This is a genomic window from Thalassobacillus pellis (assembly GCF_016908295.1).
Lineage (GTDB): Bacteria > Bacillota > Bacilli > Bacillales > Halobacillaceae > Thalassobacillus > Thalassobacillus pellis.
Map to the genome: position 1 here is coordinate 1 of NZ_JAFBDO010000007.1, position 115,343 is coordinate 115,343.

Annotated in this window: 115 protein-coding genes, 2 tRNA genes, 1 other RNA gene and 4 other annotated features (1 of these 122 running past the window's edge); of the genes, 98 read left to right on the forward strand and 20 right to left on the reverse strand. The window is 41.9% G+C overall.

The annotated features are described in order from the left end of the window. Positions 1 to 64: 64 nt before the first annotated feature. The 10 genes from JOC33_RS17210 (at position 65) to JOC33_RS17255 (ending at position 10,661) form a co-directional block, all read left to right on the forward strand. Positions 65 to 138, forward strand: a tRNA-Gly gene (locus tag JOC33_RS17210). 334 nt (positions 139 to 472) lie between these two features. Beyond that, positions 473 to 546, forward strand: a tRNA-Arg gene (locus JOC33_RS17215). Between the two features lie 288 nt (positions 547 to 834). Then, positions 835 to 1,815 (forward strand): tetratricopeptide repeat protein, encoded by a 981-nt coding sequence (locus JOC33_RS17220; RefSeq protein WP_205093790.1) that lies wholly within the window; start codon positions 835 to 837, stop codon positions 1,813 to 1,815. Positions 1,816 to 1,994: 179 nt separating this feature from the next. Then, on the forward strand, positions 1,995 to 3,281 hold the full coding sequence (gene tig, locus JOC33_RS17225; protein WP_205093791.1) for a trigger factor: 1,287 nt from the start codon (positions 1,995 to 1,997) through the stop codon (positions 3,279 to 3,281). Between the two features lie 330 nt (positions 3,282 to 3,611). Continuing rightward, positions 3,612 to 4,889 (forward strand): ATP-dependent protease ATP-binding subunit ClpX, encoded by a 1,278-nt coding sequence (gene clpX, locus JOC33_RS17230; protein WP_205093792.1) that lies wholly within the window; start codon positions 3,612 to 3,614, stop codon positions 4,887 to 4,889. A 242-nt stretch (positions 4,890 to 5,131) separates the two neighbouring features. Then, positions 5,132 to 7,465 (forward strand): endopeptidase La, encoded by a 2,334-nt coding sequence (lon, locus tag JOC33_RS17235; protein ID WP_205093793.1) that lies wholly within the window; start codon positions 5,132 to 5,134, stop codon positions 7,463 to 7,465. Beyond that, the gene (gene yihA, locus JOC33_RS17240) at positions 7,452 to 8,036 is read left to right on the forward strand and encodes a ribosome biogenesis GTP-binding protein YihA/YsxC (RefSeq protein ID WP_205093794.1); all 585 of its coding nucleotides are present in this window, start codon (positions 7,452 to 7,454) and stop codon (positions 8,034 to 8,036) included. Before lon ends, yihA begins: the two co-directional genes overlap by 14 nt. Before the next feature lie 321 nt (positions 8,037 to 8,357). Beyond that, positions 8,358 to 9,176: a transporter substrate-binding domain-containing protein gene (locus JOC33_RS17245; protein ID WP_205093938.1), complete on the forward strand. Its 819-nt coding sequence runs from the start codon at positions 8,358 to 8,360 to the stop codon at positions 9,174 to 9,176. Between the two features lie 74 nt (positions 9,177 to 9,250). Beyond that, the gene (locus JOC33_RS17250; RefSeq protein WP_205093939.1) at positions 9,251 to 9,901 is read left to right on the forward strand and encodes an amino acid ABC transporter permease; all 651 of its coding nucleotides are present in this window, start codon (positions 9,251 to 9,253) and stop codon (positions 9,899 to 9,901) included. A gap of 19 nt (positions 9,902 to 9,920) precedes the next feature. Further along, a complete protein-coding gene (locus JOC33_RS17255) occupies positions 9,921 to 10,661 on the forward strand; it encodes an amino acid ABC transporter ATP-binding protein (protein ID WP_275577011.1) in 741 nt (246 codons plus the stop codon). 541 nt (positions 10,662 to 11,202) lie between these two features. Here JOC33_RS17255 and JOC33_RS17260 read toward each other — a convergent pair. Beyond that, entirely contained in the window at positions 11,203 to 11,685 is a 483-nt protein-coding gene (locus JOC33_RS17260; protein WP_205093795.1) for a LiaI-LiaF-like domain-containing protein, read from the reverse strand. 237 nt (positions 11,686 to 11,922) lie between these two features. On the opposite strand from JOC33_RS17260, the gene hemA reads away from it, so the two are divergent. The 8 genes from hemA to JOC33_RS17300 all read left to right on the forward strand — a co-directional run bounded on the left by hemA (position 11,923) and on the right by JOC33_RS17300 (position 20,359). Beyond that, complete coding sequence (hemA, locus tag JOC33_RS17265) at positions 11,923 to 13,296, forward strand: glutamyl-tRNA reductase (protein ID WP_205093796.1); 1,374 nt, start codon at positions 11,923 to 11,925, stop codon at positions 13,294 to 13,296. Between the two features lie 17 nt (positions 13,297 to 13,313). Beyond that, positions 13,314 to 14,132, forward strand: a complete 819-nt coding sequence (locus JOC33_RS17270) for a cytochrome c biogenesis protein (protein ID WP_205093797.1) — start codon at positions 13,314 to 13,316, stop codon at positions 14,130 to 14,132. A 16-nt stretch (positions 14,133 to 14,148) separates the two neighbouring features. Beyond that, positions 14,149 to 15,078 carry a hydroxymethylbilane synthase gene (gene hemC, locus JOC33_RS17275; RefSeq protein WP_205093798.1) on the forward strand — a complete coding sequence of 310 codons (930 nt, stop codon included), beginning with the start codon at positions 14,149 to 14,151 and terminating at the stop codon, positions 15,076 to 15,078. Next, positions 15,078 to 15,869: a uroporphyrinogen-III synthase gene (locus tag JOC33_RS17280; protein WP_205093799.1), complete on the forward strand. Its 792-nt coding sequence runs from the start codon at positions 15,078 to 15,080 to the stop codon at positions 15,867 to 15,869. Before hemC ends, JOC33_RS17280 begins: the two co-directional genes overlap by 1 nt. After that, positions 15,862 to 16,839, forward strand: a complete 978-nt coding sequence (hemB, locus tag JOC33_RS17285) for a porphobilinogen synthase (RefSeq protein ID WP_205093800.1) — start codon at positions 15,862 to 15,864, stop codon at positions 16,837 to 16,839. The genes JOC33_RS17280 and hemB overlap by 8 nt, the downstream gene beginning before the upstream one ends. Before the next feature lie 24 nt (positions 16,840 to 16,863). Beyond that, entirely contained in the window at positions 16,864 to 18,156 is a 1,293-nt protein-coding gene (gene hemL, locus JOC33_RS17290; RefSeq protein ID WP_205093801.1) for a glutamate-1-semialdehyde 2,1-aminomutase, read from the forward strand. Between the two features lie 124 nt (positions 18,157 to 18,280). Continuing rightward, positions 18,281 to 19,273 carry a LysM peptidoglycan-binding domain-containing protein gene (locus tag JOC33_RS20700; protein WP_205093802.1) on the forward strand — a complete coding sequence of 331 codons (993 nt, stop codon included), beginning with the start codon at positions 18,281 to 18,283 and terminating at the stop codon, positions 19,271 to 19,273. Between the two features lie 57 nt (positions 19,274 to 19,330). Continuing rightward, positions 19,331 to 20,359, forward strand: a complete 1,029-nt coding sequence (locus JOC33_RS17300; protein ID WP_205093803.1) for a phosphotransferase — start codon at positions 19,331 to 19,333, stop codon at positions 20,357 to 20,359. On the opposite strand, the gene JOC33_RS17305 is transcribed toward JOC33_RS17300, so the two are convergent. Next, positions 20,331 to 20,519, reverse strand: coding sequence for a hypothetical protein (locus JOC33_RS17305; protein WP_205093804.1), 189 nt, complete (start codon positions 20,517 to 20,519; stop codon positions 20,331 to 20,333). The genes JOC33_RS17300 and JOC33_RS17305 overlap by 29 nt on opposite strands. Positions 20,520 to 20,653: 134 nt before the next feature. After that, positions 20,654 to 20,875 (forward strand) — a binding site (T-box leader). Positions 20,876 to 21,051: 176 nt separating this feature from the next. Here JOC33_RS17305 and JOC33_RS17310 point away from each other — a divergent pair. The 34 genes from JOC33_RS17310 to yajC all read left to right on the forward strand — a co-directional run bounded on the left by JOC33_RS17310 (position 21,052) and on the right by yajC (position 52,166). Continuing rightward, positions 21,052 to 23,694, forward strand: a complete 2,643-nt coding sequence (locus JOC33_RS17310; RefSeq protein ID WP_205093805.1) for a valine--tRNA ligase — start codon at positions 21,052 to 21,054, stop codon at positions 23,692 to 23,694. A 99-nt stretch (positions 23,695 to 23,793) separates the two neighbouring features. Then, complete coding sequence (locus JOC33_RS17315; protein WP_205093806.1) at positions 23,794 to 25,086, forward strand: bifunctional folylpolyglutamate synthase/dihydrofolate synthase; 1,293 nt, start codon at positions 23,794 to 23,796, stop codon at positions 25,084 to 25,086. A 103-nt stretch (positions 25,087 to 25,189) separates the two neighbouring features. Then, a complete protein-coding gene (locus tag JOC33_RS17320; RefSeq protein WP_205093807.1) occupies positions 25,190 to 26,914 on the forward strand; it encodes a sensor domain-containing diguanylate cyclase in 1,725 nt (574 codons plus the stop codon). 83 nt (positions 26,915 to 26,997) lie between these two features. After that, entirely contained in the window at positions 26,998 to 27,753 is a 756-nt protein-coding gene (locus JOC33_RS17325) for a prepilin peptidase (protein ID WP_205093808.1), read from the forward strand. Between the two features lie 137 nt (positions 27,754 to 27,890). Then, complete coding sequence (locus JOC33_RS17330) at positions 27,891 to 28,781, forward strand: SPOR domain-containing protein (RefSeq protein WP_205093809.1); 891 nt, start codon at positions 27,891 to 27,893, stop codon at positions 28,779 to 28,781. Between the two features lie 185 nt (positions 28,782 to 28,966). Beyond that, complete coding sequence (locus JOC33_RS17335; protein ID WP_205093810.1) at positions 28,967 to 29,533, forward strand: Maf family protein; 567 nt, start codon at positions 28,967 to 28,969, stop codon at positions 29,531 to 29,533. 66 nt (positions 29,534 to 29,599) lie between these two features. Beyond that, positions 29,600 to 30,271: a RadC family protein gene (gene radC, locus JOC33_RS17340; protein WP_205093941.1), complete on the forward strand. Its 672-nt coding sequence runs from the start codon at positions 29,600 to 29,602 to the stop codon at positions 30,269 to 30,271. Between the two features lie 193 nt (positions 30,272 to 30,464). Further along, the gene (locus JOC33_RS17345) at positions 30,465 to 31,502 is read left to right on the forward strand and encodes a rod shape-determining protein (RefSeq protein WP_239534284.1); all 1,038 of its coding nucleotides are present in this window, start codon (positions 30,465 to 30,467) and stop codon (positions 31,500 to 31,502) included. A 15-nt stretch (positions 31,503 to 31,517) separates the two neighbouring features. After that, entirely contained in the window at positions 31,518 to 32,399 is an 882-nt protein-coding gene (gene mreC, locus JOC33_RS17350; protein ID WP_205093811.1) for a rod shape-determining protein MreC, read from the forward strand. Beyond that, the gene (gene mreD / locus JOC33_RS17355) at positions 32,396 to 32,926 is read left to right on the forward strand and encodes a rod shape-determining protein MreD (RefSeq protein WP_205093812.1); all 531 of its coding nucleotides are present in this window, start codon (positions 32,396 to 32,398) and stop codon (positions 32,924 to 32,926) included. Before mreC ends, mreD begins: the two co-directional genes overlap by 4 nt. A 47-nt stretch (positions 32,927 to 32,973) precedes the next feature. Beyond that, on the forward strand, positions 32,974 to 33,660 hold the full coding sequence (gene minC / locus JOC33_RS17360; RefSeq protein ID WP_205093813.1) for a septum site-determining protein MinC: 687 nt from the start codon (positions 32,974 to 32,976) through the stop codon (positions 33,658 to 33,660). Then, positions 33,653 to 34,450, forward strand: coding sequence for a septum site-determining protein MinD (gene minD / locus JOC33_RS17365; RefSeq protein ID WP_205093814.1), 798 nt, complete (start codon positions 33,653 to 33,655; stop codon positions 34,448 to 34,450). The genes minC and minD overlap by 8 nt, the downstream gene beginning before the upstream one ends. 110 nt (positions 34,451 to 34,560) lie before the next feature. Next, positions 34,561 to 35,331, forward strand: coding sequence for a M23 family metallopeptidase (locus tag JOC33_RS17370; protein WP_205093815.1), 771 nt, complete (start codon positions 34,561 to 34,563; stop codon positions 35,329 to 35,331). Further along, positions 35,318 to 36,178: a site-2 protease family protein gene (locus JOC33_RS17375; protein ID WP_205093816.1), complete on the forward strand. Its 861-nt coding sequence runs from the start codon at positions 35,318 to 35,320 to the stop codon at positions 36,176 to 36,178. The genes JOC33_RS17370 and JOC33_RS17375 overlap by 14 nt, the downstream gene beginning before the upstream one ends. A 10-nt stretch (positions 36,179 to 36,188) precedes the next feature. Beyond that, entirely contained in the window at positions 36,189 to 37,616 is a 1,428-nt protein-coding gene (locus JOC33_RS17380; protein ID WP_205093817.1) for a ribonuclease E/G, read from the forward strand. 36 nt (positions 37,617 to 37,652) lie between these two features. Continuing rightward, positions 37,653 to 37,725, forward strand: a sequence feature (ribosomal protein L21 leader region). A gap of 14 nt (positions 37,726 to 37,739) precedes the next feature. Next, positions 37,740 to 38,051: a 50S ribosomal protein L21 gene (gene rplU / locus JOC33_RS17385; RefSeq protein WP_205093818.1), complete on the forward strand. Its 312-nt coding sequence runs from the start codon at positions 37,740 to 37,742 to the stop codon at positions 38,049 to 38,051. Between the two features lie 12 nt (positions 38,052 to 38,063). Next, positions 38,064 to 38,393 carry a ribosomal-processing cysteine protease Prp gene (locus tag JOC33_RS17390; RefSeq protein WP_205093819.1) on the forward strand — a complete coding sequence of 110 codons (330 nt, stop codon included), beginning with the start codon at positions 38,064 to 38,066 and terminating at the stop codon, positions 38,391 to 38,393. A 15-nt stretch (positions 38,394 to 38,408) separates the two neighbouring features. Further along, the gene (rpmA, locus tag JOC33_RS17395; RefSeq protein ID WP_205093820.1) at positions 38,409 to 38,699 is read left to right on the forward strand and encodes a 50S ribosomal protein L27; all 291 of its coding nucleotides are present in this window, start codon (positions 38,409 to 38,411) and stop codon (positions 38,697 to 38,699) included. Between the two features lie 150 nt (positions 38,700 to 38,849). Continuing rightward, entirely contained in the window at positions 38,850 to 39,392 is a 543-nt protein-coding gene (locus JOC33_RS17400; RefSeq protein WP_205093821.1) for a Spo0B domain-containing protein, read from the forward strand. Between the two features lie 5 nt (positions 39,393 to 39,397). After that, positions 39,398 to 40,678, forward strand: coding sequence for a GTPase ObgE (gene obgE / locus JOC33_RS17405; RefSeq protein ID WP_205093822.1), 1,281 nt, complete (start codon positions 39,398 to 39,400; stop codon positions 40,676 to 40,678). Between the two features lie 35 nt (positions 40,679 to 40,713). After that, positions 40,714 to 41,163, forward strand: coding sequence for an ACT domain-containing protein (locus tag JOC33_RS17410; RefSeq protein WP_205093823.1), 450 nt, complete (start codon positions 40,714 to 40,716; stop codon positions 41,161 to 41,163). Between the two features lie 18 nt (positions 41,164 to 41,181). Then, complete coding sequence (gene pheA, locus JOC33_RS17415) at positions 41,182 to 42,072, forward strand: prephenate dehydratase (RefSeq protein WP_205093824.1); 891 nt, start codon at positions 41,182 to 41,184, stop codon at positions 42,070 to 42,072. Between the two features lie 285 nt (positions 42,073 to 42,357). Continuing rightward, positions 42,358 to 43,626 carry a SafA/ExsA family spore coat assembly protein gene (gene safA, locus JOC33_RS20615; protein WP_205093825.1) on the forward strand — a complete coding sequence of 423 codons (1,269 nt, stop codon included), beginning with the start codon at positions 42,358 to 42,360 and terminating at the stop codon, positions 43,624 to 43,626. Next, positions 43,613 to 44,575 (forward strand): phosphotransferase, encoded by a 963-nt coding sequence (locus JOC33_RS17425; protein WP_205093826.1) that lies wholly within the window; start codon positions 43,613 to 43,615, stop codon positions 44,573 to 44,575. Before safA ends, JOC33_RS17425 begins: the two co-directional genes overlap by 14 nt. Positions 44,576 to 44,610: 35 nt before the next feature. Further along, the gene (nadE, locus tag JOC33_RS17430) at positions 44,611 to 45,354 is read left to right on the forward strand and encodes an NAD(+) synthase (RefSeq protein ID WP_205093827.1); all 744 of its coding nucleotides are present in this window, start codon (positions 44,611 to 44,613) and stop codon (positions 45,352 to 45,354) included. Between the two features lie 64 nt (positions 45,355 to 45,418). Beyond that, entirely contained in the window at positions 45,419 to 45,985 is a 567-nt protein-coding gene (locus JOC33_RS17435) for a YhcN/YlaJ family sporulation lipoprotein (protein ID WP_205093828.1), read from the forward strand. Positions 45,986 to 46,070: 85 nt separating this feature from the next. Then, positions 46,071 to 46,832, forward strand: a complete 762-nt coding sequence (locus JOC33_RS17440; protein WP_205093829.1) for a YebC/PmpR family DNA-binding transcriptional regulator — start codon at positions 46,071 to 46,073, stop codon at positions 46,830 to 46,832. A 66-nt stretch (positions 46,833 to 46,898) separates the two neighbouring features. After that, on the forward strand, positions 46,899 to 47,450 hold the full coding sequence (locus JOC33_RS17445) for a BofC C-terminal domain-containing protein (RefSeq protein WP_205093830.1): 552 nt from the start codon (positions 46,899 to 46,901) through the stop codon (positions 47,448 to 47,450). Between the two features lie 395 nt (positions 47,451 to 47,845). Then, complete coding sequence (gene ruvA, locus JOC33_RS17450) at positions 47,846 to 48,466, forward strand: Holliday junction branch migration protein RuvA (protein ID WP_205093831.1); 621 nt, start codon at positions 47,846 to 47,848, stop codon at positions 48,464 to 48,466. 33 nt (positions 48,467 to 48,499) lie between these two features. Beyond that, positions 48,500 to 49,489, forward strand: coding sequence for a Holliday junction branch migration DNA helicase RuvB (gene ruvB / locus JOC33_RS17455; protein ID WP_205093943.1), 990 nt, complete (start codon positions 48,500 to 48,502; stop codon positions 49,487 to 49,489). Continuing rightward, the gene (locus JOC33_RS17460) at positions 49,486 to 49,686 is read left to right on the forward strand and encodes a DUF2905 domain-containing protein (protein WP_205093832.1); all 201 of its coding nucleotides are present in this window, start codon (positions 49,486 to 49,488) and stop codon (positions 49,684 to 49,686) included. Before ruvB ends, JOC33_RS17460 begins: the two co-directional genes overlap by 4 nt. 19 nt (positions 49,687 to 49,705) lie before the next feature. Further along, entirely contained in the window at positions 49,706 to 50,731 is a 1,026-nt protein-coding gene (queA, locus tag JOC33_RS17465) for a tRNA preQ1(34) S-adenosylmethionine ribosyltransferase-isomerase QueA (protein WP_205093833.1), read from the forward strand. 19 nt (positions 50,732 to 50,750) lie between these two features. Beyond that, entirely contained in the window at positions 50,751 to 51,887 is a 1,137-nt protein-coding gene (gene tgt / locus JOC33_RS17470; protein WP_205093834.1) for a tRNA guanosine(34) transglycosylase Tgt, read from the forward strand. A 15-nt stretch (positions 51,888 to 51,902) separates the two neighbouring features. Next, a complete protein-coding gene (yajC, locus tag JOC33_RS17475; protein WP_205093835.1) occupies positions 51,903 to 52,166 on the forward strand; it encodes a preprotein translocase subunit YajC in 264 nt (87 codons plus the stop codon). A 28-nt stretch (positions 52,167 to 52,194) separates the two neighbouring features. Here the strand turns inward: yajC and JOC33_RS17480 are convergent, their stop codons facing one another. Beyond that, the gene (locus JOC33_RS17480; RefSeq protein WP_205093836.1) at positions 52,195 to 52,587 is read right to left on the reverse strand and encodes a TIGR04086 family membrane protein; all 393 of its coding nucleotides are present in this window, start codon (positions 52,585 to 52,587) and stop codon (positions 52,195 to 52,197) included. A gap of 121 nt (positions 52,588 to 52,708) precedes the next feature. Between JOC33_RS17480 and JOC33_RS17485 the strand changes: the two genes are divergently transcribed. Both JOC33_RS17485 and JOC33_RS17490 read left to right on the forward strand, forming a co-directional pair. Next, positions 52,709 to 54,001, forward strand: coding sequence for an ArsB/NhaD family transporter (locus JOC33_RS17485; protein ID WP_205093837.1), 1,293 nt, complete (start codon positions 52,709 to 52,711; stop codon positions 53,999 to 54,001). A gap of 94 nt (positions 54,002 to 54,095) precedes the next feature. After that, positions 54,096 to 54,764, forward strand: a complete 669-nt coding sequence (locus JOC33_RS17490; RefSeq protein ID WP_338054553.1) for a DUF421 domain-containing protein — start codon at positions 54,096 to 54,098, stop codon at positions 54,762 to 54,764. Between the two features lie 60 nt (positions 54,765 to 54,824). Here JOC33_RS17490 and spoVB read toward each other — a convergent pair whose 3' ends face one another. Next, a complete protein-coding gene (spoVB, locus tag JOC33_RS17495) occupies positions 54,825 to 56,378 on the reverse strand; it encodes a stage V sporulation protein B (protein ID WP_205093838.1) in 1,554 nt (517 codons plus the stop codon). Between the two features lie 121 nt (positions 56,379 to 56,499). On the opposite strand from spoVB, the gene JOC33_RS17500 reads away from it, so the two are divergent. The 7 genes from JOC33_RS17500 (at position 56,500) to dtd (ending at position 65,826) form a co-directional block, all read left to right on the forward strand. After that, on the forward strand, positions 56,500 to 56,808 hold the full coding sequence (locus JOC33_RS17500) for a post-transcriptional regulator (RefSeq protein WP_205093839.1): 309 nt from the start codon (positions 56,500 to 56,502) through the stop codon (positions 56,806 to 56,808). Positions 56,809 to 57,023: 215 nt separating this feature from the next. Beyond that, positions 57,024 to 59,300, forward strand: a complete 2,277-nt coding sequence (gene secDF, locus JOC33_RS17505) for a protein translocase subunit SecDF (RefSeq protein ID WP_205093840.1) — start codon at positions 57,024 to 57,026, stop codon at positions 59,298 to 59,300. Positions 59,301 to 59,750: 450 nt separating this feature from the next. Continuing rightward, on the forward strand, positions 59,751 to 60,080 hold the full coding sequence (locus JOC33_RS17510) for a LapA family protein (RefSeq protein WP_205093841.1): 330 nt from the start codon (positions 59,751 to 59,753) through the stop codon (positions 60,078 to 60,080). A gap of 68 nt (positions 60,081 to 60,148) precedes the next feature. Next, positions 60,149 to 62,491: a single-stranded-DNA-specific exonuclease RecJ gene (gene recJ, locus JOC33_RS17515; protein ID WP_205093842.1), complete on the forward strand. Its 2,343-nt coding sequence runs from the start codon at positions 60,149 to 60,151 to the stop codon at positions 62,489 to 62,491. Beyond that, positions 62,481 to 62,993 (forward strand): adenine phosphoribosyltransferase, encoded by a 513-nt coding sequence (locus tag JOC33_RS17520; protein ID WP_205093843.1) that lies wholly within the window; start codon positions 62,481 to 62,483, stop codon positions 62,991 to 62,993. Before recJ ends, JOC33_RS17520 begins: the two co-directional genes overlap by 11 nt. Before the next feature lie 171 nt (positions 62,994 to 63,164). Further along, complete coding sequence (locus JOC33_RS17525) at positions 63,165 to 65,366, forward strand: RelA/SpoT family protein (RefSeq protein ID WP_205093844.1); 2,202 nt, start codon at positions 63,165 to 63,167, stop codon at positions 65,364 to 65,366. Positions 65,367 to 65,379: 13 nt separating this feature from the next. Continuing rightward, a complete protein-coding gene (gene dtd / locus JOC33_RS17530; protein WP_205093845.1) occupies positions 65,380 to 65,826 on the forward strand; it encodes a D-aminoacyl-tRNA deacylase in 447 nt (148 codons plus the stop codon). Positions 65,827 to 66,069: 243 nt separating this feature from the next. Here dtd and JOC33_RS17535 read toward each other — a convergent pair whose 3' ends face one another. Further along, positions 66,070 to 67,533 carry an N-acetylmuramoyl-L-alanine amidase family protein gene (locus JOC33_RS17535; protein ID WP_205093846.1) on the reverse strand — a complete coding sequence of 488 codons (1,464 nt, stop codon included), beginning with the start codon at positions 67,531 to 67,533 and terminating at the stop codon, positions 66,070 to 66,072. Positions 67,534 to 67,708: 175 nt separating this feature from the next. After that, positions 67,709 to 67,934, forward strand: a binding site (T-box leader). A 70-nt stretch (positions 67,935 to 68,004) separates the two neighbouring features. Between JOC33_RS17535 and hisS the strand changes: the two genes are divergently transcribed. The 3 genes from hisS (at position 68,005) to ssrS (ending at position 71,346) form a co-directional block, all read left to right on the forward strand. After that, entirely contained in the window at positions 68,005 to 69,282 is a 1,278-nt protein-coding gene (gene hisS / locus JOC33_RS17540) for a histidine--tRNA ligase (protein WP_205093847.1), read from the forward strand. Between the two features lies 1 nt (position 69,283). Further along, positions 69,284 to 71,071, forward strand: coding sequence for an aspartate--tRNA ligase (gene aspS / locus JOC33_RS17545; RefSeq protein WP_205093848.1), 1,788 nt, complete (start codon positions 69,284 to 69,286; stop codon positions 71,069 to 71,071). A 92-nt stretch (positions 71,072 to 71,163) separates the two neighbouring features. Then, a non-coding RNA gene (gene ssrS, locus JOC33_RS17550) (6S RNA) lies at positions 71,164 to 71,346 on the forward strand. A gap of 195 nt (positions 71,347 to 71,541) precedes the next feature. Here ssrS and JOC33_RS17555 read toward each other — a convergent pair. Continuing rightward, on the reverse strand, positions 71,542 to 72,219 hold the full coding sequence (locus JOC33_RS17555) for an RsfA family transcriptional regulator (protein WP_205093849.1): 678 nt from the start codon (positions 72,217 to 72,219) through the stop codon (positions 71,542 to 71,544). 108 nt (positions 72,220 to 72,327) lie between these two features. Next, the gene (locus JOC33_RS17560; protein ID WP_205093850.1) at positions 72,328 to 73,605 is read right to left on the reverse strand and encodes a replication-associated recombination protein A; all 1,278 of its coding nucleotides are present in this window, start codon (positions 73,603 to 73,605) and stop codon (positions 72,328 to 72,330) included. Positions 73,606 to 73,847: 242 nt separating this feature from the next. Between JOC33_RS17560 and cymR the strand changes: the two genes are divergently transcribed. From cymR to JOC33_RS17640, 16 genes are all read left to right on the forward strand, one after another. Then, on the forward strand, positions 73,848 to 74,267 hold the full coding sequence (gene cymR / locus JOC33_RS17565; protein ID WP_205093851.1) for a cysteine metabolism transcriptional regulator CymR: 420 nt from the start codon (positions 73,848 to 73,850) through the stop codon (positions 74,265 to 74,267). Between the two features lie 21 nt (positions 74,268 to 74,288). Then, a complete protein-coding gene (locus JOC33_RS17570; protein WP_205093852.1) occupies positions 74,289 to 75,431 on the forward strand; it encodes a cysteine desulfurase family protein in 1,143 nt (380 codons plus the stop codon). 24 nt (positions 75,432 to 75,455) lie between these two features. Next, positions 75,456 to 76,568 (forward strand): tRNA 2-thiouridine(34) synthase MnmA, encoded by a 1,113-nt coding sequence (mnmA, locus tag JOC33_RS17575; RefSeq protein WP_205093853.1) that lies wholly within the window; start codon positions 75,456 to 75,458, stop codon positions 76,566 to 76,568. A gap of 95 nt (positions 76,569 to 76,663) precedes the next feature. Further along, the gene (locus JOC33_RS17580) at positions 76,664 to 77,338 is read left to right on the forward strand and encodes a tetratricopeptide repeat protein (RefSeq protein ID WP_205093854.1); all 675 of its coding nucleotides are present in this window, start codon (positions 76,664 to 76,666) and stop codon (positions 77,336 to 77,338) included. Positions 77,339 to 77,359: 21 nt separating this feature from the next. Then, entirely contained in the window at positions 77,360 to 79,681 is a 2,322-nt protein-coding gene (recD2, locus tag JOC33_RS17585; protein WP_205093855.1) for an SF1B family DNA helicase RecD2, read from the forward strand. Between the two features lie 176 nt (positions 79,682 to 79,857). Then, positions 79,858 to 80,034: a hypothetical protein gene (locus tag JOC33_RS17590; protein ID WP_205093856.1), complete on the forward strand. Its 177-nt coding sequence runs from the start codon at positions 79,858 to 79,860 to the stop codon at positions 80,032 to 80,034. Positions 80,035 to 80,036: 2 nt separating this feature from the next. Beyond that, complete coding sequence (locus JOC33_RS17595) at positions 80,037 to 81,098, forward strand: AI-2E family transporter (RefSeq protein ID WP_205093857.1); 1,062 nt, start codon at positions 80,037 to 80,039, stop codon at positions 81,096 to 81,098. Positions 81,099 to 81,150: 52 nt separating this feature from the next. Next, positions 81,151 to 81,360, forward strand: a binding site (T-box leader). 135 nt (positions 81,361 to 81,495) lie between these two features. Then, complete coding sequence (alaS, locus tag JOC33_RS17600) at positions 81,496 to 84,123, forward strand: alanine--tRNA ligase (RefSeq protein ID WP_205093858.1); 2,628 nt, start codon at positions 81,496 to 81,498, stop codon at positions 84,121 to 84,123. Between the two features lie 73 nt (positions 84,124 to 84,196). Beyond that, positions 84,197 to 84,463 carry an IreB family regulatory phosphoprotein gene (locus tag JOC33_RS17605; RefSeq protein ID WP_205093859.1) on the forward strand — a complete coding sequence of 89 codons (267 nt, stop codon included), beginning with the start codon at positions 84,197 to 84,199 and terminating at the stop codon, positions 84,461 to 84,463. Between the two features lies 1 nt (position 84,464). Then, positions 84,465 to 84,881 (forward strand): Holliday junction resolvase RuvX, encoded by a 417-nt coding sequence (ruvX, locus tag JOC33_RS17610; RefSeq protein ID WP_205093860.1) that lies wholly within the window; start codon positions 84,465 to 84,467, stop codon positions 84,879 to 84,881. A 14-nt stretch (positions 84,882 to 84,895) separates the two neighbouring features. Continuing rightward, entirely contained in the window at positions 84,896 to 85,177 is a 282-nt protein-coding gene (locus tag JOC33_RS17615) for a DUF1292 domain-containing protein (RefSeq protein ID WP_205093861.1), read from the forward strand. A gap of 297 nt (positions 85,178 to 85,474) precedes the next feature. After that, a complete protein-coding gene (mltG, locus tag JOC33_RS17620; protein ID WP_205093862.1) occupies positions 85,475 to 86,614 on the forward strand; it encodes an endolytic transglycosylase MltG in 1,140 nt (379 codons plus the stop codon). Positions 86,615 to 86,789: 175 nt separating this feature from the next. Beyond that, on the forward strand, positions 86,790 to 87,422 hold the full coding sequence (locus JOC33_RS17625; protein ID WP_205093863.1) for an O-methyltransferase: 633 nt from the start codon (positions 86,790 to 86,792) through the stop codon (positions 87,420 to 87,422). 45 nt (positions 87,423 to 87,467) lie between these two features. Beyond that, positions 87,468 to 88,103, forward strand: a complete 636-nt coding sequence (gene udk, locus JOC33_RS17630) for a uridine kinase (protein ID WP_205093864.1) — start codon at positions 87,468 to 87,470, stop codon at positions 88,101 to 88,103. A gap of 172 nt (positions 88,104 to 88,275) precedes the next feature. Next, a complete protein-coding gene (gene greA / locus JOC33_RS17635; RefSeq protein WP_205093865.1) occupies positions 88,276 to 88,752 on the forward strand; it encodes a transcription elongation factor GreA in 477 nt (158 codons plus the stop codon). Between the two features lie 577 nt (positions 88,753 to 89,329). Next, complete coding sequence (locus tag JOC33_RS17640; protein ID WP_205093866.1) at positions 89,330 to 91,066, forward strand: peptidoglycan D,D-transpeptidase FtsI family protein; 1,737 nt, start codon at positions 89,330 to 89,332, stop codon at positions 91,064 to 91,066. A 21-nt stretch (positions 91,067 to 91,087) separates the two neighbouring features. Here the strand turns inward: JOC33_RS17640 and JOC33_RS20620 are convergent, their stop codons facing one another. Next, positions 91,088 to 91,345 (reverse strand): KTSC domain-containing protein, encoded by a 258-nt coding sequence (locus tag JOC33_RS20620; protein ID WP_205093867.1) that lies wholly within the window; start codon positions 91,343 to 91,345, stop codon positions 91,088 to 91,090. Between the two features lie 173 nt (positions 91,346 to 91,518). Between JOC33_RS20620 and JOC33_RS17650 the strand changes: the two genes are divergently transcribed. From JOC33_RS17650 to JOC33_RS17660, 3 genes are all read left to right on the forward strand, one after another. Next, complete coding sequence (locus tag JOC33_RS17650) at positions 91,519 to 92,226, forward strand: YrrS family protein (protein WP_205093868.1); 708 nt, start codon at positions 91,519 to 91,521, stop codon at positions 92,224 to 92,226. A gap of 36 nt (positions 92,227 to 92,262) precedes the next feature. Beyond that, a complete protein-coding gene (gene mtnN / locus JOC33_RS17655; protein ID WP_205093869.1) occupies positions 92,263 to 92,967 on the forward strand; it encodes a 5'-methylthioadenosine/S-adenosylhomocysteine nucleosidase in 705 nt (234 codons plus the stop codon). 76 nt (positions 92,968 to 93,043) lie between these two features. After that, on the forward strand, positions 93,044 to 93,271 hold the full coding sequence (locus JOC33_RS17660) for a YrhC family protein (RefSeq protein ID WP_205093870.1): 228 nt from the start codon (positions 93,044 to 93,046) through the stop codon (positions 93,269 to 93,271). Between the two features lie 346 nt (positions 93,272 to 93,617). Here JOC33_RS17660 and JOC33_RS17665 read toward each other — a convergent pair whose 3' ends face one another. The 9 genes from JOC33_RS17665 to sda all read right to left on the reverse strand — a co-directional run bounded on the left by JOC33_RS17665 (position 93,618) and on the right by sda (position 100,358). Beyond that, a complete protein-coding gene (locus JOC33_RS17665) occupies positions 93,618 to 93,764 on the reverse strand; it encodes a hypothetical protein (protein WP_205093871.1) in 147 nt (48 codons plus the stop codon). Between the two features lie 48 nt (positions 93,765 to 93,812). Next, positions 93,813 to 94,544 carry an RNA polymerase sporulation sigma factor SigK gene (sigK, locus tag JOC33_RS17670; RefSeq protein ID WP_205093872.1) on the reverse strand — a complete coding sequence of 244 codons (732 nt, stop codon included), beginning with the start codon at positions 94,542 to 94,544 and terminating at the stop codon, positions 93,813 to 93,815. 143 nt (positions 94,545 to 94,687) lie between these two features. Further along, positions 94,688 to 95,068 (reverse strand): monovalent cation/H(+) antiporter subunit G, encoded by a 381-nt coding sequence (gene mnhG / locus JOC33_RS17675; RefSeq protein ID WP_239534285.1) that lies wholly within the window; start codon positions 95,066 to 95,068, stop codon positions 94,688 to 94,690. Then, a complete protein-coding gene (locus JOC33_RS17680; RefSeq protein WP_420825723.1) occupies positions 95,049 to 95,330 on the reverse strand; it encodes a Na(+)/H(+) antiporter subunit F1 in 282 nt (93 codons plus the stop codon). The genes mnhG and JOC33_RS17680 overlap by 20 nt, the downstream gene beginning before the upstream one ends. 29 nt (positions 95,331 to 95,359) lie before the next feature. After that, positions 95,360 to 95,836, reverse strand: coding sequence for a Na+/H+ antiporter subunit E (locus tag JOC33_RS17685; protein WP_205093874.1), 477 nt, complete (start codon positions 95,834 to 95,836; stop codon positions 95,360 to 95,362). Between the two features lie 5 nt (positions 95,837 to 95,841). Beyond that, entirely contained in the window at positions 95,842 to 97,323 is a 1,482-nt protein-coding gene (locus JOC33_RS17690) for a Na+/H+ antiporter subunit D (protein ID WP_205093875.1), read from the reverse strand. Further along, positions 97,316 to 97,654 (reverse strand): Na(+)/H(+) antiporter subunit C, encoded by a 339-nt coding sequence (locus tag JOC33_RS17695; RefSeq protein ID WP_205093876.1) that lies wholly within the window; start codon positions 97,652 to 97,654, stop codon positions 97,316 to 97,318. Before JOC33_RS17695 ends, JOC33_RS17690 begins: the two co-directional genes overlap by 8 nt. Next, positions 97,654 to 99,990, reverse strand: coding sequence for a Na+/H+ antiporter subunit A (locus JOC33_RS17700; protein ID WP_205093877.1), 2,337 nt, complete (start codon positions 99,988 to 99,990; stop codon positions 97,654 to 97,656). Before JOC33_RS17700 ends, JOC33_RS17695 begins: the two co-directional genes overlap by 1 nt. A gap of 227 nt (positions 99,991 to 100,217) precedes the next feature. After that, entirely contained in the window at positions 100,218 to 100,358 is a 141-nt protein-coding gene (gene sda, locus JOC33_RS17705; RefSeq protein ID WP_205093878.1) for a sporulation histidine kinase inhibitor Sda, read from the reverse strand. Between the two features lie 434 nt (positions 100,359 to 100,792). Here sda and JOC33_RS17710 point away from each other — a divergent pair, with 434 nt between their 5' ends. Genes JOC33_RS17710 through JOC33_RS17745 form a run of 8 tightly spaced genes read left to right on the forward strand, consistent with a single transcriptional unit; the run spans position 100,793 to position 105,810 of the window. Beyond that, positions 100,793 to 101,308, forward strand: a complete 516-nt coding sequence (locus JOC33_RS17710; RefSeq protein WP_205093879.1) for a YqeG family HAD IIIA-type phosphatase — start codon at positions 100,793 to 100,795, stop codon at positions 101,306 to 101,308. 3 nt (positions 101,309 to 101,311) lie between these two features. Beyond that, positions 101,312 to 102,415, forward strand: coding sequence for a ribosome biogenesis GTPase YqeH (gene yqeH, locus JOC33_RS17715; RefSeq protein ID WP_205093880.1), 1,104 nt, complete (start codon positions 101,312 to 101,314; stop codon positions 102,413 to 102,415). An 18-nt stretch (positions 102,416 to 102,433) separates the two neighbouring features. Beyond that, positions 102,434 to 103,267 (forward strand): shikimate dehydrogenase, encoded by an 834-nt coding sequence (gene aroE / locus JOC33_RS17720; RefSeq protein WP_205093881.1) that lies wholly within the window; start codon positions 102,434 to 102,436, stop codon positions 103,265 to 103,267. Position 103,268: 1 nt separating this feature from the next. After that, complete coding sequence (yhbY, locus tag JOC33_RS17725) at positions 103,269 to 103,559, forward strand: ribosome assembly RNA-binding protein YhbY (RefSeq protein WP_205093882.1); 291 nt, start codon at positions 103,269 to 103,271, stop codon at positions 103,557 to 103,559. A gap of 16 nt (positions 103,560 to 103,575) precedes the next feature. Then, complete coding sequence (locus tag JOC33_RS17730; protein WP_205093883.1) at positions 103,576 to 104,139, forward strand: nicotinate-nucleotide adenylyltransferase; 564 nt, start codon at positions 103,576 to 103,578, stop codon at positions 104,137 to 104,139. After that, the gene (yqeK, locus tag JOC33_RS17735) at positions 104,135 to 104,725 is read left to right on the forward strand and encodes a bis(5'-nucleosyl)-tetraphosphatase (symmetrical) YqeK (protein ID WP_420825724.1); all 591 of its coding nucleotides are present in this window, start codon (positions 104,135 to 104,137) and stop codon (positions 104,723 to 104,725) included. The genes JOC33_RS17730 and yqeK overlap by 5 nt, the downstream gene beginning before the upstream one ends. Beyond that, positions 104,722 to 105,069: a ribosome silencing factor gene (gene rsfS, locus JOC33_RS17740; protein WP_205093885.1), complete on the forward strand. Its 348-nt coding sequence runs from the start codon at positions 104,722 to 104,724 to the stop codon at positions 105,067 to 105,069. Before yqeK ends, rsfS begins: the two co-directional genes overlap by 4 nt. Before the next feature lie 6 nt (positions 105,070 to 105,075). Continuing rightward, positions 105,076 to 105,810 carry a class I SAM-dependent DNA methyltransferase gene (locus tag JOC33_RS17745; protein WP_205093886.1) on the forward strand — a complete coding sequence of 245 codons (735 nt, stop codon included), beginning with the start codon at positions 105,076 to 105,078 and terminating at the stop codon, positions 105,808 to 105,810. A 154-nt stretch (positions 105,811 to 105,964) separates the two neighbouring features. On the opposite strand, the gene comER is transcribed toward JOC33_RS17745, so the two are convergent. Continuing rightward, positions 105,965 to 106,780, reverse strand: coding sequence for a late competence protein ComER (gene comER, locus JOC33_RS17750; RefSeq protein ID WP_205093887.1), 816 nt, complete (start codon positions 106,778 to 106,780; stop codon positions 105,965 to 105,967). 82 nt (positions 106,781 to 106,862) lie between these two features. Between comER and JOC33_RS17755 the strand changes: the two genes are divergently transcribed. From JOC33_RS17755 to JOC33_RS17765, 3 genes are all read left to right on the forward strand, one after another. Beyond that, a complete protein-coding gene (locus tag JOC33_RS17755) occupies positions 106,863 to 107,459 on the forward strand; it encodes a helix-hairpin-helix domain-containing protein (RefSeq protein ID WP_205093888.1) in 597 nt (198 codons plus the stop codon). A 76-nt stretch (positions 107,460 to 107,535) separates the two neighbouring features. Further along, positions 107,536 to 108,117: a ComE operon protein 2 gene (locus JOC33_RS17760; protein ID WP_205093889.1), complete on the forward strand. Its 582-nt coding sequence runs from the start codon at positions 107,536 to 107,538 to the stop codon at positions 108,115 to 108,117. A 37-nt stretch (positions 108,118 to 108,154) separates the two neighbouring features. Then, positions 108,155 to 110,410, forward strand: a complete 2,256-nt coding sequence (locus JOC33_RS17765) for a DNA internalization-related competence protein ComEC/Rec2 (RefSeq protein ID WP_205093890.1) — start codon at positions 108,155 to 108,157, stop codon at positions 110,408 to 110,410. 154 nt (positions 110,411 to 110,564) lie between these two features. Here JOC33_RS17765 and JOC33_RS17770 read toward each other — a convergent pair whose 3' ends face one another. Further along, entirely contained in the window at positions 110,565 to 110,699 is a 135-nt protein-coding gene (locus JOC33_RS17770; protein ID WP_205093891.1) for a YqzM family protein, read from the reverse strand. 373 nt (positions 110,700 to 111,072) lie between these two features. Between JOC33_RS17770 and holA the strand changes: the two genes are divergently transcribed. Next, on the forward strand, positions 111,073 to 112,110 hold the full coding sequence (gene holA / locus JOC33_RS17775; RefSeq protein ID WP_239534297.1) for a DNA polymerase III subunit delta: 1,038 nt from the start codon (positions 111,073 to 111,075) through the stop codon (positions 112,108 to 112,110). Positions 112,111 to 112,253: 143 nt separating this feature from the next. On the opposite strand, the gene rpsT is transcribed toward holA, so the two are convergent. Beyond that, positions 112,254 to 112,514, reverse strand: a complete 261-nt coding sequence (gene rpsT, locus JOC33_RS17780) for a 30S ribosomal protein S20 (RefSeq protein WP_205093893.1) — start codon at positions 112,512 to 112,514, stop codon at positions 112,254 to 112,256. A 161-nt stretch (positions 112,515 to 112,675) separates the two neighbouring features. Here rpsT and gpr point away from each other — a divergent pair, with 161 nt between their 5' ends. The 3 genes from gpr to JOC33_RS17795 form a co-directional block, all read left to right on the forward strand. Beyond that, on the forward strand, positions 112,676 to 113,770 hold the full coding sequence (gpr, locus tag JOC33_RS17785) for a GPR endopeptidase (RefSeq protein ID WP_205093894.1): 1,095 nt from the start codon (positions 112,676 to 112,678) through the stop codon (positions 113,768 to 113,770). Between the two features lie 93 nt (positions 113,771 to 113,863). Further along, positions 113,864 to 115,027, forward strand: coding sequence for a stage II sporulation protein P (gene spoIIP, locus JOC33_RS17790; protein WP_205093895.1), 1,164 nt, complete (start codon positions 113,864 to 113,866; stop codon positions 115,025 to 115,027). A gap of 16 nt (positions 115,028 to 115,043) precedes the next feature. Further along, on the forward strand, positions 115,044 to 115,343 hold the 5' portion of the coding sequence (locus tag JOC33_RS17795) for a DUF3679 domain-containing protein (RefSeq protein ID WP_205093896.1). Its footprint extends 51 nt past the window's final position; the window shows 300 of its 351 coding nt (coding positions 1-300); it begins with the start codon at positions 115,044 to 115,046; its stop codon lies beyond the right edge, outside the window.

The window sequence follows — 115,343 nt, forward strand, 5'->3', positions numbered from 1 at the left end:
AGCTGGCAGAGGAAGAGGCATGACTGATCGTGAACAGAAACAAAGGCTATAATAATTATAAGATGCGGGTGTAGTTTAGTGGTAAAACCTCAGCCTTCCAAGCTGATGATGTGGGTTCGATTCCCATCACCCGCTCCATTTATTCTTAAAGTTGAAATGTACATGTCCCAGTAGCTCAGCCGGATAGAGCTCGACCGAATGAGCTGCGAAGCAACACTTCAGCGTACCGATTCAAAAAGAAGCATCTATGAAATGACCCAAAGAATCGGGACGACAGCCGTAAGAACATAATAACTGTATTTAAGATTTTTCAACCATGTCCCAGTAGCTCAGCTGGATAGAGCACGACCGAATGAGCTGCGAAGCAATACTTCAGCGTACCGATTCAAAAAGAAGCATCTATGAAATGACCCAAAGAATCGGGACGACAGCCGTAAGAACATAATAACTGTATTTAAGATTTTTCAACCATGTCCCAGTAGCTCAGCTGGATAGAGCAACAGCCTTCTAAGCTGTGGGTCGCAGGTTCGAATCCTGCCTGGGACGCTATGCCATGAATAGAGCCAAGACCATTATCATTAAAGGTCTTGGCTCTTTTTTATACGTTAGGAAAGAATAAAGTTTTTGCAAAGAAGTCCATCGGGGTAGTGAAAATTTTAAGTTCCAGGTATAGGAAAACTAATGTATACAATGCGGGTTTTTCTAAGAGTTGTAGCGTCATACTAAATCAAAAGCAAATTTCGACTTTAAAAAGACAGGTTTGTTATACTTGAACTGGGGAAAGGATATAAAGATAATAGAAAATAATAAATAGCTGGTCAGGAAGGGTGTCCTATGAAGAAGAGACGAGGGAATGTAGTGATGTTCCCAAAATGGAAAACCAGGCTTGAAAATGAGGGTTTGAAAGCCATCAAAGAAAAGCGGTATGAGGAAGCATTGGAGAGTTTTGAGCCGTTATTCGAACATAATGTGGCGTCACACGATGTCGTTACTGGTAAGCTGATAAGTCTGATGGAATTGGGGAAGTATGAATCTGCAGAGGAATTATGCGAGTACCTGATGAAGCATGACCATGACAATTATTACCAATACTTACATATATATTTGACCATTTTATTCCAGACAAGTCGCTATGAGGAACTGGTGAGCCTGTTGGATGAGGTTTTTCAGGAAAGTGATATGCCTCAACAGATGCGAACTCAATTTTGGCAGTTATATGAAGTGAGCAGAAAACTTATTGAAGACCAAAGTGAACAACAAGGAAACCATTACGTTGATGAGTTTTTTGAAGGAATAGGAAATAATGATATACATAAACAATGGCGTTCCATCATTAAGCTGCGAAAACAAAATGCTAAACCTTACTTAGAGCAATTCATAGAGCTGCTGAACTCAGATCAAGTTCACCCTATTATTAAAACAGCAATTATCCAATGGTTCCAGGAGCATAATCTGGATCGTAACATAGAAGTCACTAAATTTGGCTTTAAGCATATCGTCAATCCATCTAAACTAAAGGATGTGCATTCTGAATATGTCATGCAGCAAATACAATTGAGGCTGGGGGATATGGAACAGGAGAATCCTACCATGTTTGAGATTGTCCAAAAGCTGCTTTATCGATATCTGTTTGTGCGTTATCCAATTTTACCGACGGATGAGGAAGTTCCAAATATTGTAGAAGCATTAAAGCAATTAGGACACGAATATTTACAGCTGCCTGTCACTTTCTCGGAAAAGCATGAACCGATCACCAAATATAAAGAGGAAATCCAAATATGTGAACAGCATTATTCCCTTATAATGGATGATTAACGGAGCAGATGTCAGTGCTGTGGTTAAATAAGTACATATGTTGAAAGGTCAGACATTTATGTTATAATGTAGTGGTTGCAAATTTAGATTCGTATGTAAATAGAATCAAAGAAACGTAGTAAACATCGCCGGCGATCGTGGTGGCGAAAGGAAATTATAGATGTTGGAGGGAATTTTTTATGTCAGCAAAATGGGAAAAAAAAGAAGGTAACCAAGGGGTCCTAACAGTAGAAGTCCCGGCCGAAGACTTTGATCGTGCGTTGGATCAAGCCTTTAAAAAAGTAGTCAAGCAAGTTCAAGTGCCAGGATTCCGTAAAGGGAAGGTACCACGTAAGCTTTTTGAACAACGCTTCGGTGTAGAATCTCTTTATCAGGATGCCTTGGATATCGTACTTCCTGAAGCTTATATGAACGCTGTTCAAGAGACTGGTATTGAGCCAGTCGATCGTCCAGAAGTTGACGTTCAACAAATTGAAAAAGGTAAAGAGGTCATTTTCACAGCAGATGTCACAATCAAGCCTGAAGTGGAACTAGGCGAATACAAAGGCTTGGAAGTCGAAGAGCTTGAAACAGAAGTGACTGATGAAGACGTTGAAAATGAATTAAAAACACTTCAAGAGAAACAGGCAGAGCTTGTCGTCAAAGAAGATGGAGAAGTCGAAGAAGGCGATACAGTTGTCATGGATTTTGAAGGATTTGTTGATGGCGAAGCCTTTGAAGGCGGCCAGGCAGACAACTATTCCCTGGAAATCGGTTCTGGCAGCTTTATTCCAGGATTTGAAGACCAGCTAAAAGGAAAGAAAGCAGGAGAGGAAGTTGACGTTGAAGTCACTTTCCCTGAAGAATATCATGCAGAAGAGCTGGCTGGAAAAGAAGCGACTTTCAAAGTTAAAATTCACGAAGTAAAAGGTAAAGAACTTCCTGAACTAGACGATGAATTCGCCAAAGATGTAGACGAAGAAGTAGAAACTTTAGATGAATTGAAAAAGAAAACTCGTGAGCGTCTGGAAGAGCAAAAGAAAACAGAAGCTGAAAATCACAAACGGGATACTCTTGTTCAAAAGGCCGCTGAAAATGCAACAGTGGAAATTCCGGATGCAATGGTTGATACTGAACTCGACCGTATGATCAATGAATTCGAACAACGTCTCCAAATGCAAGGCATGACAAAAGATATGTACTTCCAGTTCACTGGTTCTGACGAAGATGGGCTTCGTGAACAGATGAAAGAAGATGCAGCCAAACGTGTTAAAACAAACTTGACACTCGAAGCTATCGCAAATGAAGAAAATGTAGAAGCTTCTGACGAAGATGTCAAGGCTGAACTGGAAAACATGGCTTCCATGTACCAGACAGATGTTGATAATCTGACTCAAATGCTTGGCGGGAACACAGACATGGTCAAAGAAGACTTGAAAGTCCGTAAAGCAATTGATGTGCTTGTAGCAAACAGCAAATCTGAATAAGGTAACAAGAAGAAAACAAGGCGCGTAAGATCAGTGCCTTGTTTTCTCTTATCATGTATAAATCCCACCTGAGAAAGCTAGACTAATTTTACAATCATAGAATGAAGGTGGGAGTGGGTTACATATAGTATAGAAAATAACCTAATGTTTGACTTATCAATCACGAATCTACATAATTAAATTGACGTTACAAAATTGACATATTGCTATGTATTTTACTTTTTCATGGACTGTTAATTTGTTATGATAAGCTAAAGAACTGACAATAGGCAAATTTTTGTCAATCCTTGTGTGAGAGTTACTGCTTGACATAAATAAGGGGTGAAATAAATGTTTAAATTTAATGATGAAAAAGGACAATTGAAATGTTCTTTCTGTGGGAAAAGCCAGGAGCAAGTTAGAAAGCTTGTTGCCGGTCCCGGGGTATATATATGTGATGAGTGTATTGAACTATGTACTGAAATAGTGGAAGAAGAACTAGGGAATGAAGAGGAAGTTGAATTCAAGGAAGTTCCCAAGCCACAGGAAATACGTGAAATCCTTAATGATTACGTAATTGGACAGGATCAGGCGAAAAAGAATCTATCTGTCGCCGTTTATAACCACTATAAAAGGGTGAACGCTACACCTAAAAATGATGATGTAGAACTTTCCAAAAGTAATATCTGCATGATTGGGCCAACAGGGAGCGGTAAAACCTTGCTTGCTCAGACGTTGGCACGTATCTTGAATGTACCTTTTGCAATAGCAGATGCTACTTCACTTACGGAAGCCGGTTATGTTGGTGAAGATGTGGAAAATATCCTTCTTAAATTGATTCAGGCTGCCGATTATGATGTAGAGAAAGCTGAAAAAGGAATCATTTATATTGATGAAATTGATAAAGTAGCAAGAAAGTCGGAAAACCCTTCTATTACTCGTGACGTTTCTGGTGAAGGTGTGCAGCAAGCGCTATTGAAAATACTCGAGGGTACAACAGCCAGCGTACCGCCGCAAGGGGGAAGGAAGCATCCTCATCAGGAATTTATTCAGATTGATACCACCAATGTGCTTTTCATCGTAGGCGGTGCTTTTGATGGAATTGAACAGATAATCAAGCGTCGTCTCGGTAAGAAAGTCATCGGTTTCGGCTCTGAAGATACCAACGAAGATTTGGATAAAAGCCAGCTGCTTTCCCGTATTCTTCCAGAGGATTTGCTGCGTTATGGCTTGATTCCTGAATTCATCGGCCGTCTTCCAGTTATCGGAAGCTTGTTGCCATTAGATGAAGATGCGTTGGTTGAAATTTTAACCCAGCCTAAGAATGCATTAGTAAAACAGTACCAAAAATTATTGCAGATTGATAATGTGGAATTGGAATTCGAAGAGGAAGCACTTCGTGAAATTTCCAAAAAGGCTATCGAGCGTAAAACAGGAGCACGTGGTCTCCGTTCCATTATTGAAAACATCATGCTGGATGTCATGTATGAATTGCCTTCACGTAATGATATAGAAAAATGTATCATTACCAAAGAAACGGTGCTCAATGAAGATGGAAGGCCAAAATTGGTCCTGACAGATGGAACTGTCCAGGATGAAAACAAAGAATCTCCTAAGGAAAGCGCATAAACCTAGTTTATGTTGGAGAAGTAGTAAGCGAATGCTCTGAAGCATCAGGCCGCGCTGCAATCAGAATGTAGCGCGGCCTGATTTGCTTTATCCATCTTCAGTATTGCCGGATGAAATATTCTTACATAGGTAACAATAATTTAAGGACTAATCAAACTTAAGTCATATAATAATTTTACAACCTGGAAGCTTTTTCATATGATGAAAGTACGGATCTGCTATTCCCTATGGAGGTGCACATAATGACAGAGAAAACAAAAATGCAAATCCCCCTCCTGCCCCTAAGAGGGTTGCTTGTATATCCATCAATGGTATTACATTTAGATGTAGGCCGCGACAAATCAGTCAAGGCACTAGAGCAGGCGATGCTTGAAAATCATGAGATCTTTTTGGCGTCGCAAAAGGAAATGAACATCGATGATCCTTCTAAAGATGAAATTTACCATTATGGCACAATTGCGAAAGTGAAACAGATGGTGAAACTCCCCAATGGAACGAACCGGGTGCTCGTGGAAGGGTTGAAACGGGCAGAAATTCTCGACTTTATCGATAACGAAGAATACTTTGTTGTCCAAGTGGAAATCCACGAAGAGGAACATGGCAATAAAAATGAAGAGGAAGCGTTGATGCGTACCCTCTTACAGCACTTTGAGCAATATATTAAGATTTCAAAAAAAATCAGCAAAGAGACATTAGACACTGTTGCTGATATAGACCAGCCAGGTCATTTAGCAGATATGGTCGCCTCCCACCTTCCATTAAAATTGAAGGAAAAACAATCAGTACTGGAAACAACGGACGTAAAAAAACGTTTGCAAAAACTGATTGAACAGATAAGTAATGAAAAGGAAGTCCTGCAAATTGAGAAGAAAATTGGCCAGAGGGTCAAACGTTCTATGGAAAAGACACAAAAAGAATACTATTTGCGGGAACAAATGAAAGCTATACAAAGTGAACTGGGAGATAAAGACGGTAAATCTGGTGAGGTATCAGAACTCCGTCAAAAGATAGAAAATGCTGATATGCCTGAAAGGGTGGAACAAGTTGCTTTGAAAGAGCTTGGACGGTATGAAAAAGTGCCGCAAAGTTCGGCTGAAAGCTCTGTGATTCGAAATTATCTTGAATGGCTGATTTCTCTTCCATGGAAAGATGAAACAGAAGATAATCTGGATATTCATAATGCAGAAAAAATTCTGGATGAAGATCATTATGGGCTGGAAAAAGTAAAGGAACGTGTCCTTGAGTATCTTGCTGTTCAACAGTTGACCCAATCGATTAAGGGGCCGATACTTTGCCTTGTCGGACCTCCGGGTGTTGGTAAAACTTCCCTGGCAAAATCAATTGCAAGAGCTATCAACCGCAGGTTTGTACGAGTTTCGCTCGGTGGAATCCGTGACGATGCTGAAATCCGCGGCCATCGTCGTACTTATATCGGTGCGATGCCAGGTCGGATAATACAGGGAATGAAGCGTGCAGAAAAAATAAATCCCGTATTCCTTTTGGATGAAATTGACAAAATGGCCAGTGATTTTCGTGGAGATCCTTCTGCAGCTATGCTTGAAGTCTTGGACCCGGAACAAAATAGTACTTTCAGTGACCATTTTATTGAAGAAAGTTATGACCTTTCCAAAGTTATGTTTGTGGCTACAGCTAATAACATGGGTGCCATTCCTGGTCCGTTGCTTGACAGGATGGAAGTAATTTCAATTGCCGGCTACACCGAAGTCGAAAAGCTCCACATTGCAAAGGAGCACCTGCTACCGAAGCAGATTAAAGAAAATGGTTTAAATAAAAGCCAACTACAATTCCGTGAAGAAGCATTACTGAAACTAATCAGAACATATACGAGAGAAGCTGGTGTCCGGAACTTAGAGCGGGAATTAGCCTCCATCTGTCGTAAATCTGCAAAAATAATCGTGTCTGGCGAGAAAAAACGGGTAGTGATTACCGAAAAGCAGCTGGAAGACATGCTGGGGAGACCAAAATATCGGTTTGGCCGCGCAGAAGAAGAAGATCAGGTAGGTACGGCGACAGGCCTTGCTTATACTTCTGCAGGTGGAGATACTCTCTCTATAGAAGTGTCTATTTCACCTGGAAAAGGAAAACTGACTTTAACAGGTAAACTGGGTGATGTTATGAAAGAATCCGCCCAGGCCGCATTCAGCTATATCCGTTCGCGGGCTGCAGAGCTAAAAATAGACCCGGATTTCGTGGATAAAAACGATATCCATATTCATGTGCCTGAAGGAGCGACACCAAAAGACGGCCCATCTGCAGGTATCACGATGGCCACTGCCCTTGTTTCTGCGTTGACAGGCCGACCTGTAAGAAAAGAAGTAGGAATGACTGGGGAGATTACTCTTCGCGGCCGTGTACTTCCTATCGGTGGATTGAAGGAAAAGTCATTGAGTGCTCACCGCGCTGGGTTAAACAAGGTTATTATTCCGGCTGATAATGAGAAAGATCTTGAGGATATTCCAGCAAGTGTTCGAAATGATCTTGAGTATATTCCTGTTAAACATTTAGACGAAGTACTGAAACACGCACTAACGGAGGAAGCGTATGAAAGTCAATAATGCTGAATTAGTTATCAGTGCAGTAAGTAAAAAACAATATCCTTCAGAGCCCTTGCCGGAAATTGCCTTGGCAGGGAGATCAAACGTAGGAAAATCTTCCTTTATCAATAAAATGATTCAAAGAAAGAGCCTTGCCAGAACTTCATCCAAACCTGGTAAAACACAGACACTAAATTTTTATAAGATCAATGAAAATTTCTTTCTTGTTGATGTTCCTGGTTACGGATATGCCAAGGTTTCCAAGAAAGAGCGGCAAAAATGGGGAACTATGATGGAGGAATACTTCGCAGAGAGAGAGAACCTGAAAGCAGCGGCATTAATTGTCGATGTCCGTCATGACCCTACTGCAGATGATGCGATGATGTATGACTTTCTAAAGTATTACGAACTGCCTGTCCTCATCATCGCGACTAAGCTTGATAAAATTCCTAAAGGAAAACGCGATAAGCATATTAAGAATGTCAGAAACACCTTGGAGATAGAAGAAGGGGATATAATCATTCCTTTCTCGGCTGAAACAGGTGAAGGAAAAGATAAAGCTTGGAAGGCCCTGTCAGCTTTTCTGCAGTAATAACTCCCCCTTGACACTTTTTTACTGAGTGTCAAGGGGGCTTTTTGTAGGATATGGAAATGTTTTATTTATACTGTATTAGGGTATATTTATAAAGACTTCCTATGTAAAAGTCTACATATTTTACGGTAAATCAAGCAATCGAGCGTAATACTGAGAATATTATGGCTAGTTTTTCATGAATCCTATATGCACCTTTTCAGATAAATATGCAGGAGGAAAACAATTTTGTGAAAAATCAGATTGATTGCTATGATAAAGGGTGTCGCATTTAATCGAGAAAAGATAGGAAAAAAGGATGAAGGAGTGGATTTGGTTAAAATGAAAAAGCTATCGATATTCTTACTTAGCACCCTATTGATGCTGGTATTGGCAGCGTGCGGATCAGGGGAGTCAAAAAATGACGAAAATAATGATGCGAGCGGTGGAGATACAGCGAGTGGAAGTGAATATAACCTTGTAGAAAAAGGTAAGTTTACTTTTGCAGCTTCGGGGGAATTTCGCCCGTTCAGTTACACGACTGCTTCCGGTAAAATGGAGGGTTTTGATATCGAAGTCGGACAAGCTATTGCAAAAGAACTTGGTTTAAAACCTAATCAACAGAAATTTAAGTTCGCATCAATCGTAGAAGGTGTGAAAACTGGAAGATTTGATGCTGCAGTTGCCAGCCACACAATTACACCTGAACGTCAAGAAGCGGTAGATTTCTCCGTGCCATATTATTATTCAGGGGCTCAGATTTTTGTCCGTCCTGACAGTGATGTGAAATCATTGGATGATTTAAAAGGTAAAGAAATTGCTGTTTCTAAGGGTTCTACTTATGTTAAATACGCTGAAAAAGTTACGGACAACATTCAAGTGTACTCCAGTGATGTTGTAGCCCTTCAATCCCTCGATAAAGGCCGTCATGATGCAGTTATAACAGACTTCCTGACAGGGAAAGAAGCAATCGGGAAAGGTCTGAAAATTGAAGGCAAAAAAATGATTGACCGCAGTGAACAGGCAGTAGCGGTAGCAAAAGAAAATGATAAGCTGTTGAAAGCTATCAATGATGCTCTTAAAACACTCCATGAAAATGGTACACTGACAGAAATCAGTAAGAAATACTTTGGGGAAGACATAACGAAGAAACCCGAGTAAGAATTCTATAAAAGAGCACGCCCGGCGTGCTCTTTTTCACTTTGGAGGAGCTGAAGGAATTGTATTTGAACGTTATAAAAATTGGAGAGGCTTTGTTAGATAGCAGGGGGATCTTCTGGGAAGCCACACAACTTACTTTGGCCTTGACGGCTGTTTCAATTTTTATTGCAATCTTTATTGGTCTATTCTTTGCATTGTTAAAAATATCAAACATTAAACCACTGGAGTATGTTGCTAATATTTATATATTTATTGTTCGAGGTACACCATTAATCGTACAAATTTTCGTTTTTTATTATGGACTTACGGAAATTGCGATGATTTCAGGGTTTTGGTCAGCAACATTAGGGCTTGCTTTTCATAATGGGGCCTATATCGCAGAAATATTCAGAGGTTCCATTCAATCAATCGGAAAAGGACAATCGGAGGCTGGACGTTCGTTGGGAATGAACCGTAGTCAGACAATGACCCGAATCATCCTTCCGCAAGCGTTTCGTCGCGCCTTGCCCCCGCTTGGCAACCAGTTTATCATCGGTCTTAAGGATTCTTCCTTAGCCGCATTTATAGGTCTTGCGGAACTATTTGGCGTAGCTACGACGATGGGTGCAAACTCATTTGATTATATGACGTGGCTGCTTGTAAGTGCAGTATGGTATTTGGTACTTGTACTCCTGCTTACGTTGATAGTAGGTGCTATTGAGAAGAAAATGGCCGTAAGTGACTAATTAGAAGGGAAGAATTATCTTGTCAGAAAATAAAGAAATGATTCGTGTAGAAAAATTAAATAAATCATTCGGTGACTTGCACGTATTGAAGGATATTGATTTTACAGTTAATGAAAGTGAAGTGGTGGTGCTAATCGGAGCAAGTGGGTCCGGTAAAAGTACAATGCTCCGCTGCTTAAATTTCCTTGAACTGAAAAATGATGGAAAAATCTTAATTAAAGGGAAAGAAACGGATCCGAAAAAAGACGATTTAAACAAAGTCAGGCAGCGGGTAGGTATGGTTTTTCAGCATTTTAATCTATTTCCTCATAAAACGGTATTGGAAAATGTTATAGAAGCACCTATCCAGGTCAAGAAGTTAAAAAAAGCGCAAGCAATAGAAGAAGGAAAAAAACTGTTAGCCAAGGTCGGATTGGCTGATAAAGCTGATGAATATCCAGCTCGCCTGTCTGGCGGACAAAAGCAGCGGGTTGCAATCGCCCGCTCACTAGCTATGAAGCCTGAGATCATGCTGTTTGATGAACCTACTTCAGCATTGGACCCTGAACTTGTAGGTGAAGTGCTGGCAACTATGAAAGAGCTTGCCCAGGAAGGGATGACGATGGTTGTAGTCACCCATGAAATGGGTTTCGCCCGAGAGGTTGCCGATAAAGTCGTCTATATGCATGATGGGCGCATAGTGGAAGTTGGGGAGCCTAATGAACTTTTCGACAATCCAAAAGAAGTAAGGACCCAGGAGTTTTTGAGTTCGATCCTGTAAGGGACATTCCGGACCAACGAGAGCTCATCAGCCATTTTTGCCCGATACTTCTCAAATTTACTTTTTCACTTGGTATAAAACACATGCTAATGACAGCTGGGTTTTATGCTACTGAAAAAAATTTAAGATTTATGGAAGATAGAAGTAAAAAAGCGGACTGTATGGAAATTAAAATTCCATATAGTCCGCTTTTCGTTTATCGAGAAGTGCTTTAGGCCATCTCTTTCCTTCATAAGTTGACGATTTGTTTCATTTAAGCTGTAAAGATCACAATAGAGCCATAAATACGCATGGCTTTGATTTAGCCTCTGAAGAATACCAGAGGAGCGATCGGTGGTGACGCCTGCAGGAACAGTGCAAGCCGAAGATCCACTTAGACAAGTGACTTTCTTGACGATATTAGCTTAGGACGTGCCCGCGGCAAGCATCCAGAGACAAGCGAATTGTAAGAAGCAACAGCTCCCTGGAGATAAAAAAGCTGTAGAAAAACATTATGTTTCTCTATCAAGCTACAACCTGGGAAGGTAAAGTACTTGCTGTATTATTTTCTTTTCATAAGCATATAAATACCAATTACTATCAAAACTACCGGCCAAAACCTTTCTATTATGTTAAAAGCCTGGTTCAGCCAATAGAACCAGCTTGGAATTCCAGTGGTAACTATTGCAAAAATGGCAAGACCCACTAGCAGTAATCCAGGCAGGAGTCCCTTCTTGGTCTTGTTGTATTGCAGTAAAAGAGCAATGCCGACAATAAGTAAGTAGATACCCCAATGGTCAATCCAGAACGAATATGTCCGAATACCATGGAAATGCAGCCCCAATCCGAGTAATAAAGCTCCTGTGAAGATGCTTTGATAGTCATTAGATATATAACTATGTAGTAATAAAGACAAACCAATGATCATGAGAATGGTCGGCCAGGAATAGAAATCAGTAAACAGGGGAATATGAAACTGCTGTAATAAAAAATAAGCTCCGATTCCTATCAGGAAAAATCCTACAAAGGTATTTTGTTTTTTCATGTAACTCCTCCTAAACTGGGTAATAATGTCGATTTCTTGCGTAATAACAGCTATTATGATAAAGTACAGTCGTGAATAATGCGCTTTGAATGTGTACCAGCTTATATGTCAGGACAACTTTATCCTATCATAGAGTTTCAAAAACTGGTCACATTTTCAAAAGGTTAATTACTATTGACATGGTATAATGATTCATATAAAACTGCTCGTCAGGAAAGTCTTTTGGGGGTAGATTAAATGCATATTCTAGTTGTCGGCGTAAATTATAAAAAAGCCCCTGTAGAAATTAGGGAAAAACTCACATTCTCCGACCAGCATGTAACAGAAGCTATGGTTGAACTCAACCAGCAGAAGAGCGTGTTGGAAAATGTGATTGTTTCTACATGCAATCGTACGGAAATTTATGCTGTCGTAGACCAACTTCATACAGGCCGACATTACATCAAACAATTTTTGGCCAACTGGTTCGGGGTGGACAAAGCTTCTTTTTCACCATATTTAACAATTTATGAAGCTGATGGAGCGATTGAACACTTGCTTCGTGTAACCTGTGGTCTGGATTCTATGGTCCTTGGGGAGACACAGATTCTCGGCCAGGTAAAACAAGCATTCTTGCTCGCCCAGGAATCAAACACAACAGGAACGATATTTAACCAGCTGTTCAGACAAACAGTTACAATGGCTAAACGTGCTCATAAAGAAACGGAAATTGGGGAGAATGCAGTATCTGTCAGTTATGCTGCCGTGGAACTTGCCCGGAAGATATTTGGCGATCTTGTCAATAAACACGTAGTGATTTTAGGGGCGGGTAAAATGGGCGAGCTTGCCGCCAAAAACCTGCATGGTTCAGGGGTAAAAAAGGTGACAGTAATCAACCGGACTATGGCAAAAGCTCAGTTAGTAGCAGATGAGTTCAATGGGGAAGCAAGAACAATGGAAGACCTTCAGAGTACGTTAAAAGATGCTGACATCTTGATCAGCTCCACCGGTGCAAAAGGGTATGTCATCACCGAAAGTACGATGAAGGCTGTCCACAAATCGAGAAGGGGAAAGCCGTTATTCCTTGTTGATATTGCAGTTCCTCGTGACTTAGATCCCGCAATGGAAGACTTAGAAAGTGTGTTCCTTTATGATATTGATGATTTACAGGGAATAGTCGACGCTAATTTAGCTGCCAGAAAAGAAGCAGCTGAAGTAATTGAAATCATGATCGAAGAAGAAATCATAACCTTCAAAGAGTGGTTGCAAACGATTGGCGTAGTGCCAGTGATATCAGCACTTCGTAAAAAGTCACTGTCCATTCAGGCGGAAACAATGAAAAGTATTGAACGGAAGCTGCCGGATTTGACGGAGCGTGAAAAGAAAGTATTGAATAAGCATACGAAGAGTATCATCAATCAGATGCTGAAAAATCCGATACTGCAGGCAAAGGAATTGGCCGCTCAACCGGATGCAGACGAAGCTTTACGTCTGTTCACACAGATTTTTGGAATTGAAGAGCATGTGCAAGATGAACTCCGGGCAAACCAGGAAGATAACAAAAAAACTGTGTCCCTGGACCGAAATGGTGAAATATCCTTTCCTACCATAACGAGCGCTTCCACACACTAGTAAGGAAGGTATATCATATGCTCGCTGAAAAATGGGTTTATGAATTAGTTATCATCTTATATGCTTTAAGCGTAATTGGATACTTTATCGATTTCATCCAGCATAACCGGAAGGCCAACAAGCTTGCCTTCTGGTTACTTAGTATGGTTTGGACTTTGCAAACCTTTTTTTTATTGTCTCAGATATTTGTAAAAGAAAACTTTCCTGTAATGACGATTTACGATGGACTCTATTTCTACACATGGATTCTTGTGACCTTTTCCTTGATTATCAACCGGTTGTTCCGTGTGGATTTTCTTGTTTTCTTTACCAATCTTGTAGGGTTTTTCATAATGCTTCTTCACATTTCAACTCGTGCCCAAAAGGATTTGACGGAAAACGGTGTTCGACTGGTTGATGAAATGCTCATAGGGCATATCACGTTGGCGTTGATCTCCTATGGTTTTTTTACCCTTTCTTTCATTTTTTCTATTATGTATTTGCTGCAATATCGTCTGTTGAAACGGAAAGAATGGAACAAGAAGCTTTGGCGGCTGGGAGACTTGTCCAAACTTGATCAGTTTTCTTTTGTATCGGTCACTTTCGGAGTCCCTTTGCTCATGCTTGCCATAATCCTTGGAATTGTCTGGGCGTATAACTCAGGGGACGTATTTTATTGGTATGATTCTAAAACATTAGGTTCATTCATTGTACTGGTTGTCTATATTGTTTTTCTGTTTTTGAGAATTGTCAAAAAATATCAGGGAAGAGCAATCGCCATGTATAATGCAGCCGCATTTCTATTTTTATTGATCAACTTCTTTTTATTTGGATCTCTATCCAATTTTCATTTTTAGTTGAGGAGGCTACGTCGTGCGTAAAATTATCATTGGTTCGAGAAAAAGCAATCTAGCAATCACACAGACAGAATGGGTGATAGCCCAACTCCAAAAATTCTATCCGGAAGTGGAATTTGAAATTAAAAGGATTTCAACAAAAGGAGATCAGATTCTTAATGTTACTCTTTCCAAAGTGGGTGGGAAAGGACTGTTTGTTAAAGAAATCGAGCGGGCTATGTATGAGGAAGAAATCGACATGGCTGTCCATAGTATGAAAGACATGCCATCTGTCATTTCGGAAGGACTGATGATTGCTTCTGTACCGGTTCGCGAGGATCACCGTGATGCTTTTGTTTCTAACAATAAAGTACTCCTCAAAGATCTTCCTTCCGGCTCGGTGGTAGGGACAAGCAGTCTCCGTCGAGAATCCCAGATTCGTGCGGCACGTCCTGATCTGGAAGTGAAGTGGATAAGGGGGAACATTGACACCCGTCTTAAGAAAATGAAGGATGGAGAATTTGATGCAATCGTGCTGGCAGCAGCCGGGCTGAAACGAATGGGCTGGAGCGATGAAGTAGTGACGGAATATCTGGAACCAGAAATCTGTGTTTCGGCTGTCGGACAGGGAGCGCTGGCTATCCAATGTCGGGAATCAGATTCTGAATTACGAGAAATGCTAGCCAACATCAATGATGCATATACAGAAAAGACGGTAGCTGCAGAGCGGAGATTCCTTCATGATTTAGATGGCGGCTGTCAGGTACCTATCGGTGGACATGCCTATCTGGAAAATGATGAAGTAGTTTTGACAGCGCTGGTTGCTACTCCTGATGGTAAGACTATTTTAAAGGAAACTTTTCGTGGAAATGATCCCGATAAGGTAGGGCAGGAGGCTGCCGCTCATTTGAAAAAACAAGGAGCCCAGGAAATCGTAAACAATGCGAAAGAGGAGCTTGACCAATAATGGAAAACCTGCAAGGGAGAACCATTCTTGTCACTCGCTCGAAAAAGAGTAAGGGCGCATTTTCTGAGCAGATTAGAAAAGCAGGGGGGAATCCTGTTGAGGTTCCCTTGCTGCAATTTGCAATACGAGACACAATGGAAAATAACCAGATGATAAATGGACTTCACGATTATAACTGGGTTTTCTTCACCAGCATTAATGGCGTGGAGTTTTTTTTCGAACTTTGGAACAAACACAAAAAATCTTGGCCTGCCAATGTAAAACTTGCTGCAGTCGGAGAGAAGACAGGGAATGCCTTATTAGGCCAGGGTATCAACGTAGATTTTGTGCCTGATACTTTTTCGGCAAGTAATATGGCAGATCAGTTTTTAAAGCGCTACCCTGAACCCGGGCGGATCCTTTTAGTCAGGGGCAATCTTTCCCGCCCTACGCTTCCGGAAGTCTTTCGTCAACAGCGTGTCTTTTTCCAAACGATGACCGTGTATGATACGCTACCTGTAGAAGACCAGCAGGCATCGTTAATTCCATTTTTGGAGAGAGGTTTACTGGATGCCTACACATTCACCAGTCCCTCCACCATAAGTGCTTTTCATAATATTTGCTGTTCACATAAGGATTATCATCGTTTCCTTTTGAAGCCGTGTGTTTGTATTGGGCCGACAACAGCTTCCGAAGCAGAAAAGACGGGGTTTTCCAACGTACTTACACCACCATCCAACTACACCATAGAAGGTATGATCGAAGTGATGGAAAGGTATTTCAAACAGAAAGGACAAGATATAAATGGATAACACTGGCTTTAAGCGCCATCGCAGACTTCGCCGTACCGAATCATTACGAGCACTAGTACGGGAGACGAAGTTGACAAAAGAAGACCTCATCTACCCTATTTTTGTTGTGGAAGGCGAGGGAATCAGAAAAGAAGTTCCTTCGATGCCAGGTGTCCACCATATTTCGCTGGAATATTTGAACGATGAAATGAAGGAACTGGAAGCTCTGGGAATCCGCTCTGTCATCGTATTCGGTGTTCCGAAAGAAAAAGACGCACAAGGCAGCCAGGCTTATTGTGAGCATGGCATTGTCCAGCAGGCCATTCGTCAGATTAAAAAGAATGTTCCTTCCTTGGCAGTGGTGGCTGATACCTGCCTGTGTCAGTATACGGACCATGGTCATTGTGGGCTGGTTGAGAATGGGGAAGTACTGAATGATCCTTCCTTGGAGTTGCTCGTTAAAACGGCAGTCAGCCAGGCTGAGGCAGGTGCTGATATCATCGCACCTTCCAACATGATGGATGGGTTTGTGGCTGCAATCAGGAAAGGTCTGGATGAAGCTGGTTATAGCCAAATTCCTATCATGTCTTATGCAGTCAAATATGCGTCTGCTTTTTACGGGCCGTTTCGTGATGCTGCTCACAGTTCCCCGCAATTCGGAGATCGTAAAGCGTACCAAATGGATCCGGCAAACCGGCAGGAGGCAATCCGGGAAGCGGCTTCTGATATGGAAGAAGGGGCAGATTTTCTTATCGTCAAACCCGCCCTCTCTTACCTTGATATTATGAGGGAAGTGAAGGATCGATTTCATGCACCCCTGGTAGCCTACAACGTCAGTGGAGAATATTCCATGATCAAGGCGGCTGCCATGAACGGTTGGGTCAATGAACAGGAAATAGTAATGGAAAAATTAACTTCCATGAAACGTGCTGGAGCTGATTTGATAATTACTTATTTTGCAAAAGATGTTGCAGAATGGCTGAATGAGTAACTTTAGAAGAGGAAGGTGTGCATAATGAAAAAATTTGATCGCTCTATTGATGCTTATAAAGAAGCTGTTGATCTGATGCCTGGCGGTGTTAACTCTCCGGTGAGGGCTTTCAATTCAGTCAACATGGATCCTATTTTTATGGAAAGAGGGAAAGGTTCTAAAATCTATGATATCGATGGAAATGAATACATCGACTATGTCCTCAGCTGGGGACCATTGATTCTTGGTCATGCGGACGATCGCGTTGTAGAGAAGCTAAAAGCCGTTACGGAGCGTGGAACAAGCTTTGGTGCCCCGACTGAAATAGAGAACCAACTGGCAAAACTAGTGATCGATCGCGTACCATCCATCGAAATGCTGCGAATGGTAAACTCAGGTACCGAAGCTACAATGAGTGCGCTGCGTGTTGCCAGAGGATATACTGGGCGTAACAAAATTCTCAAATTCGAGGGTAATTACCATGGTCATGGGGATTCTTTGCTGATCAAAGCAGGGTCGGGAGTTGCCACTCTTGGACTTCCTGATTCTCCAGGTGTACCGACTGGTACAGCGGAAAACACGATTACAGTTCCATATAATGATATGGAAAGTGTCCGTTATGCTTTTGATCGGTTTGGCGATGATATTGCTGCTGTCATTGTGGAGCCGGTAGCTGGAAATATGGGAGTCGTACCACCGCAAGATAACTTCCTTGAGGAATTACGTCAGATTACTATAAAAAATGGAACAGTGTTAATATTTGATGAAGTAATGACTGGTTTCCGCGTAGGTTATAACTGTGCTCAAGGTCATTTTGGTGTAACTCCTGATATGACTTGCCTTGGTAAAGTTATTGGAGGAGGACTCCCGGTAGGTGCTTATGGCGGAAAAAGGGAGATTATGGAACGTGTAGCCCCAACTGGTGATATTTATCAGGCTGGTACACTTTCTGGAAATCCGCTTGCAATGACTGCTGGATTTGAAACCCTTCAGGCGATGGATGATCAGGCATACGCTGATATTAATGATAAGGTAGATCGCCTGATTGCCGGTTTTACAGAAGCTGCAGTGGAGCATAACGTACCACTCACAGTCAATAGGGCAGGTTCAATGGTTGGCTTTTTCTTTAATAAACAAGGCGTCTATAATTTTGAAACAGCTAGTGCATCTGATCTTGATCTATTTGCTTCTTATTATCAAGGGATGATAAATGAAGGTGTATTCCTTCCTCCTTCCCAGTTTGAAGGGGTATTCTTATCTACTGCCCATTCAATAGAAGACATCGAGAAAACTATTGAAGCTGTGAAAAAAGTATTCAGCCGAATTACCGCAAAGTAATGTGCTAATCCCCCTATTCTAATCTATTAGGATGGGGGATTTTCTTTTTCTTGTATAATTGACCTCTTCCATGCATAAAGTTGAACAGAGATGAATGTTGTGTCACAAGGGAGGAGGAAAATACGTGACTAGTGAAAATAATAATGTATTCACGTTTTATTTGGATGAAGCCCTGTGGTTTGAAAGGGGACAGGAAGTCAAAGAATTGATGGGGATCTCATTAGATCCGGAAATTGTTATTCACCCGCAAGAGGAAAATGTGTTAATACAAGGAACCATCGATCTTACAGGTGAATATTTTGTAAAGGATCCATCAGACAACTCTGAACCAGGAGCGGTTGCTCCATTCCCTTCAAGGAAGCTGATCGACAATGTTGAACGGTCTGAAGAAGGGGCAAGCCAATTTTTTCACCAATTTCCAGTAGAAGTATCTATCCCGAGAAACAGAGTGGATAATATCGATAACGTTGCGGTAAGCATTGATGTTTTTGATTATGAACTCCCGGCATCGAATCAACTGAAGCTACATGCGACGGTTGCTATCCATGGTATTGAGGAAGCGGCACGCGAATCAGTTTCTGAGAGTTTAGATGAGGAGCGGAATGAAGGCGAACAACAGGAGTGGAACGAGCCTTATAGTTTTGAGGTGAATCTCCCTTTTGAAGGAGAATCATCCAGCCAGGAAGATTCAGGCCAGGAAGAAGATGAAAAAGAAGAGTCGTCCAGTGGTGATCGTTGGAAATATAAAAAAGTTCAGTCCTTTTCAGAGTTTTTTAATACGAACCAGCCTCCTGTTGAAGTCGAGGAGGAAGGTGTGGAGGTAAATGAATCCCCATCCTCATCGACAGTCTTATATTTAGACGAAGACGATGGTCATACGGATGAATCGTCCTCACCGCAGCGACAGGAAGGCAACCAATTATTGTTCAGTATGTTTGAAGAAAGGGAAGAAACTTATACTAAAATGAAAATGTGCATCGTACAGGAAGATGATACTCTTGAGACGATTGCAGACAAATATCAGGTATCCAAAACTAACTTGACTAAGGTAAATAATGTCTTTGAGGATGATTTAAAACCCGGAAAGATACTTTATATCCCTACGCATTCATCATAAAACAAAGGCACTTGTCGTAGTACGACAAGTGCCCTCTGTGTTCATGGAGGGATTACAGTGAATCAGGAGAATATACTACTGGAGATGTATGGTTTAACACCGCGTCAGACGGAACGTATATCACGAAAGGTGACGCGTGTTTATACAGATCATGGTGATTTTGCCATGAAACAGTCGCGATTTACACGGTCAGATTTATTCAACTGGGATAAAATTACGCAATGGCTGGAGACTCAGGGAAGAAATCTTGCGCCGCCAGTGATTAAAACAAAAAAAAATCATCCTTATCATATACAGAGAGATTATGTGTATTATCTTACGCCCTGGGTCGAGCATACAAAGGACAAATACCCAAGTCATGACATAGAAAGCTTTTATCACAGTATCGGGATGCTTCATAAGCAGACAAAAAAACAGGTTCGTTCAGCTGGTTCTTTCGTCACTGCGCTTCGGGAAAGGAATGAAGCAAGCACGGACATCCATGGCCGCCTGCTCGATAAGCTGGAGTTCTTTGAAAAACAGCATTATATGTCACCATTAGGGCTTTCAGTCTGTTCCCAATACAGACAGGTCCATGATGCATTAGAACTGTTGAAGGATTTATCAGGAGAATTACCTGAAAAAGGTGATGAAATTCCGATTGTCGTTAACCATGGAAACCTGAAAAACAGTCACATCATCCAGTATCACGGACACAGTTATTTTTTGAATTGGGAACGGATGTATATAGGGCCGGCAACGGTGGACTTAAGCAGATTCTTTTTGAATGATTTTCGATATCATGACACACCAATTCAGGATTACATGAAAAAATTTTATATATACGAGCAATTATATGGAATGTCCAATCAGGAGCGTGTAATACTGGCTATTCAATTAGTAGACCCCCACCATTATTGGGATAAACTTGAAAAGGTTGTATCCAGCCGGTCACTTAGTGAGCTGGAAAAAGTGTGGGCGATGGAAAAAAGCTTCCGCCGTGTTATTTTTGGGCGAGTTGCAGCAGAAGCTCTCTATTCATCGTATCAGGCTCAACAATTACAAGAAGAGGGGGATGCTAAATCCACTCCAGATGAAACGCAATAAAGGCCCCTACAAAAATTCCAAGCAGGAAAACATCCAGGGTGGTAGGGAAGAAGAGGGTCCGAATCAACTGGAAAATCATCAACGGTATAGTAGCCTTTTCAAGGATATAGAGCCATTGACGACACCATGGCGGCAGACGGTAACGGTAAAGACGACTCATCTATATCACCTCTTTATGAATAATTTATGATAATACGGCTAAAATGATGAAAATGCGGAAATTATCTTCCATTTTTATGTTGCAGTTGATTTTTCGTCTATTTCTATATAGAATATGAATTATAATTAAACACGTGAAATGCCGTGATGGGGAAGAGTACATCATCCAAGCCTTCAGAGAGGAAAACCGAGTGCTGAAAGTTTTCCAGGTAATATGTATGTTGGAAGTCACCCCGGATGCAGCTTCTTTGAATGCAGTAGGAGAAGCCGGTTAGAAGCCGTTAAATCATTAAGCGCACAGACCATGTAAGTCTGTGAATCAAGGTGGTACCACGGAATGACCCTTTCGTCCTTTTATTGGATGAAAGGGTTTTTTATTTTTACACGGAGCAAGTATAAAATTTTACTAAGAAGCTTCTTGACTTAGTGAAAATTTAAAAGGTTCCTAGTATAAGAAAAACATACGCATACACGGAAGGACGAGTGAATGCTTAATTTTCTAACACTTTGTGAAATGATGAGGAGGATGAACGATGAATAATCAAGAGGTGTCTTTACCGCCTAAATATGATCCGAAAGCTGTGGAAGAAGATCGGTATAAGTATTGGGTGGATGGCAAGTTTTTTGAAGCGACAGGAGACAATGAAAAAGAACCTTATACTGTTGTTATTCCTCCCCCAAATGTTACAGGGAGGTTGCATCTTGGTCACGCCTGGGATACAACCCTTCAGGATATCATTACCCGGGTTAAACGAATGCAAGGCTATGATGTTTTATGGCTCCCAGGTATGGACCATGCAGGAATCGCAACACAAGCTAAGGTAGAAGCAAAATTAAAAGAACAGGGCACGACCAGATATGAATTAGGAAGGGAGAAATTCCTGGAACAGGCGTGGTCCTGGAAAGAGGAATATGCAGATTTCATCCGTACCCAATGGGAAAAAATCGGACTCGGCCTTGATTATTCGAGGGAACGTTTCACCTTGGATGAAGGGCTGTCTGATGCGGTTAGGGAAGTCTTCGTCAAGTTATATGAAAAAGACCTTATTTACCGTGGCGAGTACATCATAAACTGGGACCCAGCCACAAAAACTGCTCTTTCTGACATTGAAGTCATTTACAAAGATGTCAAAGGTCATTTCTATCACATGAGATACCCTTTGCAGGATGGTTCAGGCTATATTGAAATTGCAACGACAAGGCCGGAAACAATGCTTGGAGATACAGCGGTTGCTGTACACCCCGACGACGACCGTTACAAGAAACTGATTGGCAAAAAGGTCGTACTGCCCGTTATCGGCCGGGAAATCGAAATCGTGGCTGACGATTATGTAGATATGGAGTTCGGATCAGGAGCTGTAAAAATTACTCCTGCACACGACCCAAATGATTTTGAAATCGGCAATCGTCATAACCTGGAACGTGTACTTGTAATGAATGAAGATGGAACGATGAATGAAAATGCTGGTAAATATAAAGGAATGGACCGCTTTGAATGCCGTAAACAGCTAATCAAAGATTTGCAGGAACAAGGAGTCCTCTTTGATATTGAGGATCATGATCATTCTGTTGGCCATTCTGAGCGAAGCGGTGCAGTTGTGGAACCGTATTTGTCTACACAATGGTTCGTCAATATGAAACCATTGGCAGAACAAGCAATCAAACTGCAACAGAGCGATGATAAGGTAACATTCGTCCCTGACCGTTTTGAAAAAACGTACCTTCACTGGATGGAAAATATTCGGGACTGGTGTATTTCCCGCCAACTGTGGTGGGGGCATAGGATACCGGCCTGGTACCATAAAGAAACCGGTGAAATCCATGTCGGAAAAGAAGCACCTAAGGATATAGAAAACTGGGAACAGGACGAAGACGTGTTGGATACTTGGTTCTCTTCAGCATTATGGCCGTTTTCCACGATGGGATGGCCGAATGAACAAAATGAGGATTTTAAGCGTTATTTCTCAACCGATGTCCTTGTAACTGGATATGACATCATTTTCTTCTGGGTGAGCCGAATGATTTTCCAATCGATTGAATTCACAGACAGACGCCCATTTAAGGACGTACTGATCCACGGTTTAGTCAGAGATGCTGAAGGAAGGAAAATGAGTAAGTCCCTCGGTAATGGGGTTGATCCGATGGATGTGATTGATAAATACGGTGCTGACTCGTTACGGTATTTCTTATCAACTGGATCGGCACCTGGTCAGGATCTCAGGTTCCAGTGGGAGAAAGTAGAGGCAACTTGGAATTTCGCCAATAAAATCTGGAATGCTTCTCGTTTTGCCCTGATGAACATGGGTGATCTGCAATATAAAGATATTGACTTATCTAACGTCCAATCCGTTGCAGACCAATGGATACTGACTCGTCTGAATGAAACCATTGAACAAGTGACAAAAAATATCGACCGTTATGAGTTCGGTGAAGCAGGCAGACATTTATACAATTTCATCTGGGATGAATTCTGTGACTGGTATATAGAAATGGCGAAACTGCCTCTATATGGAGAAGACGAAGCTGAGATAAAAACAACAAGGTCGGTCCTTGCGTATACACTGGATAACATCATGCGCATGCTGCATCCGTTTATGCCATTTATTACAGAAGAAATCTGGCAGCATCTGCCGCATGAGGGGAAATCGATCACTACAGCATCATGGCCTCAAGTGGAACAGAAATACAATAATCAGCAAGCTGTTTCTGAAATGGAACGACTCGTGAATATTATACGTTCGGTACGTAATATTCGGGCAGAAGTGGATACCCCAATGTCAAAAGAAGTCCAGCTTATGATTAAAACAAAAGATGAACAGGTAACCAAGGAGTTGGAAAAGAACCGACATTATTTAGAAAAATTCTGTAATCCTAGCGAGCTCGAAATCGCAACAGAAATTCGTGCACCGGAAAAAGCGATGACGTCCGTCGTAACAGGAGCTGAATTGTACCTTCCATTAGCCGGTCTGATCAACATAGAGGACGAAATCGCTCGTCTTGAGAAGGAACGCGAGAAGCTCGATAAAGAAGTAGAACGCGTCCAAAAGAAACTATCGAATGAAGGCTTTGTTAATAAAGCACCTGATCATGTAGTAGAAGAAGAGCGGAAGAAAGAAGATGACTATCTTGAGAAGCGTGCGAAAGTAGAAGCGCGAATCAAGGAATTACAGGCGTAAGTGAAAGAAGCAAGAGGGTATTCCACAGAGGGGTGCTCTCTTCTTTTATGAAGATTCTATTACTGAAGAATTAGCGTTAATGAAAGGAGGAAACATCGTATGACTTACGAGGAAGCGATAGACTGGATACACAGTCGTGAAAAATTCAAAATAAAACCAGGTTTAAAGCGGATGGAATGGATGATGAAAAGGCTTGGTCACCCAGAAAAGGGTTTAAATGCCATCCATATTGCAGGAACAAACGGTAAAGGGTCTACGCTATCTTTTATCAGGAGTCTCTTGCAGCAGCAAGGGAATCAAGTAGGTACGTTCACCTCTCCATATATCATTACTTTTAATGAGCGGATCAGCATAGATGGAGTGCCGATAAGAGATGAGGAATGGGTCGATTTGGTCTCTGCAATTCGACCCTTGGCGGAAGAGCTGGGAGAAACTTCATTAGGTGAACCTACCGAGTTTGAAGTAATCACTGCCATGGCAATTTTATATTTTAACAAGGCTGAATTGGATTTCGTCATTTTTGAGGCAGGATTAGGGGGGAGGTATGATTCCACTAATATTATTTCACCGATCATGACAGTAATTACAAATATTGGGTTAGATCACATTAATATTCTTGGTGACACCTACGAACAAATTGCGGCTGAAAAGGCGGGCATTATAAAACAAGGTGTACCGCTCATAACAGCAGTTGATGATGATATCGCGTTTAAAGTGATAAAGGAAGAAGCTGATGATAAAGGAGCCCAAGTATTCAGGCTTGGAAAAGAATTTTCCGTTCTTCGTAAAGAGAGTACAAACGATGGCGAGCAATTTACATTTACGATGAAAGATTATATTTCTGAGCCTTTCCTTACAAGATTGAAAGGAAGACACCAGGTTTTAAATGCTTCTGTAGCTTTGGCAGCAGTTGAAATTCTTTCGATTGAGTATCACTTCGACAGGGCAATTTACCAGAAAGGTATTATGTCTACTGACTGGCCAGGGCGATTTGAACAGATTTCAACAAACCCAGCGGTTGTCCTTGATGGAGCACATAATGAAGAAGGGACTATTTCAATGATAGATACCCTGAAAGTGCATTTTCCCCATCATAAAAAATATCTTTTATATGCTGCTTTAAGTGACAAACCGATAACTGGAATGTTATCCAGGCTTGCAGGCAGTTTTGATAGGGTTATATTTACAGGTTTTGCATTTCCTAAATCAATGAAAGGGAGCGAGCTGCTTCAATTATACCCCGGTGAAAATGCCGACAGTACGGAAGATTGGAAATCATCTCTTGAAGATATTATGAGTAATTTGAATCAGGATGACGTTTTGGTTGTCACTGGCTCTCTATACTTTGTGTCGGAAGTGAGAAAATACTTGGAATATAGGAAAAATGTATGATAAAATACTAATAATCTGAATTTTCCATTAGCATAATGTCCTAGTTCAATAATAACCATTTGAATCAGAAATGCAGCATAATATGCAAGGGGATGCATCGAATATGACTAAAGAGAAGAAGCTGGCTGTTTGGATGACCTGGTTGCTTGTCTGGCCTTCCGTGATTTATCTTTTGTATGTGTTTTTTACACCAGGATTTCAGGGAATAGCTACAGATATCTTCTCTTTTGCATTGCTGATGTGTGTGGTGGCGTTTTTTCCATTAGTATTCGGTGATTACCCAATATTTTTCATCCACGGTGTCAGCTTAGCTGTATTTTTATACTTCGGTCTTTTTATTGAGCTGATTCTTACTCAGGTTGCGTTAGTCGTCTTTATCATCAAGTTAAGGATTCCCACGCAAGATTTCTATCGTCTGCCATTGAATATGCTCATGTTCATGGCAGCAAGCTGTGCATCTGCGTTCGTTTATGAACAGTTAGGAGGAAAGCATGGATCAGCTTCATTCGAGGCTTTTTCTGATATCATTCCAGTGTTGGGGTACATCCTGACATTGTTCCTTGTGAACCAGATATTGATTATTATTTTTGGGGTGGTTCTACATAATAGACCTGTCAAGATTTTGGACAGATCAATGCTATGGGAAGTTTCCACAACAATACTGGTTATGCCGGTAGGCTTTCTGCTTTACTTGCTTTACTCACAAATTGGAGTAGTGGCCGTTTACTTTGTCGGTATTCCTTTTGTTTTTATTACAGTAATGCTCATGCTTTACCATTCCAGCCAGCAAGTGAACGTTTATTTGCAGAAAATAAGTGATATCGGCCATGAACTCACGGGTCAGCTTAATGTAACCGAAGTTGTCGATCTATTTATTAATAGGTTAGTAAAGCTCCTTCCATTACGGTATTGCTATATCTACAATGTTATTGGTGATAAACTTGAGCTCCTCAGATTTCATGACGCAAGCCAGACACATACAAATCCTTTTATAAAATTGTCAAAAGGCGAAAGCATCAGCGGGACTGTCCTGGAAACTGGCAAAGGTATACAGTATAATAACCGAAGACAGTGGTCTCACCTTGTGGGCAGGTACCTGCCCGATGACGGGGAAAGCGTTATTTCTCTGCCAGTTTACAGAAGTTCTGAAATCGTTGCGGTAATCACCATCATCTCCAGTAAAAAGAGAGCATTTGTAAAATATCAATATATGATTTTAGGAATTTTGGCAAACTATCTTGCGGTTGCTATTGAAAATGCACGTAATTATGAAGAGACAAAAATAAAAAGCGAACGTTGTCCGCTGACCAGACTTTACAATTATCGTTATTTTGAGGAAGAATTGAAAAAGACCTTTGACAGCCATGTGACTAAAAAGGAATCCATCTCACTGATTCTTCTGGATTTGGATCATTTCAAACAGGTAAATGATACATATGGCCACGAGAGTGGAAATGAGGTACTTCGTTGCCTGGCTGAAAACCTCACTAGAATTGTCAGTGATCGTGGAACCGTGGCTCGGTATGGTGGCGAAGAATTTGTTATTATGTTACCTGGCTTATCAGCTGAGGAAGGTATCAGGATAGCTGAATTTATACGTAAAGAAATTGCTTCTAAGCCGGTAAAGTTAAGCAAGCATATTTTAAATGTAAACGAAGATGTTTCCATTTGGCTGACAGCCAGTATTGGAGTCGCAACCTACCCTGACCATTGTGAAAGTCATGAAGAGTTGATAAGGCATGCGGACAGGGCTATGTATACGGGTGCAAAACAGAAGGGCAGAAATAAGGTGGCAAGTTATATGCCGAATATAGTTGCAGCCGAGTAACTCACTCGGCTTTTTGTCTGAAAAATCATTAAAAATTTCAATAATAAGATAGTTATTACTAATTTGAAAAAGAAGGTAGATATATGGAATTCTTTTATGCGTGTTTTTTATTTCTATACGGAATTATCTGTGGATCATTTTTCAATGTAGTCGGAAGAAGGATGCCCGCAGGTGAATCATTTACCTATTCACGGTCGAAATGTCCCCACTGTTCCCATCACTTAAAATCCTCTGATCTCATCCCCCTCCTCTCCTATGTTATGCTGCTCGGCAAATGCCGATATTGCCATAAACCGATTTCTTTCCTTTACCCTTCTGTTGAACTTTTGACCGGGATAATGTTTGCTGTCAGTTTTCTGACCTTTGGATGGAGTTATGAATTTGCAGGTGCTCTTCTTTTAATTACCCTTAGCATGATCATCCTGGTATCAGACTTGCTTTATATGCTCATTCCGAATAAACTTCTTCTATTTTACTTACCTCTATTCATCCTTTATCGAATTGTCTATCCATTGGAACCATGGTTTGGGTCAGTCTTTGGTGCAGTGGGTGCCGCTATCCTGCTTGCTGTAATCATCATAGTCAGCAAAGGAGGGATGGGGGCAGGAGATATGAAATTAATGGGACTGTTGGGTATCATGTTCGGCTTTCAGCAAGCACTGCTTATCTTTATTTTGGCGTTATTCACTGGTGCAGTTATCAGCCTTACCCTCCTTTCTGTCCGCATGATATCGCGAAGTAAACCTGTCCCTTTTGGACCGTATATTGCAACAGGTGCTCTACTGACTTATTTTAAAGGAGAAGAATTGATGGCCTGGTATTCTTTTTTTTTCCATTGATGATTTAGTTTTATGTCAAACTGCTTCCACAATCAGACACAAATAGATAAATAAAATAATCCGCACACGACAGGAGTCGTCTACTTTCTTGAATAAACTGTGCTAGAGTTGTTTTCAAAGGGCACAGGGGTGATGCAGTGGACAAGCAGGATAAAATTTCAATTCGTATGAACGGTGAAGAAATTCTGATTCCTCGTGAGGAGCACGATGCGTTTAAAGAAGTTGAGACCTCAAAGGAAGAGCAAGCAGCTGCGGTAGATATTTATGAATATGAGTTTAAGGAACCGAAGAAAGTAATTGAGCCTGAAGTGTGGAAAAAACATCCGTATTTTAAAAAGAAGCGGAAAAAAAACCTCTCTCAGCCAGTAAAAAAAGTTTTGTTATCTGTTTTGGCTGCACTTTTGGCCGGCCTGGTACTAGGGTTTATTCTTTTACGGATGTTTGTGGGCATTACGGAAAATGATAAAGCAGAGGGGTACAATTATTTACAAGAGTCAGCGGCATCAGGCCAAACCGACAATTCGGCAGGGAGCGGAGCTGCAGAGCTGCCGGAGTTAAGTGCTTTTGTTATTCAGGCAGGTTATTTCACCAGCAAAGAAAAAGCAGTATCCTGGGGCGGTCAGTATGAAAATGCAGGCTACCCCACCTTCATTTGGGAAAGGGAAGGAGAATTTTATTTATTTGCCGGGCTTGCCAGTTCAGAGTCATCTGCTAATGAGAAAGCAGACCAATTAAAAGAAGATGGGTTACAGACTTATGTAAAACCGTGGGCCGTATCCGGAATGAAAGAAGTAGATATTAAGGGGGCAGAAGTGCTGGATAAGTTGCCTGGCCTTTTCACTTCCTCGATTACAGGGGAGACAGACCAAGCTGCCTGGGAACAGTTGCAGGCATCCCTGCCGGACGGAAAAGCTTTTACAATGCTGGAACAGTCAATTAACTCATATCTTGGTGCGGAAGGTACCGCAGAGAAAGAGGAAATGCTTTTCGCTATATGGAAAACGTATGAGAACATCCTTCAAAAATAGGCTAAAGTTGCCTATTTTTTTATTTTTTGTCTAAAATGGACAAAGAAATGTTTAATTTACTTAAGAAATAATAGAATTTTTATGGAAAGTGAGCTAGTCAGAAGGATAATAAACAGTTTTTATCATTTGCGATAATTATTCTAGACTAAATAGAACCTCACTTTTTTAGTAAGGATGGTTTAAAAATGAAAAAATTAATATTAGGGTCAGGGTCGCCGAGAAGAAAGGAGCTGCTGGAACTCGCCGGGTATACATTCGAGGTTAAAACTAGTGATATCGATGAATCCATGCATAGAAAAAGTGATCCGCAAAGTATTGTAGAACAGCTGGCGCGTATGAAAAGTGAAGCTTTTACCATTAGTGATAACGAAGTGTTATTAACCGCAGATACCATTGTAAGTGCAGGGGGTAACATTCTCGGAAAGCCTGAAAGTAAAGAGGAGGCATCTGAAATGCTTCACATGCTTAGCGGGGAAGTACATGATGTCCATTCAGGAGTTTCCATCCGTACAAATGAGCAAACATACGTATTCTCCCAGCAGACAACTGTGGAGTTTTGGAAGCTGACAGAAGACGATATCGAACAGTACATCCATACGAAGGATCCGTATGACAAAGCTGGCGCCTACGGTATACAATCAAAGGGAGCGATACTTGTAAAGGCGATTCAAGGTGATTATTATAATGTAGTCGGTCTCCCTCTTTCCCGTGTAGTCAGAGAGTTACGCACGTTTGAAATTTTACCATCCTGAAGAAGAAGAAAAAATGTGAGGAATGTATGAAGGAAGGAAGCGGAGATATTGCAAGATGTCCAAGTAATGATGCAGGACGTCCCTAAGGGAGACAGACCCCGGGAAAGGCTGCTCGAACTCGGCCCTTCCCATCTATCCAATCAGGAACTGCTTGCGATTTTATTGGGTAGTGGAACAAAGAATGAATCCGTCATGGTCTTAGCCCAGCGGTTGTTTATGCATTTCGAGGGTTTGGAACTCTTGAAAGACGCATCAGTGGAAGAACTTACTGCAATAAAAGGGATTGGCCCAGTTAAAGCAGTACTGCTTCAAGCTGCACTTGAACTAGGCAAACGTATCCATCATTTAAAACCTATTGACCGCTATATTATACGCAGTCCGGAAGATGGGGCAGACTTTGTCATGGAAGAAATGCGGATTCTGAAACAGGAACATTTTATCTGTCTGTTTCTTAATACGAAAAATCAAGTATTGCACAGGCAGACCATATTTATTGGCAGTCTCAATGCCTCGATCGTTCATCCTCGCGAGGTTTTCAAAGAAGCTGTTAAGCGCTCAGCCGCCTCTATTATCTGCGCACATAATCACCCCTCTGGAGATCCCACTCCTTCTCAGGAAGACATTCATGTCACCAGAAGGCTTGCGGAATGCGGAAAGATGATTGGCATAGAACTATTGGACCATATAGTGATAGGAGATCGCAAATTTGTATCACTAAAAGAAAAAGGATATCTATAAGACTATCCAATTTTGATTTTTTTTCGTATAATTGAATAGATACTGAAAAACAGCGCCTATTATAAGTCAGAACTTATAACAGGCGCTTCTTTCTCATGCTGCTGAGAGGATTGGCAGCAATATCCGACAGTTATTTTAACTTTGATATATAAATACTGAAATCCCACAAGATTCAGGAGAAAGGGAGATAATATTGGGTTTATTTGGTTTTTCTCAAGATTTAGGAATAGATTTAGGAACTGCGAATACATTAGTGTTCATTAAAAATAAAGGTGTTGTGGTAAGAGAACCTTCAGTGGTCGCACGCAGTGTCGCCACCGGAAATATTGAAGCAGTGGGGAATGCTGCCCGAAACATGATTGGCCGTACCCCAAGCAATATCTCTGTCGTAAGACCAATGAAAGACGGAGTAATAGCTGACTATGATACAACAGCTGAAATGATGAAGTATTATATACAAAAAGCGATGAAAACCCGTTCTACTTTTGCAAAAAAGCCAAACGTAATGGTTTGTGTACCGTCTGGAATCACAATGGTCGAAGAGCGAGCTGTTATCGATGCAACGAAACAGGCAGGCGCTAAGGAAGCATACCCAATTGCTGAACCATTTGCAGCCGCTATTGGTGCAGGACTTCCAGTCTGGGAGCCTACTGGTAGTATGGTTGTAGATATCGGTGGGGGTACGACAGAAGTTGCAATAATATCATTAGGGGGAATTGTCACATCTCAATCTATCAGATTGGCTGGTGATGAGATGGATGATGCGATCACCCAATATATACGGAAACAATATAATCTTATGATTGGTGAACGGACTGCAGAAGCTGTGAAAATGGAAATAGGTTCAGCGGGAAAATCCGATCTCGAGGAAGAGATGGAAATCCGCGGAAGAGACTTACTGACAGGATTACCGAAAACAATCACAATTACATCTTCCGAAATCGCAGGAGCATTGAAGGATACTGTCGAAGCGATCATGGATGCGGTCAAAAACACACTGGAAAAAACACCTCCAGAACTGGCAGCTGACATCATGGACCGAGGCATTGTATTGACAGGAGGCGGAGCACTGTTAAAAGAACTGGACCAAGTGATCAGCGATGAAACAAAGATGCCGGTGTTCGTAGCTGATGAGCCATTGGACTGTGTAGCGATAGGTACGGGTAAGTCGCTTGAATACATCCAGCATTTTCGATCCCAGCCTAACGTTGCATCACGTTCAGGTATGTAATAGGTTTGGTTTTTTATGTCCTCTTTTACTAGAAAAAAAAGACTTATCCTTGTATTAGTAAGTTTCATCCTACTGGTATCCCTTGTCGGCTTTTCGATAAGGGAGAGAAGTGAACTCACTCTTCCCGAGCAGTTCATTCATGACACAGTAGGATGGGTGCAGACGATTTTTAACCAACCCGTACAATTCGTTCAAGGCACAATTGACAACATACAGGATATCAAACAGACTTATGAACAGAACCAAGTGCTGAAGTCGCGGCTGTCGCAATACAAATCGATCATGCAGGAAAACCAGATGCTGAAGAATGAAAATGAAGAATTGCGTTCTAATCTTGATCTGCAGGAAAGCCTTAGAGATTATAATCCGATTGATGCAACGGTTATTGCCAGGAGTTCAGAACGATGGTTCAGCCAAATGATTGTCAACCGCGGCGAAACGCATGGTGTTAAATCAGGAATGGCCGTTATTACCGGGGAAGGAATGGTAGGGAAAGTACAGACCACTGATAAGTTCCATTCTACCGTCCGTTTATTGAGCGGGTTCAACCGGAATAATCGAATATCTGCATGGGTATGGAAAAAAGAAGGAGACCCTATCCATGGACTTATCCAAGGTTATGATGAGGAAACCGATAAGTTGTTGTTAAAAGAGATAGAATATGATGCAAAAATCAAGGAAGGACAAGCGGTTATCTCTTCCGGAAAAGGTGGCGTTTTCCCGGCTGGCTTACGCATTGGGGAAATAACGAAAGTGGAAATAGACCAATACGGACTTACCCAGACAGCTTATGTGGAGCCCGCAGCAAACCTTTATGATATCAATCATGTCATGATTGTAGACAGAAGTATGCCAACATACAATATGGAGGAGCAAATGGAGGAGGAAAAGGAATGATACAACGTTTCTATCTTCCCTTGATTTCCTTCCTTTTGTTAGTCTTTCAGGGGATGGCGATGAGTCTGCTTCCATCCAGTCTTGTCTATTCTGAACTCCTCATAACTCCGCACTGGGTGCTGATTATACTCATGTTGATGGCAGTTTTTTTCGACACTGATGATACCTACTATTCTATTTTATATGCGGTAATTTTCGGCCTTCTGATCGACATGGTATACACTAGTATGTTAGGAGTATATATGTTTACCTATGGCATCGTCATATACATCGTCCATGGCTTTAAGAAAATGCTCCACGGAAATTTTCTGGTTGCCATGCTGCTCAGCATAATGGGTTTATGCATCACAGAAGTTTTTCTTTATACTATATATTTCTTCTCTAAAGTGACACAAATGCCATGGGAGTCTTTCTTATTAGACCGATTGATACCTACCGTCATAGCTAATCTGCTCTTTTTCTTTCTGGTATATCCATTGCTTAAAAGCAGAATGGAAAAGTGGTCCGAAACTATTCAGCGCAATTGACAGTCAACAGGATTGACAAAGGTCCATATACAATGGGGTGATGCAAAATGATAGCCAGTAAGCAAAAAATAGCCATTAAAGGAACGAGGCATGGTCTCACGCTTCAATTAGATGATCAATGCTCCTATAAGGAAATACTTGGAGAATTGGATGAAAAACTGTCTTCCAATAACCAGGCGGAAGACGATCAGTTGATTAATGTTACCATTCAATTAGGAAATCGTTATCTTACGCAGGAACAGAAAGATGCGCTTAAAAAAGTCATCCGAGAAAAACAGCATCTTGTAGTAGATTCAATCGAATCGAATCTTATCACGAAGGAAGAGGCAAAAGAATGGAAGAAGCATGCGGAAGTAAAACCATTTGTGAAAGTAGTCCGTTCTGGCCAGGTTATCAACATTGAAGGTGATTTATTATTAATTGGAGATGTAAATCCCGGAGGCAAAGTAATGGCTACAGGGAACATCTTCATTATGGGGAGTCTAAGGGGGATCGCCCATGCCGGGGTGGATGGTGATGAGAAGGCAGTGATATCAGCATCCTTTATGAAGCCAAGCCAATTACGCATTTCTGATTCGATCAGCCAGGCCCCGGATTATGAAACTGATGGTGTCTATATGGAATGTGCATACCTGGATGAAAAAGTAAGTAAGATATTGATGGAACGTCTCCAGGACGTTATTAAAAAGCGTCCAGATTTAAGCAGTTTTGAAAGGAGAATGCTGAATGGGTGAGGCGATAGTCGTAACCTCCGGGAAAGGGGGAGTCGGTAAAACGACTACCACAGCCAATATAGGAACAGCCTTGGCATTGTTAGGCAATAAAGTTTGTTTGATTGATACAGATATCGGTCTCCGTAACCTTGATGTCGTAATGGGGCTTGAAAATCGGATAATTTTTGACTTGGTAGACGTTGTCCAAAATCGGATAAAGCTTAAACAAGGACTCATACCTGACAAGCGCTTTGACTGTCTACAACTCCTCCCAGCAGCTCAAACAAGTGATAAATCAGAATTGTCCCCAAAAAGAATGAAAGAAATCGTTGAAGAATTGAAGCAGGATTTCGATTACATAATCATAGACTGCCCGGCAGGCATTGAACAAGGCTTTAAAAATGCTGTAGCTGGAGCGGATAAAGCGGTAGTTGTTACTAATCCTGAAAAATCCAGCATTCGTGATGCCGATCGGATAATCGGATTGCTGGAGCAGGAAGACATGGAACCGCCCAAATTAATCGTAAACCGTATGAAAAATCATATGGTTAAAACTGGGGACATGGTCGATGTTGATGATATCGTCAATCTCCTGTCTATTGACTTACTTGGTGTTGTGGCTGATGACGAAGAAGTTATCAAAGCTTCTAACATAGGTGAGCCTGTTGCACTTCAGCCCAATTCGAAAGCTTCCCTCGCGTACCGTAATATTGCCAGGAGGATTCTGGGTGAATCTGTTCCGCTACTATCATTAGAAGAAGAGCAAGGCCTGCTTGCTAAAATGAAAAGATTCTTCGGGATAAGAACCTGATCAAGCCCCCCATACCATCCATTAAGTGATGCGGGGGCTTTTTTAATTATTCATACTCTTGTCCTTACGCTCATACACTTGTACAAACCTTATGTAAGGGTGAAGCTGATATGGGTAAAGATATCGAGAAAATCCGGAAAAGTATTTCTGCAAGAAAAAGGGACAAGTCTTATCAACAAACTGGAAGAAAAAGTAAGTCTATGGACAATCTTTATCATGTCCAGGAAGAAGAAAAGCATGGTTACCTTCCATTTCCTCAGCATACGCCTGGTATGTCTGGACAAAGAAGTGAAAGTAAATGGAGCTACTTTTTATTGCGTGTTCTCATTTCTGCTTGTCTTTTTTTCGCCGTAGCAAGTTTAATTAAAATGGAAGCCTCCTGGGTAAAGTCGCCTAAAGAATGGGTGGTTCACAACTTACAGGAAGATTTTCCGTTTGCAGCAGTTACTGACTGGTATCAGGGAAAATTCGGCAGCCCCCTTGAATTGGTTGAGTCGAAGGAAGACAAGGAAGCAAGTCCTGCAGCACTCCCTGTAAACGGCGTGGTGAGTGAAACTTTTCAAAGTCACGGAAAAGGAATAGTCATGACTTCCGATGAACCTGCAGAAGTAGTCGCTATGGATGAAGGTACTGTCATCTTTGCGGGCAAGGATGAACAGACAGAGCAGACAATAATCCTGCAGCATTCCGATGGCAGTAAAAGCATCTATGGATATTTATCTTCTATTGACGTCCATTTATATGAACACGTCAACCCTAAAGATGTAATTGGGAAAATAAATCCGGAGCAAGGCGAAACAAGTGACTTCTTTTTTGCCGTAGAAAAGGACAATAAATTCATAGACCCGGTCGAGGCGATTAAAGTCGATGAAAAACCTTGATTTTTTCACCCAGTTACATCTTCATCCCATTTTGATTTTGTTCATTTTTACTTCCTTGATCACAGGGGCTTTTGTGGAGCTCCTGATTTTGTTTGGGATGGTGACCATCCATGAATGGGGACATTATCGGATGGCCAGGAAGTTTGAATGGAGAATTCAAGGTGTCACTTTGTGGCTGTTCGGCGGCACAATTAAATGTGAAGAACATGGCAGCAGGCCATTACGTGAGCAGCTGGCAGTTACACTTGCCGGACCCTTTCAGCATGTTTGGGTACTGCTGCTCCTTATTCCGATAGAGCAGATGCTTGCTGGTACGCAGCCGCTTATAGATATAGCGATCTATTACAACTGGCTGCTCTTGGGATTCAACCTGATACCCATTTGGCCGTTAGATGGAGGTAAACTTCTTTTTTATGGGTGCTGCCGATTTTTGCCATACCGCACTGCACATCATGCTGTCATCTTGTTTTCCATCTGTTTCCTCGTTATGCTGATCATCCTGCTGACCTATTTTTCCCTCTTTACACTTCACGGCTGCCTGTTGGGAGCTTTTCTACTGTTGGAAAATCGGATAGAATGGAAAAGACGTTACTATTCTTTCATAAGATACTTGATGCATCGACATCGGGCTGGTTTATCCACTGGCAAAATCATTCGCCGAGTAGTTGAACCTCATATGACCATATGGGATTTGCTGACAACATTCAGAAGTGACCGGCAACATGCATTTTTTATCAAAGGTTTAGGCGAGAAAGCAATAGTAAGTGATGCTGATTGCTTATATTATTATTTTAATAAAGGAAACCCGCATATACCTGTAAAGGAATTGGTTACTATCAAGAAATAGAGAGGTTAATATGAAACGTTTATATATATCAGTACAATCAACTGAAAGAGCAGCATTGTTGGAGGAAAACAACCAATCGACAGAAGTATATTTTGACCGTTTGGGCAAGAAAGCGCGCGTCGGAGATATTTATTATGGAAAAGTTGAAAAAGTGGATAAGGGACTTCAAGCAGCTTTTATAGATTTCGGGGATGAAAAGAATGGTTTCCTTCGAAAGCAGGAAATCAGCCATGGCCAGGCTGGAATTGAGTCACTTATCACGGAAGGAGAAAAGCGTCTCTTTCAAATAAAGAAAGAGAATTTTGGAAACAAAGGTGCTGTTTTGACCACGGAAATCAGTATCGCAGGATCGTACCTTGTTTATTTGCCCTACAAGAAACAAGTTTCTGTCTCAAAAAAGCTGCCTTTGTCTCTTCAGGAAGAATGGAAAGTGGAGTTGGAGGAATTCCTCGAGAAAAACGAAGGTGTCATCGTCCGGACCGCAGCAGCTGAGCAACCGTTTGATGTACTATTAAATGAACTGAACGCACTAAGGAAACAATGGTTCCAGGCAGTTGAGGAGAGCGAAAATAAAAAACCGCATAGTGTATATCGTAACAAGCTGGTCCCTGATGAGGTAATGAGGAAAAATCTTATTAATGAACTCGATCAGGTGATTGTTGATGACGTTTCCTTAGCTAATTCGCTGAGGGAACGTTTTCCTGCTTCTAAAAAAAAGATTAGATGGGAAAGGGATTGGGATGCAACAAACAGGATTGCAGCCCTTCAGGAAAGACTCATCCAGCCAGTGGTCCCCGCAAGCCGAGGAACAGAACTTCATATCAGTGAAACAGAAGCTATGGTTGTAATCGACATCAACAGTAAGGGCTATTCTGGAAAAATGAATAAGCAGCAAACTGCACTTCAGGTAAACCTTGCAGTTGTGCCTGAGGTTGTTAGGCAAATACGACTTCGGAATTTATCAGGAATTATAATGATTGATTTCATAACGATGCACTCCAGCCAAATGGAAAACAAGGTGTTTCAGGCCTTAAAACATGAATTGGCGAAAGAACGAATACAAACTCAGATTTATGGATTTACGAAGCTTGGTATACTCGAAATGACTAGAAAGCGGGAACGCCCGTCCTGGCAAAGTTTTCTCCAGGCCGATCATCCTGCATCCTTTACTTTGGAAACTAAAGTAATGAGACTGGAGAGGGAATTATTGAAATACAAGCACACTAATCATGAGGCTGTTCTGGTCGGAGTTTCCAACGAATTTGCTGCAGCTGTTAAGCGTTTGATTTCCGACAGAATTTCTAGTAAAATTTCACAAGTGCTGTTTTTCCATAACCATTCTCTATGTGATGATTATTTCATTGAACTTGCTGGTTCTCGGGAAATGGTAGAGGAATTTGTAGCAAGTCGCGGCTATCATATTGACAATACGTTTTGATTCATGGTAACATCGTTATGTTATTCAAGTAGCACCCGACTGCTACAACCGCTCAGAACAGGTTTTGAAACCGTTGAAGGTACCTGGGATGGCGAGTCTTAGTTCTATGAGGAGGTGCAGTTCATGTACGCAATTATTGAAACTGGTGGTAAACAATTTAAGGTGGAAGAAGGCCAGTCTATCTACGTTGAGAAAATCAATGGCGAGAATGGCGATTCTGTCACTTTTGACAAAGTACTTTTCGTTGGCGGAGGAGATGACGTAAAAGTTGGTGCTCCATTCGTAGATGGTGCTTCTGTTACAGCCAAAGTTGATAAACAAGGCCGTCAAAAGAAGATCACTGTCTTCAAATACAAGCCAAAGAAAAATTACAAGCGTAAACAAGGTCACCGTCAACCGTACACAAAGCTTACCATTGATAAAATCAATGCTTAAGGTACGTGCCTAATGATTAATGTGACCATTCACCGCAACAGTACCGGCATGATAGGATTTGAAATTTCCGGACATGCTGAGAGCGGACCGTATGGACAAGATCTTGTCTGTGCTGCTGTCTCAGCTGTTTCATTCGGAGCCGTTAATGCCGTCATGCACATATGCGGATTTGAGCCGGCAATAGAACAAGGCGGCGATGGCGGATATCTTCATGTCACGCTTCCGGATGATTTGGAAGAGAATATCGAAGAAAAAGCCAGGCTGCTTCTTGAAGGAATGCTGGTATCGTTACAGACGATTGAAAAAGACTACAATCAATATATAAACATAACCGAACAATGAAGGAGGTGCAGCCTTATGCTACGTCTAGATTTACAGTTCTTCGCCCAAAAGAAGGGTGTCGGTAGTACAAAAAACGGCCGTGACTCAGAGTCCAAACGACTTGGAGCCAAGCGTGCCGATGGTCAATTCGTTTCTGGCGGATCCATCCTTTACCGTCAACGCGGTACAAAAATCTACCCTGGTACAAACGTAGGCCGTGGTGGAGACGACACACTTTTCGCAAAAGTGGATGGTGTCGTTAAATTCGAACGTTACGGACGCAACCGCAAAAAAGTTAGCGTATACCCAGTTGCTCAAGAAGCATAAGCAGCTGTAACAATGTGAATAGACTGCGAAAAAGCCGCGCTGTGCATTGCATAAGCGTGGCTTTTTTTCATCAGGGAATAGCTTTAGTTCAGTTAAGATTTGATTTTTGCTATAATTTTCATAATACCTGACGAGGGAGCGTGGAAGAATATGCAGGCAGATGAAGTAATCAGGATGCTGCGACATGCCCGGCACGATTGGATGAATCAATTGCAGTTGATTCAAGGATATGCTTCCATGGGAAAAGAAGGTAAAATGAAAGATAAAATCAATGAAGTGATAGCCAGTGCCGAAGATGAACGCAGGCTGATGAACATTAAAGCTCCTTACCTGACATTGTGGCTTATATCTTTCAACTGGGATCATCCTTACTATCGTTTATCCTACAAAGTGAATGTCGACGATGTAGACTTGTCCCATCGTGATATAACCATGTATGCTTACTGCGAAGAGCTAATAAGGATATTCGAAAGGTTCAGTGACCCTAATGTCCTTTATAAAGGTGAGTTGAATTTGGAAATGGGCACAGATCAATACATTAGACTATTAGTCACGTTAACCGGAGATTTTAAAGATCAGAAAAAACTGCATCAGGAACTCCAGGGTAAAAGGTTCATTTATGAAGCGACAATGAAAGATTTGCAGGATACACAGCAATTCAAAGTTACTATGAATGTAGATATGAAGAGGTGATGGGCATGTTTGTCGATCAGGTTAATGTATATGTGAAAGGCGGGGATGGCGGAAATGGATTAGTCGCCTTCCGTCGTGAAAAATATGTCCCAAAAGGCGGACCTGCTGGAGGGGACGGTGGTAACGGGGGAGACGTGGTTTTTGAAGTTGATGAGGGGTTGAACACCTTGATGGACTTCCGTTACCAGCGTCACTTCAAAGCAAAACGAGGAGAGAACGGCATGAGTAAGGGGCAGCACGGGAAAAACTCTGAACCTCTTGTCATTCCTGTACCACCGGGCACAACGGTGAAAGATGCAGATACAGGAGAAGTGATTGCTGATCTGGTAGAACATAAACAGCAGGCAATCATTGCAAAAGGCGGACGTGGAGGAAGGGGTAACATCCGGTTTGCTACAGCCCGGAACCCCGCACCAGAACTTGCGGAGAATGGAGAACCTGCCCAGGAAAGAAATATTCAGGTTGAACTCAAATTGATTGCGGACGTGGGATTGGTAGGTTTTCCTAGTGTCGGTAAGTCAACATTATTATCTGTGGTTTCCGCAGCTAAACCGAAGATCGCTGATTATCACTTTACCACGTTAGCCCCAAATCTGGGTGTTGTGGAAACTGGAGATCAACGAAGTTTTGTCATGGCAGATCTCCCTGGCTTGATCGAAGGTGCTCATGAAGGAGTAGGGCTTGGCCACCAATTTTTACGTCATGTTGAGCGGACGAGAGTGATTGTACATGTCCTTGACATGTCTGCTGGTGAAGGGCGCGATCCCTATGAGGATTATTTGACGATAAATCAGGAACTGTTCGAATATGATGAAAGACTAAAGGAGCGGCCGCAAATCATCGCTGCGAATAAAATGGATATGCCGGAATCAGAAGAGAATTTGTCTGCGTTTAAAGATAAGCTTGAGGATGACTTTCCTGTCTATCCAATTTCTACACTGACGAAGGAAGGTCTTAAGGATCTCTTGTTTGCTGTAGCAGACGCCCTTGATCGAATTCCTAAAGACAGTACACCAATAGAAGAAAAGACGGAACGTGTGCTATACAAATATGAAAAAGAAGACATTGCATTCAAAATCACCCGTGATCCGGATGGTGCCTATGTCCTCTATGGAGATCAGATTGAGAAACTGTTCAAAATGACCGATTTCAACCGTGATGAATCGATTCGCCGTTTTGCACGACAGATGCGAGGCATGGGAGTTGATGAAGCATTGAGGAAGCGCGGGGCTAAAGACGGGGATACGGTTAGACTGCTGGATTATGAATTCGAATTCGTCGAGTAAGATATAGAAAGCCTGGTTGTAAAGGGGACGTGTACATGGGGAATAAGGAAGAGCATTTTTACCTTGTCAGAAGTGACGTGTTGCCAGAAGCGATGAAAAAGACGATTGAAGCTAAAGCTCTATTGGAAGAAGGCAGTGTCAGCTCCATTTTTGAAGCTGTCCAGCGAGTCGACTTGTCCAGGAGTGCTTTTTATAAATATCGCGATGCTGTATATCCTTTCCAGGAAATGGTGAAAGAGCATATGATAACGTTGTTTTTTCATTTAGAAGATAGAAAAGGGTCGTTATCTAATTTGTTAGGCACAGTTTCAAAAGCCGGCTGTAATGTCCTGACAATCCACCAGACTATCCCTTTACAAGGAAAGGCAAATGTGACATTATCATTGAATACAGCAGGCAGTTCAATAACGATTGATGAGTTAATCAGTAAACTGCAAAAAGTGGATTTTATCAACCGAGTAGAACTGCTAAGTACAGGTGCGTAAGCCGCAAGGAGGATAACTATGACTGGACAGCAGAAGATCGGCTATTTAGGCCCGAAAGGTACATTTACTAAGATGGCGGTGGATGCCTTGTTTGATGGAGGGGAATTCACAAGTTATGAAAACATTCCTGCATGCCTTGACGCAGTCGAAGAAGGGGAAATCGATATAGGAGTAGTACCACTGGAGAATGCCATTGAGGGTTCAGTGCATTTGACGATTGATTACATGATACATCATGTGAACGTTTCCATTGTGGCGGAAATGTCTGTTCCAATCAAACAGCATTTGCTCGTCAAGAAAGATTTTGATGAGAAGCAGGATGTTATTGAAGATATCTATTCCCATAGTCATGCAATTGCCCAGTGTCACCAATATTTGCACAAACATTATCCTAATGCCGAAATTCATTATACCTCTTCCACCGGACGGGCGGCGGAGTTGGTTGCAGGGAGTGAAAAGTCAGGTGCTGCAGTTGGCAATCATCTGGCAGCCGAAGAGTACGGATTGAAAATTTTGACACATGATATTCATGATTACGACAATAATCATACAAGGTTCGCCGTGGTTCAAAAACAACCGAAAACCATGAAGATACGTGAACATTTACCCGAGAAGCAGAAAACTACAGTTATGGTTACTCTGCCGAAAGATTATGCAGGTGCCCTGCATCAAGTTCTTGCCGCATTCGCCTGGAGAAAAATGAATCTCTCCAAAATTGAATCCAGACCGATGAAGACTGGTCTTGGCAATTATTTTTTCCTCATTGACGTTGATCAGCCCTATGACCAGGTATTGTTCCCTGGTGTAGAAGCAGAGTTGGAAGCATTGGGATGTTCTCTGAAACTGCTTGGCACGTATCCAAGTTATCAATTGAGTGTCCCCACACCATTACTCCAAAAAACAGATTAATACCTTTTCTAAGAGGATGAGCAGGTGAATCAGGTTGTCGATAATAAATCGGCAGCCTTATTTTTATGTTAGAAAATAATATTGGATGGTTGTGGATAATCTTTTTAAGTTTTATCCAGCTGAAAGTCTGGTTAGTTTTTGGAACTCTCTTTAATCAGGGGCTATGGCCGTCGCAGTTAAAAAAAGTTAGGCATTTTCATCAACCTTTTCCCATTCGATGCATAAGTTGTTATGAAGAATTCTTGACCAAATCGTTCGATTTGTTTATAGAAGGGAGCTACTAAATTGAGAATTCATGTCGTTCAAAAAGGTGATACGCTTTGGAAAATTGCGCAAAAATATGGAGTGGATTTTGAGCAATTAAAGCAGATGAACAGCCAATTATCGAATCCGGATATGATTATGCCAGGGATGAAAATAAAAGTTCCTCAGGGGACAAAGCAGGTCAAAAAAGAGGCCCCTGCCAAAAAGGAAGCGCCTATTCAGAAACAGCCAAAATATGAGGCGCCTTATAAGAAAGAAACACCTAAGCCGCTTCCCCAGGTGATGGAGGATGAAAAGGTGAAGGAAAAGCCGATGATGCCAATGCAGCCAATGCAGCCTATCCAGATGCCGATTCAAATGCCGATTATGGAACAGCAGATGGAAAATTATTATACAACTTTTCATTTACCACAAATGCCTCAGTTACAACCTGCCAAACCGAAAGAAAAGCCCAAAGAAAAAGTGAAAGAAAAGGTTGCACCTAAAGCGGTGAAGGAAAAGCCGATGCCAATGCAGCAGGCACCGATGATGCACCCTTGCCCACCGGTGATGCATCCAGTTTACTGTCCGCCAATGCCTTGTCCACCTATGCCTTATGAGCATTTAGTACACAGTGAATATCATTGCAATGAAGATGAAAGTTCTTCCTCTCAAATGCCGCAACAGGTACAGCCTGCCCAGTATCAACCTGGACCCATGTGGGGACATGGAGAAGAATCTCCGGCAGTGATGGGGCAAGAAGATGATTGCGGATGCGGAGGACCACAGCAGCCTATGTACGGAGGCCATTATGGCTCGCAGCAACCTATGTACGGCGGTCACCATGGAGCACAACAGCCGATGTTTGGAGGGCAATTCAGTCCGCAGTCTCAACAGCAGCCTGGAGGCGGACAGATGATGCCTGGAGGCGGACAGATGATGCCTGGAGGCGGACAGATGATGCCTGGAGGTGGACAGATGATGCCTGGAGGCGGTCAGATGATGCCTGGAGGTGGACAGATGATGCCTGGAGGTGGTCAGATGATGCCTGGAGGCGGACAGATGATGCCTGGAGGTGGTCAGATGATGCCTGGAGGCGGTCAGATGATGCCTGGAGGCGGACAGATGATGCCTGGAGGCGGACAGATGATGCCAGGAGGCGGACAGATGATGCCAGGAGGCGGACAGATGATGCCTAATGGCCAACAACAGCCGGGCCAAATGAGTCCATTCGGCAGCTTCAGTGACCAGCAAGGTATGATGAATCCAGGCTATATGCCATATCAAGATGATTTCGATGACGAAGATTGATTTGAAAGGCGATTCCCAAATGAATCGCCTTCTTTCCTTTTTAAGAGATTATGGCGGTATTGAACTGCTGGAAATTAACAAAATTAAGGACCACGTTTACCGGGTGAAGATGGAAAACGATAAGATATTCGCTTTAAAGTGCTTTCCGAACCGCAAGAAATTAGAGCATCAACAGCAATTTTTCAAGCAGTGGAAAGAGGCGGATAAATTTGCTGCACCATCTCTGCCGTTTCCAAATGGAGAATGGATAATCACCGATAAGATGGGGAATTGGGGGCTATTTGAATGGATAAATGGACATCATCTGAGTTTTAGAAGTCATCATGAAAGGGAAAAGGCAGCGGAGATACTAGCGAAATTTCACATTAGTACAGAGGGCATAAAAAATCCTTTGATTCTGCGAGAGCCTCTTTATCTCAAATGGGAAAAGCGCCTTCAGGAATTTGAGCAGACTCGTCCTGGTTTTTGCTATTACGGAAAAGAGCACCTGTTTGAACAAATGGTTAAAACAACCCGGAAAACACTGAAAGACTTCCGATATCAGGACTGGGGGAGAGTGGAAGAAGACTCTTGGAACCGTAAAGCATGGAATCATGGTGATGTAGCCCACCATAATTTTATTTTCACACCTGAGGGTAAAGTTAAGCTTATCGATTTTGATCTCCTTCATATGGGTCCGGAATTGTATGATCAAATACAGTTGGGCCAGCGTTTTCTCCCCTATACGAACCATTCCCGCTTGGAAGTGTTAAGGTATTTTCAGACAGTTAGATGGAAAAAGGAATGGCTGAAAGGGATGCTGGTACCTTGTGATCTGTTACGTGAATGGCTATTTATTTATCGTAAAAGAAATATGGGAAGCAAAGAGCTTGAAGCTTGTTCTGAATGGCTGGAAACAGCTTGGGAAAAAAGGCGTTTATTTGTTGAAAAAGTTCAGCTTATGCTATGATAAATAATCATGTTTGTGAAAGGAAGAACTTTTTCATGGAGAAACAAGTGAACCATTTAGTCGACTGGCTCAAACAAAAAGCAGAACAAGCAAACGTGGATGGACTGTTAGTAGGTGTCAGTGGAGGAATAGATTCAGCAGTCGTCGCCAATCTGATCAAGCGTGCTTTCCCGGAGAATTCCCTTGGAGCAATCATGCCATGTAAAAGTGGAGTTGATGATGAACAGCATGCCAACTCAGTAATAGACGCATGTGGGATTGACGCAGTTAAAATAGATCTGACTGACGCTCATGATGTAATGTTTTCCACAATCAAAATGCAGTTGGAGAAAAAGAATGCATGGAATGAAAAGCAAGCCAAGCTGGCAGACGCCAACTTACGTGCACGGCTTCGCATGAGTACGTTGTATAGCCTGGCAACGAATTACCGTTATTTAGTGGTAGGTACTGATAATGCCGCCGAATGGTATACCGGTTATTTCACAAAATATGGGGACGGCGGGGTTGATCTTGTCCCATTGGTGAACTTTACCAAAGGGGAAGTAAGGGAAATGGCTCGCTTTCTGGATGTGCCAACAGATGTAATAGACAAAAAGCCTAGTGCAGGGCTCTGGGAAGGTCAGACCGACGAAAATGAGATGGGCACGACTTATGATATGATCGATAAGCATTTGAAAGGTGAACCGGTTCCAGAAAAGGATAGAGAAATCATCGAGCGACTGCATGCCCGGTCTGCTCATAAACGTGAGTTGGCAGCAGCACCACCAAAAATCAGGTAGTGGTTTATTTTTACAGACTAAAAAAATCTCCTTGAACCAAGATAAGGGAAAAGGAGGTTTTTTTATGTGGAAGAAACCATTGACTGGCTTTGTATTTTTATTAGTAATAACCTCTGGCTGTAATACTGCTGATGAGACCCGGCAGGAGGACCAGCAGAACATATATGAGTCCGTAACAGATGACAGGGAACAAGGGGTACAACAGGATTATCGACCACGACACGGAGCGCCTAATTTGTTTAAGCAGGAAGAAGAAGAGGAAATGAAGAACGCAGAACACGAAAAAACCAACAGGGGACATGATAATGATTTTTATAATGAACAATCCCTGGCAATTACAAGAGAAGTAAATGAGATGAAAGAAGTTGTGATGACTCAGGCTATTGCGACGGAGAACAGAGTAATGGTTGCTGTCATGCTGGATCCTTATTCCCGTAGAGACCGTTCCGTTAAGCGGTTGATCAGAGAGAGAGTAGATGCAATGACAGATGTCGAAGAGATATATGTGTATACAAATTACAGCAAATGGGATGAAATGAAAAACCTGAATGCCCGTGTACGTGCAGCCCAGGCACCTGAAAAAGTGAAAGAAGAAATCAATCAATTTCTTAAACGTTTTCAGCCTGAATAAGCCGCTTAAGACACCTTCAAGCAGTTCCTATATTATGGTATAGTAACATGGAGTGATTATTTGTTTGAAGGAGAGGAGAATGTCCATGGCTGGTCATTCTAAGTGGAAGAATATACAAAGAAGGAAAAATGCCCAGGATGCCAAACGGGGTAAAGTATTCATGAAAATGGCACGTGAAATTTTCGTTGCTGCCAAGCAGGGCGGGGGCGATACAGAAACCAATGCTGCTCTTCGACTGGCTGTCGATAAAGCGAAGGCGCACAATATGCCCCACGATAATATTGATCGTGCAATCAAAAAGGCAACTGGGGACTTAGACGGAGTTAATTATGAAGAATTCACATACGAAGGATATGGTCCTGGCGGCGTGGCTGTTATGGTTAAGGTGCTGACCGATAATAAAAACAGGACAGCCGCCGATGTCCGCCATGCTTTTAATAAGAACGATGGAAACCTCGGGGAAAATGGGTGTGTATCTTACCTGTTTGATCGGAAAGGATTTCTGGTTGTTAACCGGGAAAGCCATGAAGTCGATGAAGAGAGTATGCTTTTGGAAGTTATCGAAGCCGGGGCAGATGAAATGGAAACAAGTGAGGATGCATACGAAATCTATACAGAAGCAGAAAATTTTACTGAGGTAAAGAACAGTCTCGAAAATAGCGGGTTCTCGTTTGAAACTGCAGAGATAACGATGTTTCCTCAGACTTACACTTCCTTAGGGGAGGACGACACGGCAAAAATGCTGAAATTGATTGATACGCTAGAAGATAATGATGATGTGCAGGACATCTATCATAACCTGGAAGCGAATGAAGAAATGATTGAAAACTTAACTTCCTCTAATTAATCATAATAGCTTCTATTTCTGGGCAAACTGGAAATAGAAGTTATTTTTTTATGAAGAGGTGATACAATGAAAATACTGATAAGAACCTTAGTTATCACATTACTTCTAACGGGTGCAGTGATATATAAAAACGTTGGCGGAGAAAGGTTTTCAGGGGAAGCTGCTGAGAAAACGGAATATAAAAAGGAGTCTGCCTCCCTGGTTGCCAGTCAGCCACTGGAAGTTAAAGTTACTACCAAAACTATTTATCTTGATGGTAACAGCGAAGTGGAAGAAAAGATGGAAACGATCTGGTCTATGGAAGATTTCTGGGCAGCTTATGAAGGTTGGACATTACTGGAACAAGGGGAAGGGTATTTAAAGTTTGAAAAAAGGGTAGACGATTTGTCACCAGAAGTAAAGGCAGATGGATACTTTGGCATAGATTTAAACAATCAACTAACAATTTTCATTGGACGCCCGGCACATGGTAAGGCCGTTGAATCATTCTTCCCGCTGCCAGTAAATACACTGGAAAGCTGGCGTATGAAAGATTTGAAGAATGGTATCAAAATTACTGATAAAGAGCAATTCCGGGCAGTTGTCAAAACCTATACCAAACTAGCTCAAAAAAGATAGAAGCCACACAAATTATAAAGGTCACTGAAAACACAAAGGATTAAAATAGTTATGTTTTTAATAAAACGGGGCTGTCCCATAAGTCTGAAATAGACTTACGGGCAGCCCTTTGTTTTTTTTGTTGATACCCGCCTTAGAGAGTGATTTACTAGACCAAGTCAGCTTTAGGCCTTGCTCACGGCAAGCATCCGCCGGCACGCAATAAGCGTGAATCAAAAACAAGATTTCAAGGTTCTCTTGAAGTATAAAGAGCATTTCCGCGGCCCTTGTGGTTCTTTCTATGCGAGATTCCCATGAGTATTCAATCTCGTAGACTTTTGTTAGTCGAACATGTGCTTGTGTGATACAATATTACAAGAGAAATCGACTATGTAATTTGGGAAAGGAAAGACAACATGATTTCATATTTACGGGGAAAATTGACAGACATAGATGATGATAGTGTAATCATAGAAGCTTATGGGGTTGGTTATGATGTCATTTGTGCAAACCCATTTGCCTTCCAGGAATTTGAGCAAAAAGAAGTGAAAATCTATACATACCATTACGTCAGAGAAGATATCCAATCTTTATACGGTTTTAAAAAAAGTGAGGATAAAGCCTTGTTTTCAAAGCTCCTTAATGTCTCAGGAATTGGGCCGAAAGGGGCTTTGGCCATTCTTGCATCGGTTAGTGTGCCTGAATTTGTAGCAGCTGTCGAGCAGGAGGATGAGAAGTTCTTGACTAGATTCCCTGGAGTCGGAAAGAAAACAGCCAGACAGATGATTCTGGATTTGAAAGGTAAATTAGTGGCATGGCTGCCAGATAAGGAAAACGAGGCCTCATTATTTTATGAAGAAGATGGCTCTCCTAGTGCGCGCAGGGAGGCTGTCGAAGAAGCACTCGAAGCAATGAAGGCATTAGGGTATTCCGATAAAGAGCTGAAGTCGCTCCGACCTGCATTAGCTAAAGAGAAGCTGGACAACGTGGACGATTTTGTCCGAAAAGGCCTTCAGCTTATGATGAAAAATGGCTAGAGAGGAGGGGAGTAATTGGAAGAACAAGAACGAATGATATCGAATGAATTGCAGGAACAAGATGCGTCCATTGAACTGAGCCTCCGTCCGCAGAGATTAAAGCAATATATTGGACAGGATAAGACAAAAAAGAATCTTCAAATTTTTATAGAAGCAGCACGCATGAGAAATGAACCATTGGACCATGCTTTATTATATGGGCCTCCTGGCCTTGGAAAGACAACCCTTGCTTCAATTATCGCAAATGAGATGGAAGTCGAATTCCGTACGACCTCTGGACCTGCGATAGAGCGTGCGGGTGACTTGGCTGCCATTCTGTCTTCGTTAGAGGCAGGAGACGTATTATTCATTGATGAAATTCACCGGCTGCCCCGGTCCGTGGAAGAGGTTCTCTATCCGGCAATGGAGGACTTTTGCCTGGATATCGTAATCGGAACCGGGCCAAGTGCCCGTTCCGTACGGCTTGACCTGCCTCCGTTCACATTAGTTGGAGCTACTACTAGGGCAGGCTTGCTGTCAGCCCCACTCAGGGATCGGTTTGGTGTCTTAAGCAGATTGGAGTACTACGATACAAAGGACTTGTGTGACATCGTCGAGCGGACAGGGGATATATTTCAGGTTGGAATTGATCATGATGCGGCAATAGAGGTTGCCAGAAGGTCCAGGGGAACACCGCGTATTGCTAACAGATTGCTGAAAAGAGTGAGGGACATTGCCCAGGTTAAAGGGGAAGAACGAATTACCCTGGCAACTACTCAGGAGGCGCTCGAAATGCTCCAAGTCGATCCTGTCGGCCTTGATCACATTGATCATAAATTCCTGCTTGGTATTATGGATGGCTTTCAAGGCGGCCCTGTCGGACTGGATACGATTGCAGCCACTATTGGAGAAGAGTCTCAGACGATAGAGGATGTATATGAGCCCTTTCTGCTTCAAAGCGGGTTCATTCAGCGCACACCAAGAGGAAGGGTTGCTACGCCTAAAGCTTATCAGCATTTTCAACGGGAGGTGCCAGGTGCTTGACCGGCTTTGGAAAAATATTTATTGTAATAGGGGCCGTATTTATTATTATCGGCCTGTTATGGACTTTCATCGGGAAGCTTCCTGGTGATATCACCTTCAAAAAAGGGAATGTTACCTTTTATTTTCCGATTGTGACATCCATTGTAGTCAGTATAATACTTTCTTTGATTTTTTACTTTATTGGCAAAATCAGATGAGTTCAGATAGGGGATTGTTATGGATATTAAGCAGTATGATTTCGAGTTACCGGAGGAGCTGATCGCACAGACTCCCCTGGCCGATCGGACATCCTCCAGACTGATGGTATTAAATAAACAAACAAAAAGCATCGAACATAGCCGTTTTTCCGATATCAAAAATTATCTTCAGCCTGGAGATTGCCTCGTATTGAATGATACCCGCGTACTCCCTGCAAGGCTTTACGGAGTTAAAGAAGATACGGGAGCAAAAGTGGAAGTGCTTCTTTTACATCAGACCGAAGAGGACGAATGGGAAGTACTCGTTAAACCGGCTAAAAAAGTGAAACCCGGAACTAAGGTGTCGTTCGGGGGAGGGAGACTGACCGCTGAATGTACTGGAATGAAGGACCATGGCGGGCGCCTTCTCCGATTCGAATACGAAGGCATTTTCCTGGAGGTTCTGGAAGCCCTGGGTGAAATGCCTCTTCCTCCCTATATCAAGGAGCAGTTACCGGACAAAGAGCGATATCAGACGGTATATGCCAGGGAGGAAGGATCGGCTGCAGCACCAACAGCAGGTCTTCATTTTACGAATGAATTGCTTTCTGAAATCGAACAATCAGGTATAGAGCTTGCCTATATTACGCTTCATGTCGGTTTAGGTACTTTCCGTCCTGTCAGTGTGGAAAATGTCGAGGACCATGACATGCATGCAGAATTTTATCAGGTGACGAAAGAAACCGCAGAACAGCTGAACCGTGTACGTGAAAACGGGGGAAGGATTATTTCTGTCGGGACTACTTCTACAAGGACATTAGAAACCATCATGAGAGATTATGGCCGATTCGTTGAGGCTTCCGGCTGGACGGATATTTTTATTTATCCCCCGCAAGAGGTGAAGGCGATAGATGGATTGATTACAAACTTCCATTTGCCGCAATCCACATTGATCATGCTCGTCAGTGCGATTGCAGGCCGTGATTTCATTATGGAGGCCTATCAGGAAGCTGTACAGGAGCGGTATCGCTTCTTCAGTTTCGGGGATGCCATGTTCATCAAGTGAAAGAGAGGATTTAACTAGTATGGCAATTACTTATGAATTTATTAAAACGTGCAGGCAGACAGGAGCTCGCCTGGGAAAGGTACATACTCCGCACGGGTCATTTGATACACCGACGTTCATGCCGGTTGGGACATTGGCGACTGTTAAGACGATGAGCCCGGAAGAGTTAGAACAGATGGGGGCGAATATCATTCTCTCCAACACCTATCATCTCTGGCTTCGCCCTGGAGAAGATATCATTGAAGAAGCAGGCGGCCTCCACAAATTCATGAACTGGGACGGTGCGATACTTACGGATTCCGGCGGGTTCCAGGTATTCAGCCTTAGCGATTTACGTGAAATAAAAGAAGAGGGTGTCCATTTCCGTAATCATATCAGCGGGGAAAAGCTGTTTTTATCACCTGAAAAAGCCATGCAGATCCAAAACTCTCTTGGTTCCGATATAATGATGGCTTTCGATGAGTGCCCTCCTTATCCTGCCGAATTTGACTATATGAAAAAGTCGGTAGAGCGGACAAGCAGATGGGCGGAACGTTGCCTGGAGGCTCATCAGAAGCCTGATTCTCAAGGTCTGTTTGGTATTGTACAGGGCGGTGAGTATGAAGAATTAAGAAGGCAAAGTGCCCGGGATTTGACTTCCTTGGACTTTCCAGGGTATGCCATCGGCGGTTTATCTGTTGGAGAACCAAAGGATGTCATGAATCGTGTACTTGAATTCACTTCACCGCTTCTCCCTGAAAACAAGCCACGTTATTTGATGGGCGTCGGCTCACCTGACTCATTAATTGATGGTGCCGTCAGGGGTATCGATATGTTTGATTGTGTGCTGCCGACCAGAATAGCGCGAAATGGTACATGCATGACATCGGTTGGAAGGTTAGTTGTAAGGAACGCTAAGTTTTCCAGGGATTTCCGGCCGATTGATGAGCATTGTGACTGCCACACTTGCCGGAATTATTCACGTGCCTACATCCGGCATCTTGTGAAAAACAACGAGACCTTTGGTTTCAGATTAACTACTTACCATAACCTTTATTTTCTGTTAAAATTGATGGAGCATGTGCGTGAAGCCATACGAGAAGATCGTCTCGGCGATTTCCGGGAAGAATTTTTTGAACAATATGGTTTCAATAAACCAAATGCAAAGAACTTTTAGAGAGGGGGAATGAAAATGGATGGATTACTCGGGTTGTTACCAATTATCCTGATGTTCGTCATTTTCTATTTCTTGTTGATTCGCCCACAACAAAAGAAACAAAAAAAGATACAGCAAATGCAAGCGGATCTTCAAAAAGGAAATAGAATCATTACAATCGGGGGGTTGCATGGCATCATCCATGCCATTGATGAAGGAACTATCGTAATCACAGTAGAAAATGGCACTAAACTGACCTTCGATCGCAGCGCAGTTCGTGAGGTACTTAATCAGGACTAAAAGAAATGACTCCAGCATTACGCTGGAGTCATTTTTTCGTGCCTGACGTTGACGTGCTTCTGATATTAACACCAAGCATACCACCGATCAACGCAGCAGCAACCATACCAGTGAGGTAAGGCAGCTGTCCAAGTGATACCGTTTTATCAAGACCTAGATATTGATACAGCACAATAAACACCAAGAATGCACCACCAGTCATTAGTCCGTACATCCAGCCTTTCTCCTGCCCTCTGTGTCCAGCTGTAGCTCCACCGGTAAACAAAATCAGCAAAGCAAGGATTAATGACATCCAATTAAGTAAATTCGCATCGATTGCCGTAAACCGAAGCAGCAAGGCTAATACGAAACTGCTGGACAGCATAAGGATGAGAATGATTGCCAGCCCATATCCAAGCGCTTTCCATATGTCTTTGTTCATGACGCCCCTCCTTGTCTATTTTGTCCATACAATATATGTAGAAAACGATCCATATAGAAGCATATAATTTTATTCTCCATTGAATAGATATGTTAGAAAAGGCTGAAATGGGGACAGGTTTATGATTACGGGTATCGCTTTACTTATTTTTGTAATCAGTTACGGGCTGATTATGTCAGAAAAAATAAACCGCGCTCTCGTAGCAATATCAGGTGGGGTCTTACTTTTATTGACCAATGTCTATGAATGGGAGGATGCGTTCACCCACTACATCGACTGGAATACAATCGCATTACTGTTTGCCATGATGGTCCTGGTGGCTATTACGAGAAAAACGGGAATCTTTGAATATATAGCAATTCGGTTTGCACAGCTTGTAAAAGGGAGACCGGTTCCATTATTGGCTGGAACAGCAGTACTTACTGCATTCGGATCTGCATTGTTGGATAATGTAACAACAGTCCTCTTATTCGTGCCAATTCTTCTAACGTTGACTAAACAACTACAATTACCTGCTTTTCCTTATCTGATTACTACCATTTTCAGTGCTAATATTGGTGGAACAGCAACATTGATAGGGGATCCCCCTAACATCATGATCGGCCAGGCGGTTTCTCATTTCACGTTTGTATCATTTATTGTTCATCTTGCGCCAGTCGTAGTGGTCATTTTTGGGTTTACCCTTCTGGGACTTATTGTGTTGTTTAGAAAAAAGCTAGTATACCAGCCTGAAAAGGTGAAGCTTCTGATGGATTTAAGGGCTTCGGAATATTTGAAGAGGACTCCTATGCTCTATCAATCTGTTTCCGTATTGGGGTTAACCATGGCAGGTTTTTTAATGCACCCATTCATCCATGTGGAACTGACGACTATAGCTGTGTGTGCTGCTGTCCTCCTGCTGCTTTTAACAGATAATGAGGTGGCCAGTGAAAAGGTTTTCCAGGAGGTAGAGTGGATAACCCTCTTTTTCTTTATCGGGCTGTTCATGCTGGTGGGAGGCCTTGAGCAGGTGGGAATCATTGATGAAGTTGCCCGGGGGTTAATGTGGGTATCTGGAGGAGATCTTCCTGTTACATCATTGCTAGTCTTATGGAGTGCCGGCCTGTTATCCGGAATCATAGACAATATCCCATTTGTTGCTGCAATGATTCCAGTCATCGAAGAATTAAAGGGATACGGTATGATGAACCTTGATCCCGTATGGTGGTCCCTTGCCTTGGGGGCATGCCTTGGGGGGAACGGTACTTTATTAGGTGCCTCTGCAAATGTTGTGGTTGCAGGTTTGGCTGCCCGTGAAAAGGAAGAGATTTCTTTCTTTCATTTTTTAATTTACGGGATTCCTGTTCTGTTCTTTTCATTGCTTATCGCCACAATTTACATCTATTTCCGCTACCTTGTCGCCTTTTTATCATAAGTATAGAACCTTCATGCTAAAGGCGGATAAAATACAGATTTTGGGATATCTTAACGGTTGTATAGCATACAAAACAACCGGGGGATGACAGCGCGTGGGCTTTGATATAAGCACAATTTTAATTCGCACATTATTAACATATATTCTCATATTATTGATTCTTCGTCTGATGGGGAAAAGGGAGATTGGTGAGCTGAGCGTACTGGATCTCGTGGTATTTGTCATGCTCGCAGAGATTGCAGTTTTTTCTATAGAGGAGCCTGATAAATCCATCTTTCATGCGATATTACCGATGGCGGTACTTTTACTGATTCAGAGAGTCACAGCTTTCATGTCCTTGAAAAGTCAAAGATTTCGGGAATGGTTCGATGGCAGACCAAAATTTATTATCAAACACGGAAAAGTAGATGAATATGAAATGAAAAAGCAGCGCTATAACTTCAATGATCTGATGCTCCAGCTCAGAGAAAAAGATATATACAGCATCCAGGATGTGGAGTATGCTATTCTCGAACCTACTGGGAAGCTGTCTGTCCTGGAAAGGGATGAGAATAATTCAGAGCATACGACCGGTTATTCCATACCCTTGATTGCAGACGGTCTGATCCAGTACGACTCTTTAAAGAAAGTGAAAAAGAATAAAAGCTGGCTGCTTAACGAGCTTAAAAAGCAAGGCTATAATACAGAAGAGGAAATTTCATTCTGTTCCATTGATGAAAATGGAGTTTTGTTTTTTGACCAGAAAGATGAATACACAGAATAACAGAGGGTGTTCTGAAGCGTTAAACCTACTTCAGAACACCCTCTATTGTCTTTGGTATATTCATTTAATTAACTTTTTGAAGAAAGGTACTTGTTTTAATTCTTCTTTTGTAATGAATTTTAAAATAAATAACAAAACAATATATAGAATGGATAAAATCACGCCGATCAGTAGAAAGAGAGAATGCTCGGACATGTTATAATGGAATACTTCTTTCATTTTCGTTCCGACCCACCACGTCAGTCCGATCAGTAAAGCCATTTTAGTCAAATCTCCGAAAGGTATCCTGAATTTAATTGCCTGCATCAATGCTGCTAAATGAAGGAAAGTGACCACTAGTACTCCTACAACAATTGCTATCGCTACACCTCTTATTCCAAAGGATGCCTGTGAGGCAAGGCCGACTAATACCGTGAACTTTACAACAGCTCCTATCAAGCTGTTCCACATTGCAGCTTTAGCTAAATCCAGTGCCTGCAAAGCTGCCTGCAAAGGGGACTGAATATATAGCAATAAAAAGAATGGTGCCATCAGCGCGAGCATATAAGCTGCATTGTTAGTTCCATACATCCATTGGAGTATCGTAGGGGCGAAACTGGTCAGTAAGATTGTAGCAAGACCACCGGAGGCAAAAGATAGTCTGATGGACTGGTGGATACGATAATGGATAAGCTGCATCTGATTTTTCGCACTTGCCTCACTGATGGAAGGAACTAAAGCGACTGATAAAGAATGGGTTATGAAAGAAGGCATGACAAGCAGTGGGAGAATATAGCCTGCCAGCTCTCCATATTGTTTTGTGGCAATTACCGTAGTAATACCAGCAAGCGCAAGGCTTTGAGCTACCAATATCGGTTCCAGGAACAAAGAAACAGACCCAATCAGACGGCTTCCCGTGGTTGGAATAGCTATGGATAACAATTCATTCAATGTTTGTTTTCCAGATTGGAGGTAGTTCATAAACTTTCTGCGCATTTTGAATCTTTTTTTCAAAGAAAACATGTGAAGCATAAACAGCAAGGAAGCAAGTTCACCAAGAATAACGGAAACCATTGCCCCTGCAGCGGCGTATTCAAGTCCATAAGGAAGCATCAATTTAGTCAAAAAGGCTACAGAGAGTATACGGACGATCTGTTCAATGACCATAGAAAACGCCTGTGGTTTCATGTTCTGTCTGCCCTGGAAGTATCCGCGAAGGACGGAGGAAATCGCTATAATCGGTACAATAGGCGCGATGATAAGCAACGGCACCAATGTCCTTGAATCTGTAAGGAGATGACCTGCAACCCAAGGGGCAAACAAGAACATCAGGCTTGTAAAAAAGATACTCAGAATCCCGGTAATGGCCAAGGATACCACCAGGATACGCTTTATTTTTTGTACATCTCCTTCTGCATCTGCTTCTGCTACACGTTTGGAAATCGCGACAGGCAGTCCGAATTGGGTCAATGTGATAGCCAATATCAAGGTCGGGACAGCCATCATGTACAATCCAACACCCTCTTCTCCCATCACACGTGCAAGAACAATACGGTTCACGAACCCTAAAAGTCGTGTGATCATTCCGGCTGCTATTAATATCAGCGTCCCCTGAAGAAATGTTTGCTTGGTCATGGCTAACGACCTGCCTTCTCAAAGTGATAAAATTCATATACAATGAATGTATATGCGAAAGAGGTGGCCAAGCATGACAGGCATTTAAGACAGGGGTTGCCCGATCGTAAGGAGGAAGCGCATGGAAACTAGAAAGCCGGTGAGTTTCTGGAAAAAACAAGTCAGTCCTGTAATTCAAAGTAAGGTGGAGGAATTCCAGCATATGGGCTATTCCAAAGCTGAAAGTGAAGATGTTTGGCAATGCATGAAGAAGAAGGTGTGGAAAGGAGATCCGGCAAAAAACTTACATGAAGTAGTCCAAGATATTTTGCACTTGAACACTTCCATTTACATAAGCTACTTGACTGTACAGGCCCATCAGGAAGATGATTTAATGGCATCGATTGCAGCACTCCAGCCTGACAATGGAAAAGACAGCAGGAAAGAATAAATATAGGAAAGTTTGACACTCACTATGAAAGATTTCTATAATAATGCTATTGGTAAAATGTGAAAATAGAGCGTATGCAGCGGTACGAGGCAGGGCCTGACATCAAAGAAGCCAACATGCCAGGCAGGACCTTGTACCCTCTTTATGTCATTAGGCATATTACATCTTACAGGAAGCTGCATCTTTGCGAGTCAATAAAGGGGGAGCAATGTGGTATGGTAAAAAGAGGCCGTATCGTAGCCTTTTTTCTTGTAGTATTAATCTTGGCAGGAACAATTGGCGGTACGATCACAGGGATAACGAAGGATATAAAGCTTGGCCTGGATTTGCAGGGCGGGTTTGAAATTTTATATGAAGTTGAGCCACTGGATGAAGGGCAGGAAGTGAATCGTCAGGTTCTGGAATCAACCGTCCGTTCCTTGCAAGAGCGTGTCAACGTTCTTGGTATCAGTGAGACAAACATCAGTATCGAAGAGCCGAACCGGATTCGTGTTCAGCTTGCCGGAGTAGAAGACCAGGCGGAAGCAAGAGAATTACTGTCAACAACCGCCCAGCTTTCATTCCGTGATGTTACTGGAAAAAAGTATATGGATGGTTCTGACCTGGTTGAAGGAAGTGCTGCACAGTCCTACTCCCAAACGAATGCTCCAGTAGTCACTTTGGAAGTGAAGGATCCAGATAAGTTTTATCAGGTATCAAAAAAAATCAGCAATATGCCACAGGATTCTTCCACTCCTTATCCAGATGACCTCATGGTAATTTGGATGGATTATGATGAAGAGACTTCTTTTGCTGAAGAATATGGAAAAAAAGATCCCAAATACATATCGGCACCCGGCTTTAGCGATGGTCCGATCCGCAGTAAGCAAATTATGATTACAGGAGATTTCACCCCTGAGTCTGCCCAGCGCCTGGCGGATATTTTGAATGCCGGATCATTGCCGGTTGACCTGGAGGAGATGTACTCCACATCTGTAGGTGCCCAGTTTGGCGAACAAGCGATGACGAAAACAATAATTGCAGGGGTCATCGGTATAGCATTGATTTTCATTTATATGATGCTTTATTACCGTTTCCCGGGTGTTATTGCGACGGTGACACTAAGTGTTTATATTTATATGATTCTGCTTGTTTTCGAATGGATGAATGGTGTATTGACCTTGCCGGGTATTGCCGCCTTGATTCTGGGTGTAGGTATGGCAGTTGATGCCAATATCATTACCTATGAACGGATTCAGGAAGAGATCAAGTCCGGAAAGTCGGTTATGGCTGCTTTCAAAGCAGGGAACAGCCGCTCCCTCTCCACAATATTTGATGCGAATATAACTACCTTAATTGCGGCAGTTGTATTATTCATGTTTGGTACAAGCTCCGTAAAAGGATTTGCAACAATGTTGATCGTGAGCATTCTGGTGAGTTTTATTACCTCCGTTTATGGAACCAGGTTCTTCTTAGGTTTGTGGGTAAAAAGCAGATTCCTGAGTAAACGGCCGGCTTGGTTTGGTGTGAAGTCTAAAGATATTAAGGATATAGCAGATGGAGAGGAATACGATGCCAAGTTTCTTGGGCGCAAATTTGATTTTGTTTCCGTCAGGAAGAGATTTTTCACTATCTCCATTATTATTGCAGTGGCAGGTGTCATAGCCCTTTCAACCATGCGTTTGAATTTAGGCATTGACTTTACGAGTGGTTCACGGGTATCCATCATGACAGATGGGGAAGTGAATGCGGAACAGGTAGAGGAAACATTTGAAGAACAGTTCAATATCACTCCGAAACAAGTTGTCATCTCTGGCGATGAGAATGATATTGCTGTTTTGAGGTTTGAACGTGTACTAAATCAGGATGAAATCAATAAAGTGAAGACTTACTACAATGATAAGTTCGGAAGCGAACCGAATGTCAGCACAGTATCTCCGATAGTGGGGCAGGAGTTGGCTAAGAATGCAGCCTTATCTATCCTATATGCTTCTATCGGTATCATAATCTATGTCACCATCCGTTTCGAATTCTTTTTCGCTATAACGGCAATCATTGCACTATTGCACGATGCCTTCTTAATGCTGGTGTTGTTCAGTATCACTCAGCTGGAATTCGACATTACGATTATTGCTGCTATCCTGACAATCGTCGGTTACTCCGTAAATGATACGATTGTTACTTTTGACAGGATAAGGGAAAACATTCAACGCAGAAAGAAAGTAAAATCGTTCAGTGAACTTGCTGAAATAGTTAATAAGAGTTTGATGGAGACACTTGGAAGAAGTATCAATACAGTACTGACCGTTGTATTTGCGGCAGTGATGCTGTTGTCCTTCGGTGCTACCTCCATAACGAACTTTTCCTTTGCACTTGTCGTAGGATTACTCGCAGGTACCTATTCTTCCTTGTTTATCGCCTCCCAATTGTGGCTGGTATGGCGTGGAAGAAATATTAAAAACAACCCTATAAGCTTCGAGAAAAAGAAAAATACTGGCGGCCCTCAAGTATAATACCGTCGCTCTTGGGATACGGGACATAAGTAAAACAACGATATCAGAAACGAACGATTAAAATTAAATCGTATTTACGCAGAGCATTAGCGTAATCCAAATACGCAGACCCCCTGCGGGAACAGCGCGAGTCGAAGATCCAATTGGTCAAGTGATCTTCTTGACCAATTGAGCTGAGGCCGTGCCCGCGAAAAGCGAAGTATTTGGACGGAGCGGTGGTCTCACACCCATATAATCCGAACATATTTCAAGGAAATTGTTCGGATTATTTTATATTTTATCAAGCATTCTCCCAGACCCTTCTTATGTACTAATCCACTCTATATAGCGGAGAACTGCAGGGTTACATCCATAATTAAACAGAGCTTTGGTTAAAATGATGGACGCCCGGGTATTATCTATAGTAAAGGAAAACTGTTTAAATTGCCGTTTTGGAAAGGAGGGAGAGGGATGAAAGCGCAATCTTATTGGATTTTGGCTCTATTATTTGCATTATTGATTGCTATATTTGCGGTAATCAATGTTGACCCCGTGGAGGTCAATTACCTATTCGGAACAGGTGAGGCACCGTTAATAATCATCATTTTAGCCTCTGTCCTGATGGGCGGGATAGTAACGGCTGCGGCAGGGTCAGTGCGAGTATTTCGTTTAAAAAAAGAAGTGAGACATTTGAAAAATTCCAAAAAGGCTGATAAGACAGCTATTGAAGAGAGTAACGATTACTCTGAAGGTACTAAGGGCCATGCGGGCGATTCAGAGGATTTTTCCAGACAGCCATAATTAATAGATTAGTCTAATTTGCTACCCCTGATTCGCTCTAGTATAATGAGTGGGTCAGGGGTGAACGTATGTTAAAAAGTAAAATGAAATGGAAATTTACATATAATGAGACGCATAAAGAAGCGGGTTTTTTATCAGACCTTTCGCTTTCATCATTAACAAAAAGATTATTGTGGCAAAGGGACCTGACGGATCCTGAAAGTGTCGGCCGTTTTCTGTCTCCCTCACTTGAACAATTACATGACCCATTTCTGATGGATGGGATGGATAAAGCGATAGAAAGAGTGAGAACCGCCATTCAGCGCGAAGAGGAAATCCTTGTTTTTGGGGATTATGATGCCGATGGTGTGAGCGCCACTACTGTTATGGTAGAGACTTTGCGAGAAGCTGGAGCCAAATGCGATTATTACATACCGAACCGTTTTACAGAAGGCTACGGCCCTAATGAAGCAGCATTCAGGGATGCCAAAGAAAATGGTGTGGATATCATCATAACTGTGGATACTGGAATTGCAGCAATTGAAGAAGCGGATATTGCTAAAGAACTCGGGATGGACTTGATTATCACCGATCACCATGAGGTACAGGAAAAGCTTCCAGATGCTTATGCAATCGTCCATCCGAAAGCTTCCACAGATTATCCTTTTCAGGAACTGGCTGGTGTTGGAGTCGCCTTCAAGTTCGCCGAAGCTCTTTTCGGAAGGCTTCCTGAAGAGCTGTTAGATTTAGTCGTCATTGGTACGATTGCTGACCTCGTACCGCTTCGGGATGAAAACCGGGTTCTGGCTTACTATGGTCTAAAGGCGATATCTAATTCATCTCGTCCAGGCATCAAGGCCTTGCGAAGAATATGCGGGATTGAAGGGGAAATGAATGAAGAATCCATTGGCTTCATGATCGGACCAAGGATAAATGCAGTTGGGCGACTTCAGGATGCATCTCCGGCAGTTGAGCTATTATTGACAAAAGATCCATCAAGGGCAGAAGAACTGGCGGATTTTATAGACAAGCTGAATAAAGAACGCCAAAAAATAGTCGCAGAAATTGCTGAAGAAGCTGAAAGAATGTTAGAGGAAGATGCTACCGGGAACAATGAATCCGTAATTGTCATCGGTAAAGCTGGTTGGAATCCCGGTGTATTAGGAATTGTAGCCTCACGTCTTGTCGGCCGTTTCGATCGTCCGGCAATAGTGCTGAGCTTCGACGAAGAAACACAGGAAGCAAAAGGTTCAGCACGGAGTATTGAGGCATTCGATTTATTTGTAAATTGCATGAAAGTAAAACATTTGTTTAAACATTTTGGAGGCCATGCACAGGCTGCTGGTATGACGCTCCCTATAGAAAATATAAATGAGCTCCGAAGAGAATTGAACCAGATGGCTGATGAACATTTGTCACCTGAAGATTTTGCTCAAGCGATGGAAGTGGAAGAAACTATTAATATCGCTGAGTTAGACTTAAAACAAATCGAGGAAATTGACAAACTGAGTCCATTTGGTATGGGCAACCCAAAACCGATATTCCATATAGTCCACCCGCCTAAAGAAATCAGGCAGATTGGCAGTAAACAGAACCATTTGAAATTACAGTTTTCAAAAGAGGGTACTATGCTCGATGGTATAGCTTTCGGGATGGGGGAACTGTTCGGTGAAATCTCTCCCCATGCAAATCTGGAGGCAATTGGAGAACTTGGTATCAACGAATGGAATGGAAGAAAGAAGATCCAGCTGATGATTAAAGATATCCGCGTTTCTGAATGGCAGCTGTTCGATTATCGTGGCTCCCGCTACGTCGAAAAGAAACTTTCCCTTGCCGATACTTCCAGTCATCTCGCTATTTCCTTCAATGGAGAAACAAAAAGTGTGGCTGATATTCCTGCAGTAGGTCCAGAACAGCTTAATCTTTATGACCCAGCACATATAAAGGGGCTTGTCCTGCTTGACCTCCCTGCCAGTTTGGAAGATTTAGCAGCTATAATTAAAAAGACCATACCAGAGAAAGTGTATGCGTGCTACCGGGTATCAGATGGTGCTTTTCTCAATAAATTACCATCCAGAGATGATTTTAAATGGTTCTATGCCTTATTACTGAAACAAAAATCACTTGATTTAAACAAGGATGCCAGAAAAATAGGTTCCTATAAAGGCTGGGACAAAGCTACTATTGTTTTTATATCCCAGGTGTTTTTTGACTTAGAGTTTGTTAAAATAGAAAATGGACTAATTTCGCTTCATCCTTCTCCATCCAAGAAGGATTTGAGTGAATCGGAAACGTATCAAAAGAAAATACATCAATTACAGGTAGAGAAACAGCTCTATTATTCGAATTATCGGGAGCTGAGAGCCTGGTTTGACCAGTATCTCGGGGAAAAGGATCAGGCTGTTAAGGAGGAAGTTACACATGGATTTTAAAGAACATATTGCTATTGTTGAAGATTGGCCGAAAAAAGGGGTCAAATTTAAGGATATCACTCCACTAATGGATAATGGCAAAGCATTTAAAGCTGCTGTCGATGAAATTGTGGAATACGCCAAGTCCCGGGATATTGACTTGATTGTCGGCCCAGAAGCACGAGGATTTATAGTTGGATGTCCTGTCTCCTACGCACTTGAAGCAGGCTTCGCCCCCGTTCGGAAAGAAGGAAAACTGCCACGGGAAACGATTAAAGTCGATTACGGTCTGGAATATGGCAAAGATGTTCTTACCATTCATAAAGATGCCATCAAACCAGGACAGCGTGTTTTAATTACGGATGACCTATTAGCGACAGGCGGTACGATCGAAGCAACCATCAAGCTTGTGGAAGAGCTTGGAGGTATTGTGGCCGGATGTGCATTTTTGATTGAACTGACTTACCTCCATGGCAGAGATAAATTGAAAGGGCACGATGTCCTGACATTGATGCAATACTAATAAAGGGGAGTGCCCTGAAATATGGGTACTCCTTGTTTACACTTTTTGAAGAGTACGGCAGGTATTGGAAAGCAGCATGTTTCCCTTTACATTTTCCGATCTTTTTTTGATAATGAAAAACAACTACCTCAATAGATAAAGGTACATGAGGAAAGAAACCAGGGTGATTAGATGTCGAAAGACAAAATTCTGAGCGCAGAAGAAGTGATAAACGGTGCAAGTCAGTATTTAAGCCAGGAAGATACTGACTTTATTCGTCATGCTTACGAATTTGCCGAAAACGCTCATAAAGATCAATATCGAAAATCAGGAGAACCATACATCATCCACCCGATTCAGGTGGCGGGCATACTAGTCAACCTGGAAATGGACCCGGAAACTATCGCTGGTGGTTTTCTTCATGATGTGGTAGAAGATACAGATTTCTCCATAGAAGCGATCGAACAAGCCTTTAACAAGGAAGTAGCTATGCTTGTCGACGGTGTCACCAAGCTAGGAAAAATCAAGTACAAATCGAAGGAAGCCCAGCAGGCAGAAAATCATAGAAAAATGTTTGTAGCTATGGCTAAAGATATCCGCGTTATTCTTATCAAACTTGCGGACCGCCTTCATAATATGCGTACATTGAAACATCTCCCGCCGGAGAAACAGAGACGGATTTCGAATGAAACCCTTGAAATATTTGCACCTTTAGCGCACCGCTTAGGTATTTCAACAATTAAATGGGAGTTGGAAGATACTGCCCTTCGTTATTTAAACCCTCAGCAGTATTACCGCATAGTCCATTTGATGAAACAAAAGCGGAATGAGCGGGAGTATTATATCGAAGACGTAATGAAAGAAATTGAGGAAAGGCTAGATGAAGTCAATATAGATGCGGAAATATCCGGCCGGCCCAAGCACCTCTACAGTATCTATCGCAAAATGGTCCTTCAGAACAAGCAGTTCAATGAAATTTATGATTTACTGGCGGTACGGGTTACCGTCAATAACATAAAGGATTGTTATGCAGTACTCGGCATCATCCATACCTGTTGGAAACCGATGCCTGGAAGGTTCAAGGATTATATTGCCATGCCAAAACCAAATCTGTATCAGTCACTCCACACTACTGTTATCGGGCCCAAGGGTGACCCTTTGGAGGTACAGATAAGAACGCACGAAATGCATGAAATAGCTGAATACGGTATCGCAGCCCATTGGGCTTATAAAGAAGGCGGACAAGTGAATCCGACCAAACAGTCCTTTGAGGAAAAACTGACGTGGTTCAGGGAGATACTGGAATGGCAGAATGAGACACATGATGCTGAAGAATTCATGGAATCTCTTAAGGTCGACCTATTTTCGGATATGGTATATGTATTCACCCCAAAAGGTGACGTTATCGAGCTTCCATCAGGCTCTGTTCCTGTTGACTTTGCCTATCGAATCCATACGGAAGTTGGCAACCATACTATTGGCGCGAAAGTTAATGGCAAGATGGAGCCGCTTGATTACAAGCTTAAAACTGGAGATATTGTTGAGATGATGACCTCCAAGCATTCTTATGGGCCTTCCAAGGATTGGATCAAGCTTGCACAAACTTCTCAGGCGAAAAATAAAATCAAACAATTTTTCAAAAAGCAGCGCAGAGAAGAAAATATATTAAAAGGCAAAGAGCTGGTCGAAAAAGAAATCAAGGCGATGGACCTTCCACCTAAGGAAGTTCTCACAGCAGAAAATCTCGACCGAGTATCGGAAAAATTCAATTTCAGTACGGAAGAAGATATGTTTGCTGCTGTTGGTTATCAAGGAATTACGGCAGCACAAATTGCTACAAGACTGACAGAAAAAATACGCAAGCAAAAAGAAAAAGAACAAAATCTTCAAGAAACCTTGGAAGAAGTGAATACAGAAGTCAAATCCAAGCCTTCAGGCAGAAGAGATTCAGGCGTGAAAGTCAAAGGAGTTGACAACCTCCTTGTAAGGCTCTCCAAGTGTTGTAATCCCGTACCAGGTGACGATATCATCGGGTATATCACGAAAGGCAGAGGGGTGTCTGTTCATCGTACGGACTGCCCTAATGTACAGACAGAAGAGGCTGAAACAAGGCTTCTTCCCGTCGAATGGGAAGGCATGGGGACTGATTCCAAACAATACCATGTTGATTTAGAAATATCTGGTTATGACAGACGTGGGTTATTGAATGAAGTCCTTCAGGCAGTAAATGAAACAAAAACGAATATTACTGCTGTTTCAGGGAAGTCGGATCGAAATAAGATGGCTACAATCAACATTACGATTTTGATTCAAAATATCAATCATTTGAGGAAAATAGTAGATAGAATAAAGCAGATACCAGAAGTATATACCGTAAGAAGAATGATGCAGTAAGGAGTTCTTGTTTATGAAAGCAGTCATACAACGTGCAGAAAATGCTTCCGTAACCGTGGAAGGCCGAACAACTGGGGAAATCGATTTTGGGATTGTTGTCTTATTAGGCGTCACTCATGAAGATACGGCAGAGGATGCAAAGTATCTTGTCAACAAGATTTTGAACCTGCGTATTTTTGAAGATGAAGCAGGGAAAATGAACCTCAGTTTGAAAGACACCAAAGGTAAACTGCTGAGTATATCTCAGTTTACTTTATATGGGGATACCAGGAAAGGACGCAGGCCGAATTTTATGGCAGCAGCCAAACCAGATAAAGCCAAAGAGCTTTATGAAACTTTTAACCGTTTAGTTGAGGATGAAGGCGTTATTCTTGCTGAGGGTGCATTTGGTGAAATGATGGACGTAAAGCTGAACAATGTAGGCCCTGTGACCTTGATTTTAGATAGTAAGGAAAGATAGCTCTAAATATTATTTCAAATAAAAAATCCAGTGGAGAAGAACATAATCTCCGCTGGATTTTTTTATTTGGCACGTCATAGACAAGGGGCACAAGGTGAAATATCATTTACCATAATTGTGTATTTACCCAACCATTAACCCAAACAACTTTTTTCATCGAAAAAAAGGACGCCTCAAGGGAGTCTATTATAGACTTTTGAGACAGTCCCTTTTATAAGTACTCCATGATTGTATGATGACTAGTTACTTAAAATAATTATTAAGTCCGTTTACAATGCCTTCTGCAACTTGATTCTGATAGGAAGATGTCTTGACCAGTTGTTCTTCTTTCGTATTTGAAAGGAATCCCAGTTCAAGCAGTACAGCCGGCTTGTTATTATTGCGGATAACATGGTAGTCGCTTTGCTTTGCACCGCGGTCTCTTAAACCGGTAGCTCGTACAAGACCCCGCTGTAGATTCGCTGCCAGACTCCTGTCCCCGCTTTCGGCATAAAATGTATTAAGTCCTCTTGCACTTGGGGAGGGCGGGAAGCTATTATAGTGTAAACTGATAAATACATCAGCATTAGAACTGTTTGACAAGGAAGTTCTGCCAAATAATGAAACGTATGTATCATTACTTCGCGTCATAATAACTTTTGCCCCTGCAGCCTTCAGATACGCTTTCACGCGAAACGCGGTATCCAGGGTAATGTGTTTCTCATAAGAACCTCTTGCGCCTATAGCACCGCTGTCTCTTCCGCCATGCCCGGCATCAAGTATTATTATCTTGTTAGAAAGTTTTCCTTTTGCAGGAGTAGAAGACCCATTGCTTGGTGTGACAATCCATCCCGCGACATAAGCGGTATCAGATCCATTTTGGATTTTATACCAGCTGCCTTCTTTAGCTAAAACTCTGAATCTATCACCTTTATGAGCCCTGTCTAAAATAGAATAGCTGGTCGATGGACCGCTTCTCAGGTTTGTCCCATCATAGTTCAAAACAACATATTGACTGGTGCTTCCTGTCTGGCTGTCAGCTTTCTTCGTTAACCAGCCTGCAATCCAGCCGGTATCACCATCTGATAACTTGACCTGGTACCAGTCGTTTTGTTTTTCTAAGTATCTAAGTTCATCTCCACTATGTACCTGGTCGATTACTTTTCCACTTAGTGAACCACTGTTTCTTACATTTAGCACTGGTACATCCACAATCACGGTCCCACTATAGCTTGCGTGTGTTGGTTGTGATTGTTCACTGGTGTTTTGAGAGATCGTACTTGTGTAATCACCATGAACCCACCCATTGAGTCCGTTCCTGTTGATTTTGAGCCAATCCCCTTTCTGGGAAACGACTTTGGCCTGATCCCCTTTCATCAGATGTGAAAGGATTTTTGAGTTTGTATTTGGCTCGGTACGAATTCTTAGGTAGTTGTAGTCGGATTTAATCATCTCTGACTGTTTAACCTGTACCAGCCATTTTGCTACCCAGGCGGTGCGGGTGTTCCACTGGATTTTCACCCAATTCTGTTTTTCGTCAACGATATGATAGGATTCACTCCTATGTACTTGACCAATCCGGTCATAGTGTGTTCCCGGACCTTCTCTGACATTGAGGGTGTCTACGTTCACAATTGCGTCGTCCGCGTATGCGGAAGTGGTGAATGCAGTTACACCAAGGATTGTCAGAAAAAGGATGCCAAGTAACTGATGCAGCCTTAAGACCAATTATCCCTGCCTCCTTTTTGTTCGTTATTCGTGCTTAATTTTACCATTTCGACAAAATATAAGAAATACCTTTTTTTGATCACTTTTTTTCTTGCAAAAGTACTATAAATGAAATCAGACACTTGACTTTGCCTTCTTCGCGTCATATGATAATAATCAATTCAAAAAAGAGTCGTAAAAACCGATGAGGGAAAAAGTAGTCAGATTCCCATATGGACAGAGAAGAAATGCCACTAGGCTGAAAGCATTTCTCCATGTGCCCTGATGAAAGACATTCTTTAGGTTCTGTATCGAACAACCTAGTAGGTACAGACGTATGCAGGCGTTAACTGTATGGAGCGGAAACACGGTGAAAGCCTGTTTCAACCAGGGTGGCAACGCGGGTAACTCCCGTCCCTTATACATAAGGGACGGGAGTTTTTTGTATGTAACTGCCAATCCCTTCCAAAAATACAGAGGAGGAAGTTGATCATGAACATAAAAGGCCCAAGAGGCACGCAGGATATTCTTCCAGGAAATTCAGAGCAATGGCAATATGTTGAAAGTACCTTAATGGAACTTTGCAAGAGATATAACTATAAAGAAATCCGCACACCTATCTTTGAGCAGACGGAGTTGTTCCAGCGAAGTGTAGGGGATACCACAGATATAGTCCAAAAGGAAATGTACACATTTACCGATCGTGGCGACAGGAGTCTGACACTCCGGCCAGAGGGAACAGCCTCTGTTGTCAGGTCGTTTGTCCAAAATAAGGTATTCGGGCAGCCTTCCCAGCCCACGAAATATTTCTATATCGGACCAATGTTCCGCTATGAACGTCCGCAGCAAGGCAGAATGCGGCAATTTTACCAGTTTGGGATTGAGGCACTCGGCAGTGCTGACCCCGCTATTGATGCTGAAGTACTTGCATTAGCATTGAACAGTTATCAGGAACTTGGGTTAAAGTCGCTTAAGCTTGTAATCAACAGTCTTGGAGATAATGAAAGCAGGCAGCAACACAGGGAGGCACTGATTGCCCACTTTGCACCATATCGGACAGAACTTTGTCAAGACTGCCAAACCCGTCTCGATAAAAATCCACTTCGTGTTCTTGACTGCAAGAAAGACAGGGATCACCCGGCAATGGAATCTGCACCATCAGTTCTTGACTATTTGAACGATTATTCCCGAAATTATTTTAATAAAGTGAAAGTCTATCTGGACACGATGGGAATTGATTATGTGGTTGATAAAAACCTTGTGCGCGGTCTTGACTATTACAACCACACGGCATTTGAGATCATGAGTGATGCTGAAGGGTTTGGAGCCATCACCACATTGAGCGGCGGTGGAAGGTACAATGGTCTTGTCGAGGAAATGGGTGGGCCAGAAACGCCTGGCATCGGGTTCGCCATGAGTATTGAACGCCTATTAATGGCCCTGGAGGCGGAAGGTATTCAGCTTCCAATCGATGACACCCTGGATTGTTATTTTGTAGCGATGGGGGACGAAGCAAAAACAGAAACAGTACGATTGGCGTACCTGCTAAGAAAAAATGGCATCCAAGTGGATAAGGATTATTTAGACCGAAAGCTGAAAGCTCAATTTAAATCGGCGGACCGTCTAAAAGCAAAATATGTAATAGTGCTGGGTGAACAGGAATTGGCTGAAAATAAAGCTAATGTAAAAAAAATGACCACTGGTGAACAAATAGAAGTATCACTTGATGAACTGGTCAGTTACCTAAAGAAGGAACTAGGAGGAAAATAAAATGGAGAGACATCACGGCGGTCTTTTACGGGAAGAGCATATTGGAAACCAAGTTGTATTAAAAGGTTGGGTGCAAAAGCGCAGAGACCTCGGTGGTTTGATATTCATCGATCTGCGTGACCGCTCTGGTATTGTTCAGGTCGTATTCAATCCGGAGGTTTCGAGAGAATCGTTAGAAACAGCTGAGCAGGTCCGGAATGAGTATGTCCTGGAAATTCACGGTAAAGTACTCAGCAGGAGTGAGGATACCATCAACGAAAATCTGGCAACAGGTTCCATTGAAGTACAAGCGGAGAAAGTAGTGATTTTGAATAAATCCAAGAACCCTCCTTTCATGCTGGAAGATGAAACGGATGTTGCAGAAGAGCTTCGTTTGAAGTACCGTTATTTGGATCTTCGGAGAAAACCGATGCAGGAAACTTTCCAACTTCGGCACAAGACCAATCAGGTCGTTCGTAATTTCTTGAATGAAGATGGATATCTAGAGATGGAAACACCGATGCTGACAAAGAGCACTCCCGAGGGAGCAAGGGATTATCTGGTACCAAGTCGTGTACACCCTGGTGAGTTTTACGCTTTACCTCAGTCGCCACAGCTGTTCAAGCAGCTTCTGATGTTGTCCGGTTTTGAGAAATATTATCAAATCGCCCGCTGTTTCCGTGATGAAGATCTTCGCGCTGACAGACAGCCTGAATTTACCCAGATCGATATCGAAACTTCCTTCCTGTCCAAGGAAGAGATCATGGACATGACGGAACGGATGATGCAGCAGGTAATGAAGGAGGTTAAAGGAATTGAACTTCCATTACCGCTCCCGCGAATGAGATATGAAGAGGCCATGGAACGTTATGGGTCAGATAAACCGGATACGCGCTTTGGTATGGAGCTTGTCAATATTTCCGAACTTGTGAAGGAATCTGGGTTCCAAGTATTCAGTGGAGCAGTAGCCTCTGGTGGTCAGGTGAGCGCCATCAATGTCACTGGCAAAGCGGATAGTTTTTCAAGAAAAGATATTGATAAGCTTACAGAATTTGTGAAAGGATATGGGGCAAAAGGATTGGCTTGGCTCAAAGCTGGGAAAGACAATGACTTAAACGGTCCGATTGCTAAGTTTATCAGTGAAGAAGAAGCAAACGGACTTGTAGATGCATTGGAAATCAAAGAAGGGGACTTGCTGCTTTTTGTTGCAGATAAAATATCTGTAGTACAGGAAAGCCTTGGATCGTTAAGGTTAAAACTTGGCAAGGAGCTTGAACTGATTGATGAAAGTAAATTTAATTTCTTATGGGTGACAGATTGGCCACTTTTCGAGTATGACGAAGAAGCAGGCCGCTATTTTGCAGCCCACCATCCTTTTACTATGCCTGTGGAAGAGGAATTGGAAATGCTTGAAACTGACCCGGGACATGTGCATGCGGAAGCATATGACCTTGTGTTGAATGGTTATGAATTAGGTGGGGGATCATTACGTATTCACCGGAAAGAAATACAGGAAAAGATGTTTAAAGTACTGGGATTCTCTGAAGAAGAGGCTCAGGACCAGTTCGGGTTCTTGCTTGAAGCTTTGGAATATGGTGCTCCACCGCATGGAGGTATTGCGTTAGGATTGGATCGGATCGTTATGCTGCTCGCCGGCCGCAACAACTTGCGTGATACGATTCTATTCCCAAAAACTGCTTCTGCCTCCTGTCTGCTCACCGAGGCCCCAGGTGGTGTGAGCAAAGCTCAGATGGAAGAATTACATCTCAAAACTGTGGATAAGAAAGCAGGGGAAGAAGAAGGAACGTAATGGAAATGTAACAATAATATGGCAGATCTTGTTACAATAATTATTGAAATTCCTACTTCCGTATGCTATTATTTTAATACAAAGTAAATGAACCAATCCTGATGTGTACGTTGTTCTAATGTACGTTTTGACCGAACATTGAAGTTTAGGGAGCCTGGAGTTTTTGTGTGGAGTGCATGCCTCGTAAGCTGGGGAAGCATGAAGCAGAAAGCAGGGCACCCACCTGCTAGGAGCGGGTTCAAAACTCATGAAACAACGGCACGATTGGGATTGGAAATACATAAAAAAGACCTTGGGGCTATCCTCAAGGTCTTTTTATTGGTTAGAAAAAGTATAGATATTTTTATGGACGTGTTATCCCTTCCAAGTCTTATGCTTTCCTCTTTATGACAGGGAACGCCGCGGCAAGGACTTAAGCTGGTCGGGGTAAGGAAGGCGTTTCTACTTTTAATCTGTAATGTTTATTTTGTTTATCTTGCGACTTGTTCGAGATTACCGTTTCGCTCCATGCGAAATTGTGGTTTTGTAGGGTTCCCATCCTCATCAAACACAATCATTTTACGGGCTCTATCCATGATTTGGATAAGCACTTGATAGTCTTCCTTCATAGTTACCAGCTGGTTTTGCAGTTTGACATACTGTTTTTCCAGACGTTCGTTTTCCTGCTTGAGGCGTTCATTCTCCTCTGCAAACTTATCCAGTTTCGTCAATTCGTTCGAATTGGAGGTCATACTCGATTGCAGCTGATGAAGGTATTGAATAACTCTCTGAAGATCTAAATCTTGCTTAACTTCTTCCTCTTTACCTGCCGAAAAATCGGTGGCAGTAGTCGAATAAGAATTGTGGGAGAAAGTTGGTTCTGTTTTTGGGAAATAAGCTTTCTTGGTTTGTTTCTTCGGTTCTTCTGCAGCTTCTGCCCGTTTCTTTTCTTTCCTTTGCTTCTTTGCAATTTCAATAGCCTGATCATACTTCTGCCGTACTTCTGCATTCCATCGGAACCCACAGGCAGCTGATGTTCTGTTTAGCGCGTCTCCGACTTCATCGAAGGCTTTTAATTGGGTGCTGCCTTCGCGGATATGACGAAGAACTGTTTCTGCCAATAATAAATCATCCTCATGAGACCAAGCATCTTGTCTTACTTTTGTCATTTAAATTCACTCCTATTCTTAAAGGTCATATCTAGTAGTTTTAAAAACTAGTTTGTTATTTTTATCCATATTCTGACCAATAAAAATAGGAAATATACAAGGTGAAAATTATTTTGTCTTTTTTTGATTTATTTTTTCATAGACTTGCTTCATTGCCTGCTCGAATTTGCCTGTTGATAATGGCTTGTAATACTGTTTTTGGTTGATTTGATCAGGGAGATATTGTTGATCTACCCAGGCATTCTCATAATTGTGGGGATATTTATAATCTATTCCCCTCCCAAGCTTTTCTGCTCCTTTATAGTGGGAATCTTTTAAATGTACAGGAACATCCCCGCTATTGCCTTTCCGTATATCCATGAGAGCCTCATCAAGTGCCTTATAAGCACTGTTGGATTTAGGTGAAAGCGCCAATTCCGATACCGCTACAGATAGGGGGATTCTTGCTTCTGGAAACCCCAGTCGCTCTGCTGCTTCGACAGCAGCAATTGCCCTAGGGCCGGCTTGAGGGTTGGCCAGCCCGATATCTTCATATGCGATGACGATCATTCGTCTTGCAATGCTGTCAAGGTCTCCTGCTTCAATAAGGCGTCCAAGGTAATGGAGTGCTGCATTGATATCACTTCCCCGAATCGACTTTTGAAACGCGGAAAGGACATCATAGTGAGCATCTCCATTCTTATCATGGGAAAAACTTTTCTTCTGCATACATTCTTCTGCTGTCTCTAATTCAATACGTATGACGCCAGCCTGGTCAGCAGGGGTAGAATAAGCTGCGAGTTCAAGTCCATTTAATGCTGCCCTTAAGTCTCCGTTAGCCGATTGGGAAAAATGTTTTAACGCATCTTTCGTAATATCCAGCTGAAGTTCCCCAAGCCCTTCCTTATCGTCTTCCATGGCGCTCCTCAATGCATCCTCAATGTCTTCAGCCGTCAATCGATACAGTTCAAATAAATGACACCTGCTTCTGATGGCCGGATTGATGGAGTGATATGGATTGCTTGTGGTACAACCAATCAATGTGAGCAAGTTGCTCTCTAAATGCGGGAGTAAAAAATCCTGTTTTCCCTTATCCAGTCGATGGACTTCATCTAGTATAAGGACGAGCCTGCCGTGCATTTTTGCTTCTTCAACTGCAATTTCCATATCCTTTTTTTTATCAGTTACAGCGTTCAGCGTCTTGAAAGGGAGACGCAGGCTTTTAGCTAGTGCCATGGCCATTGATGTTTTTCCAGTACCCGGAGGGCCGAATAATATCATGGAGGCAAGCCGATTAGCTTCCACCATCCGACGAATGGTCTTCCCTTCTGATACCAGATGCTTTTGGCCGATTATTCCATCTATGTCTGTTGGCCGCATTCGAAATGCGAGAGGTTGTTGTTTCATTCGTAGATCCCCTTTGTCCAGGATTATGTATCTAAGCTTAGCCACAATTTATGAGGAATGCAAGAGCAGCCCATTCATGCTATAATATCGAATGTTATAATAGTAGAGAAGCAGTGGTGAAATGCCCCGAATAGAGGGAAGGGCAGGCGTAGGATAAATGTCTGCCGGTCTTTTTTTGTTTTAATTATGCATTGTCATTTTATAATAAATCAGTGATTTTTTAATAATAAAGGGTGAATTGAATGAAAATATCTACTAAAGGCCGTTATGGATTAACAATTATGATCGAACTTGCGAAAAGGTATGGAGAAGGGCCTATTTCCCTGAAACAGATAGCGAGGGAAAAAGGGCTTTCTGAGCATTATCTGGAGCAATTGGTTGCTCCGCTCAGAAATGCAAGTCTGGTGAAAAGTGTCCGGGGTGCGTATGGCGGATATATGCTGACGAAAGCACCACACGAGATCACAGCCGGTGATGTTATTCGCGTCCTTGAAGGACCAATCACCCCAGTAGAAGGAATCGAGGATGAAGAACCTGCTAAACAGGCGCTTTGGAAAAGGGTCAGAGATGCAGTTAAAGAGGTTTTAGATACCACCACATTGGAAGATTTGAAAGATCACGTGGATGACCAGACGCAAGATGCGTATATGTTCTATATATAAGAAAGTTGGAAGTGATGTATAATGACTAATATTTATCTTGATCATGCCGCGACTACTCCAGTTCATCCTCAGGTAATAGAAGCGATGGTTCCCGTTTATCAAGAGGTGTTTGGGAATCCTTCCAGCGTCCATCAATTTGGAAGGAAGGCAAGAAGGATTCTGGACGAGGCTCGGCGTACAATGGCAGACAGCATCCACTGTAACGAGAAAGAAGTCATTTTTACGGGCAGTGGCACAGAAGCAGACAATATGGCCATCATTGGCGCAGCGCGGGCGAACAGAGAAAAGGGAAACCATATTATTACAACGGCTATAGAACATCATGCAGTTCTACATGCGGCTGAACAGTTGAAGAAGGAAGGCTTCATTGTCACTTACCTGGAACCAGACGTAAACGGAAGAATAACAGCCGAGGATGTAGCTGATGCTTTGACAGAAGAAACGATTGTTGTATCCGTGATGATGGTAAACAATGAAACAGGGGTAATCCAGCCCATCCCTGAGATAGGGGAAATAGTTTCCAGCCATCAGGCTTATTTTCACACCGACGCTGTCCAGGCGTTTGGAACAATGCCAATAGATGTAAACGAGTTACAAGTCGATCTGCTTGCTGTGTCTGCCCACAAGATAAATGGCCCCAAAGGTGTAGGTTTCTTATACGCTAAGGAAGGCACCATACTTGAGACTCTGCATCATGGGGGAGAACAAGAACGGAAGAGGCGTCCGGGCACAGAAAATCTGCCGGGAGTCAAAGGTTTCGAGGCAGCTGTCCAAATGGTGATGCAGGAAAAAGAGGATCGGCAAGACGCTTATCGTTTATACAAAAATATTTTTCTCGATATTTTAAGAAAAGAAGAAATAGAGTTCTCCATCAATGGTGACCCGGAAAAATCGGTTGATACGATCATTAATATTAGTTTCACAGGGACGAATGTCGAAGCATTATTGACGAATTTTGACCTTGCAGGAGTGGCTGCTTCCAGCGGAAGTGCATGTACGGCAGGTTCCGTGGAGCCGTCACACGTCCTGTCTGCGATGTATGGCTCGGAAGATGAGCGTGTTTATAATTCGATTCGCTTCAGTTTCGGTCTTGCAAACAATGAAGCAAATGTAAAGGAAGCAGCTGAAAATGTTTGTAAAATCGTCAACAGACTCAAGAGGTAACTACGAAAAGAAAAAGGTGATAGTATGAAAGACCCGAAAGATATCCGTGTCGTAGTCGGTATGAGCGGCGGAGTAGATTCCTCCGTAGCAGCATTGCTCTTGAAAGAGCAGGGGTATGATGTAGTTGGTATTTTTATGAAGAATTGGGATGATACCGATGAATTCGGTGTGTGTACCGCAACGGAAGACTATGAGGATGTCATCCGGGTGTGCAACCAGCTGGATATTCCGTATTATGCGGTTAATTTTGAAAAGCAGTATTGGGAAAAGGTATTCACTTACTTTCTCGATGAATATAAATCCGGCAGGACGCCTAACCCGGACGTCATGTGTAATAAAGAAATAAAATTCAAGGCTTTTCTTGACCATGCTATATCTCTTGGGGCAGATTATCTGGCAACAGGACACTATGCACAGGTCAGAGAAACAGATGGTAAATTTGAGATGCTCCGTGGAATTGATAACAATAAAGACCAGACGTATTTCTTGAACCAGTTATCACAGGATGTACTATCGCAGGTGATGTTTCCACTGGGACATCTCGAGAAAAAGGAAGTTCGGGAAATAGCAATGGAACATGGACTGGCTACAGCTTCTAAAAAAGATAGCACAGGAATTTGTTTTATCGGGGAAAGGAACTTCAAGGATTTTCTCAGCGAATACCTGCCCGCCCAGCCTGGTGAAATGCAGACACTTGACGGAGAAGTGAAGGGGAAGCATGATGGTTTGATGTATTACACATTAGGGCAACGGCAAGGACTCGGGATTGGAGGAGCAGGCGATCCATGGTTTGTTGTAGGAAAAAATCTTGAAGATAACGTTTTGTATGTCGGTCAAGGCTACCATCATGATGCTTTATATTCTGATGGTCTGACTGCTTCGCAGGTCAATTGGATCAGCATGGATCCACCGACAGAACCTTTGAAATGTACAGCGAAATTCCGTTATCGCCAGAATGACAGCGGAGTTATGGTACACCCGTCAGAGGATGGCAGACTAAAAGTAGTGTTTGATAATCCGCAGAGAGCAATTACTCCAGGACAGGCTGTCGTATTTTATGATGGAGAGGTCTGCCTCGGGGGAGCTACGATTGACGAAGTAATCAAGAACAATCAGTTCGTATCTTTTGTAGGATAAAAATTGCCGCTCAGGGAAGTCATGTCTAGCGTTTACGGGGCATGACTTTTTCTGTTTCAAACAGTAATAAGTTAAGAAAAATGGGAGGAGAGACAATGGATAAACTTACCAAAGGTATAGAAGAAATGAAAAAACAAAATCTTGAAGAAGCAGCAAAATGGTTCACAGAAGCAATAGAAGAAAACCCTGATGAACCACTTGGTTATATAAATTTCGGTAACCTGTTACTGCATATGAAAGATTTTGAACGGGCGGAACGATTCTTTATGAGGGCATTAGAAAAGGACGAACACGCAGCCACTGCATTCTACGGACTAGGCAACACCTATTATGAGCAAGAAAATTATTCAAAAGCTCAGGAGCATTTTCTACATGCCGTCCAAGAAGGGTTACAGGAAGCGGATGTCCATTTCATGCTTGGAATGACTTTCGTCCATCAAGAACACCACAAATTGGCGCTTCCTTATTTAATGACAGCGGCAGAACTTGCACCTGAAGATGTGGATATCCAATTTCAATATGGGCTTTGTCTTGCTCAGAGTGGTGAGTTAGAACAAGCTGAACAAACAATGAACGATGTGCTACAATTGGAACAAAATCACAGTGATGCTTACTATAATTTAGGGGTTATCGCATTATATAAAGATAATGCGGAAAGAGCTTTGGAAACCTTTGAAAAGGCACTGGAGCTTCAGCCGGATCATATGCTGGCTGCAAACGGCAAGAAACAAGTGGAAGCCTTGCTTAATGAAACTCAGGACAAACGATAGAAAGGGGGAACCCTGGGAGCAATGGAAAAAGAGTATGATCACGTTCATCCCGAAGAAGAAGGTTATATCAAAGGAACATTGAATCGGATGATTTTCCATAATGATACGGAGCATTTTTCCATAGCTTCCATCCGGGTTTCCGACACGAATGAAAAGATTGAGGAAAAAGAGCTTGTTGTTAAAGGATATTTTTCACCTTTGGAAGAAGGAGAAAGCTATCTATTTCAGGGAGATATGCAGCATCATCCGAAATTCGGAAAACAGTATCAGGTACATTTTTATAAGCGAGTATTGCCGGACACAAAAGATGGTTTGATTGCATATCTCTCAAGTGACCTCTTTCAAGGCATTGGTAAAAAAACGGCAGAAAAAATCTATCAGCATTTGGGTTCCCAAGCGGTATCCGCCATCTTGAATGATAAAACAGTATTAACGAAGGTACCCGGGTTAAAAAAACAGACCGGAGATAGACTTTATGAAGCGCTTAAGGAGCATCAAGGCTTTGAGCATGTTGTTATCCATGTATCCAAATATGGATTAGGTCTTAAAATGGCCCAGAAAATTTATGAAGTTTTTAAAGATGAGGCAATGAAAATTCTCCAGGAAGACCCTTATCAGCTAGTCTTTTACGTCGAGGGGTTCGGTTTCCAGCGAGCGGATGAGGTTGCCCAGACGAACAATGTGCCTCTTGACCATCCTACAAGAATCCGGGCAGCTTGTTTATACATCCTTCAGCAAAGCTTTCAGTCGGGACATGTCTACCTGCCTACGGAAGAAATTCTGGATCAGGTAGAACGACTGTTGAATGGAAAAAAGCAATGGGTCACTTTTGAACAGCTGTCCGAGCAATTGATTCGTATGGGGGAGGAAGGAATCGTCCGGATGGAGGAGGATCGTGTCTACCTGCCTTCTTTATACTTCGCAGAAAACGGTTTCTGCTACCAATTGGAACGTATTATGAGAGAGCCCATCGAAAAAGAATATACACAGGCGGAGCTGCTTAAAATCATTGGCACCATAGAAGAGGAAGAATCACTTAGCTATGGAGAGGATCAGTTCCGATCGATTGAAAAGGCGCTCCATTCAAAAGTAATGATCTTAACCGGTGGCCCAGGAACAGGAAAAACGACTGTCATTAAAGGGATTTTGCGGGCTTATGCCGAGTTGAATGATTTGTCGCTTAAGAATGAAGATTATGATCAGGACGAGCCTTTCCCGTTCATTTTGACCGCTCCAACAGGCCGTGCTGCAAAACGGATGAATGAATCTACCGGCATACCGGCTATGACGATCCATCGGCTGCTCGGCTGGGATGGAAAGGATTCTTTTGAAAAAAATCAGAATAACCAGCTCAAAGGAAAAGTGTTAATTGTAGATGAATTTTCTATGGTAGATATATGGCTGGCTAATCAACTTGTCCGTGCGGTTCCGTCCTCCATGCAGGTGCTGCTTGTTGGAGATGAGGATCAACTCCCATCCGTCGGGCCCGGCCAGGTATTGGCGGATATGCTCGCTTCAGGCAAGCTTCCTGCTGTCCAATTGAATGAGGTCTATCGGCAAAAGGAAGGTTCTCGCATTATTCAGCTCGCTCATGAAATAAAGAATAATCAATGCTCCACATCCTCCTTGCGTAAAGAAAAAGACTTTACCTTTATCGATGCCAGAGAACATCAACTATTGGACCTAGTTACCAAAATCGTAAAAAAAGCGATCGATAAGGGAATTGAACGCAGGGAAATCCAGGTACTCGCCCCGATGTATCGGACCCAGATCGGGATTCATCGACTGAATGAGGCTATCCAGGAACTTGTGAATCCTCCAAGTAAACAAAAGCGCAGTATCACGTATAAAGACTGGGTTTACCGTAGTGGGGATAAAGTGATTCAGCTTGTCAACCAGCCTGAGGAGGGTGTATTCAATGGAGATATCGGCGAAATAGTAACGATTTTCCGTGAAGATGAAAATGTCGATCAAGTAGAGCAGGTAGTCATAGATTTTGATGGCAAAGAAGTTGTTTACCCCAAGAAAGATCTAAGTAATATTGCCCTTGCTTATTGTACTTCGATTCATAAATCCCAAGGCTCGGAATTTGCAATAGTTATTCTTCCCGTAGCAAGAAGCTACAAAAGAATGCTACGAAAAAACCTGCTTTATACAGCCATAACCAGAAGTAAACAATCATTGATTATATGCGGAGATAAACACGCTTTCTTGGAAGGAGTCAATACAGAAGATACTAATCGACGTTATACTCGCCTCCAAGAAAAGCTTTCCGCAGAGGAAACACCTTTTTATTCAGAAGAAGAAGAAGAGGAAGCACTCTCCCCTTATGATTTTATGTAGCTTTTCAACACGGCGTATCCATGACAAAGGATGCGCCGTTAGTTGATCACACTGCTTTTTATCATAAATGTATATGATTGGGAATTGTTGGGCAATATACCAGCTAAAAGCGTGCTTCTCGAAAAGGAGTCTATCTTCACTTACTTTCGAGTCACATTTAAAAAGGAGTTTTCACCTTGATTTGCCCAAATTGCCAACGTAAAGATATTGGAAAAATAGGAACCAATCAGTACTATTGCTGGAATTGCTTCATTGAACTTTCTTATGAAAAAGGAAGATTGAATGTTCATCAGATTGAAGAGGATGGCAGCCTGAGCTCATTGAATGATCTCTTTTATCAGGAAGCAGAATAGTCATGGAGGATAAAATCCGGCGTGCCTTATACAAAATCGTACTCCTGATTTTCGTTCTCTTATGTCTGTTTCTATTGGCCAAGCTGTTTCCCTACTATAATGGCATGCTTCTGGGACTTTGGAGAATCATGATCCCTTTTTTGATTTCGGGTTTCATTGCATTTCTCTTACATCCTATTGTAGAAAAACTGCACGAAGCATCCATGCCGCGATGGGCAGCAATTCTGGTGATATTTTCAACATTCTTTGCAGCGGCAGGCTTCGCTATCTATAAAGGACTGCCCAGGATGATCGACCAGTTGAAGGCATTGAATGATCAGCTGCCCGAATTTGCAGAAGCATACAGAGGTTTTATTAATGGAATCTATCAAAGAACTTCAGATTTTCCAGAAGGTTTTCATGATCAGCTGAGTGAGATATTAATAAGCATGGAAGCATGGGCCAATGAGCGAATTACAATGCTGTTAGCAAGTTTGAGCAATATGGTGGAAGTAATGATCATCGCGGCCGTGATTCCTGTGCTTACATTTTATTTCCTTAAGGACTTCGATAGAATGAAAGGGGTCTGTAAAAAACTGACGCCCAAGCGTTTTCAGTCAGAGGGAAAGCATCTGCTTGAGGATATTAGTATATCGCTGGGCGGTTATATTCGGGGGCAGCTGCTGGTTTGTCTGTTTGTGGGTTTATTTTCATTTCTCGGATTCTGGATTATTGGCATTAAATACCCACTGCTCCTCGGTATAGTAATAGGAGCCACTAACATAATTCCTTATTTCGGTCCTCTCCTGGGAGCTATTCCGGCTGTTATCATCGCCATGACCACTTCCTGGAAAATGGTTGTGTTTGTTCTGATTACAATCATCATTGTTCAGATGCTTGAAGGAAATCTATTGTCCCCTTATATTGTCGGTAAAAGTATCCATATTCATCCTATTCTGATTATACTGGCTTTATTAGTCGGGGAAGAGGTGGCCGGCGTTCTTGGTATGATACTTGCTGTACCTGTTTTGACCTGTTTGAAGGTTCTGCTTGAGCACCTGTGGGAGGCTCGGGCTCTTCATTGACAGTAGAAGAATAGTTTTCTATAATAGCGCATAGCAACTGAAATATAGATTAATGAATATGAAGAAGGAAATGAGTATGCAACAGACCATTCTTTAAGAGAGGGATTCCATGGCTGGAAGAATCCTGGATGAAGGGTTGCAGAAGCTATTCTGGAGTGCGGTAAAAATCCGCCGGCAGCGCACCGTTACCCGCGTCCAAGGTGGTGGATGAAAGTTATCCATAATCAGGGTGGTACCGCGGAAATTGAATCCCGTCCCTGCTCATTAGAGCCGGGGCGGGATTTTTATACTTTAGAAAGGTTAACTTTGTTAAAGGATTAAAGTAAAAACAAAACTAAGGCTTTCGCGACAAGCCAAGTATTTCTAATCCATAAAACCAATCAAGGAGGATTTATTCATGAAAAAACTTACTTCTGCTCAAGTCCGTCAAATGTATCTGGACTTTTTTAAAGAGAAAAACCACCGGATCGAGCCTAGTGCTTCCCTGGTGCCTCATGAAGATCCGTCATTACTGTGGATCAACAGTGGTGTCGCAACATTGAAGAAATATTTTGATGGAAGGGTAATTCCTGATAACCCAAGAATTGTGAATGCACAGAAATCAATCCGGACTAATGATATTGAGAATGTAGGGAAGACTGCTCGTCACCACACATTTTTTGAAATGCTGGGCAATTTCTCGATCGGCGATTATTTTAAAGAGGAAGCGATCATTTGGGGATGGGAATTTCTTACAAGCCCTGATTGGATTGGTTTTGAACCAGAAAAGCTCTCTGTTACCGTCCACCCGGAGGACGATGAGGCATATGAGATTTGGAGAGATAAAGTTGGCGTGCCCGAAGAACGAATCATTCGGCTGGAGGAAAATTTCTGGGATATCGGGGAAGGTCCAAGTGGTCCCAATACGGAAATCTTTTTTGACCGTGGAGAAAGTTATGGAAATAATCCGGAAGACCCTGAGTTATATCCGGGCGGGGAAAATGAACGTTATCTGGAAATATGGAACCTCGTTTTCTCCCAGTTCAACCATAACCCTGATGACACTTATACGCCTCTTCCGAAGAAAAACATTGATACAGGTATGGGACTGGAACGGATGGTGTGTGTCATACAGGATACGCCAACTAATTTTGAGACAGATCTTTTTATGCCGATCATTAAGGATACGGAAAAGCTTACAGGGGTGAAGTATGGAGACAAAGAAGCCTATGATGTCGCTTTTAAAGTGATTGCCGATCACATCCGTACGGTGAGCTTCGCGATTGGGGATGGAGCATTGCCATCGAATGAGGGCAGAGGGTATGTTCTTAGACGCCTGCTCCGCAGGGCAGTCCGTTATGCGAAGCAAATTGGAATTGATGAACCGTTCATGTTCAAGCTAGTTCCACAGGTCGCTGTTATTATGGCTGATTTTTATCCGGAGTTGACGGAGAAGCAAGGATTTATCAAGAATGTTATCAAGACCGAGGAAGAACGTTTTCATGAAACCTTGAATGATGGATTAGCCATTTTATCCGATATCATTAAACTGGAAACTGCAAAGGGCAGCAGTGTCTTCCCAGGGCAAGAAGTGTTCCGCCTATATGATACGTATGGTTTTCCAAAGGAACTTACGGAGGAATACGTAGAAGAAGCGGGTTTCACGATTGACGAAGCTGGTTTTGAAGCAGAAATGGAAAAACAAAGGAACCGTGCCAGAAGTGCTCGTCAAAAATCAGGGTCGATGCAGGTACAGGAAGGTGTATTAGGCGAAGTTCACGCTGACAGTACATTTGTTGGTTATGATAGGCTTACTTCCGAGGCGAAAATTGTTGAATTGATTAAGGATAAAGCATTTGCCTCATCTGCAGAGGCAGGGGAAGTCGTATATCTATTCCTGGACAAGACACCATTTTATGCAGAAAGCGGCGGTCAGGTTGCCGATACGGGAATCATTCATAATGACCATGTAGAGATTGAAGTAACCAATGTACAAAAAGCGCCAAATGGCCAGAACATGCATGAAGCTACTGTGAAAAAAGGTACGCTGTACAAAGGGGATGCTGTTACAGCCAACGTTGACCCTGGTTCACGTACGTTCATCGTAAAAAACCACACAGCAACACACCTGCTCCATCAGGCCTTAAAGGATGTACTTGGAGATCATGTAAATCAGGCAGGTTCCCTGGTAGCTCCAGATAGGCTGCGTTTTGACTTTTCTCATTTTGGATCTGTCTCCGAAGAAGAAATCAATAAAATCGAGGCAATTGTTAACGATAAAATATGGAAGTCCATACCTGTTGCTGTAGAATACAGTTCGCTGCAGGAAGCGAAAGACAAAGGAGTTATGGCTTTATTCGGAGAAAAGTATGGTGATGAAGTGCGCATTGTGCAGGTTGGCGATTACAGTTTAGAACTATGCGGAGGGTGTCATGTTCACAATACTGCTGAAATTGGTTTATTTAAAATTGTTTCTGAAGCAGGCATCGGTGCAGGAACTAGAAGAATGGAAGCTGTCACTGCCAAAGCAGCCTATTCATTCATGAATGAAAAGCAGGCATTACTGAGTGAAGCAGCTGCCCGGTTGAAAACCAAACAGGACCAAGTCCCAGAGCGTATTGATGTCCTGCACCAGGAATTGAAATCTCTTCAAAGAGAAAATGAATCATTGACAAGTAAATTGTCCAATATGGAAGCAAGCTCTATTCTGGAGGAAGTAGAAGAAGTGAATGGAATCAAAGTCTTAGCTAAGAAGGTTGATGTAAAAGACAGCAATGCCCTTCGGAACATGCTTGATGAATTGAAACAGAAATTGGCTTCAGGAATTATTCTTTTAGCCGCACCTAAAGGGGAAAAAGTGCAATTGATCGCAGGAGTTTCCAAGGACCTTGTTGAACAAGGTTATCATGCAGGAAACCTCATAAAAGGTGCAGCGAACAGATGCGGAGGCGGCGGAGGAGGCCGTCCGGACATGGCTCAGGCAGGAGGCAAGGATGTATCAAAGATAGACGAAGCTCTTAACTACGCTAAGGAGTACGTTCAATAACCCTCCTGTTTTTCAAACGTCCCAATAAGGTATATAATGGAGTAAATAATGAAAAGGTGCGAGGTGTTGACAAATGAGTTCAATGGATAAAACAATGAAATTTAATTTTTCAGAGGAACCGTTCGATCAGGATGTGCGGTCTGTACTTCTCTCTGTGCATGAGTCCCTGCAGGAAAAGGGATATAATCCGATCAATCAAATCGTCGGTTACCTGCTATCCGGTGATCCAGCCTATATCCCTCGCCACAAAGACGCAAGAAATCTCATCAGGAAAATGGAACGGGATGAATTAATTGAAGAACTGGTGAAATACTATTTGGAGGGAAACAGAGACAAATAAAATGAAGACAGCAGGATTAGATGTAGGTGAGAAAACGATTGGGGTTGCAGTTTCCGATGCGTTCGGATGGACAGCTCAGGGTCTCACCACAATTAAATGGCAGGAGCCTGAATTTAAAACAGCGCAGGAATCCCTGAAGGAAATCATCCAGCAACATGACGTTTCCAAGGTAGTCATCGGTCTTCCGAAAAATATGAATGGCACTATCGGTCCGCGCGGTGAAGCGAGCAAGGATTTTGGCAGCCATGTTGAAAAGACATTTCAGCTGCCGGTTGTATATTGGGACGAACGTCTGACAACAATGGCAGCTGAACGTGTACTATTAAGTGCAGATGTCAGCCGGAAGAAACGTAAAAAAGTGATAGACAAGATGGCTGCAGTTATCATTCTGCAAAGCTACCTTGATTCCAATCAATAAAGGAGTGGCGTGACATGGCATTAGAAGAACAAGAAAGAATCATAATCCCTGATGAAAATGGGGAAGAACATCTCTTTGAAGTTCTTTTCACCTTTGATGTAGATGAAACAAACCAATCGTATATCGCAGTTGTTCCTGCAGAACAGAAAGAAGACGAAGAAGTAGAAGTCTTTGCATTCCGTTATGAAGAAAAAGAAGGCGATGATGACGATCTCGCGCTTTATCAAATTGAGACCGATGAAGAATGGAATATGGTGGAAGAGACTTTAAATACGCTGACCGAAGAGCAAGAATAAAGAAAAAGCGCTCCCAAATCTGGGAGCGTTTTTTCTTTCTTACACGGTAGGAAGGTATACAATTTTTGCAAAGAAGTCCTTCCAAGTATAAGAGTAACTGACGCATTCACGGAAGGATGAGGGAACGCGTGCCACAAGCTCTGTCACGATAAGGATTAACATTAATCTTATTAGTCAGGTTAAAACTGATTTTCCAGCTCTGTTTGATCTGTTACGAATTTATCTTTTTCTACATGATTCATAGAAATATTGCTGTATTTTGTAGTATAATGTACCGGATGAAGGAGGAAGGTCCTAATGTCTGGTTCTAATTTTGAAGATCAATACAGAAAACGTTTGAAAAAACGAGGAGAGGAAGCAAGTATAGTGAGAAAGGTTGTAGCAATAGTCCTGACCGCATTACTTGTCATCATCGTAGGAGGCGGAATTGCAGGATATCTATATGTGAAATCTGCCCTGCAGCCAGTCGATCCATCGAGTGAGGAAGAAGTCTCCGTAGAAGTTCCTTTAGGCTCTTCTACTTCCCATATAGCAAATATCTTAGAAGAAAAAGGTATTATTAAAGATGCTACTATTTTTCGTTTTTATACAAAGTTCAAGAATGAGACTGGTTTCCAGGCGGGAGAATATGAATTTACCCCATCAATGACCATAGAAGAAGTAATAAATACATTAAAAAGCGGAAAGGTTATGAGAGAATCACTCTTTTCTGTAACTATTCCTGAGGGTAAAACTTTAGAACAGATTGCCACGATTTTTGCCAGCGAAGAAAATACAAACTTCACTAAAAAAGAATTTTTGAAAAAAGCCAATGATCCCAAATATGTAAAATCATTGATGGATAAGTATCCTCGACTGCTGACGGATGCTATATTGGGAGAGAAAATCCGTTATCCGCTGGAAGGATACTTGTATGCGTCCACCTATCAGTATTACAAAGAAAACCCAAGTATTGATAAAATTATTAATCAAATGCTGGAAAAAACAGTCGAGGTAGTATTGCCGTATAAGGATCAGTTAGAAAATGTACCGCTGGATTCCATACATGATGCAATAACCATGGCTTCATTACTTGAAAATGAAGCAAGGTCAGCGGAACAACGTAAAAAAATCGCAGGTGTATTTTACAATCGAATGGCTAAAGAAATGCCATTGCAAACAGATCCAACTGTTTTGTATGCTCTCGGTGAACACAAAGACCGTGTTTTATATGAAGATTTAGAAGTTGAATCGCCTTATAACACCTATCATGTCACCGGTTTGCCGGTAGGTCCTATATCTAATTTTAATGAGAATTCCCTGAAAGCGGCTTTGAATCCGACCGAATCTGATTATCTCTACTTCGTAGCTGATTCAGAAGGAAACATTTATTATTCTAAGACTCATGAAAAACATCTACAATTAAAAAAAGAACATATTGGAAATCAATCTTCATAACTACTTTACTGATTCGGTCAGACACCTAGCTTTTTTCTTTTAGAAAAGGTTTTGGGTCTGACCGTATTATATGCATCGTGGCGGCTTCAAAGGTTATTCATTAAAAAAATACCAAGAATATGCTAAAATTGTTAAGTTGCGAAGTAAATAATGGTGGGTTAAAGGAGAAAAACAGATGAACGATACGGAACGATATCTAGCATCTCTACTCCCTGAGAGAGATACATGGGTGAAGGAAATGGAAAGCTATGCAAGTGAGCATCATGTACCTATCATGGAACCCTTAGGAATCGAATTTCTTATGCAGATGATACGCATGAAAAAACCTGGAAGAATATTGGAAATTGGTACAGCCATTGGTTATTCGGCATTACGGATGGCCGAAGCGTTCCCGGAAGCTGAGATAATTACGATGGAAAGAGATCCAGAACGGTACCGTGAAGCCCAAGAGAATTTGGCTAAATATGACCGTTCCAATAAAATAAAGGTACTAATTGGAGACGCCCTCGACTTAAGGCAAGAGGCTGAAAAAAACGGCCCGTATGATTTGCTTTTCATTGATGCAGCTAAAGGGCAATATCAAAAGTTTTTCGAAATATATTCAGGCATGCTTCATAAAGATGGTGTTATTATATCTGATAATGTCCTTTTTAAAGGCTTTGTAGCAGGACGACAGGCTGATAATAAAAAAATGGAAAACATAGCTGGGAAAATTAGAGAATATAATAAGTGGTTGATCAGCCATCCTGACTATCATACGACAATTGTCCCGATTGGTGATGGTGTAGCCATCAGTGTTAAAAAATAAATATCTTAAATAGAATCAGATGTCAGGAAAGGGGAAACATAGAGCATGCAAGACAGGCCTGTAGTAATTGGGGTTGCTGGCGGCACAGGGTCAGGTAAGACGAGTGTGACCCGTTCGATCATCCAGCGCTTTGCCGATAAGACAATATTAATGATTGAACAGGATTATTATTATAAAGATCAAAGCCATCTTCCATACGAAGAGCGGCTCCAAACTAATTATGATCATCCACTGGCATTCGATAATGATTTGCTTATAGCGCATCTGAAGCAATTGATTGACGAAAAGACGATCGAAAAACCAGTTTATGACTATAAACTCCATACACGATCCAGTGAAACTATCCGGGTGGAGCCAAAAGAAGTGATTATCGTGGAGGGCATCCTCGTACTCGAAGATGATCGCCTGCGTGATTTGATGGATATAAAAGTGTTCGTTGACACGGATGCAGATATTCGAATCATTCGCAGATTAATGAGGGACATTAAAGAACGGGGCCGGACCATTGATTCCGTAATCGAGCAGTATACTAACGTTGTTCGACCAATGCATCTTCAATTCGTGGAACCGACCAAGCGCTATGCAGATATCATCATCCCTGAAGGGGGACAGAACCATGTGGCAATTGACTTGATGGCTACGAAAATCCAGACGATTCTCAGCCGTCATTCCATGTATTGATTGGAAAAAAAGAGTTGAAAAGTCATATGAAATCTGGCATAGTTTTGTTTAGTAAGTCATAGAGAACAAAAATTCCTCAAAATTTAGTGGAGCGCACCTCATAAGTGCTGCTCATTTTTATATATTGATAAAGAGGAATAGATTACTGTTGCGATAAAGGAGTGGTCAATAAATGGCTGAAGAGAAAAGCTACTATATGACTCAGGAAGGTAAACAAAAACTAGAAAATGAGCTTCATTATTTAAAAACGGAACGCCGCCAGGAAGTGGTAGAGCGTATCAAAATTGCGAGAGGCTTTGGCGACTTATCCGAGAATTCGGAATACGATTCTGCTAAGGAAGAACAAGCATTTGTAGAATCCCGTATTTCCCATGTTGAAAATATGATCCGAAACGCAGTGATCATAGAAAACGACAATCAAAATCCGGATATGGTCTCCCTGGGTAAATCGGTAACTTTCCAAGAACTTCCCGAAGGTGATGAGGAAACTTACACCATCGTTGGAAGTGCAGAGGCAGACCCATTTGAAGGGAAAATTTCCAATGACTCTCCTATGGCGAAGAGCCTGCTTGGACACGAAGTTGGGGAGCAAGTAACTGTGATGACCCCCGGTGGCGAAATCGAAGTGAAAATTGTGAAAGTAGACTGATTTATGATCTTCATCAGGCTGTCGGGAATTTTCCCGACAGCCTTCTTTGACCAATTTTTCCTTGCCTTCCATACCCGGAAGTATGGATTTTAAAATCATACAACACGGAATAATTAACAAAGGTATGATTTATAAAAACGGTCTGTATGGAGTTATGTCCATGCAGGCCGTTTTGTTTTTTTAGGGACTTTAGGCCTTTATTCCTTCAGGTTATTTTGTAGTTATTGCAATGTCCTAAGAAAAAACGATTTTTTTATACAGAACTAATAGTTATCTCATTGTTGCTTTCACGATGCGTGAGAGACGGTGCGCCTTCGGGATAAGCGCGAGCAAGTGTCCACTTGGTTAATTGATCGTTTTGACCAAGAAGGCTTGAGGCCGTGCCCGAGGCAAGCATCTGCCGGCAAGCGATTACGTGAGAAACAACAACAAGCTGTAACAGCTTCTTTAGTTTTATAAAGGACCAGAGGCTAAAGAAAAAACACGGAGTATTTCTGTCGACTAATGACAGGATTTCCTTCATTTTTTTGTTTAGGTGCTTACTCTGCTGCCCATACTTGTCACAGGAGTGATAGGTATGAAGAAAAACAGAGTTATTATATATGTGATTATACTTCTGATTGGCTTTTCATGTCTGATTTATCGGTTGGTTGATATCCAATTAATGAATACGGAAAGGTTTGGGACAGAAAAAGTAAACCTTCTCAGTGAAAGTGTTGCTCAGCGTGCATCACAAATTACTGTTTCTGATGGAAGAGGAAAGATTATTGATCGTTATGGAACAGAATTAAATATGAAAAGCAATCTGGATGTCGTGCTGTTTCCCTTTGTTAAGGACGTAAGTGGAATTAGGAATGTCATGCTGGATACATTACAAATTTCCAGTGAGGAGTGGGAAGGATGGTTCGATAAAGCTGAAGAACCTTTCTACTTAACAGAACGATGGGAACAGGTGGATGAATCCTTGTATGAAAAATTGCAATCCTATCATTTACCAGGAGTAGTGCCGGTTGAAAGGCAAACGCCTGTAAAAACGGAACCTGCATCCCATTTAATCGGGCTTACAGGAAGTAGTAAAAAAGGCTTTCAAAAGAGATACCCGGATGAGGACTTTTCAGCGGTCAGGCCATACGGAATATCAGGATTGGAAGCAGCTTTTGACACTTTTTTGACAGGGGAAGGCAAGAAAATACTCCAATATCATATTGATGCTCTTGGAAACCCGCTGTTAGGCTTGAATATGAGAGTTCAGGGGGAAAAGAGCAGTTTTTATCCCCTTAGTGTAAAGACAACTCTGGATAGCAAACTGCAGAAAAAAATCGAATCCATTATAGACCAATCGACACTGAAAGAAGGTGGAATGGTACTACTAGATATAAAAACAAGAGAAATCCTAGCTATGGTATCACGCCCGGCTATTTCTTACGGTTCACTTTATGACGAAAATAAAAGCCTGAGGAATCGGATGTTGAGCAGTCACATACCTGGCTCCATATTTAAAATCGTCTCAGCAGCGGCAGCGATTGAAAACTATCCTCAGGCACTGTTGGAAACATATAACTGCGATAATAATGTATACGGTACCGATGAAGCCGAACGGAAGCTGGGACAATTGACCTTCGAGGAAAGTTTTGCTGAAAGCTGTAATTTCGCATTTGCTGAAATAGGAAGGAAATTGCAAAAGCTTGATCCGGAGATCATCGCTGATTATGCATCGAAATTAGGGCTATTAGATTATGCAGGCTGGTCTGGTGAAGTTTTTAAACATCAAGACTTCCAACAGCTTCCCGAAGAAGAAAAAGGTAACGTTTGGGGGGATAAAAGTGACAGATTTGTGGCTAAAGCGATTTCTCAGACTGCAATTGGTCAAAAAAATGTACGGATATCACCTCTTGCCGCAGCAAATCTGATGGCAACGATCGCGAATGATGGCATGTCTAAGCAGGTGAAGGCGGTAAACAGTTTCACATATAAAAATGGGACGACACTCTTTGAATTCAAAAATGAAGCAACACAGCAAATATCCCCCTTGACAGCCAAGAAATTGCAGCAACTTTTGGCTGAAGTTGTAGAGACAGGTACAGGAAAAAGTCTGCAGGGACTTTCCATTGCAGGTAAATCAGGAACTGCAGAAATCGGAAAGCCAGGCACCTGTCATTACTGGTTTGCGGGTTATTTTCCTGTAAATGAACCGAAATATGCTATGGTTGTAGCTGATCTTTTTCAAAGCCCAGCTGACCAGGCAAATTATCTGCTTTTTAAAGAGCTGACAAAAGTGATAACAGAGCATGAGCCAGGAGTGGACAAGCAATAAGGCACTGTCCGCTCTTGTAACTCATTGAGTTACGGTGGTTTCTAGATTAGAAGAAGTGAAAAGTCTGCATTCGTAGTTGGCGAGTAGAACCTCATTTAAGAAACTTTCTTTTTCTGTGGATAGAATGAAATGGAAAATCGTAGATTCTTCTACACCTTCAAAACAAGCCGTCAAATTGTTCATAAAAATGATGCATAGCCGTTTTGCCGTCTTATCGTATCCGACATGTTCAAAAGATTGATTATTCCAAACAGCGGAGTCGAATTTTGTATATCTCACCAGCAAATCACCTCATCATAATAATATTTTATATTATTTGATACATATGCTTGTCTTCCTGCCTGTAGTACAAAACTAGTGGCTAATCGACAAAATCGCCATCAAATACCTCTTACAAAGTAATTGGTTCATCACTTTTAATCTTGTATAATATAGACTTGGGAGGGTTGAAAATGGCTCAAAAAAATAATGGTTCTACGCGTGTTAACCGCTTTGATAAAAGAAGAAAGGGCACTAAATTGGCAACTTGGCTAGCTGGTCTCGGCAGCCTGTTGATTCTATTGTTGATAGCTATGTTTTTGTTTAATGGAAATGAGGACAAAGCTTCTGACCAGAAAGATGAACCGAAGATAACAATCTCTGAGGAGTATCAAAAGAAAAGCAGCGATTCAAATTCCGATAAGAAAGAATCCGAAAATAATGGCAGCGATACTCCATCATCGAATGAAGAGTCTGGTCAGGAAGATAAAAATAACTCGGAAGATAAACAGAAAGACGACAAACAGAAGAATGATGAAAAAAAGAAAGAAGATGACTCAAAGGACGCTCAAGTGAAAGAAAGCGATAAACCGAATGTAGAGAAAGTCATTACCAAAGATTGGAGCCCAGTGCCAACAAAGCAGGAAAACCATTCTGGAATAACCTATGAAAAAGGAACACAGGACTGGCAGGAAATGAAACAGGCTATCCGAAAAGGGGCAGGGCTTGCTGAAGGGGATATGATACTCTGGTGGGCAGAAGGCAATGGTCATAACAAAGTGATTGCTACTGCTACAAATAAAGCAGAAACGGAAAATTATCGGGTTTATGTCGAGTGGGTAGAGAATAAAGGTTACCAGCCGACAAAAGTAGAAGTTCTTCAGGAAAATGATAAAGACTAACATTTAACAGACGTAGACTAGAGAGGACGGATATGCGTGATAGGCATTATTGGCGCAATGGATGAAGAAATCGAACTATTGAAAAATAACATGGAAATCAATCATGAGGAAGAAATAGCAGGAATCCAATTCATCCAAGGAAAGCTGAAAGACAAGCATGTGACAGTATTAAAATCTGGTATTGGAAAAGTGAATGCCGCAATGGCTTCAACCATACTTCATGAACGGTTTCAGCCGTCTCACGTTATCAACACAGGGTCTGCAGGAGGATTTGCCAAACATTTAGATGTCGGGGATTTAGTGATTTCCACCTTAATCACTCATCACGACGTTGATGTTACTGCATTTAAATATGACTACGGTCAGGTACCAGGTATGCCCGCTCTGTACGCAGCAGACGAAGAACTTATCAAAAAAGCTGAACAAGCCGTTGAACATTTGGGAGTACGAGGAGCTAAAGGAATCATAGCTACCGGGGACTCATTCATGCATGAGGAAGACAGAGTGGATTTTGTACGAGGCAAGTTCCCTGAGATGATTGCAGCCGAAATGGAGGCTGCTTCCATTGCGCAAGTCTGTTATAAATATGGCACACCTTTTGTCGTCATCAGGGCTTTATCAGACATTGCAGGTAAAGAATCATCGGTCTCCTTTGATAATTTTCTTGCCCAAGCTGCAGAGAATGCTGCCAACCTCATTATGAATATGTTGGAAGGGCTGCCTGAAGCTTCCAATAACTAGTTGGCTATCAAATATTACCACCTTCATGAACGGCCCATACATGTTACAATGTAGACTGCTGGAGGTGGAGAAAACTATGAATCAAGTGGAAAAGAAGATAGAAGATTATAAGCGATTCATCCTTACTTTAATTATTTTGAGCAGTTATTTCTTTATCGGAACAATCATCAGTATGTATGTCTATCATAATGACCTAGAATCTATCATGGTTACATTGACCTTGATAGGCCTAACATTTGCTTTCTATTTCACACTTCAATTATCGGAATTGCAGCAGCAGCTCCACCAACATGAAAACGAATAAATAATTAAGGCAGGCGGCCAGGATAGTACTGGTCACCTGCCTTTTCTGATTTCTGTCGGGGTGAACGAGGCGCTTTCGCTCTTGTTTCATCCAGCTCCAGCGCCTACCCCCTCGAGGTCTTAAGCCGATCCTCTTTGTGACAGAGAACGTCACGGCGAGGCTGGGCTTAAGCTGGTCGGGGGTGAACGAGGCGCTTTCGCTCTTGTTTCATCCAGCTCCAGCGCCTACCCCCTCGAGGTCTTAAGCCGATCCTCTCTGTGACAGAGAACGTCACGGCGAGGCTGGGCTTAAGCTGGTCAGGGGGTGAGCAAGGCGCTTTCGCTCTTGTTATGACTTATGAATTCATTTATTGATAGTAATTGAAGTACCAATATGCCCCGCCAAGAATCAATACAAGCAGCAGAACTACGATGAATAAAGCATACCATTGACCGCCCTGGTAATAAGGGTAAGCGTATGGGTAGGGCGCATATGGACCATAAACGCCATACATAGGCAATTCGCCTCCTGAATAGGTTAATTACTATATCTTATGAACTTGTCATTGGTTCGATATAGGAGAAATACCCATTTTAGCTCGTTCATGCTTATAGAATTCATGGAAAATCTTCATTAATGCCCTTTTTTCAATCCGTGATACATAGCTTCTTGATATTCCAAGCTCTTTTGCAATTTCCCGTTGAGTCTTTTCTTCTTCGGCATTCAGTCCGTAACGGGCGATGAGAACTTCTTTTTCCCTGTCATCCAGAATGGTAATGAAGTCTTTGATTTTTTCAAGTTCCATGCCTAATTGGATTTGTTCTACTACATCGACATGCTCAGCCTTCAGGATATCAATCAGGCTAATCTCATTCCCCTCTTTATCCTGCCCGATAGGGTCATGAAGAGACACATCTTTCTTAGTTTTTTTCAAGGCACGCAGGTGCATCAGGATTTCATTTTCAATACATCTTGCCGCATATGTTGCCAGTTTTGTTCCTTTATTGGGGGAATAGCTCTCAATTCCTTTGATCAACCCAATCGTTCCTATGGAAATCAAATCTTCTGTATCTTCTTTTGTGTTTTCGAATTTTTTCACGATGTGTGCGACCAGCCTTAGATTATGTTCAATCAACAGGTCTCTGGCATGTTGGTCGCCTTTCTGCATCAGTTCAAGCTGCTTGCTTTCTTCTTCCGGGGGCAGAGGGTTGGGAAACGCCTGGTTCTTGACATAGGATACAAACAGGAAGGTTTCTTTGAGCAGATAAATCAGAGAACCCAGTATGCTGGACATAGATGAACCTCCTCCTCCACGTTGGGCCTTCGCCTATACGTTACCTTATGTCGGAGGATGGGAAATCGTGTCTGTCCATATTCAATTGCCATAAAAAAGAGTATCACCCATATGATATTTACCACAGGTGATACTCTTAATAGTTAATGATCTTTTAGTTTTTTAGCATGTTCAAGCGCATTTCCATAATCGTCTTTCACGCTTTCGTCCCATAGCTTCACTCCAGATCGGTAGGCTGCACGGGAAATCATGTGCCCGGATACCGGGGCGGTTATTAATACAAACACCATTCCAAGAAGCAATTTGCCACTGATTATGCCATGCTCGATGTAGAGGAATATGAAAGAACCGATCATAATGCCGGCAATTCCTAATGTAGATCCTTTGGTAATGGCATGGAGCCTGGTATAAACATCAGGGAATCTCAAAATCCCTATTGAACTTGAAAAGATGAAAAAGGTACCGGTGACAAGCGATAAAATGATGACGATATCCATTAATATGCTAATCCAAATCTCGCTCAATGATAACACCCTTTTCTAAGAATTTGGCGATGGCTACGGTACCGATGAACAACAATATGCCGATCAGCAGGATGACATCGTTCAGCTGTGTAGTGATAAGAAGAATTGCCATAAGACCAGCTATTGCCATCAGATTAATCCCGATCGTATCCAGGGCAACAGCCCGGTCAGGATTAGTCGGTCCTTTTATAGCACGGTACATTAGAATGATAAGAGATATGGAAATGACAATGAGGCATGCAATAGTTACATATCTGATCATATCATCGAAAAAAACTGCCAATGACTCCATTACCGTGTCACCTCCATGATCGCCTTTTCAAAGGTATCCTTGATGTCGTTGATTGACTCTTCTACATCAGGTATATCCATTGCATGGACATAAATATAAGATTGGTCTTCACTGATTGCTATGGATAGAGTACCCGGTGTCAGCGTAATCAAATTAGCAAGCAGTGTGATTTCCCAATTACTTTTAAGCTCAGTAGGTAATGCGAAAATTCCCGGCTCAATATCTAGCTTAGGTTTATAGACAAGTTTGACAATGTCGATATTAGAAAGCAGCAACTCTTTAATGAACAAGATGATTAAACTTAGAATTTTTCCGACGCGCTGCAAGTAGAAGGCGTCCGGGATAAACCGCTGCAACAAAAATAACAGGGCTATTCCGAGCATATACCCGACAAAAAAGGTAGTGAATGTATAACTTTCGCTTAGAAACATCCACAGGATGGCTATTACGATATTGATAACGATTTGAAAGTTCATATGGCTTACTCCTTTAACACGGAATCAATATAGATTTCAGGCGACATCAGATACTGTGCAATTGATTGGATTGTCGGGTAAAACCATTCTGCACCTACTCCTAATGTAACAGACAACGTCAACAGTCCGGCGACCGGCCAGGCGAAAGCGCGGGTAGATTTATGCTCGGCACTACTGTTGGAATCTTTCTCTCCCCAGAATGCCCCGATGAAGATGCGCATCATGGAAAAAAGGATCAGGAGACTGCTCAGCAGCCCGGTAATGACGATTATAATCTCTTCTTGGGAGAGAGCCCCTCGCATTAACAGCAACTTACCAATGAATCCACTGAAGGGCGGAATACCGGCAAGAACCAGCGAGGCAAGGAAAAACAGCCACCCGAGTAAAGGATATTGATGAATCAACCCGTTCATTTTTCTCAGGTCTGAAGTGCCGGCCACATAAACAATAGCACCGATCAATAAGAAAAGTACACCTTTGATGACCATGTCATGAACCAGATAATAAATCGTACCACTTAGTGATTCCTCTGTAAAAATTCCGATTCCCATCAGCATGAACCCGACTGCCGGTATGATGTTATATGCAATAATTAATTGGACATTGTTCGTAGATAACGCACCTATGACACCGAACAGCATCGTTAAACCAGCCAGTAGGATAAACAGGGAATGCGTGAGCCCTGGTTCATTTGTGAAAATGAGCGTGAAAACACGGATAATGGAATAAATACCTACCTTTGTCAGTAACGCTCCAAAAAGGGCTGAAACAACTGGATTCGGCACACTATAGGATTTTGGCAGCCAATAATATAACGGGAATACGGCCGCTTTTGTAGCAAACACGAAAAAAAACAGGATTCCAATGGTTGTCAGAATACCCTTCTGATCAACTTCCTGAACGCGTAGGGCAATCTGGGCCATGTTCACAGTCCCTACTACGGAATATACGAACGCAACCGTGGTGACAAATAACATAGATGAAAACAAGTTCAACAGTAAATATTTGATGGATTCCCGCAGCTGCACTTTTCCATTTCCCAAAACGATTAACGCGTAAGAAGCCATAAGCAGTACTTCAAAAAAGACGAACAAGTTGAAAATATCTCCTGTAAGAAATGCTCCGCTTACCCCAGTGATCAACATGAAAAAGAAAGTGTAAAAATAGTAGGATTCCTGCTGATCAGATAAAGATTTAGGCGCGTAAAAAGCACACGCGACTGCGATAATATTAGTCGTCAGCACAAGTGTGACAGCCAGCATGTCTCCAACAATTACGATCCCATAAGGTGCTGCCCAACCTCCAGTTTCCAGGATTAGTGTACCGTATTGTTTCACGTAATAGAAAAGATAACCAGCAATAACTAAATTTCCAATAAAAACGGCTTGGGCAATTTTACGTACAATGGATAACTTTCTCGGGAAAAAGGCAACAAGTATTCCAGCTAATAAAGGTATGATAATAGGCAGTATCACTAAGTTAGTCATGTTCGTTTCCCCTCATTTGTTCCATATTATCCGTTCCATTTTCCTCTGCTGCTCTGTATGCAAGCACCAGCAGAAAGCTCGTCACACCAAAGCTGATGACAATCGATGTCAAAATCAGTGCCTGTGGCAGAGGATCGGTATAGTCTTTAATCCCTTCCACCAAAATAGGCGGGGCCCCCTGCTTTAATCCTCCCATGGTCAAAATGAATAGGTGTGCTCCATGAGAAATAAGAGCCGTTCCAATAGCTATCCTCAGTAACTGTTTTTGAAGGAGGTTGTAAATACCTGTTGCGAAAAGTAATCCAGCCAGTACGGACATGATGATTTCCATTATGACCCCTCCTTCTTTTTGTTTAATCGAATCATTCCATAAATGGCCAGCGCAGCAATCCCGAGCACCGTAATTTCAAACAACGTATCGAGTCCACGCATATCAACAAGGATTACATTAACGATGTTGTCTCCTCCACCAAGTTTATAGGAATTTTTAATAAAGAATTCTGCTATAGAATCGAACCATTTGCTGCTATGAGAAGAAATAGCGATCATTGTCAGTAATGCACCAAAACCTATCGAAATGATCATGTTTAATGCCACCGAACTTTTTTTCTCATTCCTGGGCGCAAGTTTCGGCAGGTGATTAAATACCATCAGAAATAACGCAACAGTGATAGTTTCAATGATTAATTGCGTCAAAGCCAAATCAGGAGCGCGATAGATGACGAATAGTATGGATAATCCATAACCTACGACACCAAGAATGATGATAGCGGCCAGGCGCCCTCTAGCAACAATCGTTCCTATTGCAGCAGCTGCCATGACAAGGGCGACGAATATCTCAATCCAGGTAATGTCTGCTGTATGTGCGAAGCTGAAAGTGAATCCGCTGGTCAGTCCCATAACGATAAAAGTAACTACAAGAATAGCGGACAGAATCAGACGGAAATATCTGGCAAGCGATCCGTTCATATATGCATTGGTGATACTGGCAGAGTATGTTTCGGTTCTTTTTACAAGACCATCATAAGCTTTGTTCATGCTGAGAAACCCTGGGACGTACTTATAGACCCATTCCCATCTTTGACGGGACAAGGCTAGTATCGAGCCGAAAGCTACTACAGTTAATGACATGATCAGCGGTAATTTGAATCCATGCCAAAAAACAATGTGATGGACTTTTGTTTCTGCACCATATATTGCAGAGGCTGCATGATGAATGAATGGCTGGTTGATCAGCTTTGGAAACAAGCCGATAATCAAAACACCACCTACCAGTACAGCTGGAGAAATAAGCATGCCGATCGGTGCTTCATGCGGTTTTTTCGGCAGCGAAGAAACATTTTTTCCCCCAGTGAATGTACCGAAAAAGAAATACATCGAATAGACAAATGTAAATATACTTCCGAAAACAGCAAGGTATGGGATGAGGCTGTGCATAAACCCTTTAATGCTGTTAGTCGTCATTCCGAGATTGATGGCAGCGTCAAAAAACAGCTCCTTACTATAGAAACCATTCAGAAAAGGAAGTGGAAATCCAGCCATTGAAAAAGAAGCGATGACTGCTAGAGTGGCAGAAATCGGCATGAAAGTGAGCAGTCCTCCGAGCTTTCGAATGTCTCTTGTCCCAGTTTCGTGGTCAACGATTCCTGCCACCATGAATAAGCTTCCTTTAAAAGTGGCGTGGTTCAGGATATGAAAGGCGGCTGCAAAGACTGCTGCCTTGGTACCAAAGCCAAGCATTGCCATGATCATACCCAGCTGACTGATGGTAGAAAATGCTAAGATCGCTTTCAAATCTGTTTGCCGGACAGCCATGTAAGATCCCCAGCACAAAGTTATAATTCCGAACCCGCTGACCAGGATGAAAAACCAGTCAGATTCGGCAAACAACGGCATGTATCTTCCTACCAAATACAATCCGGCTTTTACCATGGTAGCCGAATGCAGGTAAGCACTGACCGGTGTCGGAGCTTCCATGGCATCCGGTAACCAGATATGGAAAGGAAATTGAGCAGATTTAGTAAATGCTCCAAGCAGCACTAATACTAAAATCAATGGGAAATATTCGTGATTCAATATTAAGCCTTTCTCATTGATCATTCCCTGAATACTGGTTGTATTAGTGATTACACTCATGAAAATCAAGGCCCCGAGCAGACTTAAACCACCAAAAACAGTAATCAGCATCGATTTTAAGGCACCATATCTTGATCCTTTCCGGTGATTCCAGTAACCAATCAAAAGAAAGGATGAAAGAGAAGTGAATTCCCAGAAACTATATAAGACAAATACGTTATCTGATAAAACAACTCCCAACATGGAACCCATAAAGATAAGGAAGTAGACATAAAAATTACCGAGCTGCTCTGACTTATGTAGATAATAGATGGAATAGAAGGCAACAAGAACACCGATTCCACTTATCAATAAGACGAAGAGTAGGCTCAGTCCATCAAGGTGAAAATCGAAATTGATATCCAAGGAAGGCATCCAGTCATAGCTCTGTGTAACAGGATGAAAATCGTTCCCTGCAAATCGCACGAAATAAATGAAGACAACCAGGGGGATAAGTGTTACAAAAAAGCCTGTATGAATCTTTTCTTTCCATTTACTTAAAAAAGGGATGAATATAGCTGCAATGAATGGTAATAAGACGGCAAACAACATCTGGGTGTTCCTCCCTGTAAATAATCTTAAGGAACAGTCACATAAAGACTGTATTTTACAAACATAGTCACTCAATTGTAATCAAAAAAGCAGGTATTATTCAACTAATTATCCCTATAGTTGTAGTTTATCTTAAAAAATGGTCCATGAATTTACATAAATCGAATGAGCCGGAAGCAAATAAAAAACACCCTTGTGTCTGCCAGGGCGTTTTATCTTACCTATATTCAGCTGGTTTTTTTGATAGAAGGATGGATTGAACGTTTATGTAATTCTTCCTCGATCAGTTGAATGAACTCTTTGCTAAGATTTAACTCTATAGCTTTGTGGTAAGACTCTATTAACAGGACATCGGTTAAATGTTCCATAAAATCATCACTCCGAGAGTGATGGTTCACCTCCTGATAGGGGGAATTCTATTAAAATGTATCGGTTTCTTTTGATGTATCATTACCTTACCATGAAAGGGATACACCTACAACACAGCAGTTATCTACAACAGGCTGTAGATAACTTGTGAATAATGAATGAATTTTCTCTATATTTAACGTAGTAGATGTGTGGAAAATGTGTATAAACTTATCCACAAGAAATGTTGTGCCGGAATTTGTCGAACGTTTTTTCATTTTTGTGGTATATTTTCCTATGGTGTGTTTTTTCGACGTCTTAATTGTCGAGCGACGCCAAATTAGGCAGGCTGCTCCCATACACAATCGCTTTGAATATGGATGGGAATTTGGATATGATTAGTAAGGAGAATTCGTACCGGTAAATCGTTATAAGTTAAATGAGGTGAACAGGATTGCTTAAAAATTTTCTGCCAAACGAACATGTAACTAACGTATTTGAAATCAGACCAGAAGAACTCGTGGAACGGGGAATCAAAGGTATCATAACAGACCTTGATAACACGCTTGTTGCCTGGGATGTTAAAGAAGCAACTCCAGAGATTGTGCAATGGTTTAAATTGTTGGATGAGTACGATATTAAAGTTACGATAACTTCCAATAATAAAGAAGAAAGAGTAAGTGTCTTTTCTCAGCCACTCGATACAAGCTTTATTTACAGTGCCCGTAAACCTTTATCACATGCGTTTAAAAAGGCACAAAAGCAAATGAATTTAAAAAAAGACGAAATAGTAGTGGTTGGTGATCAATTGTTGACTGATGTACTGGGAGGCAATTTCGCTGGCTTCCATACAATTTTGGTGGTCCCGGTTGTGGAAACCGATGGATTTTTCACACGAGTAAACCGAAAAGTGGAACGAAGGATTCTGAACTGGATGCGGAGAAAAGGAAAAATTACCTGGGAGGAATAAACTTTGACGAGTAAATTAATATGTCAGGGATGTGGAGCTGATATACAGACGGAGTTACCAGATCAGCCTGGCTTTGCACCGCCGTCAGCTTTAGAAAGAGATGATATCATTTGTAAAAGGTGTTTTCGCTTAAAAAATTATAACGAAGTACAGGATGTCCCTTACCAAGATGATGATTTTCTCGAGATGCTTAACCAAATTGCTGATACGGATAGCCTCATCGTAAATTTGGTTGATATCTTTGATTTTAATGGCAGTTTTATTCCGGGAATTTCCCGGTTGACAGGGAATAATCCGATTATTTTGGTCGGGAACAAGATGGATATACTCCCAAAATCGGTGAACCCCAACAAAGTCAAGCAATGGTTGAAGAAGTCAGCCAGTGAACGGGGGCTTAAAGTGGAAGCTGTCTATTTGATTTCCGCTCATAAAGGCGAGGGGATAGAGGAGCTGGCAGCAGCGATAGAGAGATCCAGGAACAAAAAAGACGTCTATGTAGTCGGTACTACCAACGTAGGGAAGTCCACTTTTATTAACCGGCTGATCAATCGGACATCGGGTATCAAGGATGCCATAACTACTTCCTATTTTCCCGGAACAACACTAGGATTCATCGGCATTCCGCTTGATGATGCTGCTTCATTGTTTGATACTCCAGGGGTGATTCATCGTCATCAGATGGCACATTATATGTCCGATAAAGATTTGAAACTGATTACTCCAAAAAAAGAAGTAAAACCAAGGGTCTATCAGCTGAATGATCAGCAAACCTTATATTTTGGTGGTTTGACACGTCTGGATTTTGAAGAAGGAGAAAGAAGTTCATTTATTTGTTACCTTTCTAATGATATTCCGATTCATCGCACAAAGTTGGAAAAAGCAGATGAACTTTATACCAATCATTTAGGCGAACTGTTATCTCCTCCTGATTTGGAAACCATGGAGCATCTGCCCGAATTGAAAACACAGACTTATCGTATAAAAGATAGAAAAACTGATATCGTGGTTTCAGGACTGGGATGGGTGACGATACCAGAGGGGAATGTTTCGGTAACTGTGCATGCTCCTGAAGGAGTTAAAGTGTCGCTTCGTGATTCATTGATATGATGGGGGAGGAGAAGGAAAATGAAGTTAGGATTGATTGGCAACCCGATAAAGCACTCGTTGTCTCCATGGATTCATTCCCGCTTACTCGAATTGGCAGGAATAGAGGGACAATATCAATTATATGAAATGCAGCCAGGCAGTTTCCAGCAGCAAATAGAGCTGTTACGAAATGAGCAGCTTGACGGCTTTAATGTGACAGTGCCGTTTAAGCAAAAAATAATGCCAGAGCTTGACGATATTGATGGGCAGGCGAAAAAGTTGGGAGCAGTAAATACTGTTAAAAATCATGATGGTCGCTGGCTTGGTTATAATACAGATGGTAAAGGCTTCGTAAATTCTTTAAGGGCAAAATATGGAACTCTCCTCCATCCAGATACAAAAGTGCTCCTATTAGGTGCAGGAGGAGCAGCGAAAGGTATATTTTTCACATTATTGAATGAAGGTGTCAGACAGATTGATGTAGCCAATCGTACAACAGAACGAGCCGAGGCAATTGTCAATGCTTCTGAAGCGGCTGTCTCTTCTCACTCCCTGACTTTGAAGGAAGCAGAAGGACGAATAGCTGAATATCACCTGATCATACAGACAACAACTGTGGGTATGAACCCCCGTTCGGATGAATCCATCATATCTTTGAAAAATATGAAGGAAGGAGCAGTTGTGAGTGATATCGTATACCAGCCTCTGGAAACTGCTTTTCTGAAAGATGCCATAAGTAATGGCGGCAGAATTCATCAAGGCCACGAAATGCTGCTTTACCAGGCAGTTTATGCTTTTAAAATATGGACTGGGAAAAGCATCGATGAAACAAAGCTGCTTATGGAGCTTGAAGCACAATTGAAAGGAGAATAATATGCTGACAGGAAAACAAAAAAGGTATTTACGCTCACAGGCACATCATTTATCTCCGATATTCCAAGTAGGAAAAACAGGAGTCAATGAAAATATGGTGTCACAAATTGATGATGCCTTGGAAAAACGGGAATTAATAAAAGTAAGTGTATTACAGAACTGTTTAGAAGATAAGAACGATGTTGCTCAGGATCTGGCAGAAGGGTCCGGTGCCCACATTGTCCAAATTATCGGAAATACGATCGTTTTGTATAAGGAATCAATGGAAAATAAACAGATTAATTTACCATGAAATTGAGGGAGCTTCTATGAAGAAAGTCGGTTTATTGGGAGGGACATTCGATCCTCCTCATTTGGGACATCTGATTATAGCTGAAGAAGTACACAGGAGCCTTGAATTAGATGAGGTTTGGCTGATTCCGTCTCATGTACCGCCACATAAATCAGGGCCATTAGCTGATGGAAAAGCTCGATTGGAAATGACGGAAAGGGCGGTAGCGGATAATAGCCATCTTGCTGTTTCAGATATCGAATTGGAACGTGAAGGGAAATCCTACACTGTCCATACAATCAGACAATTGAAAGAAAATTATCCTGACGCCAAGTTTTTCTTTATCATAGGTGGTGATATGGTGCAGTACCTCCCCAAATGGCATGCTATTGACCGGCTTTTAGAAATGATCGAATTCGTCGGTGTCAAACGCACCGGGTACCTTTTGGAAAGTCCATATCCTATTCATGAAGTAGAAGTACCCGCAATCGAAGTTTCCTCATCCATGCTAAGGGAACGGCTGAAAAATGGAATGGGAACGAAATATCTTCTCCCAGACAGGGTATTGGAATATATAAAGGAGCATGGTTTATATGATTGATCTTACTCAAGCATGGAAAGTCGTAAATAGAGTGCTTAAACCTGAGCGTTACGAACATACCGTGCGTGTAGTTGAAACAGCTGTTCAGCTAGCAGAACAGTATAATGCCGACACCCATAAGGCACAGGTTGCTTCCATTCTTCATGATTATGCCAAGTATCGTGATAGAGAAGAGATGCGTCGCTGGATTGAAAGTGACAAACGACTGCCTAAAGATCTATTAACGTATCATCACGAACTTTGGCACGGTCCTGTGGGGGCTTTACTGGCAGAGAAGGAATTGGGAGTAAGGGATTCTGACATACTTTCCGCAATTGCCTGTCATACAACCGGGAAAAAGCATATGAAACGCCTGGATAAAATTGTATTCTTGGCTGATTATATCGAGCCAGGAAGAAAATTTCCGGGTGTAGAGGAAGTCAGGGAAACCGCGGCACAAGATCTGGATAAAGCATGCATGCAGGCGTCACGGAATACCATTCAATTTTTATTGAGTAAAAGTCAGACGGTTTACCCCGATACATTCCATACCTATAATGAATTGATTCAACGTGTGAAAAAAAATGAAATGGAGGGGAAAAAATGAATAGCAATGAACTTGTTAAAATGATTGCCAAGGCGTGTGATGATAAACGAGCGGATGACATCGTAGTACTTGATATGACCGAGGTTTCGTTGATTGCCGATTACTTTTTGATTTGTGAAGGCTCGAACGAGCGTCAGGTACAGGCAATAGCAAGAGAATTGAAGGATAAGGCTGAAGAAAATGGTATTTCGGTATCAAGAATCGAAGGATTTGAACAGGCCCGGTGGATACTTGTCGACCTTCATGATGTCGTCTGCCATATTTTTCATAAAGACGAACGGAATTACTATAATCTTGAGCGCCTGTGGGGAGATGCTCCTACGGTTGCTATCGAAGGTGTATAGAGAAACATGGCTTATGGCAGGATGGCGTTGATTTATGACAGGCTGATGCGTGATGCTCCTTATGATGATTGGGTTTCTTTTACAGAAAAGCATTTGACAAAGAAAAATGCTGATATTCTTGAACTCGGTTGCGGTACGGGTGAAATCACGCTTCGTTTAGCAGAAAAAGGACACAGAGTTACAGGTGTGGATGTGTCCGGAGATATGCTGACGGTCGCCAACGAAAAAGCAGCTGAGGCTTTGAATATTAAATGGCTGCGTCAGGATATTCGCAGCCTTGAAGGCCTTGAAAATTTTGACTGTGTTGTTTCCTATTGTGATGTATTGAACTATATGAATACCCATACTGATCTCCTTAGGGTTTTTCATCATGCATTCGAGGCAATAAAGCCTGGCGGGTGCTTTATATTTGATGTCCACTCTATCGAACATCTGAGCAGGGACATGGCGGGGGAAACCTTTGCTGAAGTTTATGATGATATTTCCTATATTTGGTTTTGTAACGAAGGGGACCGTATAAATCAGGTGGAGCATGATCTTACATTTTTTATAGAGGAAAACGGCGTATATGAGAGGTTTGATGAATATCACTATCAAACTGGGTATGCTATGGCTGATTTGAATGCTTTACTGAATGAGACAGGTTTTGAACATATACAAGCTTTCGCAGATTTTTCCGGTAGAAAGGCAATGGATGATTCAGCTGGAGATCGATTATTTTTTGTGTGTGAAAAGTCTTGATAAAAAAGTGAAAATGCCCAGGCAAACGATTACTTTTAGAGATGAATATTAGCTGGAAATGAAAAAGTCGAAGGGCGATTGTCAAACCGCTCCTCGACTTTTTTAAAGGATAAATACTGTTCAGTGGCGAATAAAGATAATAAAACATTAGCCATTAATCCATCCTTCTCAACATTTGTTTATCCTGCCTGTGCTTAGCTTGTGTAGCTTCGAACATTCTTTCGAACAACTCTCCGATATTAGCTTCAAGTGCTTGAATTCCTTCACCTGTAACTCCGCCTTTGACACTTACCTTTTCTCTTAATTTTTGAAGAGTATAATGTTCTTTTGATAGTAATTCCCCATATCCAATCAGCATTTCACACGTCAAATCCGTTGCCGTATCATCAGGAAGCCCTGCAACTTCCCCAGCTGCAATAATCCATTTCTCCATCAGAAAACTCAAAAACGCAGGCCCACAGGAAACAATATCGGAACACACTCGAATGTACTGCTCTTCTGTTTCAATTGGTTTGGAAATGAATTTAAATGTCTGTTTTAGTAAGGCTTTGGTAGTCGGTGTGACGTTTTGTCCGAATGTAATTAAACTTGCACCTTGGAATGCCCTGTTTGTAATGGAAGGAACAATCCTTGCAACCTGGCAAGGCAGGCATTGTTCCAGCTCATTGACATCCACAGGGCTTGTAATGGAAACGACACACTGGTCTTTTGACAAGCTTGCCGCTAATTCTTTGAACAAAGGTTTCATATCATGGGGTTTGACACAGATAAATACAATATCGGATTGTTCAGCAACTTTTATGATGTCTTTCTCTATATTCAGACCACTATACTTCTTTTTAAGGTTATAGGCTTTCTCCAAAGATCGGTTTGTAATCGTCAGGTCCTCCGAATCAAGAGCCCCACTGTCAAGTAATGATTCAATCAGAATCGTTCCCATATTCCCCGTTCCGATAACTCCCCAATTCATATCTATCCCTCCTTTTCCTGTACATCAGTATCACAATTATATGTCCCAGTGCATGGTCGTATGAAAGGGTGTGTTTGATTATATGTTCTTTATCAAAAAATATGCTTGGCTCCTGGTCCCTGTACTTCTGCTTGTTTGGATTGTCTATGGAGTTGATGAAAAAGACAAACCAACCGATCAGCAGGGTCTGTCATTAAAGACAGAAGAATTTTCAACAGACAGTGAAACAACGAAACGTTCTGAAGTGCAGAATCAAGTAATGGTCGATATCAAAGGAGAGGTTGCAACTCCTGGTGTCTATAAAACACCATTGAATAGCAGGGTAGCTGATGTAATTGATTTGGCGGGTGGGCTGACTGAACAAGCGGATCATACTTCCGTAAATATGGCTCAAAAAGTTCAGGATGAAATGATGATCATTATCACTGCGAAGGGAAAGACCGGTGGTGCAGACGGTCAACATAATAGTGAAGGGAACGAAAATGGAAAAATAAGGATTAATTACGCAAGTGAAACCGAAATTCAGAATTTGGAAGGTATTGGTCCATCAAAAGCAAAGGCTATTGTCAAATATCGAGAAGAGAATGGTTTATTTCGTACCCCTGAAGACTTGCTTGAAGTGGGAGGCATTGGTGAAAAAACACTTGATAATATCAGCGATGCTATCCAGCTCCCTTAATGCGTTGACGTTTTTACAAATGACCGTGTAAACTGAACTTTGACAACAGGCTACATAGAAAAGGAGATTATTTTAAATGGAGCGAATTTCCTGGAATCAATATTTTATGGCACAAAGTCACTTGCTGAAAATGCGCAGTACATGCGAACGTCTGGCTGTAGGTGCCACGATTGTTAGAGATAAGCGAATGATTGCTGGAGGCTATAATGGCAGTGTGAGCGGAAGTGTGCATTGTGCTGATGAGGGCTGTTATGTCATCGATGGGCACTGTGTCCGAACAATTCATGCAGAAATGAATGCCATTCTTCAATGTGCAAAATTCGGTGTAGCCACAGAAGGTGCAGAGATCTATGTCACCCATTTTCCGTGTGTTCACTGTTGTAAGGCGATTATCCAGGCTGGTATAAAGGCTGTCTATTATAGTACAGATTATCGCAACCACCCATATGCAATCGAACTGTTCCGTGAAGCGGGCGTTGAAATGCATAAAGTGGAATTAGAGAACATCTCCCTTGATCCGTATCATTCAGAAAAGCTTGAGTTCATGGATGAGTTAATTAATGAAATAGAAGCCAGAGGGGCAGAACCTGAGAAGGTTTCAGGTTTGAAAGAAGTCGCAAAAAAGCTTTTTCATCAAAGCCATACCCATGAAGCTTGATTACCAGGGACAGTGGCATCTGGTGGCTGCTCCTTTTATGTTGGGGGGAATAGCTGCCGGAGGCCATATGGCTGCCTGGTTGATTGGCGCAGTGGCAATATGTACAAGCTGTTATATGCGGTTAAGGAATCAAATGCTGGTCTGTATAATGGTTGCAGCCTTCCTATCAGGTTACGTTCTTATCAGTAACGATTCCCCAAAGAAAGCCAAAGATACAGGTTCTTCCATTTCTCAAGGGGAAATAATAACACCAGTGAACGAAACAGACGTTAAAATGGAAGTGACCATTCATGATAAATCCTCCAGGCAGAAAATGCTCGTTACCTATTTTAAAGGTGAGGATTCAGCGGGAAAGGTGAAAACTTTTCGTTCGTCCTGGAAGTATGGCGCAAAATGTATGATCGATGCGGAAGTTACGCCAGTTGCGACGGCGACAAATCCTGGTCAATTTGATTTTCGTGCCTATCTTTTTCGAAGGGGAATAGAAAAGCAAATTATTGTTGATGATAAAACACCCATTACATGTACGGGATCTTCATGGCTTGCAAACATACACGATATTCGGTCCGGATTGATTGATCGTACTAAAAACCATCTCCCCGGAGAAACCGCTGACTGGGCTAATGCATTGATTCTTGGTGATATGGATGGTTTATCCCATGAAACAATCGAGTTGTTTCGCAGGTGGAATTTATCCCATATCCTTGCCATCTCCGGTATGCATGTTGGTCTATTGGCAGCGATTTGCTATTTTTGTCTGTACCGGACGGGGTTGATGACAATAGAAAAAAGCCAGTGGTGCTTGGTTTTTATACTCCCGTTATATAGTGTTCTTGCTGGAGGAGCACCATCTGTTCTGCGTGCTGCAGCAATGATTTTCTGTGGATTGTTATTAGTTAAGGTCAGATATCGTCTGCAAATGACCGATATGATCAGTCTCCTGTTTATACTCTTCTTGTTCATTAATCCAGCCTATTTTTATCATCTTGGTTTTCAGTTTTCCTTTCTTGCCACCTTTGCTCTTATCCTCTCAGGGAAATGGCTGAAAGGCTCTAATAAACTTCTTCTTCTCATCCGCATCAGTTTCATCAGTCAAATGGCCATCCTTCCGCTGCAACTCCATTATTTCTATCTTTTTAATCCCTTATCCTTAATCATTAATCTCCTCTTTGTTCCTTATTTCACCATCCTTGTTATACCCTTTATGTTTGGGCTTTTCATGCTTCAATTTTTGTCCCTTCCATTTATGGATATATTGTCGGAAATGTTCACCATAGTAAACGGCCAAATTTTCAAGCTGCTCTATATAATGGATGATCATTTGTATTACCCATGGGTTACAGGGCAGTTGACCAGCGGATATATAGCTGCTTATTATGTGCTAATGATTATTATGTTCTCTTTTTTGGATAAAGAAAAACAAACGCAAGCATTTATCAGTTCCATTTTAGCCATTTTAATACTGGTCTTTTTTTCAGGGAAAGCTTATTTCAAAGAACACGGTTATTTAACTATGCTTGATGTCGGCCAAGGTGACTGTATGGTGATTGAACTTCCATATCGAAGAGGGATCGTAATGATTGATGCGGCTGGTCCTGCTCCTTTCACCCAAAATAAAAATAAAATCGCTGAAGATATTATCCAGCCATTTTTACACTCGCGTGGTATTACAGAAGTGGATACATTGTTTATGACACATGAGGATGCGGATCATATTGGCAGTACGGAAAGGCTGGTAAGTCTGATAAAAGTAAATAGCGTTGTAGTAAGTCCATATTTCCGATTTCCTGACAAGTTGAAAAAGGTGCTTGTAGAAAATGAAGTCGAGTTAGGGGTAGTTGGCCAGGGTTATGTAGAGATCGGTAGTCAAAAATTTTATTTTCTTAGTCCCAGGGAGGATCAAAAAGACACCAATCAGAATTCATTAGTCCTTTACACAGAATTTGGGGCTGCAAAATGGTTATTTACAGGGGATATATCGATAAGGGAGGAAGAAAGAATCATTAAAGATTATCCTGCTCTTGATATCGATGTGTTGAAAGTGGCTCATCATGGGAGTAATACTTCGACATCTGAAGGGTTCCTCAAGGAAGTAAGACCATCGATAGCGTTAATTTCAGCAGGAAGAAAAAATCGATATGGGCATCCACACAAAGACATCGTTGACAGGCTTACGAAAAATCGAGTCGACATTCTGCGAACGGATCTACATGGCGCCATTCAGTATGCATATGATGACGAAAGAGGAACATTTACCTCTTTTCTCACGTATAGTAGGATAAATAAGCGATAAATATTATTATATCCGCTCATTAGAAAAACTTGGCTTGTCGCCAAGTCCTTATGGCGAAAGCCTTAGTTTTGCTTATACTTTAATACTTTAACAGAGTTAAACTTTCTTAAAGTATTAAAAAAGACTGCCCTTTGAGCAGTCTTTTGGGATTGGATTATAGACCGATGACACTCACCACTACGCCAATGAAGAAAATGATGAAAAAGAACAAGAATGAAAAAATGAAGCCATTGGCAGAATCGATGACATCGTTGGTTTTTGTTTGTGCATCCTTCTTAAATTCATTCACTGTAACCCCTCCTATATCTGGTTTTTAGTATAAGGCAAACAGAAGTAAAAATCCATAATCATTCAAAATAAAATATAAAAAATCCTATTCGGATTATTTTTATTGCCTTGGTTAGCAAGAGTTGTCATCTATAGTTTTTGTCCTTTTGGTCAATCTATAACCGAAGGACAATTTCGCCGCACTTTCTTACTCCCGGGAAAGAAGGTGCGACGTTCATATAGATTACTCAGGTACCTCGAAAAAGATGCTTTTGACAAGGCTTCCTAACCGGCATAAAATTAGAACATTGGTTCTTTTAAGAAGGATAGGAACTAAACGAGGTGCCTGTCACCTTTTAAACCTTTTAGGCAGAGGTGGAAAACAAGTGAGTTATATGGATGTTCTGAAAAAAATTAACAAAAAGCAATTTTCCTCAGTGTACTTATTATATGGAACAGAATCTTACATGATTCAGGATATTAAGCAGAAAATATTGGCCAACGCCTTGAATGAAGAAGATCAGGATGTAAATGTATCCTCCTATGATCTTGAAGAAACACCGATAGAGGATGTTGTGACTGATGCAGAAACGTACCCTTTTTTTGGTGAGAGGAAAATTATCATAGCGGACAAGCCTGTGTTTATGAAAGCAAAACCAGATAAACTACCTTTTGACCATAATGTAGATGCTCTGCAATCTTACCTTTCAAACCCGGCTGATTATTCTATCCTTATTTTAACTGCCCCATACGAAAAGCTCGATGAGAGAAAAAAAGTCATAAAACTGCTTAAAAAGCAGGGGGAAGCAGTAGCTTGTGAACCTGTTAAAGAGTGGAATTTAGATGAATGGATCCAAACACTTGCTGACCAGTTACATATTCATGTGCCAAAGGAATTGCATGAACTGTTCATCAGGGAAATTGGAACAAACTTGATGGTGCTCCAAAGTGAAATGGAAAAACTTGCTTTGAACCTCGGTGAAAATGGCGTAGTTACGAAAGAGCTTGCGGAAGAAATGCTTTCTCATTCAGCGGAGGCATCTGGTTTGAAGTTGGTTGATGCGGTGATGGAAAGAAATTTATCTCGTGCCATCCATCTATATAAAGATCTTTTGCGTACCAATGAAGATCCAATTGCACTGACCGCATTATTGGCATCTCAATTCCGAATAATATATCAGGCTAAGATTTTAAAACAGAAGGGATATGCTCCAAACCAGATGCGTCAATATATCCAGGCCCATCCATATGTGATTAAGATGGCTATGAAACGTGAACAGTACTTTACGCAAATAGAACTGGAACAAATCATGAATCAGTTAACCGAAACTGATCAGCATATCAAGCAGGGAAGGGTAGAGAAAAACCTTGCCTTTGAACTACTTTTATACCAGCTGATCAATATTAAACAAGCTTCAGAACGAATCGGATAACATGCAACATAGAAGATGGATAACGAAACCGAATTAAAAAACGGAGTCCTGCTGCAGTTAAGGCAGAGGACTCCGTTTTTTTAGAAAAGTAAAAACGACCCTGGCAAGAGTCGCTTGTTGGTCATAAATTCAAAAAAAGCAGCTTACAGGCTGTTTACTTTTTTCTCTAGGCGAGATTTTTGACGATTGCCATTGTTTTGGTGGATGATTCCAGCCTGAACAGCTTTGTCAATTTTCTTTTTTGCAGTCTGAAGAGCGTTTTTAGCACTCTCTCCATCATTGTTATTCACAAGAGTTTCGACGCGTTTAACAGCCGTACGCATATCCCCTTTGTATACAAGGTTTTGAGCGCGGCGGTCATCTGTTGTGCGTACACGCTTGATGGCAGATTTAATATTTGGCATGATTTCACCTCCCAGGTAAAAACATAAGACTCATTCATATCGAACAAGAGACATTTTACCAAAGCGTAACACAGTTTTCAATAGATTTATAAAGACTGAGTGGGATACAGGTATAAAACAACGGTCTCTGCTCCAAGCTATTACCAAAAAGGAGACTAAATATGGGTGAAAATAGTATTGACTTTACTGTACGTACGGATTTAGCTGTCGAGGCTAAGGAAATGGTCGTTAAAGATGAAAAGACTAACCAATATCCTGCGGGTATCGAAGTAGAAGAGAAAAAGGTCAATGACATTAATGTTACGTATGTCACCATTGATGAAGCAGCTGAGGAGCAGCTGGGGAAAAAACCGGGAAATTATGTAACCCTTGAGTCAAAAGCGATCAGGAATCAAGACACCCAAATGCAAAAAAAGCTCGCAGGTGTTTTAGCTGATGAACTTGGTTATTTATTCGAATTAAATAACATAAAACCGAACCAGGAATGCTTGGTCGTTGGGTTAGGCAATCACAACGTAACTCCCGATGCACTTGGTCCGCTGGCGATGGAAAAGATCATGGTAACAACACACCTGTTCAAGCTTCGTCCAGAAACTGTATCGGAAGGATACCGTCCAGTATCAGCTATTACTCCAGGGGTAATGGGAGTGACGGGAGTTGAAACAAGTGACGTTATTCTTGGAATAATCGAAAAAACAAAGCCTGATTTTGTTATCGCTATCGACGCCCTTGCCTCACGTTCTATCGACCGGATAAATGCAACCATTCAACTGTCAGATGCAGGGATACATCCCGGCTCAGGAGTAGGCAATAAACGGAAAGAACTCAGCAAAGATACCCTTGATATTCCGGTGATTGCTGTTGGGGTTCCAACTGTTGTGGATGCTGTCACGATTACGAGCGATACCATCGACTATCTGCTTAAGCATCTTGGGCGGGAATGGAGAGAAAAAGATGATCCTTCCAAATCCCTTACTCCTGCCAGCATGACATTTGGAGAACGGGAATTGCGTGAAGAAGATTTGCCAGGGGAAGAACAGCGAAGAGCTATCCTTGGAATGGTCGGCGGGCTGCAGGAACAAGAAAAGCGTCAGTTGATCGGAGAAGTACTAAAACCTCTGGGCCATAACCTGATGGTTACCCCTAAAGAAGTAGACGGTTTCATCAAGGATATGGCACATACGTTAGCGGCTGGTATTAACGGCGCCCTCCATCAAAGCGTAGAAGGAGAAGATTCTCAATCTTTCACACGTTAAATTTAATAGAGGAAATGATAGAGAACAGTTCTATTTTTTCTAACCCTTCATAGACTTTAGTAATCAGCTTAAGGTCATGAAGGGAATGGGGATATGAAAAAAAAGAAGCTTCTGCCGACGCTTAGAAACCAAAGGGTCAAAGGCTTATATACGCGCACTGGCATGGCAGTCGGTGCTATGCTGGCCCTGCTCCTGATCATCGGCGCGATGACAAGTGTCAATTCTACTTACCGGATATATTCTGAAACGATTCAAAGCTGGACAAGTCAAATTGAAGGTCCCTCCTTTCTCTATTTGTTCAGCTTGGAAAACCGAGTTTTCAAAGAAGCTTATCCAGAAAACCTGGAACCACCGGAATTATCGACTCTGTCTTTCCAGTTGGCAACCAGCCTTACTCCTAATGATCCAAGAAGCTTACTCGGACATGAACTTCCTGGTCTTTCTACTTATAATGGTGAAATAATTATTGCCGGGAAAGGAACGGATTACGCCAACTTACCTGTAGAATCGCATGCGCCATTGGATGTTGTCCAGAAAGAGCAGGAGGCGGTTGAGGGAGAAGAAAAAGATCCTCCAGAAAAAGATAAACAACAAGGACCTAGCACAAATGGGAAAAATATCGTCTACATTTATCATTCTCATAATCGGGAATCCTTTCTTCCGCATTTACCTGAAGGTACTGATTCTGTTTTTCACAGTGAAGTCAATATTACAAAAGTCGGCGATCGTTTAGGGGAAAGTCTGGAGGCTAACGGCATAGGTGCAATGGTAGATCATACAGATATAACGGGGAGCCTGTCAGGTAAAGGAATGGAGTATTACGAATCCTATGATGCCGCCAGACCTGTAGTAAAGGAAGCGATGGCAGAAAACGAAAGCCTGACATACTTTTTTGACCTGCACCGTGATGCTTTAAAGAGAAAAGATACGACTACTGAAATTAATGGAAAAGATTATGCGCGAATCATGTTTGTTATAGGGGCAGAACATCCAGATTATGAAAAAAACCTCCAGTTAGCGACAGATCTGCATAAAAAAATAGAGGAAAAATATCCTGGTATCAGCCGGGGGGTCATCAAAAAAGAAGGAAGCGGCGTTGATGGAAAGTATAATCAGGATTTATCCCAAAAAGCTATCCTGATTGAATTCGGAGGGGTAGAGAATAAACTGGAAGAGTTATATCGCACAGCTGATATTGTAGCGGAAGTGTTCAGTGACTATTACTGGGAGGATACAGAAAAAGTATCTGCAGAATAATCATGGAGGTGGTTTAATGGTCAAATATATCATGTTCATACTGGTTACGATTTCCTTGTTTCTTTTCGGTGTATTATTCGGAATTAATCAGGCTAGTGAAGGAGTAGTACAGACAAGAGGATACACGACCGACCAGCTCCATGAGGCTCTGGTCATCAAAGATAAAACCAATGACACGTATGATGTGACTGTCATGGGCGTTCCAATTGAACAGCATAGTGTAGAGGAAAAACTGCATGTGTACAAATCGGAAGCTGCTCACTCCAGTGTGAAAGTTGCAGAAGCCTTAGGTACAGGAGTAACGAAAGTATATGAC

Coding starts and splice junctions, on each gene's coding strand:
- JOC33_RS17380 (WP_205093817.1), top strand. CDS start 36,189: ATGAAACGTTTATATATATCAGTACAATCAACTGAAAGAGCAGCATTG.
- spoVB (WP_205093838.1), bottom strand. CDS start 56,378: ATGACCAAGCAAACATTTCTTCAGGGGACGCTGATATTAATAGCAGCC.
- hemA (WP_205093796.1), top strand. CDS start 11,923: ATGCATATTCTAGTTGTCGGCGTAAATTATAAAAAAGCCCCTGTAGAA.
- yhbY (WP_205093882.1), top strand. CDS start 103,269: ATGCTGACAGGAAAACAAAAAAGGTATTTACGCTCACAGGCACATCAT.
- JOC33_RS17605 (WP_205093859.1), top strand. CDS start 84,197: ATGAGTTCAATGGATAAAACAATGAAATTTAATTTTTCAGAGGAACCG.
- JOC33_RS17390 (WP_205093819.1), top strand. CDS start 38,064: ATGATTAATGTGACCATTCACCGCAACAGTACCGGCATGATAGGATTT.
- recJ (WP_205093842.1), top strand. CDS start 60,149: ATGTTAAAAAGTAAAATGAAATGGAAATTTACATATAATGAGACGCAT.
- JOC33_RS17425 (WP_205093826.1), top strand. CDS start 43,613: ATGACGAAGATTGATTTGAAAGGCGATTCCCAAATGAATCGCCTTCTT.
- pheA (WP_205093824.1), top strand. CDS start 41,182: ATGACTGGACAGCAGAAGATCGGCTATTTAGGCCCGAAAGGTACATTT.
- udk (WP_205093864.1), top strand. CDS start 87,468: ATGCAAGACAGGCCTGTAGTAATTGGGGTTGCTGGCGGCACAGGGTCA.
- JOC33_RS17625 (WP_205093863.1), top strand. CDS start 86,790: ATGAACGATACGGAACGATATCTAGCATCTCTACTCCCTGAGAGAGAT.
- gpr (WP_205093894.1), top strand. CDS start 112,676: ATGGGTGAAAATAGTATTGACTTTACTGTACGTACGGATTTAGCTGTC.
- rsfS (WP_205093885.1), top strand. CDS start 104,722: ATGAATAGCAATGAACTTGTTAAAATGATTGCCAAGGCGTGTGATGAT.
- JOC33_RS17500 (WP_205093839.1), top strand. CDS start 56,500: ATGGAAACTAGAAAGCCGGTGAGTTTCTGGAAAAAACAAGTCAGTCCT.
- mreD (WP_205093812.1), top strand. CDS start 32,396: ATGATACAACGTTTCTATCTTCCCTTGATTTCCTTCCTTTTGTTAGTC.
- JOC33_RS17560 (WP_205093850.1), bottom strand. CDS start 73,605: ATGAAACAACAACCTCTCGCATTTCGAATGCGGCCAACAGACATAGAT.
- JOC33_RS17305 (WP_205093804.1), bottom strand. CDS start 20,519: ATGAGTCGTCTTTACCGTTACCGTCTGCCGCCATGGTGTCGTCAATGG.
- JOC33_RS17660 (WP_205093870.1), top strand. CDS start 93,044: ATGAATCAAGTGGAAAAGAAGATAGAAGATTATAAGCGATTCATCCTT.
- yihA (WP_205093794.1), top strand. CDS start 7,452: ATGAAAGTCAATAATGCTGAATTAGTTATCAGTGCAGTAAGTAAAAAA.
- JOC33_RS17745 (WP_205093886.1), top strand. CDS start 105,076: ATGGCTTATGGCAGGATGGCGTTGATTTATGACAGGCTGATGCGTGAT.
- ruvX (WP_205093860.1), top strand. CDS start 84,465: ATGAAGACAGCAGGATTAGATGTAGGTGAGAAAACGATTGGGGTTGCA.
- JOC33_RS17525 (WP_205093844.1), top strand. CDS start 63,165: ATGTCGAAAGACAAAATTCTGAGCGCAGAAGAAGTGATAAACGGTGCA.
- tig (WP_205093791.1), top strand. CDS start 1,995: ATGTCAGCAAAATGGGAAAAAAAAGAAGGTAACCAAGGGGTCCTAACA.
- JOC33_RS17765 (WP_205093890.1), top strand. CDS start 108,155: ATGTTGGGGGGAATAGCTGCCGGAGGCCATATGGCTGCCTGGTTGATT.
- JOC33_RS17315 (WP_205093806.1), top strand. CDS start 23,794: ATGACTTACGAGGAAGCGATAGACTGGATACACAGTCGTGAAAAATTC.
- rpsT (WP_205093893.1), bottom strand. CDS start 112,514: ATGCCAAATATTAAATCTGCCATCAAGCGTGTACGCACAACAGATGAC.
- JOC33_RS17680 (WP_420825723.1), bottom strand. CDS start 95,330: ATGATCAGATATGTAACTATTGCATGCCTCATTGTCATTTCCATATCT.
- JOC33_RS17435 (WP_205093828.1), top strand. CDS start 45,419: ATGTGGAAGAAACCATTGACTGGCTTTGTATTTTTATTAGTAATAACC.
- JOC33_RS17485 (WP_205093837.1), top strand. CDS start 52,709: ATGATTACGGGTATCGCTTTACTTATTTTTGTAATCAGTTACGGGCTG.
- spoIIP (WP_205093895.1), top strand. CDS start 113,864: ATGAAAAAAAAGAAGCTTCTGCCGACGCTTAGAAACCAAAGGGTCAAA.
- minD (WP_205093814.1), top strand. CDS start 33,653: ATGGGTGAGGCGATAGTCGTAACCTCCGGGAAAGGGGGAGTCGGTAAA.
- JOC33_RS17700 (WP_205093877.1), bottom strand. CDS start 99,990: ATGTTGTTTGCCGTCTTATTACCATTCATTGCAGCTATATTCATCCCT.
- mreC (WP_205093811.1), top strand. CDS start 31,518: ATGTCCTCTTTTACTAGAAAAAAAAGACTTATCCTTGTATTAGTAAGT.
- JOC33_RS17270 (WP_205093797.1), top strand. CDS start 13,314: ATGCTCGCTGAAAAATGGGTTTATGAATTAGTTATCATCTTATATGCT.
- JOC33_RS17260 (WP_205093795.1), bottom strand. CDS start 11,685: ATGAAAAAACAAAATACCTTTGTAGGATTTTTCCTGATAGGAATCGGA.
- JOC33_RS17685 (WP_205093874.1), bottom strand. CDS start 95,836: ATGAACTTTCAAATCGTTATCAATATCGTAATAGCCATCCTGTGGATG.
- JOC33_RS17245 (WP_205093938.1), top strand. CDS start 8,358: ATGAAAAAGCTATCGATATTCTTACTTAGCACCCTATTGATGCTGGTA.
- lon (WP_205093793.1), top strand. CDS start 5,132: ATGACAGAGAAAACAAAAATGCAAATCCCCCTCCTGCCCCTAAGAGGG.
- comER (WP_205093887.1), bottom strand. CDS start 106,780: ATGAATTGGGGAGTTATCGGAACGGGGAATATGGGAACGATTCTGATT.
- recD2 (WP_205093855.1), top strand. CDS start 77,360: ATGGAAAAAGAGTATGATCACGTTCATCCCGAAGAAGAAGGTTATATC.
- JOC33_RS17410 (WP_205093823.1), top strand. CDS start 40,714: ATGGGGAATAAGGAAGAGCATTTTTACCTTGTCAGAAGTGACGTGTTG.
- tgt (WP_205093834.1), top strand. CDS start 50,751: ATGGCAATTACTTATGAATTTATTAAAACGTGCAGGCAGACAGGAGCT.
- rpmA (WP_205093820.1), top strand. CDS start 38,409: ATGCTACGTCTAGATTTACAGTTCTTCGCCCAAAAGAAGGGTGTCGGT.
- JOC33_RS17480 (WP_205093836.1), bottom strand. CDS start 52,587: ATGAACAAAGACATATGGAAAGCGCTTGGATATGGGCTGGCAATCATT.
- mltG (WP_205093862.1), top strand. CDS start 85,475: ATGTCTGGTTCTAATTTTGAAGATCAATACAGAAAACGTTTGAAAAAA.
- queA (WP_205093833.1), top strand. CDS start 49,706: ATGGATATTAAGCAGTATGATTTCGAGTTACCGGAGGAGCTGATCGCA.
- JOC33_RS17615 (WP_205093861.1), top strand. CDS start 84,896: ATGGCATTAGAAGAACAAGAAAGAATCATAATCCCTGATGAAAATGGG.
- JOC33_RS17650 (WP_205093868.1), top strand. CDS start 91,519: ATGGCTCAAAAAAATAATGGTTCTACGCGTGTTAACCGCTTTGATAAA.
- JOC33_RS17555 (WP_205093849.1), bottom strand. CDS start 72,219: ATGACAAAAGTAAGACAAGATGCTTGGTCTCATGAGGATGATTTATTA.
- dtd (WP_205093845.1), top strand. CDS start 65,380: ATGAAAGCAGTCATACAACGTGCAGAAAATGCTTCCGTAACCGTGGAA.
- JOC33_RS17320 (WP_205093807.1), top strand. CDS start 25,190: ATGACTAAAGAGAAGAAGCTGGCTGTTTGGATGACCTGGTTGCTTGTC.
- JOC33_RS17400 (WP_205093821.1), top strand. CDS start 38,850: ATGCAGGCAGATGAAGTAATCAGGATGCTGCGACATGCCCGGCACGAT.
- aroE (WP_205093881.1), top strand. CDS start 102,434: ATGAAGTTAGGATTGATTGGCAACCCGATAAAGCACTCGTTGTCTCCA.
- JOC33_RS17220 (WP_205093790.1), top strand. CDS start 835: ATGAAGAAGAGACGAGGGAATGTAGTGATGTTCCCAAAATGGAAAACC.
- yajC (WP_205093835.1), top strand. CDS start 51,903: ATGGATGGATTACTCGGGTTGTTACCAATTATCCTGATGTTCGTCATT.
- rplU (WP_205093818.1), top strand. CDS start 37,740: ATGTACGCAATTATTGAAACTGGTGGTAAACAATTTAAGGTGGAAGAA.
- holA (WP_239534297.1), top strand. CDS start 111,073: ATGGATGTTCTGAAAAAAATTAACAAAAAGCAATTTTCCTCAGTGTAC.
- JOC33_RS17665 (WP_205093871.1), bottom strand. CDS start 93,764: ATGTATGGCGTTTATGGTCCATATGCGCCCTACCCATACGCTTACCCT.
- JOC33_RS17730 (WP_205093883.1), top strand. CDS start 103,576: ATGAAGAAAGTCGGTTTATTGGGAGGGACATTCGATCCTCCTCATTTG.
- mnmA (WP_205093853.1), top strand. CDS start 75,456: ATGAAAGACCCGAAAGATATCCGTGTCGTAGTCGGTATGAGCGGCGGA.
- JOC33_RS17335 (WP_205093810.1), top strand. CDS start 28,967: ATGAAAAAATTAATATTAGGGTCAGGGTCGCCGAGAAGAAAGGAGCTG.
- minC (WP_205093813.1), top strand. CDS start 32,974: ATGATAGCCAGTAAGCAAAAAATAGCCATTAAAGGAACGAGGCATGGT.
- JOC33_RS17690 (WP_205093875.1), bottom strand. CDS start 97,323: ATGACTAACTTAGTGATACTGCCTATTATCATACCTTTATTAGCTGGA.
- JOC33_RS17520 (WP_205093843.1), top strand. CDS start 62,481: ATGGATTTTAAAGAACATATTGCTATTGTTGAAGATTGGCCGAAAAAA.
- aspS (WP_205093848.1), top strand. CDS start 69,284: ATGGAGAGACATCACGGCGGTCTTTTACGGGAAGAGCATATTGGAAAC.
- radC (WP_205093941.1), top strand. CDS start 29,600: ATGATGCAGGACGTCCCTAAGGGAGACAGACCCCGGGAAAGGCTGCTC.
- JOC33_RS17280 (WP_205093799.1), top strand. CDS start 15,078: ATGGAAAACCTGCAAGGGAGAACCATTCTTGTCACTCGCTCGAAAAAG.
- clpX (WP_205093792.1), top strand. CDS start 3,612: ATGTTTAAATTTAATGATGAAAAAGGACAATTGAAATGTTCTTTCTGT.
- JOC33_RS17445 (WP_205093830.1), top strand. CDS start 46,899: ATGAAAATACTGATAAGAACCTTAGTTATCACATTACTTCTAACGGGT.
- secDF (WP_205093840.1), top strand. CDS start 57,024: ATGGTAAAAAGAGGCCGTATCGTAGCCTTTTTTCTTGTAGTATTAATC.
- JOC33_RS17510 (WP_205093841.1), top strand. CDS start 59,751: ATGAAAGCGCAATCTTATTGGATTTTGGCTCTATTATTTGCATTATTG.
- sda (WP_205093878.1), bottom strand. CDS start 100,358: ATGGAACATTTAACCGATGTCCTGTTAATAGAGTCTTACCACAAAGCT.
- JOC33_RS17695 (WP_205093876.1), bottom strand. CDS start 97,654: ATGGAAATCATCATGTCCGTACTGGCTGGATTACTTTTCGCAACAGGT.
- ruvB (WP_205093943.1), top strand. CDS start 48,500: ATGATATCGAATGAATTGCAGGAACAAGATGCGTCCATTGAACTGAGC.
- hemL (WP_205093801.1), top strand. CDS start 16,864: ATGAAAAAATTTGATCGCTCTATTGATGCTTATAAAGAAGCTGTTGAT.
- ruvA (WP_205093831.1), top strand. CDS start 47,846: ATGATTTCATATTTACGGGGAAAATTGACAGACATAGATGATGATAGT.
- sigK (WP_205093872.1), bottom strand. CDS start 94,544: ATGTCCAGCATACTGGGTTCTCTGATTTATCTGCTCAAAGAAACCTTC.
- JOC33_RS17440 (WP_205093829.1), top strand. CDS start 46,071: ATGGCTGGTCATTCTAAGTGGAAGAATATACAAAGAAGGAAAAATGCC.
- JOC33_RS17755 (WP_205093888.1), top strand. CDS start 106,863: ATGTTCTTTATCAAAAAATATGCTTGGCTCCTGGTCCCTGTACTTCTG.
- greA (WP_205093865.1), top strand. CDS start 88,276: ATGGCTGAAGAGAAAAGCTACTATATGACTCAGGAAGGTAAACAAAAA.
- alaS (WP_205093858.1), top strand. CDS start 81,496: ATGAAAAAACTTACTTCTGCTCAAGTCCGTCAAATGTATCTGGACTTT.
- JOC33_RS17325 (WP_205093808.1), top strand. CDS start 26,998: ATGGAATTCTTTTATGCGTGTTTTTTATTTCTATACGGAATTATCTGT.
- cymR (WP_205093851.1), top strand. CDS start 73,848: ATGAAAATATCTACTAAAGGCCGTTATGGATTAACAATTATGATCGAA.
- JOC33_RS17310 (WP_205093805.1), top strand. CDS start 21,052: ATGAATAATCAAGAGGTGTCTTTACCGCCTAAATATGATCCGAAAGCT.
- JOC33_RS17580 (WP_205093854.1), top strand. CDS start 76,664: ATGGATAAACTTACCAAAGGTATAGAAGAAATGAAAAAACAAAATCTT.
- hemB (WP_205093800.1), top strand. CDS start 15,862: ATGGATAACACTGGCTTTAAGCGCCATCGCAGACTTCGCCGTACCGAA.
- JOC33_RS17595 (WP_205093857.1), top strand. CDS start 80,037: ATGGAGGATAAAATCCGGCGTGCCTTATACAAAATCGTACTCCTGATT.
- JOC33_RS17570 (WP_205093852.1), top strand. CDS start 74,289: ATGACTAATATTTATCTTGATCATGCCGCGACTACTCCAGTTCATCCT.
- JOC33_RS17640 (WP_205093866.1), top strand. CDS start 89,330: ATGAAGAAAAACAGAGTTATTATATATGTGATTATACTTCTGATTGGC.
- JOC33_RS17370 (WP_205093815.1), top strand. CDS start 34,561: ATGGGTAAAGATATCGAGAAAATCCGGAAAAGTATTTCTGCAAGAAAA.
- nadE (WP_205093827.1), top strand. CDS start 44,611: ATGGAGAAACAAGTGAACCATTTAGTCGACTGGCTCAAACAAAAAGCA.
- obgE (WP_205093822.1), top strand. CDS start 39,398: ATGTTTGTCGATCAGGTTAATGTATATGTGAAAGGCGGGGATGGCGGA.
- JOC33_RS17760 (WP_205093889.1), top strand. CDS start 107,536: ATGGAGCGAATTTCCTGGAATCAATATTTTATGGCACAAAGTCACTTG.
- JOC33_RS17375 (WP_205093816.1), top strand. CDS start 35,318: ATGAAAAACCTTGATTTTTTCACCCAGTTACATCTTCATCCCATTTTG.
- hisS (WP_205093847.1), top strand. CDS start 68,005: ATGAACATAAAAGGCCCAAGAGGCACGCAGGATATTCTTCCAGGAAAT.